Raw genomic sequence first — 92,059 nt, forward strand, 5'->3', positions numbered from 1 at the left:
CGGCTTATCACCACCAGCGGTGGACGCGCGTCGCGCACCTGGATTTGTTTGTGCACGCCGCACTCTTCTTTCCAGGCTTTACCTTCGGCCGCGCTGTACATCACCTTCATTACCGGGGCATATACCACGCCCAGTACCGGTTTTCCTTTCTCGATCAACGCGATATTAACGGTAAATTCACCGTTACGTTTGATGAACTCCTTGGTACCATCCAACGGATCAACCAGCCAGTAACGCTGCCAGTGCTGGCGGATATCCCAGCCCGGCGGATCCTCTTCTGACAACACCGGTATATCCGGCGTCAACGCCTGTAATCCTGCAAGGATCACCGTGTGCGCGGCAATATCCGCCGCCGTGACCGGAGAATCATCCTGCTTGCTGGTGATTTCTATCGGTTTGATTCCATCGTAGACCTGCATAATGGCATCGCCCGCGTTCCGTGCAAGCTGGCATACATGTTCTAGCATTCTCCACCTCATTTATAGCAGCGGTGTTAACTCGTTGTTTTACTTATACCCGATCGTTAGAGGATCCGCCAACTGTGATAGCGCCTGCGGTTTTAAACGCTCTATTCATGGCATGATTCACACTTCTGTAAGCAATAAGCTGTATATACATTTTCTTTTGTGGCCTGGTTCTAAAAAGGATGCCCTCTGATGATTAAGTTTAGTGCAACGCTTCTGGCCACGCTGATAGCGGCCAGCGTGAATGCCTCAACCGTCGATCTGCGCATAATGGAAACCACTGATTTGCATAGCAATATGATGGATTTCGATTATTACAAAGATACGCCAACGGAAAAATTCGGCCTGGTACGTACGGCAAGTCTGATCAATGCCGCCAGAAATGAAGTCAAAAACAGCGTACTGGTCGATAACGGCGATCTGATTCAGGGCAGCCCGCTAGGAGATTACATGGCGGCGAAAGGGCTGAAAGCCGGCGAAACGCACCCGGTTTATAAGGCGCTGAATACGCTGGATTACACGGTCGGCAACCTCGGCAACCATGAATTTAACTACGGTCTGGACTATCTGCATAAGGCGCTCGCAGGCGCGAAGTTCCCTTACGTTAACGCCAATATCATCGACGTTAAAACCAAAAAACCGCTTTTTACCCCCTATTTGATTAAAGACACCGAGGTGGTCGACAAAGAGGGTCACAAGCAGACGCTGAAAATTGGCTACATCGGTTTTGTGCCACCGCAAATCATGACCTGGGATAAAGCCAATCTCAGCGGCAAAGTGACAGTGAATGACATCACCGAAACCGCACGTCAATACGTACCGGAAATGCGGGCCAAGGGCGCGGATGTGGTCGTCGTGGTGGCTCACTCGGGCCTTTCTGCCGACCCGTATCAGGCTATGGCGGAGAACTCGGTTTATTACCTCAGCGAAGTACCGGGTGTTGATGCCATCATGTTTGGTCATGCTCACGCCGTGTTCCCGGGGAAAGACTTTGCCAACATCAAAGGCGCAGATATCGCTAAAGGTACCCTGAACGGCGTTCCGGCAGTAATGCCAGGCATGTGGGGCGATCATCTGGGCGTGGTGGATTTGGTGCTGAATAACGACAGCGGGAAATGGCAGGTCACCCAGGCGAAAGCTGAAGCCCGCCCGATTTATGATGCGGCGGCAAAAAAATCCCTGGCCGCTGAAGACACGAAAATTGTTGAGATCCTGAAAGCCGACCACGACGCCACGCGCGAATTCGTCAGCAAACCAATCGGTAAATCGGCCGATAACATGTACAGCTATCTGGCGCTGGTGCAGGACGATCCGACCGTGCAGGTGGTGAACAACGCGCAAAAAGCTTACGTTGAACGCTTTATTCAGGGCGATCCGGATCTGGCGAAACTGCCGGTACTTTCCGCCGCCGCACCGTTTAAAGTGGGCGGCCGTAAGAACGATCCGGCCAGCTTTGTTGAAGTGGAAAAAGGCCAGCTCACCTTCCGCAACGCCGCCGATCTGTATCTCTATCCCAACACGCTGGTAGTGGTAAAAGCCAGCGGTAAAGAGGTGAAAGAGTGGCTGGAATGTTCCGCAGGACAGTTTAATCAGATTGATATTCACAGCAGCAAACCGCAGTCGCTGATCAACTGGGATGGCTTTCGTACCTATAACTTCGACGTGATCGACGGCGTAGACTATCAGATTGATGTGTCACAACCCGCCCGCTACGACGGCGAATGCCAGACGGTCAACCCGCAGGCAGAGCGTATTAAGCATCTGACCTTTAACGGTAAACCTATCGACCTGGACGCTACCTTCCTGGTAGCAACCAATAACTATCGCGCCTACGGCGGTAAGTTTGCCGGTACCGGCGACAGCCATATCGCCTTTGCCTCACCGGATGAAAACCGCTCGGTGCTGGCCGCGTGGATAGGGGCCGAGACGAAGCGTGCCGGTGAAATTCACCCGGCGGCGGATAATAACTGGCGTCTGGCGCCGATCCACAGCGAGACGAAGCTGGATATTCGTTTTGAAACCTCGCCGTCCGATAAAGCCGCCGCGTTTATCAAAGAAAAAGGACAGTATCCGCTGCAAAAAGTCGCCACCGACGATATCGGTTTTGCGATTTATCAGCTGGATTTGAGTAAGTAATTTTAGTGCCGGATGCGACGCAATAGCGTCTTATCCGGCCTACGCATGAAGCCGACTTGTAGGCCGGATAAGCGCAGCGCCATCCGGCACATCGTTCACCCCGGGATCCGCTGCGCCAAAACCTGCGGTAAATTCATTTCTATCCAGTCCGCCAGTGCGGCAACTTTATCACTCACCTGCTCACCCAACGGCGTCAGACTGTATTCCACGTGCGGCGGTACCACCGGATACGATACCCGGTTGATAAACCCGTCCTGCTCCAGCGCCTGTAAGGATTGCGCCAGCATCTTTTCACTGACACCACCCATCTTACGGCGCAGATCGCTAAAACGGTGCGTGCCGTCGCGCAGCGCCACCAGAATCAATACTCCCCAACGGCTGGTAACGTGTTTTAACACCTCGCGGGAAGGACACTGTTCAGCAAATAAGTTGCCGTCGCGCAGTTGCTGAGAAAGCGTCGAATCTGTCATTTTCATACTTACCTTTTTGTGCGTACTTACTAAAAGTAAGTTTAGGTGTTAGCGTGAGTCAACACAAGACAAAAACCTGGAGTTCCTCATGATTGCGATTACCGGCGCCACTGGCCAACTGGGCCAACACGTTATTGAAAACCTGCTGAAAACCGTTCCCGCCAGCCAGATTGTGGCGATTGTGCGTAACCCAGCTAAAGCCGCTGCCCTCAGCCTGCAGGGTATTACCGTCCGCCAGGCGGATTACACCGACGAAGCTGCCTTTACCACCGCATTGCAAGGCATCGACAAACTGCTGCTGATCTCCTCAAGCGAAGTCGGACAGCGTACCCCACAGCACCGCAACGTGATCAATGCGGCGAAATCTGCACGAGTGAAATTCATCGCCTACACCAGCCTGCTGCATGCCGACACCTCCCCGCTGGGGCTGGCAGATGAACACGTGGCAACCGAGAAGATGCTGGCAGAATCCGGCCTCGATTACGCGCTGCTGCGTAACGGTTGGTACAGCGAAAACTATCTCGCCAGCGCCCCCGCCGCCCTCGAGCACGGCGTGTTTATTGGTGCCGCCGGAGACGGCAAAATCGCCGCCGCCACCCGCGCGGACTATGCTGCCGCCGCCGCGCGCATCATCAGTGAAGAAGGCCATGCCGGGAAAATCTACGAGCTGGCGGGAGATGAAGGCTGGACGCTGAGCCAGTTGGCCGCCGAACTGGCTCAACAGAGCGGCAAAAAAGTGGTGTATCAGAACCTTAGCGAGGCCGATTTTGCCGCCGCGCTGAAAGGGTTTGGCCTGCCTGCCGGACTGGCAGAAATGTTGGCCGACTCTGATATCGGTGCCTCAAAAGGTGGACTGTTTGACGACAGCCATACGCTGAGCACACTGATTAAACGCCCGACCACATCGCTGGCGGAGAGCGTCAGCGGCATCGTATAACTGTTAAAATTTGGTTAATTACGGTGGCATCCCCGCGCATCCTCTCTGATAATGATAAGACGATGTGTGGGGAGAGATAACGTGCAGGGTGTACCTGAGCAGTTTATTGATGAGAAAGACAGCGCCCGTTTTCGCCATCTGGCGCAGATACCGGGCGTTGAGCTGTATCATGCGCATATCTCGCGTTATGCGTTTGAGCCTCATACCCACGAAGCGTTTGGCATTGGCGCGATCGAAGCCGGCGCCGAGCGTTTTCGCTATCGTGGCACCCAGTACGTGGCACCGGCCCATTCCGTCGTGACCATGAATCCCGATGAGCTGCACACCGGCGAGGCTGAAACCGCCGACGGCTGGCGCTACCGGATGATTTATCTCGACCCCTCTCTTCTGCAAGAGGTCACCGGGATCCGCCACTGGTGGTTCCATGATGTGACGCGCCACGATCCCCACCGTTCACGCCAGATCTGTTCGCTGATCCACGGGATGTGGAACACCGAGGATCCGCTGGCACAAAAAGGATTGCTGCTCGATCTGATCGACACCTTCCAGCCACTGGCTCGTCATGCGCCGGTGTCGCGGGAAGGCGCGCATCGCTTTGATCGCGTGCGCGAATATCTGCATGATAACTACATGCACCCGGTTACGCTCGACGAACTGGCTCGCGTGGCTGCGCTCAGCCCCTGGCATTTTCAGCGCCAGTTCAAACTGCACTTTCACGTCACCCCGCATCAGATGCTCATGGCTGTTCGCCTGTGGCGCGCCAAAGACTTTCTCACGCGCGGTATGCCCGCCGCCGACGTTGCTGCGGCAACCGGCCTGACCGACCAGTCGCACCTCACCCGCGCGTTTACCCATCGCTACGGTATTACGCCTGTGCGTTATCAGAAGCAGGTTTATTCGCGCTAATGCGCAATCTCATACAATACAGCGGCATTTTCCCTGCCTACACTCGGCGCAATGTTCAATGATGTGGATGTCAAAATGATTAGCGGTGTGTTGTACGCCCTGCTGGCGGGGTTGATGTGGGGGCTGATTTTTGTCGGGCCGTTGATCGTGCCGGAATACCCGGCGGTATTACAGTCGATGGGACGCTACCTGGCGCTGGGGCTGATTGCCCTGCCGCTGGCCTGGCTGGGTCGCGGACGTCTGCGTCAGCTATCGCGCAAAGACTGGAAAACCGCGCTGGCTCTGACCATGATGGGCAACCTGATTTATTATGTTTGTCTGGCCAGCGCCATTCAGCGCACCGGTGCGCCGGTCTCGACGATGATCATCGGCACGCTACCGGTAGTGATCCCGGTCTTCGCCAATCTGCTCTATAGCCAGCGTGACGGTAAATTATCCTGGTGGCGCTTGGCCCCGGCGCTGGTGCTGATCGGCATTGGCCTGCTGTGCGTGAATATTTCTGAGTTGAATCAGGGGTTACCTGATTTTAGCGGCTGGCGCTACGGGTCGGGTATCGCCCTGGCACTGGTTTCCGTGGTGTGCTGGGCATGGTATGCGCTGCGTAATGCCCGCTGGCTGCGTGAAAACCCTGATAAGCATCCGATGATGTGGGCCACCGCCCAGGCACTGGTGACGCTGCCCGTTTCTCTGCTCGGTTACATTGCGGCCTGCCTGTGGCTGAACGGGCAAACGCCGGACTTCTCCCTGCCCTTCGGCCCGCGTCCAGGCGTATTTATCGGCCTGATGGTCGCCATTGCGGTGCTGTGTTCGTGGGTGGGGGCATTGTGCTGGAACATCGCCAGCCAAAAGCTGCCAACGGTGATCCTCGGGCCGTTGATTGTATTCGAGACGCTGGCGGGACTGCTGTATACCTTTATCTTGCGCCATGAAATGCCGTCGGCGCTGACGATTAGCGGCATCGCGTTATTGGTTATCGGTGTGGTGGTGGCCGTCAATGCCAAGCCGGAGAAACCGAGCGTCGTCGTGGTTCCACAATCATAATGTGCCGAATGGCGCTGCGCTTATCCGGCCTACGCGATAATAGGCCGGATAAGGCGTTTACGCCGCCATTCGGCGCGACACTTTAAATACCGCAACGGTCTGATTCAGGCGTGCCGCCTGTTCTTCGAGCGCCGCCGCCGCTGACGCGGATTCTTCCACCAGCGAGGCGTTTTGCTGCGTCACGCGATCCATCTCGGCAACGGCCTGACCAACCTGATCGATTCCCCGACTCTGCTCATCAGAGGCCGAAGCAATCTCACCCATGATATCGGTCACGCGGGTGACGGCGCTGACGATCTCCGCCATTGTTTCACCCGCTTCATGTACCAGTGCAGTACCGGCGTTGACCCGATAACCAGAATCATCAATCAGGGCCTTAATCTCTTTCGCCGCCTGCGCGCTGCGCTGCGCCAGAGTGCGCACTTCTCCTGCTACTACCGCAAAACCACGCCCCTGTTCACCGGCCCGTGCGGCTTCTACCGCCGCGTTCAGCGCCAGAATATTGGTCTGGAAGGCAATACCGTCAATAACAGTGGTAATTTGCGCGATTTTGCTGGAACTGGTGGCAATTTCATCCATGGTACGCACCACGCCATCAACCACCGTGCCGCCTTTTTGCGCCGTCTGCGAGGCATTTTTTGCAAGGCTAGTCGCCTGTCGTGCATTATCCGCATTCTGTCTCACGGTAGCGGTGAGCTGTTCCATGCTGGCTGCCGTTTCCTCCAGCGATGCGGCCTGCTGTTCGGTACGCGAGGAGAGATCGTTACTGCCCGCGGCGATTTCACCCGCCCCGGTGTAAATGGTATCGGCCCCATCACGCACCACGCTAACCGTGTTCGCCAGCGACTGCTGCATATCGCGGACGTTACGTGCCAGCAGCGCCATTTCATTGCTGCCGTCAGCACTGATGCTGTGGGTCAGGTCACCTGCGGCAATATGGCGAATATGTTCCATCACCTCGCGCAGTGGCTTCAACAGCACGCGCTGCATGGCTATCCAGCTAACGACAATCACCGTGACCACAATCAGCATGACGGCAGACAGCAACCAGATAATTTTCTGGTAGTCATTCTCGTTATCCTGCACGCCCGCATTTGCCAGCGCGGATTGTGCCGCACGCCATTCCTGATACACACCCTGCATTGCCGTCTGCTTTTGTTCAGCATTCTGTTTGAACATCTCTTCCAGTTTGCCTTCCGCCAGCAGCGCGTTCATTTTGGCAAGCGTGGTCGAATAAATGCCGTACTGCTCTTCCAGTCGATCAGCCAGATGTTCATCCAGACCCGGCGTTTCCGGCAACGCATAGTATTTATCGTAATGCTCTTTCGCTTCTGCCAGCAGTCGATTTGCCGTGCTTACCAGCTCTGTTAGCTGCCCGCCGTTCACCTCGCTGGCCATCGTGCCCTGCAGACGCAGCATGCCCCGGTTGAGCGTGACGCGCGCCTGGTTCAGGCTAATCCACGCATCGGTAAACTCGGCCACGTTCTGGCTGGAAAGCTGAGACACGTTAAAATTTTGCTTATCGTTGTTGAGTGCGCCAATAAAAACGCCTGCGGAGATGAGCTGCATCGCGCCCAGGGAAAGTAACACGGTGATAAGTAAGGTTATCACTTTGATTCGTTTGAACATCTGTTGCCTTTTTATTATGCAGGTATTGTCTGAGGTCTAACTATCGGCAGCCGCGCCCGCTTATTTAATCTTCTGACGCGGCTTTTTTCGCCGTTTTACGCCTTTTCAATAAGATTCAGCAGGTTAACGGTATAAGAAATTTTCGTGACAGCCATCACAAATCCCACCACCCCGAAAGGGGTATATCCTTCGCTATAAGTTGCATTTAAAATACATCTTATATTATTGAGAATGAGGTAACGGCTATGTCTTATCGCGATCAACCTTTAGGTGAACTGGCGCTCTCTATTCCTCGCGCTTCGGCACTGTTTCGTAAGTACGATATGGATTACTGCTGCGGCGGTAAGCAAACGCTGGCACGCGCTGCCGCACGTAAAGAGCTGGATGTCGAGGCTATCGAAGCCGAACTGGCAAAACTGGCTGAGCAACCGTTGGAAAAAGACTGGCGCAGCGTGGCACTGGCAGAAATTATCGACCATATCGTCGTTCGTTATCATGACCGCCACCGCGAACAGCTGCCGGAACTGATCCTGCAGGCCACCAAAGTTGAACGCGTGCACGCAGACAAGCCAAACGTACCACGCGGTCTGGCGAAAAACCTGACCATGCTGCATGACGAGCTGTCCAGCCACATGATGAAAGAAGAGCAGATCCTGTTCCCGATGATCAAACAGGGAATGGGTAGCCAGGCAATGGGGCCAATCAGCGTAATGGAAAGCGAGCATGACGACGCCGGTGAGCTGGTCGAAGTGATCAAGCACATCACCCAAAACGTGACGCCGCCGCCGGAAGCCTGCACCACCTGGAAAGCCATGTATAACGGCATTAACGAACTGATCGACGACCTGATGGAACACATCAGTCTGGAAAACAATGTGTTGTTCCCGCGTGCCCTCGCTGGTGAATAAAAAGGGCGCCTGAGAGCGCCCTGATTGATGAAGCATTAGAGCCGCGTCGCGGCTCTTTTTTTATTAACGTACACCTGCCATACGTTTCTTACCGATAAACAACCAGCCCAGCCCCAGCGCAATGAACCACAGCGGCGTGACGATCAGCGCCTGACGGGTATCTTCTTCCAGCGTCAGCAGTACCAGCACGAACACGAAGAACGCCATGCACACCCAGCACATCACCTTGCCCCACGGCATTTTGTAAATCGACTTCTCATGCAGCTGCGGACGCTGTTTGCGGTACACCAGGTACGAGCAAAGAATGATGGTCCAGACAAACATGAACAGAATCGCCGATACGGTGGTGATCATGGTGAACGCACCGATTACGCTCGGATTAACGTACAGCATCACCACACCGCCCAGCAGGCAGATACAGGAGAAGGTTAAGCCTTTCGCCGGAACGGCACGTTTGGACAGCTTGGCGAACGCTTTCGGTGCCACGCCTTCCTGCGCCAGACCGAACAACATACGGCTAGTCGAGAACACACCGCTGTTCGCAGAAGACGCCGCAGACGTCAGAACCACAAAGTTAATCAGGCTCGCCGCCGCCGGCAAGCCGACCAGCACGAACAGTTCGACAAACGGGCTCTTGGTTGGAACCACCGAGCCCCACGGGGTGACGGACATAATCACAATCAGCGCGAACACGTAGAACATGATGATACGGATTGGAATCGAGTTAATCGCACGCGGCAGGGATTTCTCCGGATCTTTGGTTTCCGCCGCTGTCGTCCCGACCAATTCAATACCCACGAACGCAAACACCGCAATCTGGAAGCCCGCAAAGAAGCCGCTCAGACCTTTCGGGAACCAGCCACCGTCATTCCACAGGTGGGTGAACGATGCCTGAACACCAGTAGGTGACTGGAAGTGCGTCAGTACCATCACCAGACCAACCACGATCAGGCCGACGATGGCGACAATTTTGATCATCGCAAACCAGAATTCCATCTCACCAAACATTTTCACCGTGGCGAGGTTGAGGACCAGCAGCAGAATGATTACCGCCAGCGATGCCACCCAGTCGGATAGCCCAGGGAACCAGAATTGCGCATACGCGGTAATGGCAACGACGTCCGCCATCCCGGTCACGACCCAGCAAAACCAGTAGGTCCAGCCGGTAAAATACCCAGCCCACGGCCCGAGCAGGTCAGAGGCGAAATCACTAAAAGATTTGTATTCGAGATTCGAGAGCAGCAATTCTCCCATTGCGCGCATCACGAAAAACAGCATAAAACCGATGATCATATAAACAAAGATGATCGACGGCCCGGCGAGGCTGATGGTTTTCCCGGAGCCCATAAACAGGCCGGTACCGATAGCGCCACCAATGGCAATAAGTTGAATATGACGGTTTGTGAGATTGCGCCGCAGCGACTGTTCAGACGAAGCCTCTTCGTCGGCAACGACTTTTACCTGATCTACCATGTTTTTTTCTTCCTGTACCTGTCTGTGTTGTTCAGGCTCTACGGCCTTTGGTGTGTCTATGATACGACGATCCCGTTATCAGGACTCATCGATATTAGGTAAGAATTGGCGGGATGAATACTAAGATTTAGATATAATGTTAATTTTATGTTTAAAGTGAGTGTCATATCACTCTGATAGCGCGAATCAGCTCACAAAAATACGCGCAAGCGCGCTATTTGCAAGATAAAATATCGACATCGGTATAACTATAGCTTTTCACGCTATTTTTCTGCTCCCCCCAAGGCTGAGGGGAACAGAAGTCACTGCTTACAGGATTTCAAGCAGCTCAACGTCGAATACCAGCGTGCTGAACGGAGGAATGGACGCACCCGCGCCACGCTCACCGTAGGCCAGTTCCTGAGGGATAGTCAGCTCCCATTTGGAACCCACCGGCATCAGGGTCAGCGCTTCAATCCAGCCAGGGATAACGCCGTTAACCGGGAATTCAGCCGGTTCACCACGGGCAACGGAGCTGTCGAACACGGTACCGTCGATCAGTTTACCGGTGTAGTGCACGCGTACACGGTCGGTACGTGCCGGAATAGCCCCTTCGCCCTGCGTCAGAACGCGGAACTGCAGACCGGATTCAGTGCTGTTTACACCGTCTTTCTCACGGTTTTCTTCCAGATATTTGACGCCATCAGCAGCCATAGACTGGAAACGCTCACGACGGACCGCATCAGCACGTTCGTGGATTTCACGCAGCGCACGGTGAACAACGTCAACCGGCACAGCTGGATGTTTGCCTTCCAGCGCGTCAGCAATACCCGCAACCAGCGCTTCAGGCAACAGCCCTTCCAGACCGGATTCGCTCAGCTGCTGTCCTACCTGCAAACCAATGCCGTAGCTTGCTTGCGCTTCGATAGTGTCAAAAGTCGGGGTGGCCATCATATTTCCTTTCATCGGAGGTAAAGTAGCGGGCAGCATAGCAGCCATGCCGCATCCGGTAAAACTTTGTCTCGGGAACAGATGACAAATCGCGAGGAAACATAAACAATAGGAATATCCCGCGTTGACGTCACGAAAGCGGGCATGAAGGCAAATATCATAGAATCAGGCATCTATACTCTATGATTCAGGAACGAGACGCGGAGCAGGAGGAAAGCCATGCCCGGGCGCTTTGAATTAAAACCAACCCTGGCGAAAATCTGGCATGCACCGGACAATTTTCGCATTATGGACCCGCTACCGCCTATGCATCGCCGCGGCATTATTGCTGCCGCTATCGTGCTGGTGATAGGTTTCCTGCTCCCTTCCAACGATACCAGCGATACTCCTGCGGTCACACGTGATGCCCAGTTGGATCTCCAGTCGCAATCGCAGCCACCCACTGAAGCTCAGCTGCAGGCGCAGCTGGTCGCCCCGCAAAACGATCCGGGTCAGATGGCACCGGTCGCACCGGAACCCATCCAGGAAGGCGATCCCGATGCGCAGCCGCAAGCCCAGCAGTCCCAGCCTCAGACGCAGCCTTTTCAGCCCGATAGCGGGATTGACCAACAATGGCGTACCTACCGTGTAGACTCCGGAAAAACGCTCGCCCAGGTGTTCCGTGACCATAATCTTCCACCGACCGATGTGTATGCCATGGCGCAGGTTGAAGGTACCGGAAAACCGCTGAGCAACCTGAAAGACGGTCAGATGATACAAATCAGGCAGAATGCCAATGGCGTGGTCACGGGGTTAACCATCGATACCGGCAACGGCCAGCAGGTGCTGTTTACCCGCCAGCCTAACGGCAGCTTTATTCGCGCACGTTAAATGTACTGATTGCCGGGTGGCGACTTCGCCTTACCCGGCCTACGGCTCCCGCGATTGTAGGCCTGATAAGCGGTAGTGCCATCAGGCGTTACCGCTTCACCTTATTCACCCACCAAATCCCCGAACAGACCAGCACCAGCGCCACTGCGTATTTCCATTCGAGAATGTTCTCACCAAGAAAAATCGACGACAGCACCGCACCAGAGACCGGGATCAGGAAGTTAAACGGCGCGATCATTCCCACGCGGTTGTATTTGAGCAGAATACTCCACAGTGCGAACGCCACTGAGGAGAGCAGCGTCAGGTAGCCCAGAATCGCCACCGATGCAGAGCCGTGGACGGTAAGTGTTCCGCCAAAAGCGTAGCCACCGATAACCAGAGCCAGACCGCCCATCCCCAGCTGATACCCCGTCATTACCGTCGGGTCAACCGTCTGCGAAATACGTTTTCCGTACAGCGTAGCGGCAGAGAGAATAAAGGCCGCCAATACCACTGAACCGTCTCCTAACAGGGTAAAGCTAAAATCCATCAGCCCACTGTTAAAATTCACCACCATCACGCCAGCAAAGCCCAGAATGCAGCCCAACGCTTTGTTGTAGCTCAGCTTGTCGTTCTGATAGATAAAGTGGGCCAGCAGCACACTAAAGAACGTTCCGGTGGCGTTCATGATTGAGCCTTTCACACCCGTGGTGAAGGCCAGACCGATATAGAAGAAGATGTATTGCAGCGAGGTTTGCGTCAGCCCCAGCAGCGTAAGCTGACCAAATTGACGCGGACTTAACCTGCCAATGGGTTTGCGCTGCGCCATCGCCAGCAGTAGCAGCAATAACCCCGCAAACAAAAATCGGTATCCGGCAAAAACAATCTTTGACGGAATATCATCGGTGGCAATCTGGAAAATCTCATATCCGCTTTTAATCGCCGGATAGGCGCTCCCCCACAGCAGGCAGCAAAATGCCGCGCTCAGGTAGACCACGTTTTTACGCGCGAACAGAGGTTGGTGCGTTGTGTCCATGCCATCACCACTTTGAAATTGTGTTTTATTTTTATGATTATCGCGAAAAGGATAAAGAATAGCCAGAGCGAAAAACAGGAGGGCAGAAAAGCAAAACGCCGGCACAAGGCCGGCGCTTTTACGCGGTTTTTAGAATAAAAACTTATTCTGCAACTACGTTTACAGTCAGCTTAGCAAACACTTCGCTGTGAACCTGGAAGCTCACTTCGTGCTCGCCAGTGGTACGCAGAACGCCGTTCGGCAGACGAACTTCGCTCTTAGCTACTTCAACGCCAGCTGCAGTTACAGCGTCAGCGATGTCGCGAGTACCGATGGAACCGAACAGTTTACCTTCGTCGCCTGCTTTAGACGCGATGGTTACGGTTTCCAGTGCATTGATTTTCTCAGCGCGAGCTTCAGCAGCAGACAGAACGTCAGCCAGTTTGGCTTCCAGTTCAGCGCGACGTGCTTCGAAGAATTCAACGTTTTTCTTGGTAGCAGGAACAGCTTTACCCTGTGGTACCAGGAAGTTACGAGCGTAGCCCGCTTTAACGTTAACCTGATCACCCAGGCTACCCAGGTTTGCTACTTTATCAAGCAGAATAACTTGCATTACCTTATCCTCTTAAAGTCGTTAATAGACAGCGGCCGATTACTGATGACGATCGGTATACGGCAGCAGGGACAGGTAGCGAGCGCGCTTGATGCAGCGAGCCAGCTGACGCTGGTATTTTGCACGAGTACCGGTGATACGGCTCGGGACAATTTTACCGCTTTCGGTAATGTAGTTTTTCAACGTTGCGATGTCTTTGTAATCAATCTCAACAACGCCTTCCGCGGTGAAACGGCAGAACTTGCGACGACGGAAATAACGTGCCATATGGCTAGTCTCCAGAATCTATCAATTCAATCTGCTCGGCATGCAGAACCATTTTGCTCAGGCCGTTCTTTGCCTTGTGGCAAGAAATGAACCCCTGAACAGTTACTGCGCTACCGACCGTTATACTGTGAGTAATGGCCTGGTTTTCGTGTCCGCTAATAATAACGGGCATTTGGCACCACGCCTGCCGGTGGAAACCGGCTTCCTCCTGCACAGAACGATGCTCAAGCACGAACTGGCAATGAGGAATTCCTGATGGGCTGACCTTGCGAAGCGGCGTCCTGCACACTGTGCCAGATAACACCAAACGGTTGGTCATCAGAAATTACTCTTCAGAATCCCCAGCTTCAGCATCATCTGCGGTTTCGTTAGCGAAATCATCGCGACGTTCACGACGCTCGTCTTTCGCTTTAACCATCGGAGATGCTTCGGTAACAGCGTGCTTAGTACGCATTACCATGCTACGGATAACGGCATCGTTGAAGCGGAAGTTTGTTTCCAGCTCATCGATAACTTCCTGCGGCGCTTCAACGTTCAGCAGAACGTAGTGAGCTTTGTGCAGTTTGTTGATCGGGTAAGCCAGCTGACGGCGGCCCCAGTCTTCCAGACGGTGGATCGTGCCTTCTGCTGCAGTGATTGCACCAGTGTAGCGTTCGATCATACCCGGAACCTGTTCGCTCTGGTCAGGATGGACCATAAAAACGATTTCGTAATGACGCATCGAATTGCTCCTTACGGATTATTCAGCCTCCTGTCTGGGTCAGCCGAGGCCCATGGAGGCAAGGAACGTGTTAAAGGTCGGCTGAAAAATGACGCGTCATAATACTGGCGGTAGCAGGTAAACTCAAGGTGATTGTATGAATATTTATCAAACCGTCATTAATACATATCCACCAGCATTTTGACACTGATGCAAATCGAGACAATCACAATCATCGGTCGGATGACTTTCTTCCCACGCGTCAGTACTACCGAGGCTCCAAGACGCGCACCGAGAGATTGCCCAACGAACATCACCAGTCCCAGCGACCAGATCATTTTACCGCCGAAAATGAAGAACAGAATCGAGGCGATGTTCGACGCCAGGTTAATAAAGTTGGAGTGAATTTGCGCCTTATCGATGCCGTATCCCCATAACGTGATATAGCAGAGCGTATACAAGGAACCGGCCCCTGCGCCGAGAAAACCGTCATAAAAACCTACGCACCCACCGCCGATAAGTGAAAAGAGAAACAGCGATACCTGCTGCTTTCTTTTTGGTTCGCTCAGGTTAGGGGCAAAAATAAAGTAGATGGCGACGGTAATTATCAGCACCGGCAGCAGCTTTTTTAGCAGGTCCGGCTCAATGAACTGAATCAGTGTGGTACCCAGCGCGGAACCGATAAAGGCAGATAAGAACACATACTTGTGTTCCTGCACGTTGATATGCCCCCGGCGCAAAAAGTAAATCCCAGAGGTGAGTGAACTACCCAAGGCCTGAATTTTATTGGTCGCCAGCGCATTGGCCGGCGGTAAACCGGAGATCAACAATGCGCCAATTGAAAGAAACCCACCGCCCCCTGAAACCACATTAATAAAACCCGCCACCAGCGCAACCATAAACATAATCACGAAGTAGCTGAAATCCATGAATGAAGTATCCATAAGCTTTTGCCTTATAATCATGAAGTTATATTCTTTTTCAGCTCACTATAAACGGCGTACCCTTCCGGTTAAATTGACCATTTGGTAAGAGCTTATGCCGGGCAAACAGGAATTTTTTAACCGTAGCGGAAGGTATCAGTTGATTGTTAATTAAAGAAAAGACGGCTATGCGGTAATTTTTTGAACAACTGCATCAGAAATGGTCGCTATCGACTCTGTCGGTTGTGGTTAAAATTAAATCAGAAGTTATCCACTCACAGGAGAGCGCTAACCAGAGACCGCGGTCGAGGAGGTACCTATGCGAACCCGTGTGTTGACCCTTTTGGCCGTGCTATTGCTCAGTGCAAATGCAATGGCAGCCATTGAAATTACCCACCGTCAGGCCAGGAATATGGATGATGTGCAGAGCTTAGGCGTGATTTACATAAACCATAACTTCGCCACTGAAAGTGAAGCAAATCAGGCCCTGAATGAAGAAACAGATGCGCAAGGCGCCACCTACTACCACGTGATCCTCACCAGGGAACCCGGAAGTAACGGAAATATGCACGCCAGCGCGGATATTTATCGCTAGCTACCCAGAAATAACCAACGAGAACATTGCCACAGTTTGACTTGCCCCCTTGATTGGGGGCTTTTTTTGCAGTAAAACGCCGCCGAAGCCAGACCGATAACATCCCCTTAAAGATTTAGCTCCGGGGCATTTTTCTTACTTCTGCCCGTAATAGGCGTTCGGACCGTGCTTACGCATGAAGTGTTTATTCATCAGGTAATCGTCGATGGGGTTAAGCCCGGGGTTAATGCCGCGCGCAATCCACGCCATCTTTGCCACCTCCTCCATCACCACCGCATTATGCACCGCATCCTCGGCATCTTTACCCCAGGCAAACGGGCCGTGCTGATAGACCACAATGCCCGGCGTATGTAACGGCTCAACGTCGGCTAGCGTTTCTATGATCACCTTTCCTGTGTTCAGCTCATATTCGCCCTGCACTTCTTCTTCCGTTAATGCCCTGGTGCAGGGAATATCGCCAAAAAAGTAATCCGCATGGGTGGTTCCCAGCGCCGGGATCGCCTGCCCCGCCTGCGCCCATGCTGTGGCGTGGGTAGAGTGGGTATGCACTATGCCGCCAAGCGATGGATAACGCTGATACAGCGCCAGATGAGTCGCGGTATCAGAGGAAGGGCGATAGCCACCCTCCACCACGTTCCCTGACATATCCACCACCACCATATCGTCTACTGTCATATGCGTATAGGCGACACCGCTGGGCTTGATTACCACCTGCCCGCGTTCACGGTCGATAGCGCTGACGTTGCCCCAGGTAAAGGTCACGAGGCCATAGCGCGGCAGATCCATATTGGCTTCGAACACCTGCTGTTTGAGTTTTTGCATTACGCCGCCTCCACCAGACCTGCGCTTGCCATTCGGGCCTTCACCCAGTCACGCGCTTTCGCCACTTCCGCCGCCGGGTCGTCAGTGGTTTCACTCCACATCTCAATCAGATAGGGTCCGCAATAGCCACTCTGCTTGAGCGTCTCAAAACAGCGCTCGAAATCGACAACGCCTTCACCAAACGGTACGTTCTTAAATACGCCGGGTTTAGTGTCTTTCACGTGTACGGCGACGATGTGTCCGATTCCGGCCTGTAGCTCCATCTGCACGTCGTTATCCCACGCCGACAGGTTGCCGATGTCTGGGTAGAGCTGGAACCACGGGTTATTCAGGTAGTGCGCGTAGCCTAGCGCCTTGCTGATCGAGTTCATCAGCGGGTAATCCATGATCTCCATCGCCAGCGTCACCTGTGCGCGGCTCGCCATCTCGACGCTCTCTTTCAGCCCGTCGCGAAAACGCCGACGCGTCTCGTTGTTGGCTTCTTGATAGTAAACGTCATAGCCCGCCAGTTGGATGACTCGAATGCCGACGTCCTGGGCGAACTGGATCGCTTTACGCATGATCTCCAGCCCCTGAGCACGTACCACGTCATCTTCACTGCCGAGCGGGAAGCGACGATGGGCGCTCAGGCACATCGACGGTACCCGCACGCCGGTTTCGGCAACGGCGTTAACCAACGTCAGACGCTGCTCACGGCTCCAGTCGAGACGCGCCAGGCGAGCGTCGGTTTCATCGACTGACATCTCAACGAAGTCAAAACCCAGCGTTTTCGCAAGCTGTAGCCGCTCCATCCAGCACTCTCCGGCGGGGAGTGCTTTCTCGTAGATGCCGAGCGGAATTTGTTTCGACAGCATAATTGCTCCTTAGCCCCACAGCTGGGCAATAGAGCGTTTAAACTGACGCGCGGCTTCAACCGGGGAAGCGGCATCGCGAATGCTGCGACCCGCGATAAAGACGTGAATCGGAATGCCTTTGAACAGCGGCAGATCTTCCAGCGCCAGGCCACCGGTCACCGTGACCTTAAAGCCCATATCAGACAGACGTTTGATCGCGCTGATATCCGCGTCACCCCACGCCACACCTGCTGCCTGTGCATCGCGACTGCGGTGATACACCACCTGTTGAATGCCCGCTTCACGCCACTCCTGCGCTTGCTCCCAGGTCCAGTAGCCGGTCAGTTCAATCTGCACGTCGCCATTGAACTCTTTCGCCACGTCCAGCGCACCTTTGGTGGTATTGATATCTGCACAGCAGATAACTGTCACCCAATCCGCGTTGGCTTCAAAACACATGCGGGAGAGAATTTTTCCCGCGTCGGCGATTTTGGCGTCTGCCAGCACGATTTTATGCGGATACAGCGCTTTCAGGTCGCGAACCGCACGCACGCCTTCGGCAACGCAAAGAATGGTACCCACTTCAATAATGTCTACTTCATCGGCAATCAGGCGTGTCGTTTCATACGCGGAAGACATGGATTGGTTATCCAGCGCAACCTGCAACATAGGTAATGACATTTTGGTGTTCCTTTTAAACAGCCGCCGCGGTGGCGTTATCAATTAAATCCAGCACTTCCTGCGCGGTGCGGCAGGCACGTAAACGGTCGAAGTTAGCTTCATCGTCAAACAGGTTAACGATCTGCATGATGCCCACTTCTTGATGGGTGTTGGCGTCAACAGCCGCCATCGTTATCAGGATATCGACAGGGTCGTTATCTTCATGGTTGAAGACCAGCGGCGTTTTCAGGGTCACCAGCGCAAAACCGGTTTTCTTCACACCTTCTTCTGGGCGCCCGTGCGGCATCGCCAGACCCGGCGCTATCACAAAATAGGGACCATGTTGGGCAACGCCATCCAGAATGGCCTGGTAGTAGCGCGGCTCAACCACATCAGCCTTAACCAGCAGATCAACGCCCAGCTTGACCGCCTCCTGCCAGGTGCTGGCCTCGGCCTGTAATAGGATCGCGTTATTGTCCGCCAATGAATCTCGTAATTTCATATGGCGTCCTTACTTCACATCTTGTGGGAAATGCGCGTTGATCACTTCCAGCAGCTTTGGACCAAAGTCAGCGGGCGACAGCATGTTACGTACACCCACCACGTATTTATTGCCGGTAACGGTAATCTCACCGGCGATGTGGGTGGAGGCGATGATGATATCCGCGCCGCTCAGTTCACTTTTGTATTCACCCACCGCGCAGCTGTTCACCGTGTGGTCGATATTTGACTGGGTTAAAAACTGGTCCACTTTCATTTTCATAATCATGGAGCTGCCTTGCCCATTACCACATACAGCCAGAATACGTACGGTCATAATCGGAACTCCTTATTAAGCAGACTGTTCTGCCAGTTGTTTTTCTGCGTCTTCCTCAGCGCGCAATGAGCGTCCTGCGAAAAACATATAAGCCAGTGCAATCACAATAATGACGGCCATAAAAATCAGCCCTATGGAGGCGAAGCCCTGCATCATCGGCGGTGCCAAAATTGACCAGTCCGCCATACCCATCCAGGCGCTCATACCGGTGAGTTTCACCGCCCAGACGCAGCCGAAGATTTCAATCATCCCCATCACCAGGCAAATCTTGAGCGCAGCACGCCAGCCGCCAAAGTGATTAGCAAACACGCCGATAGTGGCGTTAGAGAAGAACATCGGGATAAAGCCCGGAATGATCAGAATGGAGGAACCTACGCCGACAAGGATGCCGACGGCGATCAGCTGACCGATGGTGCCCCACATAAAGCCCCAGACCACAGCATTCGGCGCGAAGCTATAAATGGCCGCACAGTCGATGGCCAGTACCGCCCCTGGGATTAGACGCTGGGAGATACCGTTAAAGGCTTCAGAGAGTTCGGCGACAAACATGCGCACGCCCTGAGTAATAATGAAAATGGCCACCGCAAACGAGAAGCCGGTTTGCAGGATATAGACCGTCCAGTGGGTTTTCCCCGCCATCGCCTGCACCACATCGATACCGAAAGAGAGCAGGATCGCACCGAAGAAAATGGTCATCACAATCGCTGTCGAGACGATATTGTCGTGGAAGATATTCAGCCAGCCTGGCAGCTTGAGGTCTTCAACGCTTTCCTCTTTTTTGCCCAGATACGGTGCGATTTTATAAGCAATCCACGACGCAAACTGCTGTTGGTGCCCGATAGAGAAGCCGCAGCCATCAGTCACTTCCTGCGTCGGCTTGTACATCATGTTTGAAGTGATGCCCCAGTAAAGCGACACCAGCACCGCAGTGCAGATAATGGTGGTCCACATGGAATAGCCGAAGATATAAAACGAGACCGCAATCAATCCCGCCTGCTGGAACATGATGTGCCCGGTCAGCATGATGGTGCGAATCCCGGTAATCCGTCGTAGCAACACGTAACAGATGTTCAGCGCCAGCGCTAACAGCACCGCATAGCCCACCCAGCTATAAGCGTCGCCCATGCGTTCGATGGTTGCCATCATTGAGGCGTAGGTATCGGAAATCGCCCCGTTGATGCCATAAACCTCAGACATCTTCGCCACGACCGGTTTGAACGTGCTGGTGAGAATGCCGGACCCGGCCTGTAGCAGCATAAAGCCGATGATCGTTTTGATAGTGCCCTTGATGATAACGCTGACACTTTTACGCAGCAGGATGTAACCGAGGCAGGTCACAATACCCAACAGCAGCGGGGCGTTGGTCATGACCTGATTAAAGAACACGGTAAAGATGTTGTAGAGGATCTCCATAACGATCTCCAGTAGACGAAGTTGCTGAACATTCATTACAGATGCCCAGGATATTGTGCCCTCACTTTAGTTTTCAAAAGTAATCACATCAAGATTGAATTTGATTAAATGTGATGCAGTACGCAAATTATTCACTTACGAATGAAATGGTTTTTCCCACATTCAATCAAACGAAAATAAAATCAATAAAAACAATTAAATATGATTATTAATTAATGAGATGGCACTTTATCTTATTGCAATATTTATCGAGAGCGTCTCTTTTTGTTGAAAAAACACGCATTGCCATTTTGATAAAATAGTGTCAGGATTAATCAAAATAAGTCACAATTTGATTTAACTTGAACAAACCTGAAGGTAAATGCGATGAGTAAAGTAAAAAGTATCACGCGTGAATCATGGATCCTGAGCACATTCCCGGAGTGGGGCAGCTGGCTAAACGAAGAGATCGAACAAGAACAGGTTGCACCAGGCACCTTTGCGATGTGGTGGCTGGGCTGTACCGGAATTTGGCTGAAATCGGAAGGCGGGACTAACGTCTGCGTTGATTTTTGGTGCGGAACAGGCAAGCAGAGCCACGGTAATCCACTGATGAAAACAGGCCATCAGATGCAGCGTATGGCAGGCGTGAAGAAACTCCAGCCAAACCTGCGCACCACGCCGTTTGTTCTCGATCCTTTCGCTATTCGCCAGATCGATGCCGTTCTCGCCACGCACGATCATAACGATCATATCGACGTGAACGTTGCTGCCGCCGTCATGCAGAACTGTGCCGACGATGTGCCGTTTATCGGACCACAAACCTGTGTGGATCTGTGGGTGAGTTGGGGCGTGCCAAAAGAACGCTGCATCGTGGTGAAGCCAGGCGACGTCGTTAAAGTAAAAGATATTGAAATCCATGCGCTCGACGCGTTTGATCGTACGGCATTAATCACCTTGCCTGCGGATCAAAAAGCGGCAGGTATCCTGCCTGACGGCATGGATGCACGTGCGGTTAACTACCTGTTCAAAACGCCGGGCGGTACGCTATATCACAGCGGTGATTCTCACTACTCCAACTATTATGCAAAGCACGGCAACGAGCATCACATCGACGTCGCACTTGGCTCCTACGGTGAGAACCCGCGCGGTATCACCGACAAAATGACCAGTTCCGATATGCTGCGTATGGCAGAAGCGCTGAATACCCAGGTGGTTATCCCCTTCCACCATGATATCTGGTCAAACTTCCAGGCCGATCCACAGGAGATCCGTGTTCTTTGGGAGATGAAAAAAGACCGGCTGAAGTATGGCTTCAAACCGTTTATCTGGCAGGTTGGCGGCAAGTTCACCTGGCCGCTGGACAAAGATAATTTTGAGTATCACTACCCGCGCGGCTTTGAAGACTGCTTTACCATTGAACCGGATTTACCGTTTAAATCCTTCCTGTGATTGCAGTTAAAATGCCGGGTCTTCCCGGCATTTTTACCCATTTATCTTAGTATTTTCAGGCTATTTCAAATATCATCTTTTCAAATCAATTTGTATCGGAATAGCTCATGACTGAAGCACAAAGACATCAAATATTGCTGGATATGCTGGCGCAATTGGGCTTTGTTACCGTTGAGAACGTGATTGAACGTCTGGGAATCTCACCCGCCACAGCGCGCCGGGATATCAATAAACTCGACGAAAGCGGCAAGCTCAAGAAAGTCCGTAACGGTGCAGAAGCCATTACCCAGCAGCGCCCGCGCTGGACCCCAATGAATCTGCATCAGGCGCAAAACCACGACGAAAAAGTGCGGATTGCCAAAGCCGCTTCCCAGTTAGTGAACGCGGGTGAAAGTGTCGTGATCAACTGTGGATCAACGGCGTTCCTGCTTGGCCGCGAAATGTGTGGCAAACCGGTGCAAATCATCACCAACTACCTGCCGCTGGCGAATTTTCTGATCGACCAGGAGCATGAAAGCGTGATCATCATGGGGGGACAGTACAACAAAAGTCAGTCCATCACGCTGAGCCCACAAGGCAGCGAGAATAGCCTGTATGCCGGACACTGGATGTTTACCAGCGGTAAAGGACTGACAGCTGACGGACTGTATAAAACCGATATGCTCACCGCGATGGCTGAACAAAAGATGCTTAACGTGGTCGGCAAACTGGTGGTGCTGGTTGATAGCAGCAAGGTCGGTGAGCGCGCGGGCATGCTGTTCAGCCGTGCCGATCAAATCGACATGCTGATTACCGGCAAAAATGCGAACCCTGAGATCCTGCAACAGCTGGAAGCACAGGGCGTGACTATTCTGCGCGTTTAGAGGTGTTGGCGGAAAAACGCGACTGTCGCCGCCAGCGCTTCTGGCGTGATGCGATGCCGTACGCCTGCTTCCCACAGGCAGGTCAGCGAGTTGTCCAGACCTGCCTGGATTAGCGCCTGTTGTAAGCGGAAGGTTTCCACTGCCGGCACCACGTCGTCATCCTGGCCATGCCACAACAGCAGCGGTCTGTCGGCAAGGCGCTCCAGTTGATGCGTTACCTCCCAGTCAGCCAGTGGCGCGACAATCGCATCAAATTCCGCCTGCTGCTCCGTCGTCTGTACCAATACTGGCGGAAAAAGCGTATGGGCAAGTCGGGTAAAATAGCCCGATCCCATCAGGCAGGCTGCACATTTCACCTCGGGATGGCGCACCATAATGCCCAGCGTTGTCATGCCCCCCATAGATGCCCCTGCCACGGCAAGACGTTCATCCAACAGCCAATTTTCAGCCACCAGCGCCGCACGTAACGCCGTAAATTCCTGCATGTTTTGCTGCAATATCTGCCAGAAGCGGTGCATTCTTTCCTGCGCATTACCGTGGAAGCGCGTGCCATGATCGGGCGCATCGGGCATGATGACCCGAAACCCGGCCTGTGCCAGTGCAACGGCAAAATAGCTGTAGACCAGACTGGAAGAGGTAAACCCGTGATAGACGATAACGCAGGGGAGTGAAAGGTCGTGTTTATTCGTGGGAAATGCGTGCAGGACAGGGATCCCCGCCAACTGTCGTGTTTCAATTTCTATCATATGTCGCCTCTTTTTTTCTGGTATGCCATGGCGAAATACTTAACGCAAGTGAATGTGTGCGGCAATGATTCATAATGTTGAGAACTGGGTTACGCTTTCGCAACATTTTCATTCGAAAATCGCGTGAGAGATAACAATTCGGGAACATTCCCCCTAAAGGGAAATTAATAAGGCACTACACTATGGCTATCAGGAAACGAGATAGAGTTATGCATCGGTTTGCCTCTTTGATGCTGGTGATGTTGTTAAGCGCCTGTAGCGTGCTGCAGGGCACGCCACAACCGGCACCGCCCGTCGCCGATCACCCACAAGAAATCCGCCGTGACCAGAGTAATGGGTTACAGCGATTGGGGGTTGTGAGCGCGTTGGTAAGAGGTTCTCCAGATGATGCGCTGGCAGAGATCCGCGCCAAAGCCGCTGCGGCTAAAGCTGATTATTACGTTGTCTTATTAGTCGATGAGACCATCGTAACAGGCCAATGGTATTCACAAGCCATTTTGTATCGTAAATAACATTGGGTTGAAATTTAGTCAGTTTTACATTGCTTTGCGCCCCTATGCGTTTTCCTGTGCACAATAAACCAACAGCAGGGAGCTGGAGGTTTATTCTCGCGATGGAATGCCCTGCCACGTGTAGGGGTACGAATAATGGAGCTGACGATGAAACAATCACTAGCCTTATCCTCACTGCTGCTTTCTACTGGAATGGTGGATACCACGGCACAGTCTGCCGAGTTCGCCAGCGCTGACTGCGTAACGGGTCTCAACGAAATTGGCCAGATATCTGTCAGTAACATTGCGGGAAATCCGCAGGATGTGGAGCGTGTTGTGGCGTTAAAAGCGGATGAGCAAGGTGCCTCATGGTACCGGATTATTCAGATGTACGAAGAACAGCAGCCCGATAACTGGCGCGTACAGGCCATACTTTATGCATAACAGATTGCCGGATGGCGTAAACTTATCCTGGCTACAACGAACGTAGGCAGGATAAGACGCGCCAGCGTCGCCATCAGGCATATTATTACCGTAATCCCCCCGTTGCCCGCAGTAGCAAATCATTCTGTACCTGTTCAGACAACTTCATCCCGCCGCGCGTATCCAGCATCATCTGACACCAGGCCTGCGCCACGGGCGGAGACGCATAACGCAACATCTGCGTCCCGCAGCCGAGCAGGAACAGTTGCTGGGTAATTTCCCGTCCCAGCGCTTCACTGGGTTTGTGTAAATGCGGCTGTAGCTTACGCACCATTCGATCGTAATGCCTGTCTTGCCCTTTGACCTCGGCAAAGGCCTCGCTGAGCATGTCGACCATACCAGGTTGTTTCGCCAACACCCGCAACACATCAAGGCACATGATGTTGCCAGACCCTTCCCAGATGCTGTTGACCGGCATTTCACGGTATAAACGCGGCAGCTCACTCTCTTCGCAATAGCCTGCACCGCCGAGCACCTCCATGGCCTCTGCAACAAATGGCATACCGCCTTTGCAGATGGAAAACTTGGCTGCCGGGGTGAATAACCGGGCCCACAACGCTTCTTTCGCATCCGTTCGACGATCCCAGGCCCGCCCCAGGCGAAACAGTAGCGCGGTTTGACCTTCCAGTTGAAGCGCCATGCGGCTTAATAACTGTCTCATCATCGGTTGATCAATCAACGGCTTGCTAAATACCTGGCGTTGATGCGCATGATAAATGGCGACAGAAAAAGCGCGTCGCATCATACTGTGGCTCCCCAGCGCACAGTCAAAACGCGTCATGCCGCCCATTTTCAGAATATGGCGAATACCTTCACCTTCTTCTCCCAGCAGCCAGCCCATCGCGTCCTGAAATTCAACCTCACAGCTGGCATTAGAGCGATTGCCTAGCTTATCTTTCAGGCGCTCAAGACGGATGGAGTTACGCTGGCCATCAGGTAAAAATCGCGGCACAAAAAAGCAGGATAAGCCGCCTCTGGCCTGCGCCAGCACCAGATGGGCGTCACTTTGCGGTACCGAGAAGAACCATTTATGCCCCACCAGCCGATACGCGCCATCCGCCAGCCGTTCTGCCTGAGTGGTATTGCTCAGCACATCCGAGCCACCCTGCTTTTCCGTCATCCCCATACCAATCAGCAGGCCGCGTTTTTGCCCGCCGGGCAGAAGATGAGAATCGTAGCGATCGCTACGCAGCGGCGTCAGCCAGTCATGAAATTGCGAAGGTAACATCTGGAGTAACAACGGCGTAGCGGCAAAGGTCATGGTCACCGGGCATAAGGTTCCCGCTTCCACCTGTGCATGCAGCATAAAACGTGCAGCTCGGGCAACAAACGTTCCCTGCCGCGCATCCTCTTCCCAGGCAAGATTATGCACGCGGTTGGCGCACAATCCCTGCATCAGTAAATGCCAGGCGGGATGAAAGCGCACATCATCCAACCGCTGCCCCTGCGGATCGTATCGCAGCAGTTCAGGCGGATACGCGTTAGCCAACCTACCCAGTTCAAGCGATTCTGCAGTGCCTAATTGCTGACCAATACTGGCGAGGAGATCGCTATCCCAGGCAGCGCCTTCGCGGTTGACTGCTTCACACAGTGCTCCATCCGATAGGTATAAGTTGCTGTTATTGAGTGGTACTGGTTGGTTAAAAACGGTATGCGTTTGCCAATGCATTGTGTCTCCCTCCATCAATGGCCATCGCCTTAAGTATGGTCAGAACCACACTCTCTGCGAAGGAGGGAGATCACAAAAGTACGTTTAGCCAGCAATGTAATGAGGAATAAAACGAGAAGTATCTTTCGTAATCAACGTATTGTCTTCACGGATCCCCATGCCGCAGGCTTCATCGTCGACGATCCAACTACCAATCAGCGTGTAGCTATCGCCAAAACGCGGCAGCGGCTGAAACGCCTGATAGATCATCGGTTCTTCTGCGTAGTCGCCATCAGCATGTTCAACAATCTGCTGCTGACCATTAAAAATGGTGACGTTGCCCCCCTCACGGGAAAATATCGGTTTGCGTACATAGCTTTCGCCGGGTGCAATTTTTGACGTTTCACCTTCGAACCAGGCTGGCAGGAGGTTTGGATGGTTGGGGAAGTATCGCCACAGCAGAGGCATCAACCCTTTGTTACTGAGCACGCTCTTCCACAGTGGTTCGACCCACTGTTCCCGGCGATGACGTAGCAACGGACCGTTATCGTCACGCATCATCCACTCCAGAGGATAGAGCTTAAAGGCGCGACGAATGACGTTGTCATCAAGATCCGTCAGCACACCGCCGACGCCAAGCCCCAGATCCTCAACATAAATAAACCGCGACGCTTGACCTGCCTGCTGCGCACAATCCTGCAAATACAGCACGGTGGTGCGATCTTCGTCGGAATCTTCACAGCAGCAGAAGTAAAACGGCTCCGGACTGTAAAGCTCACTAAAACGGGCGATCAGACGTTCCTGGATAGCGTTGTACTGGTCAGTGTCCCGCGGGATCGCCCCACTGTGGCGAGCATCTTCCAGCCATAGCCACTGGAAATACGCCGACTCGTACAACGACGTTGGTGTATCAGCGTTGTATTCCAGCAGCTTGACCGGCGCATTGTTGCCACACCAGACAAAATCCATTCGCCCATACAGCGAAGGATCGCGATTGCGCCAGCTCTCAGCAATAACATCCCAGTACAGTGGGGGAATGGCCAATTGCTGAAGAATCTGCTCGTCCTTAACTGCTCGCTCAACGACGTCCAGACACATTTGATGCAACTCAGCAGTAGGCTTTTCGATCTGCTCTTCAATTTGCCGTAGCGTAAAGCGATAAGCCCGGCTTTCATCCCAGTAGATTTCGTTGTCGATAATGTGAAAATCAAAACCATGATCGTAGGCGATCTGGTCCAGATCCTGGCGAACAGGAATATCATGTCGTAACATCGTTAGCCTCCCCAGTGCCCGCGCGCGCTGGACGAACGCCCGTAACCCCCGCGAGAAACCGTCGAGACTTTCTTCGTCGTGTAGGCATGCGTCGTGGCGGTATCGTTTTTTCCGCTACCGGAACGCCAGGCATAGTCGCCTGAGGTCGTACGCCAGACGGGGCGGGAAACGTATGATGAGCCGCCACTGCTGTAAACATACTGCTCGTCACGATCTTTGCGAATCACCCGACTGAGCAAAAAACCGGTAAACACCGGCACCCAACTCTGATCGGTGCTATCGAGGTAGCAATCGCCAAACTGGGTCTGACAACTCGCCTTACTTAATTGCGTTGGCACTTTGCCATAGAACTCTGTCTTGGCATTGTTCCAGCCGTCCGCACACACGGTAGCGGTATTACCGTCATCAATACATTCGCTCACCGTGGAGTAAAACCGGCCGTCTCCGTCGTTGTCCGAGCCTGTATCATCCCCGCATCCCTTGAGGATAAAAAATGCTGCGCCGCCCATAATCGCCAGCGTCAGATACTTTCCACTGTAGCGACTGCGTTTTTTCTCAAAGGGATTCACCGGGCGATTCATTCGGGCGATCGCCGAATGACCTGTTCCCAATTTCTTTTGTCCGGATTTACGTTTTCTAGCCATGATCGTCCATTACCATGTCATACAGGCGGCATTAAAAATCCCGCCAGCCAGCGCAGCGGTTCCCATAAACAGTCCCGCAGCGGTGTTGTGGTTAATAATTTTTTCACTCAATGCTGGCATATATAAGCGTACACCACCGTAGATAATAAGCTGTATCACCAACGCAATACCGCCCCAGGCAAAATAATCAGGAATACTGACCGCGTTGATTGCTGCGCTGGATAAAGGAATAACATAGCCCAGCAGCGTGCCGCTAAATGCCAGAGAGGCTGCCGTATTGTTATTTTTAATCAACTGCCATTTATTGTGCGGTGTTATCTTTGAATAGATAATAAGAAAAATTATCACCATGGCCGCACCAATAAAAAAATAGGCACAAAAGGCCAGTAATGATTCCAGGATATGCATTGTTTTCGTCCCTGACGTTAACCAATAATATTAAGAGATGTTAATGGGATATCGACACCCAGCGCCCGTGAGAATATCCACTCTGGCTCGCCTTGTTCATTGAACGACTCTTCGCCGTTCAACAGCAGATATTCCCAGGTATCTGCTGTTACCTGTCGTTGGTAGCCCATGGTAAAGTTATGCACTTCCCACTTTGCATGCTGCTGATTCTCGACCTTTTCCAGCATGTAGACTGGCTCAATATTCCCCGGTTCTTCGTCATTAAAAAAACGCTGCCAGTGCTGACCCTGCCAGAAAAGCGCTGGCATGCCGATCTCTGCCGGGCTAATGGCGGACTGCCAGTGTTTTTTCTGAGTTAAGCCATAGCTTTCTTCATACACAAACAGTTTGATATCGTCGATATCATCCATATCTGACCCGCCGGTAGTATTGATTTGCAGAAATTCCTCGCCCGAGGTGTAGTAGCGGAAAATCTGGCTTCCACCGCCCAAATTAATATGGCTGATTGCCGCAACGGTATACTCCTCGCCGGGCAACACCACCAACAAATCCTCTTCTAACAGGCGAAACGCCAGTGTGTCGAGCGTAAACCCTGCGCTCAAATGTAGGCCCAATGGGCCACGAACGGGCGTAGCGGCCTCTGCAGTGCCAAATATACGCTGTAAAAAAGTCGACATCGTTATCCCTTACTAACCTGCCAGCTAGCAATCTTTGCGGGCAGGCTTTGCCGTATAATTACTCGCCTTGCTGGCGTTGTAGTCGCGCCAGCACATCATGGGCAGAACTTTTGTTGGCAGCGCCAATGCCGACTTCAGCCAGTTTCTCGTCCAGATCGCGTCCGTCAGTCACTTTCTCCAGCTGTGTTGCCGCATCCAGCCGGGCCTGTCGCTCTGCCTGACGTGTTTGCAGACGTTTAAGTGACTCTGCTGCCGTCGATACGCTGGAGGAAGCCCCGACTGTAGATGTTGTCACGGCCTGTTGAGCGCGCTGCATCGCTTCCGTTGCCTTAACCACCTCAAGCTGCTGTTCAAACTGAGCAATCCGCTGGCCCGTTGCGGTAACGGCCTTTTCAACGCCATCACGTGAGATTTCTAAGTTAGTAAGCACTTGCTGTTCAGCCGCAATCACGTTCTCCAGACGCGCGATCTCTTCGGCGACTTCGTTAATTAACGACGGATTGACGTTTTTACTTAGCGCTTCCAGCGCCCGCGCTTCAAGAGTGGGCTGACGTTCGCGCAGATCTTTCAGTTTGTCATTGCTCAGTTTCACGCGTGCCAACAGGTCAACTCGCGATTTCCCGGCTTTTTCCAGTTCATTTCTTGCGTCACGAATGTGTTGCTCCAGCATTCTGACGCCCTGTGCTTCTTCGATTGACTCTTCTGCCTGAGAAAGCACAGATTTGCCGAGGGTAAACAGGCTTTTCAAGATTCCCATCAACAGCGTTCCTTGTTATTCGTGAGTATATTCTTCAGTGATTTCCGCCAGATCTAGCGCGTTATCCACGAGCGTTGTCATTTCAAGCACCACGTCCTCTAATGTGGAGTTCAGCGACAGCGCACCAAATGCGACGTAGTATTCATCCTGCCGCACACGAGAAATGCCTACAGACGACAGTGGAAGCAGCTTTTGATTGCGTAATAAGAAAAGATTAAATGCGTCCTGATGCTGAATATTATTCACTGGGCAAATAACAGTTTCGATAATCATCTGGCGGGAGGTAAATAGAATACTGAGAAGTAAGTCTCCATAATCATTCATTTTAATAATCAATGACTGCTCATTACTTATAATATCTATATTAAAACCATGAAAATTAGTGAGCGCTTTAGTCAGCACCTGCGGGGTCCATGCCATATATAAATCCTGTATGTTATACTTAAATAAATATAAAAATATTTTCCTTCTCTTATTAGAATATCAGTTTTAGATAAAAAAAAACCATCCGAAATTGGATGGCTTTTTCTGAAAATTAACGTTTATCCACGCTGGCGGACGGCCTCAAACAGGCAAATCCCCGTCGCAACAGAAACGTTAAGCGATGAAACGCTCCCCGCCATCGGAATACTGATCAGCTCATCACAATGTTCGCGGGTCAGACGACGCATGCCTTCGCCTTCTGCGCCCATCACCAATGCCAGACGACCGGTCATTTTACTCTGGAACAGAGTATGGTCCGCTTCACCGGCGGTTCCGACGATCCAGATATTCTCTTCCTGCAGCATACGCATGGTACGTGCCAGATTGGTCACGCGGATCAGCGGTACGTTTTCAGCAGCACCGCAGGCTACTTTTTTCGCCGTGGCATTCAGCAACGCAGAACGATCTTTCGGTACGATAACCGCGTGCACACCGGCAGCGTCTGCGCTACGCAAGCAAGCACCAAGGTTGTGCGGATCGGTGACACCATCGAGGATCAAAAAGAACGGTTGATCAAGTGAGGCAATCAGATCCGGCAGATCGTTCTCCTGATACTGACGACCCGGTTTCACGCGGGCAATGATTCCCTGATGAACTGCACCCTCACTTTTCTCATCCAGGAACTGGCGATTCGCCAACTGGATGACAACACCCTGGGCTTCCAGGGCATGGATCAGCGGCAGCAGGCGTTTGTCTTCACGCCCTTTGAGAATAAAGACCTCCTGAAAGCGCTCAGGCGCACGCTCAAGCAGGGCCTGCACCGCATGGATGCCGTAAATCATTTCACTCATGAATGTACTCGTTAAGATAGTTTAAGTGTAACGCCGGGCAACGCGTGGCCGCCCGGCTTACGGTTTATGGCTGTTATTGCGCGACGTTCTTTTTCGCCGCGCGTTTGGCTTTGGTGGCGGCCGCGATTTTAAGCGTTTTTGTCGAGGGCTTTTTCGCTTTTTTATCGCCTTTTTTCTCAGCCGTTTTTTTATCCGCCTGAGGTTTGGCTTTGCCTTTTTTCTCGCCGCGGAATGCGCTATCCGGTTCGAAATTCACCTTTTTTCCCGCCTGACGACGTCGGCCGGTGCTTTTACCCGTATCGCCTTTCTTCGCCTTTTCACGCGCAGTTTTACCCTCGTTGCGCGGGGCACGTTCGCTGGAGATCAGGCTAAAGTCGATTTTACGCTCGTCCATGTTGACGGCTTCCACACGCACTTCGACGCGATCGCCCAGGCGATACATCTGACCGCTTGATTCACCGGTCAGGCGTTGCCCAACCTGATCGAAGCGATAGTAGTCGTTATCCAGCGAGGAGACATGCACCAGGCCGTCAATAAACAGTTCATCCAGGCGGACAAAGAAGCCAAAACCGGTCACACTGGCAATGACGCCTTTAAAGACATTACCGACCTGATCCAGCATGAAGTCACACTTCAGCCAGTCAGATACATCGCGCGTAGCTTCATCAGCACGACGTTCTGCCATAGAACAGTGCTGACCCAGTTGCAGCATCTCTTCCATCGAATAGTGGTAGCCACCGGTTTCCGTGGTATTGCCTTTGTGGCCCTGCTCCTGCGCCAGCAGATACTTGATCGCACGGTGCAAAGAGAGGTCCGGGTAACGACGGATCGGCGAGGTAAAGTGGGCATAAGACTGCAGCGCCAGACCAAAGTGACCGCGGTTTTCGGGATCGTAAATCGCCTGCTTCATCGAGCGCAGCAGCATAGTTTGCAGCATTTCTGCGTCAGGTCGATCGGCAATCGACTCCAACAACTCGGCGTAATCGCGCGGCTCAGGTTTGTTACCGCCCGGCAGCTCCAGTCCCAACTCCGCCAGCACGGAACGGAAGGAGGTAATCGCTTCAGTCGTCGGCTTGTCATGGATACGGAACAGTGCCGGCTCTTTGGCTTTCTCAACAAAACGTGCCGCTGAGATGTTCGCCAGGATCATGCACTCTTCGATCAGCTTGTGTGCGTCGTTACGCTGAGTCTGCTCAATGCGTTCAATACGGCGTTCGGCATTGAAGATAAACTTCGCTTCTTCGCTCTCAAACGAGATACCGCCGCGCTCTTCACGGGCTTTATCCAACACTTTGTAGAGATTGTGCAGCTCTTCAATGTGTTTCACCAACGGTGCGTATTGCTCACGCAGTTCCTCATCACCCTGCAGCATGTGCCAGACCTTGGTGTAGGTCAAACGCGCGTGGGAGCTCATCACCGCTTCATAGAATTTGTAGCCCGTCAGGCGCCCTTTCGTGGAGATGGTCATCTCACAAACCATGCACAGCCTGTCTACCTGCGGGTTCAGCGAGCATAACCCGTTGGAAAGGACTTCCGGTAGCATCGGTACAACTTGCGACGGGAAGTAGACGGAAGTCCCGCGGCTGCGCGCTTCCTGGTCCAGCGGGGTAGGCGGACGCACGTAATAACTGACGTCAGCGATAGCAACCCACAAACGCCAGCCACCGCCGCGTTTCTTCTCACAGTAGACTGCGTCATCAAAGTCACGCGCATCCTCACCATCAATTGTCACCAACGGCAAATCACGCAGGTCAACACGACCGATTTTGGCCTCTTCAGGTACTTCTTCTTTCAGCCCGGCGACCTGTTTAACGACTGCATCAGGCCAGATATAAGGGATTTCGTGCGTACGCAGGGCCATATCAACGGCCATGCTGGTACCCATGTTGTCACCCAGCACTTCAACTATTTTACCCACCGCTTTAGTGCGACGAGTTGGGCGCTGGGTCAGTTCAACCACCACCACAAAGCCCATGCGGGCGCCCATCACCTCTTCTGGTGGGATCAGGATATCAAAGCTGAGACGGCTGTCGTCCGGAACGACAAAACCTACGCCCGCATCGGTAAAGTAACGACCGACAATCTGACTGGTTTTCGGCACCAGTACACGCACAATACGCGCTTCGCGGCGGCCTTTACGATCCGCGCCCAGCGGTTGCGCCAGTACTTGATCGCCATGGATGCAGGTTTTCATCTGCTCACTGGAGAGATACAGATCGTCTTTACGTCCTTCGACGCGCAGAAAGCCGTAGCCATCACGGTGGCCAATAACGGTACCTTTCAGCAGGTCAAGACGCTCCGGCAGTGCGTAACACTGCCGGCGGGTGAAGACCAGTTGCCCATCACGCTCCATCGCGCGCAGGCGGCGACGAAGCGCTTCGAGCTGCTCTTCGCCTTCAATGTTGAGTTCAACGGCCAGCTCATCGCGGTTGGCCGGTTTTTCACGTTTAGTTAAATGTTCGAGGATAAATTCCCGGCTCGGGATGGGATTCGCGTATTTTTCTGCTTCGCGTTCCTGGAAAGGATCATGTGACATCGAGGTTCCTCCATTGTCAGCTCTGATGAAGATTTTCGTCACTCCACCAGCAATAATTTATATAGCGGTTGATTCTTTTCAACCAAATCAGCAAGTGTGTAGTTGTCCAGTTCCGTGAGAAAACTTTGCACTGCCTTAGAAAGCGCCTGTTTGAGTCGACAGGCAGGGGTAATGTGGCAAAACTCGCTGCTGCAGTTGACCAACGTCAACGGCTCCAACTCGCGGACCACATCACCAATACCAATATCCTTTGCCGCTTTGCCCAAGCGGATACCGCCATTTTTTCCACGGATAGCAGTAACGAAGCCAGCCCGGCTAAGTTGATTAATTATTTTGACCATATGATTACGGGACACGCCGTAGACTTCTGTCACCTCAGAAATACTGGTCATACGTCCTTCGGGTAGCGACGCCATGTAGATTAGCGCACGTAATCCGTAATCGGTGAAACTCGTTAACTGCACATCAACCTCTGGAAAAAGGATAAAACGGATAAGCCTGGTAGTATTAATTATATTGATGATAAACCAGCCACCAGCCAGGTCGCTAATTTATTTCAATTCGGGAAGGAAAAAAGCGAGGAACCTACATGATTATAAGCCAGATACTGATACAAAGCCTTGCATCCGGCTTGCTTTAAAGCAAGCGCAGCGCCATCTGACGCTACGCTACAACCTACATTATGCGTCGAACGGGTCGCGCAGAATCATGGTTTCAGTACGGTCTGGGCCAGTTGAAATGATATCAATCGGCACACCGGTCAGCTCTTCAATACGCTTGACGTAGTTCAGCGCTGCCTGCGGCAGACCGCTACGCTCTTTCACACCGAAGGTGGACTCAGACCAGCCAGGCATGGTTTCGTAGATCGGCTCGATGCCTTTCCAGTCGTCAGCTGCCAGCGGGGTAGTCGTGACTTCACGGCCATCCGGCATACGGTAAGCGACACAGATTTTCACTTCTTTCAAACCGTCCAGGACGTCCAGTTTGGTCAGGCAGAAGCCAGACAGGGAGTTAATCTGTACTGCACGACGCACAGCAACGGAGTCCAGCCAGCCGGTACGACGACGACGACCGGTGGTTGCGCCATATTCGTTACCCTGCTTGCACAGGAACTCGCCGACATCATCAAACAGTTCGGTCGGGAACGGACCCGCACCTACACGAGTAGAGTAGGCTTTGATGATACCCAGAACGTAGTCCACATAACGCGGGCCCAGGCCGGAGCCGGTCGCCACGCCACCTGCGGTGGTGTTGGAGGATGTTACGTACGGATAGGTACCGTGGTCGATATCCAGCAGCGTACCTTGCGCACCTTCAAACATGACGAAATCGCCACGCTTACGCGCCTGGTCCAGCAGATCGGAGACATCAACAACCATAGAGGTCAGGATGTCGGCAATCGCCATCACATCATCCAGCACTTTCTGGTAGTCAACGGCTTCAACTTTATAGAAATTCACCAGCTGGAAGTTGTGATATTCCATCACTTCTTTCAGTTTTTCAGCGAAGGTTGCTTTATCAAACAGATCGCCAACGCGCAGACCGCGACGTGCTACCTTGTCTTCATAAGCTGGCCCGATGCCACGACCGGTGGTGCCGATCGCTTTCGCGCCACGTGCTTTCTCACGCGCATTATCTAACGCAACATGATAATCAAGGATCAGCGGACACGCTTCAGACAGCAGCAGGCGCTCACGGACAGGAATCCCGCGGTCTTCCAATCCTTTCATCTCTTTCATCAGCGCGGACGGAGACAGCACAACACCGTTACCGATGATGCTGATGACGTTTTCGCGAAGAATACCTGATGGAATAAGATGGAGGACGGTTTTTTCACCGTTGATTACGAGAGTATGGCCTGCGTTGTGACCACCCTGGTAGCGCACAACATATTTAGCCCGTTCAGTCAGGAGATCGACGATCTTCCCTTTACCTTCGTCACCCCATTGGGTGCCCAGTACGACGACGTTGTTACCCATTTTTCAAAATCACCGTTTGCTTAAAAATGGATTCTACCACCGCTTTTTCAGATATACAGCACTTTTTGCATGCGGAAATCCGTAAATTAGTCTACTTATTGGTCAGCCAATCGTTTTCTTCAACATGTAGTAGACCACCACGCCTGCAACCACAAGACCTCCACCAAAACGCCGCAAAATATTTTCAGGAAGTTGCGCCATTGCCCCGATCATTTTCTTCCAGGCACTGGGATATAGCATCGGACCCAGTCCTTCCAGCACCAAAACCAGCGCGAGTGCCAACAAAATTGTTGAGTTCATCCGTTGTCCTTATCTAAAAAGAAAACCACCGCATCCTTGGGGATGCTGGTGGTTTTGCTGGTTTAAAACCGCGGGTGCGAGTTTAGCGTGTTGCGTTGCTCGGCGTCTTCATGTAGCGGAAGAAATCGCTGTCCGGGCTCATGATCATCACGTCCTGATTGCCTTCGAAGCTCTTCTCATAAGCACGCAGGCTACGGATGAAGGCGTAGAAGTCAGGATCCTGACTGAATGCATCAGCAAACAGTTTAGCGGCTTCTGCATCGCCTTCACCGCGCATAATACGGCCCTGACGCTCAGATTCTGCCAACGTTTTGGTGACTTCATAGTCCGCTGTTGCACGCAGTTTTTCCGCTTCTTCCTGACCCTGTGAACGATGGCGACGTGCTACGGCTTCACGCTCAGCACGCATACGGTTGTAGATCGCCTCAGACACTTCAGCAGGCAGGTTGATTTGCTTAATACGCACGTCAACCACTTCGATCCCCAACGCCGCCATACTGTTCGGGTTGATGACCGGTACTTTACCGTTGGTTTCAGCCTGAACACGCTCAGCCGCTTCGGCAATCGCGCTATCCGCTGCCGGCGTTGCGACTTCGTCTTCCGTACCTGCAGAACCCGAGTTCAGCGCGTCACGGACTTCCAGCGTTAAGCGACCACGAGAGTCGGTAACGATGTCTTTTACGTCCAGACGACCAATTTCAGAACGCAGACGGTCAGAGAACTTACGTTTCAGCAGAACTTCTGCCTGAGAAACATCGCCACCGCCCGTTGCCAGGTAGTAACGGCTGAAGTCACTGATACGCCACTTGATGTAGGAATCAACGATCAGGTCTTTCTTCTCTTTGGTGACAAAGCGATCGGCCTGGTTGTCCATGGTCTGAATACGCGCATCAAGCATCTTCACGGATTCAATAAATGGAATCTTGAAGTGCAGACCCGGTGCAACAACCAATGGTTTGTTGTCATCGTCACGTAAAACTTTGCCAAAGCGCAGAGTAATACCACGCTCGCCTTCTTTGACCACAAAGAGAGACATGAACAGCACTACCAGAACGATGATGATAATCGCAATAACTGACTTACGCATCGTTATTCCCCCTGACGCTGGTAGTCGTTACGCTGCGCGTTAACGCGGCGTTGGTCCATAATATCGCCCTGACTGGTGGACGAAGTGTTGCTTGCTCCCGTGCTGGAAGAGGATGCTGGCGGCAGAGTCAGCAGGTTTGAGCTGCTCTGACTCTTGGCTGCCGGAGCGTTGCCGCCTTTTAGCATTTGATCCAACGGCAGAACCATCAGATTGCCACCCTTGTCGTTAACCAACACCTTACGGGTATGGCTCAGCACTTTTTCCATGGTCTCGATATACAGACGCTCGCGAGTAATTTGCGGTGCGGCTTTATATTCCGGCAGAATTTTGGCAAAACGCGCCACTTCACCCTGAGCTTCCAGGATGGTTCGTGTTTTGTATGCACGCGCTTCTTCAAGAATACGCTGCGCCTGACCATTAGCACGCGGCTGTACTTCGTTGGTGTACGCTTCTGCTTCACGAATGTACTGCTGCTCGTTTTCACGCGCCGCAATGGCATCGTCAAATGCCGCTTTCACCTCTTCCGGCGGACGAGCAGCCTGGAAGTTGACGTCCAGCAGGGTAATACCCATGTTGTATGGACGAATGGTCTCTTCCAGTTCACGCTGGGTATCGCTACGAATAACGGTACGCCCTTCGGTCAGGATACGGTCCATGGTGTATTTACCGATAACCCCACGCAGTGCACTGTCGGTTGCCTGACGCAGACTGTCATCAGCACTGGTCACGCTAAACAGATATTTCTGCGGGTCGGTCACGCGGTACTGCACGTTCATCTCAACGCGCACGACGTTTTCGTCAGAAGTCAGCATCACACCGGAGGCTGCCAGTTCACGCACGGCTTCAACGTTTACCGGCGTAACGGTATCCACAAATGTCGGTTTCCAGTTCAGACCCGGCTCAACCAAATGGCTGAATTTACCGAAGCGTGTCACTACGCCGCGTTCCGCTTCTTTAATGGTGTAGAAACCGCTGGCTGCCCAGATAATGACAATAGCGGCAGCAGCAATAGTAAAGACTCGACCGCCCAGTTGCGGACGCGGGCCTTGCGATGAACTACCGCCACCACCAGAGCCTGTACCTTTACCGCCACCCAGACCACCGAGTTTTTTACTCAGCTTGCGGAAGATATCATCAAGATCGGGAGGCCCCTGCTCGCGACCACCTTTGTTTCCATTTCCCTCAGGGTTGCCGCCAGGTTTGCTGCTTCCCCAGGGGTCGCGGTCTTGTCCGTTATTACCGGGCTGATTCCACGCCATGTTTGTGCTCCATATTTGTTATGCGATGCTATACCTGCGTCTTTTGCGTTGCAGATGCGTTGGCTACGCCCTTCACCCCCAGTCACATAGTTGACTATGCGTTTGGGGATGCCGGGACTTGCCGCCTTCCTACCGTACAAAATCCACGAGGTATAGAGGCGAAAAAATCTTCAGGCCATATCCGACAGGTCAGACAACATAGTCTTCCAGTGCCGGTTCTTGTTTACAGAGGCGACGCCAGTCAACGATCGGCATACGTACTTGCAGACCTACGCTGCCGTCCTCCTCCATCCACTCTCTTTCTATTGCCTGAAGTTGGTAAAACCGGCTTCTCAGACGCCCTTCCTGCGGCGGCAAACGCAGCGTATGCTGCGCAACCTCACCAGAAAGACGCTCTGTTAAAGCCTGAAAAAGCTGTGGTATGCCAATACCGGTTTGCGCTGAAACCCAAACACGGATTGGTTTATTTTCTTCATCTCTGTCGATACGCGGTTCAAAATCGTCCAGCATATCGATTTTATTCATTACCAACAGAGTCGGGATCTCATGCGCATCGATCTCTTCGAGTACCGTATCGACGGCCTCAATGTTTTCCTGCACACGAAAATCTGCCGCATCAATAACGTGCAGCAGCAATGTCGCCTGACGAGTTTCCTGCAAAGTGGCTTTAAATGCCGCTACCAGGTCATGCGGTAAATGACGGATAAACCCTACGGTATCCGCCAGCACGGTTTCGCCGACGTCCGCCACGTCGATACGACGTAGCGTCGGATCCAGGGTCGCAAACAGTTGATCTGCTGCATAAACCCGGGCTTCGGTTATCTGGTTGAACAGGGTGGATTTTCCGGCGTTGGTATATCCCACCAGTGATACGGTTGGGACATCCGCTTTCTTGCGCGACTGCCGCCCCTGCTCACGTTGCTTTTCAACTTTTTGCAGGCGCGACTGGATCTGCAAAATACGATTACGCAGCAAACGACGGTCGGTTTCGAGCTGGGTTTCACCCGGACCGCGCAAACCAATCCCGCCCTTTTGCCTTTCAAGGTGGGTCCAGCCACGGACCAGACGCGTAGCCATATGGCGCAACTGCGCCAGCTCAACCTGCAACTTACCTTCATGGGTACGCGCACGTTGGGCAAAAATATCTAAAATGAGACCGGTCCTGTCGATAACAAGACACTGGCATAACTGTTCCAGGTTACGTTCCTGGGCAGGGCTCAAAGCATGATCAAAAATCACCACCGCAGCGCCAGTCGCTTTTACGGCTTCCGCAATTTCGATTGCCTTACCTTCACCAACAAAAAACTTCGGGTGCGGTGCTTTACGGCTCCCGGTAATCACCTGCATTGCTTCGACACCGGCGGAAGAAACCAGAGATTCAAACTCCTGGAGGTCTTCCATATCTTTGTCTTGCGAAAAATAGATGTGTACCAGTACCGCCTGCTCACCGGCATCATAACGGTCAAACAAGCGTCAACCCCTTAATATATATCAACGGGGAACGCAGGATCTCTGGCTCCCCGTGTGTAAAACAGCCCAAAACCTTATTCGGTTTCTTCGCTGTCCTGTTGCGCAGAAGAACCCTGCGCGCTGCTACCATGATGGTAGTTACTGCTACCTGTGCCGCCGGTGGCATTATTGCTGTGATGAGATACCGGGCGAGACGGGACAACAGTAGAAATCGCGTGCTTGTAAACCATCTGGCTGACCGTGTTTTTCAACAGGATCACGAACTGATCAAAAGACTCGATTTGACCTTGCAGTTTAATACCATTCACCAAATAAATAGAAACTGGAACACGTTCCCGACGCAATGCGTTCAGGAACGGATCTTGTAAAGATTGCCCCTTAGCCATTCTCTCTTTTCCTTATATGCTTATTTGTACTTTGAACCTTTCGATTCTGAAAAATTGCGCACGATACGTTTCAATTGTACACATTCAATTCGCGATAGCACCAACAACCTGTAATACTTCGTTTCGCGCCTGGTCAGGCTTTTCACTGTCAAGCCAGTGCACCCCTTCCCAACCACGTAACCAGGTTACCTGCCGCTTCGCCAATTGCCTCGTGGCGCAAACACCTCTATAAACCATTTCATCGTATGAAATTTCGCCTTCAATGTACGACCACATCTGGCGATACCCAACACAACGAATGGAAGGCAAATCCGTATGCAAATCTCCTCGGGCAAAAAGCGCCCGGACTTCTGCTTCAAAACCTGAAGCTAACATCTGATGAAAACGCTGCTCAATTCGCTGATGGAGCAGTTCACGGCTCGCCGGGGCGATTGCAAACTGATGCACCTGATACGGCAAAGCATCTCCTGACGTTTGCGTCAGCTCCGTTAAAGTTTTACCCGAAATGAAAAAAACTTCCAGTGCCCGGGAAAGTCTTTGCGGATCATTTGGATGAATCCGCGCCGCAGCAACCGGATCGATCTCCTGAAGCTGTCGGTGTAACGCATCCCATCCACGCTCTGCCGCCTGCTGCTCAATGCTGGCTCTGACCTCCGGGTCCGCCGACGGTAACGGCGACAACCCTTCCAGCAAGGCTTTGAAATATAACATTGTGCCACCCACTAACAGCGGAATTCGTCCCGCTGCGGTGATATCGGCCATCTCCGCTAGCGCATCGCGACGAAAATCCGCCGCAGAATACGCCTGCGCTGGATCGCGAATATCCAGCAATCGATGCGGCGCAGCCTTTAACTCTTCAGCATCCGGCTTAGCTGTACCGATATCCATCCCCTTGTAGATAAGGGCGGAATCAACGCTTATCAACTCTACTGGCAAAACTTTACGCAATTCAATTGCTAATGCCGTTTTACCGGAGGCCGTCGGCCCCATCAAAAATAGTGCCTTTGGCAGGCTCGCCTTACTGATATCACTCATGTTTCAGGGCGTTCATTACCGAATGTAAGTCAACAGGTTGTAACAGACCACCCGGCGGTGCCTTCACTAACTGTGGGCATAGCCGCTCAACATCCGTTAACAGCGTAATGGCCTGAGCCATGCTCCACTGCGGATGTTCACTCGTGACGTTTCGCGCAATCCACTGTGCAATATCGCCAGATTCGGATACGGACTGCAGCGCCAGGTAGCCTATCAGTTCAGGAATCAAGATTTGTAAATTTTGTTGGCGTAAGGGTAAAGGCACCGCTCGGATGGTCACATGCTGCGCATCCAGTTGAAATTCAATGCCCAACTCAGCCAACTGACTCTGTGCTTTTTCCAGTGCCGTCTTCTCATCATCGGTCACTTTCAAACGCAAGGGGATCAGTAACGGCTGGGCGCAAACGGGTCCTTGAGCTGGCGTTAACTGCGCCTGACGCAGCCAGCGCTCGGCCACCGGCAACGCCAGCAGGCGAATATGACCGTCACATTCCAGTAATGCACAGTCAGCCCCCACGATCGTCAATACACGACCAAAACTTTGGCTATTTCCGATAAGCGGTGCCGAGGGTGTTTCAGGCATCGTGGTTTTATGCGTTGGCGCAGGTGTCTGCAGCAGTTGCTGATAAACTTCCCCCTGCTGCTTTTGATACCCAGGCTGAGCATGTGGCCAACTGGCACTCGTCTGACGGCCACCACCACCGCCTGCCGATACGGAATAACGCGGCGTAGCCGGTTCACGCGCGGGGGCAGGTTCGGCAAAGTGGTTTCGTCCAGCCGCAACCCGGTTCTCCGGGATATGCCTTGGCGCAGGCGTGTCGTCATCGGCCAACGGCAGCGACGTTTCAAGCTGCTGTTGCAATACGCTCAACACCCCCTGATAGATAAAGTCATGCACCAGCCGGGACTGATGGAAACGGACTTCATGCTTGGCAGGATGCACGTTAACGTCCACCTGATGCGGGTCGATTTCCAGGTACAGGACAAACGCTGGCTGTTGATCGGCCCCAAGTTTGTCTTCACAGGCCTGACGGATAGCATGGTTGATCAGCCGATCGCGCATCATACGGCCATTCACATAGCAGTACTGTATTTCGGCCAGCGCCGTCGTGGTGTGATTCGGGTCAGCGACCCAGCCACGCAGCGTTAAATCTCCATGCTGCCACTCAATCGCCAGCGCATGCTCCAGAAACGGCGTGCCGCAAATCGCGCCCAGACGACGCTCTTTCTGCCCATCGGCGGTGACTGCACGGTACTGACGCACCATTTTACCGTTATGCGACAAATTTATGGTCACATCAAAACGCGCCAGCGCAATGCGGCGGATTATCTCGTCGATATGGTTAAATTCGGTTTTCTCGGTGCGCATGAACTTACGCCGTGCTGGCGTGTTGTAGAACAGATCCAACACTTCCAGCGTGGTGCCCACCGGATGTGCGGCAGGTTTAATCGTCACATCCATATCGCGCCCTTCGGCATAGGCCTGCCAGGCTTCGGATTGTTCTTGCGTACGTGACGTCAGGGTTAAACGAGAGACCGAGCTGATGCTGGCCAGCGCTTCCCCGCGAAATCCGAGGCTAACAATAGCTTCGAGATCGTCAAGGGAGGCAATTTTACTGGTCGCATGACGCGCCAGCGCGAGCGCCAGCTCGTCTTTTTTAATGCCGCAGCCGTTATCACGAATACGGATCAGCTTGGCGCCACCACGTTCGATATCAATATCAATGCGCGTTGCACCCGCATCGATACTGTTTTCTACCAGTTCTTTAACCACTGACGCAGGCCGTTCTACCACTTCACCTGCGGCAATTTGGTTCGCCAACTGTGGCGGTAGAACCTGAATCGGCATGGCTAATCCTTAATTGGTTAACGTGTCGCCCGGCGAGATGGCGCTAGCAGTTTGCGCCGGTGCGCCCTGTGGCCCGGTTTGCATCGGATGCGACTGGAAGTAATTACGCAATCCTTTGTAAATCGCCTCGGCCAGCTGCTGCTGATAATCATCGCTCGCCAACAAACGTTCTTCGCTGTTGTTACTGATAAAGCCGGTTTCAACCAGCACAGACGGGATATCCGGAGAACGCAATACGCCAAGGCTGGCGTGCTCCGGGCGGCGCTTATGCATCGAACCAATGCGCTCCAGCTGGCCGATCATACTGGTTGCCACATCATACCCTACACGCTGTGAATGACCGAACTGCAGGTCCAGCACCGCCTGACTCAAATACGGGTCGGACTGACTGTTGGCCAGCACATCACCCGCACCACCCAACAGCTCCGATTGCTTCTCGTGCTGTTCCAGCCAGCCAGCCATTTCAGTGTTGGCTCGACGGTTTGACAACACCCAAACGGAAGCACCCGTGGCATCCCGGTTGGGTGCCGCATCAGCATGAATGGAGACCAGGAAGTTGGCATTTTGTTTACGCGCCACGTCAGAACGGCCCATCACCGAGATGAAGTAATCGCCGTCACGAGTGAGTACGCCCTTAAACATCGGATCGTCATTGAGCAGACTGCGCAGCTTACGCGCGACGGCGATGGTGACGTTTTTCTCACGCGTGCCGCCAGGACCAATCGCGCCAGGATCTTGTCCACCGTGCCCGGCATCAATCGCAATGACCACTTTATCGCCATTATTGTTGCTCACCGCCCGAGCGGCAGGCCGCGTGGCCGTATTACTGTTGATGACGGCTGTCGTGCGATTATTTTCCGTTTTAAACGGGTTACGCGCGGGTTCTGACGGACGCGGAGCGACAACGGGTGCTTCAACGCGCTTCACCACCACAGGAGGTGGCGGTGGCGGCGGAGGTGCATCAGCATTGATGGTAAACACCACGGTATAGTTACCGCCGTTTTGCCGTTTTACAGCGGCGGCTTTTCCGTTCTCGGTTAAATCGACAACCAGTCGCAAAGACTGTGGATCGTTCGGTGTACCCGCACGGATGGCCTTAACCAGGTTATTACCGCTAAACAGCAGCGGCAGTCCCTGAATCACGCCGGTTTGTTTAATATCCAGCGCAACGGTGCGCTTCCCGTCCTGCGAAACAGCATATTCAGGCTCGCCAATAAAACTGAGCGTAATCCGCGCCTGTTGTTCGCCGTTAGAAACCTGAAGATCGGAAAGGCTGGCGGCCCCTGCCTGCGCGCACAGCAGGACCAGGGTTGCCATCAGCCAATTTCTGATGCGATAAATCATCCCGCCACCCTTTAAGGTTATTCGGCTAAACGCGCCAGCAATAAATTACCCGATGAGGAGACGGCACTTACGCGCGCCTCTCGACCTTGCGCCTGGTATTCGATGTGTATTTCGACGTCCGGGTCCGGGAGCACACCTTTACCTTGTTGTGGCCATTCCACCAGGCAAATTGCATCATTGGCAAAATAATCACGGATCCCCATAAATTCGAGCTCCTCGGGGTCCGCAAGTCGGTACAGATCGAAGTGATATACCATTAAATTTTCAAGCGAATAGGGTTCGACCAGCGTATAGGTGGGGCTTTTTACATTGCCTTTATGACCTAGCGCCTGCAGGAATCCCCGGCTGAAGGTGGTTTTACCCGCGCCTAAATCGCCGTACAAATAAATAACCGTTGCGCCGTCACAGGCCTTCGCGACCCGCAGTCCCAGGTCTAATGTCGCCTGTTCATCCGGTAGCGGAATTACTCTATTCATCATGATAAACGTCAATCACATCAGGGTTAACAATACGCTGTAGCGTGGTAAAGAGATCTGTCGCCAGCATGCCGCGCGTACCAAATCGCGCCGCCAGCACATCCGCTGCCGCGCCGTGCGCCACACATCCCGCACACGCAGCATCATACGGGGTAAGCTTCTGTCCGAGCAATGCGCCAATGATTCCGGAAAGGACATCACCCATACCGCCGCTGGCCATTCCTGCGTTACCGGCATCGATAATGGCTAATGCATTGTGCTCCGAGGCCACTACCGTACCCGCGCCTTTCAGCACCACCACACCTCCGTACCGTTTTACCAGACGCTGTGCAGAAAGTAAGCGATCGTCTTCAATTTCTGTAATGGAGCAGCCCAACAGTCGCGCAGCCTCGCCCGGATGCGGCGTGATCACGCGATTGTGACGTTTATCGGGATTGATTGCCAGCAGGTTAAGCGCATCGGCATCCCACAGCATCGGTTTGCGAAAATTCTCAACTTTTTGCAGTGTTTTTTTTCCCCACTCTTGCTGCCCAAGTCCGGGACCGATGACAACGACATCCGCCCACGCCAGACTTTCCTCCACCGCGCGAGGCGTCAACTCATCGACCATCAGTTCCGGACGGGCGGTCAGGATCGGTGCAATATTTTCACTGCGCGTGAGCACCTTAACCAATCCGGCACCAGCGCGAAGCGCCGCTTCACCGGCCATGCGTATGGCGCCTGCTGTGCCATAGTCACCCCCGATGATCGCCAGTCGACCATGGTCACCTTTGTGCGATGTTGCGCGGCGTGGTGTCAGCCAGCATCTAAGCTGTGAGGCATCAACGCGCTGAATGGGCGCGTCCTGCCCCGCCAGCCAGGCATCCAGCCCGAGCGCGTTAAAATGGATACGCCCTGTGACATCACGCGCTTTGCCCGTGAGCTGACCGGGCTTCAATGCAATAAAGGTAACGGTATGGGCAGCATGAATCACCGCTCCGGGCGTTCCCCCCGTCTGCGCCAGCAGACCGGAAGGAATATCAATAGCCACTGTGGGAGCAGAATGCACATTCGCCTGTTTGATTAATGTCGCCAGTGGGTCGCGAGGTGCATGTTTTAAGCCGGTGCCGAGCAACGCATCGATAATCACATCCACCTCTTGCGGCCAGATAATATCCGGGGCGTGGATAACGCCACCTGCGTTCAGCCAGGCATGACGAGCATGTTCTGCCTCCTGTGGGAGCGGTTTGTCGCTTTCTTGCGCTAATAGCGTGACGTGAATCCCCGCGGCTTTGGCAAGTCTCGCCACGACATAGCCGTCGCCGCCGTTATTACCGTGGCCACAGAGCACCAGCCAGTGCCGAGCGGCAGGATATGCATTGCGAGCAACCTGGAACGCCGCCTCTCCCGCACGTTGCATCAGCTCATACAGCGTCAGCCCAAGGCTGTCTGCCGCCTCATGTTCCATCCGTTTGATGTCATCGGCGTGCCAGATAGAGTGTGGTATACTTGCGGGGTTTTTCTTCATTGTATGGTCCGTCATGTCAGAGCCCCTCGATCTCAATCAGTTAGCACAAAAAATTAAGCAGTGGGGGCTGGAACTTGGCTTTCAGCAGGTCGGTATTGCCGATACAGACCTTAGCGAAGCCGAACCCAAACTGCAGGCCTGGCTGGATAAACAATACCATGGCGAAATGGACTGGATGGCCCGTCACGGCATGATGCGCGCCCGCCCCCACGAGTTATTACCCGGAACTTTACGCGTCATCAGCGTACGGATGAATTATCTCCCCGCCAATGCCGCGTTTGCCAGCACGCTAAAAAATCCGTCGCTAGGCTACATCAGCCGTTATGCACTGGGCCGTGACTACCATAAGCTGCTGCGTAACCGTTTAAAAAAGCTGGGAGAGTTGATCCAGCAGCATTGCGTTTCGCTGAATTTTAGACCTTTTGTCGATTCTGCGCCCATTCTGGAGCGTCCGCTGGCGGAAAAAGCCGGACTTGGCTGGGTTGGTAAGCACTCACTAATTCTTAGCCGTGAAGCCGGGTCATTTTTCTTCCTTGGTGAACTGCTGATCGATTTACCGCTTCCTGTGGATCAGCCTGTAGAAGAAGCCTGCGGCAAATGCGTGGCCTGTATGACCATTTGCCCCACGGGCGCCATCGTTGAACCCTACACCGTTGATGCCCGCCGCTGTATTTCCTATCTCACGATCGAACTAGAAGGCGCTATCCCGGAAGAGTTTCGCCCACTGTTGGGCAACCGAATCTATGGCTGCGATGACTGCCAGCTCATTTGCCCCTGGAATCGCTATTCGCAGCTCACTGTAGAAGATGACTTTAGCCCACGTAAACAACTGCATGCCCCGGAACTGATTGAGCTGTTTGGCTGGAGCGAAGCGTGGTTTTTAAAAGTGACGGAAGGTTCGGCTATTCGTCGCATCGGACACCTGCGTTGGTTGCGAAATATCGCCGTCGCGCTGGGAAATGCCCCGTGGGATGAAACCATAATAAATGCGCTGGAAAATCGCAGAGGTGAGCACCCACTTCTCGACGAGCACATAGAATGGGCGATTGCGCAGCAGATTGAGAAAAGAAATGCCTGCGTGGTTGAAGTGCAATTACCGAAGAAACAGCGGCTGGTCAGGGTGATTGAAAAAGGTCTGCCGCGTGATGCTTAAGTCATCCACAGCTTGTGCATAAAAATAAAAACACATTGATATTCAAGAAGGAAAAAATCGTCAAGTGATCACATTAACAATTTGAAATGAAAATTAATTCATTAAATTCAAATGGTTATAAAGATACTATTCACCAAGCGAAGTTTTTTGCATTCCAGGAATATTACTCTGACCTGTGGATAAGTCTGTTTACAAGAGTATGTCAAAGACAAAAGAAAACAGCCCCAACGCGATTATTCGTTGTGGATATGTTTATTGATATAAGAATTTGGAGCGGGAAACGAGACTCGAACTCGCGACCCCGACCTTGGCAAGGTCGTGCTCTACCAACTGAGCTATTCCCGCTTGGGTGGTGCGTATCTTGCGATACTTTTCAAATTTTGGAGCGGGAAACGAGACTCGAACTCGCGACCCCGACCTTGGCAAGGTCGTGCTCTACCAACTGAGCTATTCCCGCTTAATCTTCGTCTTTCGAAACGCTACTGCGTTGGCTGCCTTCATTCACCTTAGTCACTTACTCAAGTAAGTTCCCAAGGATTCATTCAGTTGCCGCCTTGTCGCAATTCGAAATCCTGCGATTGGTGGTCTGTGCTTAGAAAGCACTTTTCAAATTTTGGAGCGGGAAACGAGACTCGAACTCGCGACCCCGACCTTGGCAAGGTCGTGCTCTACCAACTGAGCTATTCCCGCAAATCTGTACTGCTTTTGTTGCTGTCGTAACGCGTAAATCTCTGTCGTTACGGGAGGCGCATTATACGAGAAATTCGTTTAGCTGCAACCCCCTTGAATACGATTTTTTTGAAAACTCGTTCAAGTGATTACTTTACAATCAAGCTGGACAATTTAGCGTCAAAAAGCCGGTGACGCAAGCCACCGGAGAACAAAATCAAAGCTTAATAAAATGCTCACGGTAGTAAGCCAGCTCAGCGACGGACTCACGAATGTCGTCCATCGCCTGGTGTGTCCCCTGCTTCGTGAAGCCATCGAGGATCTCCGGCTTCCAGCGACGGGCCAGCTCTTTCAACGTGCTAACGTCCAGATAGCGATAATGGAAATACGCTTCCAGTTCCGGCATGTATTTGAACAGGAAACGACGATCCTGGCCGATGCTGTTGCCACAAATCGGGGATTTCCCTGCCGGAACCCACTCTTTTAAAAATGCCAGCGTCGCCAGCTCCGCTTCACGATCGCCCATGGTGCTCGCCTTCACGCGCTCCACCAGACCACTTCCGGTATGCGTACGCACGTTCCAGTCATCCATTAGCGCCAGCTGCGCGTCGGACTGGTGGACGGCAATCGTCGGTCCTTCAGCCAGAATATTCAGATTGGCGTCAGTCACCAGCGTCGCGATCTCAATAATGCGATCGCGCTCGGGATCCAGACCTGTCATCTCCAGATCGATCCAAATCAGGTTGTTTTCATTGCCACTCATGCTATTTTCCACCCTTCAGACGTCACATTCAGTGTGACTATATTCATCTAAAATTGCGTGTATCATAAATGTTTTGCCCATCATGGGCGACCAGGAGTCAGTACGATTGAGTAAAAATAAACTCTCCAAAGGCCAACAGCGCCGCGTGAACGCCAATCACCAGCGTCGTCTTAAAACGTCCACGGAGAAGCCCGACTACGACGACAACCTGTTTGGCGAGACCGCTGAAGGTATTGTTATCAGCCGCTTTGGCATGCATGCCGACGTGGAGTCTGCCGACGGCGATGTCCACCGTTGCAACATCCGTCGCACAATTCGTTCGCTGGTAACCGGCGATCGTGTAGTCTGGCGTCCAGGTAAGGCCGCAGCCGAAGGCGTGAACGTTAAAGGGATCGTTGAAGCGGTACATGAACGTACCTCGGTGCTAACGCGTCCGGACTTTTATGACGGTGTAAAACCCATTGCGGCCAACATCGACCAAATCGTCATTGTCTCAGCCATCTTACCCGAGCTGTCACTCAATATTATCGACCGATATCTGGTTGCCTGCGAAACGTTGCAGGTTGAGCCCATTATCGTACTCAACAAAATCGATCTGCTCGACGATGAAGGCATGGTCTTCGTGAATGAGCAGATGGATATCTATCGCAATATTGGCTATCGCGTGTTGATGGTCTCCAGCCATAAAAAAGACGGCCTGCAGCCGCTTGAGGAAGCGCTGACCGATCGCATCAGCATTTTTGCTGGTCAATCAGGCGTGGGCAAATCCAGCCTGCTCAACAACCTGCTCGGCCTGCAGAAAGAGATCCTGACCAACGATGTCTCCGATAACTCCGGTCTTGGGCAACACACCACCACGGCCTCTCGCTTGTACCACTTCCCGCACGGCGGTGACGTCATTGACTCCCCCGGCGTACGTGAGTTTGGGTTGTGGCATCTTGAGCCGGAACAAATCACCCACGGGTTTGTCGAATTCCATGACTTCTTAGGTCATTGCAAATACCGCGACTGTAAGCATGATACGGATCCAGGCTGCGCTATCCGTGAAGCAGTAGAGAAAGGGGCTATCGCCGAAACTCGGTTTGAGAATTATCACCGCATCCTTGAAAGCATGGCGCAGGTAAAAACGCGTAAAAACTTTTCTGATACGGACAACTGACAACTAAGCTAAGCATCGCTAGAATCGTCCCCCTTTTTTCAGGATCCGGCCCGCATGCCGGATCGGGAACAAATTATGGCCTGGAGGCTACCTTGTTAAATTCATTTAAGCTTTCGCTACAATACATTCTGCCGAAACTATGGCTCACTCGCCTGGCGGGTTGGGGTGCAAGCAAACGAGCAGGATGGCTAACTAAACTGGTTATCGATCTGTTCGTGAAATATTACAAGGTCGATATGACAGAGGCGCAGAAGCCGGATACCGCCAGCTATCGCACCTTTAACGACTTCTTCGTGCGCCCACTGCGTGACGATGCCCGCCCAATTAATACCGACCCGAATGTTCTGGTTATGCCAGCTGACGGCGTGATTAACCAGTTGGGGAACATCGAAGAAGACAAACTGTTGCAGGCCAAAGGGCACAGCTACAGCCTTGAAGCACTGCTGGCAGGTAACTACCAAATGGCGGACAAGTTCCGTAACGGAACGTTTGTCACGACGTACCTCTCACCGCGTGATTACCACCGCGTACATATGCCGTGTAACGGTATCCTGCGGGAAATGCTGTACGTGCCCGGCGATCTTTTCTCGGTCAACATTCTGACCGCGCAAAACGTGCCCAACCTTTTTGCCCGTAACGAACGTGTTATTTGCCTGTTTGACACTGAATTTGGCCCGATGGTGCAAATTCTGGTCGGTGCAACCATCGTCGGTAGCATCGAAACTGTCTGGGCTGGCACCATCACGCCACCGCGTGAAGGCGTAATTAAGCGCTGGACATGGCCTGAAGGTGAAAGTGAAGGTTCAGTGGCGCTGCTGAAAGGCCAGGAAATGGGCCGCTTTAAGCTTGGTTCAACCGTCATCAACCTGTTTGCACCAGGCAAAGTTAATCTGGTCGAGCAGTTGCAGGATCTTTCGGTCACCAAAATCGGTCAACCGATGGCAATCTCTACCGAAACGTTCGTGACGCCAGAGGCCGAACCCGCCCCGCTTGCGCAAGACGAGATCGAAGCAGAACACGCTGCCAGCCCGCTGGTTGACGACAAAAAAGACGAAAGTTAAACATAGGAATCGCTGCTGTGCGCCTGATTATCACTTTTCTGATGGCCTGGTGCCTCAGCCAGGGGGCGTACGCTGCGACGGCCCCCGATACCAAACAAATCACCCAGGAACTGGAGCAGGCCAAAGCGGCAAAACCCGCTCAGCCAGAAGCCGTCGAGGCGCTCCAGTCCGCGCTGAATGCCCTTGAAGAGCGTAAAGGCTCTCTCGAGCGCGCCGAACAGTATCAGCAGGTTATTGATAACTTCCCCAAGCTGTCCGCGACGCTACGCGCGCAGCTTAGCAACCTGCGCGATGAACCTCGCAGCATCCCCACGGACCTCTCGGCTGACGCCTTAAACCAGGAGATCCTGCAGGTCAGCAGCCAGTTGCTGGAAAAAAGCCGTCAGGCCCAGCAGGAGCAGGATCGCGCCCGCGAAATCGCCGATTCATTAAACCAGCTCCCTCAACAGCAAACCGATGCTCGCCGTCAATTAAATGAAATTGAACGACGCCTTGGCGCAGCCAGCGGTAATACGCCGCTCAATCAGTCGTTGCAGGCTGAATCCGCCAGACTCAAAGCGCTGGTCGATGAGCTGGAGCTGGCACAACTTTCCGCTAACAATCGTCAAGAACTGGCGCGTATGCGCTCCGAACTGGCCGAAAAACAGAGCCAGCAGCTCGACGCTTACCTGCAGGCATTACGAAATCAGCTCAATAGCCAGCGGCAGCGTGAAGCGGAGCGGGCGTTGGAAAGCACCGAACTGCTGGCAGAAAACAGTGCAGGACTGCCGGAAGGCATTGTCGATCAGTTTAAGGTCAACCGCGAACTGTCACAGGCGTTAAACCAACAGGCACAACGTATGGACCTGGTGGCGTCTCAGCAGCGTCAGGCCACCGGTCAAACGTTGCAGGTACGTCAGGCATTGAACACGCTGCGCGAGCAGTCACAGTGGCTGGGGGCGTCGAATATGCTGGGCGAAGCGCTTCGCGCGCAGGTTTCCCGTCTACCTGAAATGCCTAAGCCGCAACAGCTCGATACCGAAATGGCGCAGCTGCGCGTACATCGCATGCGCTATGAAGACCTCCTCAACAAACAGCCGCAGCTGCGCCAGATCCATCAAGCGGATGGACAGCCGCTTACCGCAGAGCAGACCCGTATTCTCAATGCCCAACTGCGTACCCAGCGTGAGCTGTTGAATTCCCTGCTACAGGGCGGCGATACGCTGATACTCGAGTTAACCAAGCTGAAAGTCTCCAATAGTCAGTTGGAAGATGCGCTGAAAGAGGTTAACGAAGCCACGCACCGCTATCTGTTCTGGACCTCTGACGTCAGCCCGATTTCACTCTCCTGGCCGGTCGATTTGGTTCAGGATCTGCGTCGTCTAATCTCATTAGATACGTTTAATCAGCTTGGTAAAGCCAGCGTCATGATGCTCACCAGTAAAGCCACGCTGCTGCCGCTGTTCGCCGCGCTGGTGCTGGTAGGGTTTAGCCTCTATTCGCGTAAGCACTTCACCCGCTTTCTTGAGCGATCGTCTGCGCGGGTCGGTAAAGTCACCCAGGATCACTTCTGGCTAACGATACGAACGGTATTCTGGTCAATTCTCGTTGCCTCGCCGCTGCCGGTGCTGTGGGCGACGCTGGGTTACGGCCTGCAGGAAGCCTGGCCCTATCCGCTGGCCGTCGCCATCGGCGATGGTGTGACCGCCACGGTGCCTATGCTGTGGGCGGTGATGATTTGCGCTACCTTTGCGCGGCCGAATGGTCTGTTCATCGCGCACTTTGGCTGGCCGCGCAACCGCGTCGCTAAAGCTATGCACTATTACCTGATGAGCATCGGACTGATTGTTCCGCTGATCATGGCGGTGATCATGTTTGATAATCTCAATGACCGGGAATTCTCCGCTTCATTAGGACGCCTGTGCTTTATGTTGATTTGTGGCGCACTGGCCATCGTCACTCTGAGCCTCAAGCGCGCCGGGATCCCGCTGTACCTCGACAAAGAGGGCAACGGCGACAACATGGTCAACAGCATGCTGTGGAATATGCTAATGGGTGCCCCGTTAGTTGCCATTCTTGCGGCCGCGGTAGGTTACCTGGCCACAGCACAGGCGCTGCTGGCCCGCCTGGAGACGTCTGTTGCTATCTGGTTCTTGTTGCTGGTGGTTTATCACGTCATCCGCCGCTGGATGCTTATCCAGCGCCGTCGTCTGGCTTTTGACCGCGCCAAACACCGACGCGCAGAAATGCTGGCGCAGCGTGCACGTGGTGAAGAAGAACCCGCGCACTCCACCAGCCTGGAAGGAGCGATAGATATCGATGAAAGCGAAGTCGATCTGGACGCGATAAGCGCACAGTCGCTGCGCCTGGTGCGGTCTATCCTGATGCTCATCGCCCTGCTTTCAGTCATCGTGCTGTGGTCAGAAATTCATTCCGCGTTCGGCTTCCTGGAAAATATCTCACTATGGGATGTGACGTCCACGGTGCAGGGCGTAGAAAGCTTAGAGCCGATTACGCTGGGCGCAGTGCTTATTGCCATTCTGGTGTTTATCATCACCACCCAGCTGGTGCGTAACCTGCCTGCACTGCTGGAACTGGCGCTGTTGCAGCACCTGGATTTAACACCAGGTACCGGTTACGCCATCACCACTATAACCAAGTATCTACTGATGCTAATTGGTGGCCTGGTGGGCTTCTCAATGATTGGTATTGAGTGGTCGAAACTGCAGTGGCTGGTTGCTGCTCTCGGTGTTGGTTTGGGCTTTGGTTTGCAAGAGATCTTCGCCAACTTTATATCCGGCCTGATCATCCTGTTTGAAAAACCAATTCGTATTGGCGACACGGTGACCATTCGCGACCTCACCGGCAGCGTGACCAAGATTAACACCCGCGCGACCACCATCAGCGACTGGGATCGTAAAGAGATCATCGTGCCCAACAAGGCGTTTATCACCGAGCAGTTTATCAACTGGTCGTTATCCGACTCAGTGACTCGTGTGGTATTGACCATTCCTGCACCGTCAGAAGCCAACAGCGAGGAGGTCACGCAAATCCTGCTCACTGCCGCCCAGCGCTGCTCACTGGTTATCGACACACCGGCGCCGGAAGTCTTCCTGGTTGACCTTCAGCAGGGGATTCAGATCTTTGAACTGCGTATCTATGCCGCAGAGATGGGACACCGTATGCCATTGCGCCACGAGATCCACCAGCTGATTCTGGCGGGCTTCCGTGAGCACGGTATTGATATGCCATTCCCACCGTTCCAGATGCGTCTGGAGAGCCTCAGCGGAAAGCAAACGGGGAGAACGTTAAGTTCTGCGGGCAGAGGTAAGCGCCCGGCGGGAAGCTTGTAAACGTGAGTGGTGCCTGATGGCGGCTTCGCCTAATCCGGCCTACGAAGATGCTTCTTTAGTAGGCCGGATTAGGCAGGTCGTTTATTCAACCGCCCATTCAGGCTCATTGGCTATACGACGGCTGTAGTTCTGGTAAATCGCCATGGCTAACAACGAGAAGAAAATCGGCCCGCCGGTCATCCACAGCGCACTGCTCCAGTCGCCAGCTTCAATCACCGGCTGGATAATGGTGAACACGTTGGCGAATGTCACCACCAGCACCACGACACTCGTGGCCAGTAGCGTTGCGGCTCGGGTTTTAAATATCACAAACGGTCTTTCCAGACCGACGCGAGATTTAAAGAAAGGGAACGCCAGCGCGAGGAACAGATACGGCAGCGTCATCGAGACGTTCGCCATCAGCGTCAGCTTGTTATAGAACGCTGAGGCCGTATCGCCGCCAAACGACACCAGCAGAATAAACAGGCTCACCAGCAGACACTGCATCCACATCGCCGTCGTCGGCATCCCCATAGCGTTCAGTCTGGTCATCGGTGCAGGCCACAGTGCTTTTGGCGTCCCCTGAATAATCGCTTTCAGCGGCGAATAGCTGAGCGTGAAAAATGCCCCGGTATAAGCAAGGAACATAGACAGGCCGGTAATACGCGCAAACCAGACGCCCGTAGTGATTGCCGCCTCAGGTGAAAGATGCAGCGCATGGCCCAGCGTCATCCCCAAACTCTTCATCAGGATATAAGTAATATTACCCAAGTTCACTGAACTATTACTTAATACATCCTGCCAGTTGGTACTCACGCCCCATAAAAAGATGGCCAGCGAATAACCCACTGAAATGACAATCGCCGCGAAGACAATGCCTTTCGCGAAGTTCTTTTCAGGTTTCTCTGTTTTATCAACCAGTCCACCCACGGCTTCTATTCCGCCATAGGCAAAAATAGCAAACACCACAAATGACAGCATGGCCAGACCGGACTGATATCCCGGATTCGGTGAAGAGACAAAATTAATATCCTGTGCAAAGTGGCCACCGGTTAATAACAAAATAGCGATACTCACTAACAACAGAACTAAATTAAGACACATGACGGCAATTCCGCCAACCGCCGTAATGCGAGCAATCTTATTAATACCCCGTGACGCTACGCCAGTCACCAACACCATCCAGCCAACAGCAAGCAGTCCGACGACCTGCGTGGGCTCAAACCCGGCGATACGCCAGGTCTGCGTCATATCCGCGCCGAATATAAAGGTGGAAAAAGGCACCCAGACTTTCGCCGCGGTGCTCACCATCCAGATAACGTAGGAAGAGAACCACATAAAGGTGCCGATAAACGCATAACGAGGTCCGACGCTATTATTCATCCACGAATAGATCCCACCCTCTTCTTTCCGATAGGCAGACCCCATTTCAGCCATCATTAAGGCAAATGGGATAAAGAATAATAATGCAGAAAATACATACCATGGAATGGCACTGTATCCCATTAAATAGAAAGCCGAGGGGCTATTAGCAAATCCAAAAACAGACGTAAATATCATCAGGATGAGACCAGTCAGGCTCATCTTTTTTATTGTTTGGGTCATTAAACTATCCCTTACTCTGGAGAGTGTTTATCAAACACCACTCACCGGTGAATACTGCCCCCTTGCAGAGATCAGCAATAAGAAAATCAACACAGGATTGATACCTGAATGCTAACAAAATTCCAGAGTTAAATTGTGGCTATTAGAGGGGAAATGAAAAAAGATGCTACAAAGTGACGACTATGCGCCACTTTGCAATGCGGAGACGTGAATTACGCACGATCGACGGTAAAGGCGATAACATCAGCGAGGCTATCGGCCCCCAGTGCCAGCATAACCAGACGGTCGACGCCCAGCGCCACGCCTGAGCAATCCGGCATCCCAACTTTTAGCGCTTCAAGCAGATTGTTATCGATAGGCTGTTGCGGTAAGCCACGGGCGGCTCGTTTGCGGTTATCCTGTTCGAAGCGTTGCTGCTGCTCGCGTGCATCGGTCAACTCATGGAAACCATTCGCCAGCTCAATACCTTTGTAGTACACCTCAAAACGTTCGGCCACGCGGTGGTCTTCAGTACTGATTTGCGCCAACGACGCCTGGCTGGCCGGGAAATGATATACAAACGTCGGTTTATCTTTGCCAATGTGCGGTTCGACGCCCATCGCAAACAGCAGTTGCAGCAAGGTATCCCGGTCTTCTTCGGTGTCCGCGATATTGCTGAGATCCAGCTTAGCCGCCGCTTCGCGCAACTGTGTTTTATCCGCTGACAGCGGGTCGATTTCAAGATGACGCTGGAAGGCTTGCTGATAAGAGAGGCTTTCCGCCGGAGAGCAGTCCAGCACTTGCTGGAGCAAATCATCCACTTCATTCATCAGACGGTACATGTCGTAATGAGGACGGTACCACTCGAGCATGGTGAACTCGGGGTTATGGTGACGCCCCATCTCTTCGTTACGGAAACTGCGACACAGTTGGTAGACCGGACCACACCCTGCCACCAGCAGGCGCTTCATATGGTATTCCGGGCTGGTCATCAAATAGAGGTTCATGCCCTGAGAATGACCCGGGCCAACGAAACGCGTTTCGAACGGGAACAGATGAATATCCGTAACCGTCGCCTGACTCATACAAGGTGTCTCAACCTCAAGCACGCCACGGTCGGCAAAAAAGCGGCGGATTTCCGCTATAATTGCTGCACGTTTTAACAGATTGGGGATGGACGCGCTCGGCTGCCAGGTTGCCGTTTCGCTCATGGTTGTTTCTCCGATTTAAGACAAGGGCACGAAGTCTACTCGTAACGCGTTAGCGAGACAAATTTCGGGAGGGAATAACAAACACGGACAAGTTGATAAAAAAAGCAACATTGGGTGGTTTAGTAATTAAATTAATCAAAATCAATGATAATTCCCCCCTGTGATACGCTAAAAAAATCGAACACGTCAAATTTCCCGCTCCTCCCTGAGACTATACTATTGTACCTATAAAGGAGCAGTGGAAACGCGTTCATAACCCGTTTGACTCAGATGAAGCATCTGATTACGGGCGGGGATGAAATAACAACAATCTGGAGGAATGTCGTGCAAACCTTTCAAGCCGATCTTGCCATTATAGGCGCCGGTGGCGCGGGATTACGTGCTGCAATTGCTGCCGCACAAGCAAATCCCAACGCTAAAATCGCACTGATCTCAAAAGTGTACCCAATGCGCAGCCATACCGTTGCTGCTGAAGGCGGCTCTGCTGCTGTCGCGCAGGATCATGACAGCTTTGACTACCATTTTCACGATACGGTAGCTGGCGGAGACTGGCTGTGTGAGCAGGATGTCGTGGATTACTTTGTCCACCACTGCCCAACTGAAATGACGCAACTGGAACAATGGGGTTGCCCATGGAGCCGTCGTGAAGACGGTAGCGTCAACGTACGTCGCTTCGGCGGTATGAAAATTGAGCGCACCTGGTTTGCCGCGGATAAGACCGGCTTCCACATGCTGCATACGCTGTTCCAAACGTCTTTGCAGTTCCCGCAAATTCAGCGCTTCGACGAACACTTCGTCCTGGACATCCTGGTTGATGACGGTCAGGCTCGCGGCCTGGTTGCGATGAACATGATGGAAGGCACGCTGATGCAAATCCGTGCTAATGCGGTTGTCATGGCAACAGGCGGCGCTGGCCGTGTGTACCGTTACAACACCAACGGCGGCATCGTTACCGGCGACGGTATGGGTATGGCACTGAGCCACGGCGTTCCGCTGCGTGATATGGAATTCGTTCAGTATCACCCGACTGGTCTGCCAGGCTCCGGTATCCTGATGACCGAAGGCTGCCGCGGTGAAGGCGGTATTCTGGTCAACAAAGATGGCTATCGCTATCTGCAGGACTACGGCATGGGTCCGGAAACCCCACTGGGCGAGCCGAAGAACAAATACATGGAACTGGGTCCGCGCGACAAAGTTTCTCAGGCCTTCTGGCACGAATGGCGTAAAGGCAACACCATTTCCACACCACGTGGCGATGTGGTTTACCTCGACCTGCGTCACCTCGGTGAGAAAAAACTGCTCGAGCGCTTACCGTTCATCTGCGAACTGGCGAAAGCCTACGTGGGTGTCGATCCGGTTAAAGAACCGATCCCGGTACGTCCGACCGCGCACTACACCATGGGCGGTATCGAAACCGATCAGCACTGTGAAACCCGCATTAAAGGTCTGTTCGCCGTTGGTGAATGTTCCTCTGTTGGTCTGCATGGCGCTAACCGTCTGGGTTCTAACTCTCTGGCAGAACTGGTGGTCTTTGGCCGCATGGCGGGTGAACGTGCAGCAGAACGCGCTGCAACGGTAGGCGCAGCAAACGGTGCCGCACTCGACGCACAGGTTGCTGGCGTTGAAAAACGTCTGAAAGATCTGGTGAACCAGGAAGGTAACGAAAACTGGTCCAAAATCCGCGACGAAATGGGTCTGTCCATGGAAGAAGGTTGCGGTATCTACCGTACGCCGGAACTCATGCAGAAAACCGTTGATAAACTGGCCGAACTGCAGGAACGTTTCAAGCGCGTACGTATCACCGATACCTCCAGCGTCTTCAACACCGACTTGCTGTACACCATCGAACTGGGTCATGGTCTGAACGTTGCTGAATGTATGGCGCACTCTGCGCTGGCACGTAAAGAATCCCGCGGCGCGCACCAGCGTCTGGATGAAGGCTGCACCGAGCGTGATGACGTTAACTTCCTCAAACACACTCTCGCCTTCCGTGATGCTGACGGCACAACTCGCCTGGAATACAGCGACGTGAAAATCACCACTCTGCCGCCAGCTAAACGTATGTACGGTGGCGAAGCGGAAGCAGCCGATAAGAAGGAGAAGGCGAATGGCTGAGATGAAAAACCTGAAAGTTGAGGTGGTGCGCTATAACCCGGAAACCGATACCGCGCCGCACAGTGCTTTCTATGAAGTTCCTTATGATGAAACCACATCTCTACTGGATGCGTTGGGTTACATCAAAGATAACCTGGCACCGGACCTGAGCTACCGCTGGTCCTGCCGTATGGCAATCTGCGGCTCCTGCGGCATGATGGTCAACAACGTGCCTAAACTGGCGTGCAAAACCTTCCTGCGTGAATACACCAACGGTATGAAGGTTGAAGCGCTGGGCAACTTCCCGATCGAACGCGATCTGGTCGTCGATATGACGCACTTTATCGAAAGCCTGGAAGCGATCAAGCCGTACATCATTGGTAACCCGCGTACTCCGGATCAGGGTCCAAACACCCAGACTCCGGCGCAGATGGCGAAGTATCATCAGTTCTCCGGTTGCATCAACTGTGGTCTGTGCTATGCCGCGTGCCCGCAGTTCGGCCTGAACCCAGAGTTCATTGGACCGGCTGCAATCACCCTGGCGCATCGTTATAACGAAGATAGCCGCGACCACGGTAAGAAGGAGCGTATGGCTCAGTTGAACAGCCCGAACGGCGTCTGGTCCTGTACTTTCGTGGGCTACTGCTCCGAAGTCTGCCCGAAACACGTCGATCCGGCTGCGGCCATTCAGCAGGGTAAAGTTGAAAGTTCAAAAGACTTTCTTATCGCTACCCTGAAACCACGCTAAGGAGTGCACGATGACGACTAAACGCAAAGCCTATGTGCGGCCAATGACGTCCACTTGGTGGAAAAAACTGCCATTTTATCGTTTTTACATGCTGCGTGAAGGCACGGCAGTTCCGGCAGTCTGGTTCAGCATTGAACTGATTATCGGCCTGTTTGCACTCAAGCATGGTGCAGAGTCCTGGATGGGTTTTGTCGCCTTTTTACAAAACCCGGTGGTGGTAATTCTTAATATTATCGCCCTGGCTGCAGCGCTGCTGCATACCAAAACCTGGTTTGAGCTGGCGCCAAAAGCTGCCAACATCATCGTAAAAGACGAAAAAATGGGGCCAGAGCCGATCATCAAAGGTCTCTGGGCAGTTACTGTGGTTGCGACAGTAGTAATACTGTTTGTTGCCCTGTTCTGGTAAGGAGTCCGGAATGATTAATCCAAATCCAAAACGCTCTGACGAACCCGTATTCTGGGGCCTGTTTGGTGCAGGCGGTATGTGGAGCGCTATCATTGCGCCGGTGATGATCCTGTTGGTAGGCATTATGCTGCCGCTGGGCTTTGTTCCTGATGCTTTCAGCTATGAACGCGTACTGGCATTTGCTCAGAGCTTCATCGGACGTGCGTTCCTGTTCCTGATGATCGTTCTGCCGCTGTGGTGTGGTTTACACCGTATGCACCACGCGATGCATGACCTGAAAATCCACGTGCCAGCTGGCAAGTGGGTATTCTACGGTCTGGCTGCGATCCTGACCGTTGTAACGGCGATTGGTATTCTGACCATCTAATCGCTCCGCCCTCTTATCATCCGGTAAGAGGGCGTTTTTTCGCTCTCTCTTCCCTTAATTCCCCGCCAGGTTCTACACTTAGGAAAAACCTTAAAAGGAAAATCCTATGCGCTTGCTGCCTGTAGTTGCTGCCATTACGGCTGCATTTCTGGTTGTCGCTTGCAGCTCCCCTACGCCACCAGCAGGCGTGACCGTTGTCAATAACTTTGATGCTAAACGCTATCTCGGAACCTGGTACGAAATCGCGCGCTTCGATCATCGCTTCGAACGAGGACTGGATAAAGTCACGGCCACCTACAGCCTACGTGATGATGGTGGTATCAACGTCATCAACAAAGGCTACAACCCCGACAGAAGCATGTGGCAAAAAACGGAAGGCAAGGCTTATTTCACTGGTGATCCTACGCGAGCGGCGCTGAAGGTGTCGTTCTTCGGTCCATTCTACGGTGGGTATAACGTGATTGCTCTCGATCGGGAGTATCGCCACGCGCTGGTTTGTGGCCCGGATCGCGACTACCTGTGGATCCTCTCACGTACCCCCACTATTTCAGACGAGATGAAACAGCAAATGCTGGCAGTCGCGGCCCGGGAAGGGTTTGAAGTGAACAAGCTAATTTGGGTAAAACAGCCTGGCGCTTAGTGGGTACTGAGCTTCAGACCAATAATTCCGGCGACAATCAGACCCAGACTCAGCAAACGTGCCGGACCGGCGGATTCCCCCAGCAGCAGGATACCGGTAATAGCCGCCCCTACCGCACCAATACCGGTCCAGACCGCATAAGCTGTTCCAACGGGCAACGTTCGCATCGCCCAGGAAAGCATGGCGATACTGACGATCATGGCCACAATGGTAATAATGCTCGGCGTCAGACGGGTAAAACCGTGGGTATATTTCAGGCCAATTGCCCATACGACTTCAAGCAGGCCAGCAATCAATAAAACGATCCAGGACATATCAGGCTCCAGAATAACAATGGGGCCGTCCCCGGTGAGAGAAGCGTTTGCAGGTCGTCCTACAACGCTGAACTATGAAAAAGCATTTTTGCCCGAAAGAAAATGAATTTCAACATTTTTATCCATTGCCTGCTTAAAGCAAGAATTGAGCACAAATAGCAGCGTAGTTCCCGCATTTGGCTGCCATTGGTCTTATCTATGATAAATGGCTTTCTGAAGTCAGGAAGCCGTTTTCCCCACTTCTGAATGCGAAAAGTTTATGCATAAAATTTTAGTGATTGACCGGTGCCACTTTACCCGTACAGGGGTCGAGGCCTTGCTTAATCATTCTGGTAGGTTTAATTCGTCGTTTCTGGTATCAGGAATCAATAACCTCTTACTGGCAAAAGAACATATTTCGCAGTGGAAACCGCATCTGGTGATCGCGGATTTATATGGTTTTCTCAGCGATGTACATGCCAGTCCGCCGATTGCGCCTTTTTTTATGAGCTGTGGTCTGATCCCCCTGATTTTACTGCAATCAGGAGACAGAAAGCCTGTACCCGCTCACAACCCGCAATACGCCGTCCATTCGGTATTATCCAAACGCACTACGCTCTCTGAGTTGTCAGACAGTATTCAGGATGCTCTCTGCGTTCGTCCTGCGCTAAAGACCACTAAAAACGCGACACCGCTGCTTACGCCGCAGGAAGAGAAAGTACTGTCGATGTGGATGGATGGCGTGAGTAACACTGCGATAGCCTCGGCACTCGGCATTCATGGCAAGACGGTTTACACCTATAAACGCAACATTCGCATCAAGCTGCATTTAGGAAACCGCTTTTCACCGTTTCTGTCGCTACCCGAGAAAATGAATTAACGGTACGACAGAGCGTCGTACCGTTCATGATTATTGCTGAGCTTTTGTCGCTGCACCAGAGATTGCGCTACCGCCTTCAGAAATATCCTGCCCAACACCTTTTGTTGTATTACACGCAGTCAACACTGAAGAAAGAACCAACACAGAAAAGAGCGCTGCAATTGTCTTTTTAACCATAACGTCTTCCTTTTCTAGCCAATATTGTTTGTGTATAGCTACTTAATGATAGACAAGATCCGGAAGGATGACGGAAAAACGCATATTTTTAAGACAATATGACAGGCTCAACTGGCCGCGTGAGAGATGGAATTACCAAGATGTTTGATGTCTTCACCGAAGCCACGTGCGGTATTACAGCCCGTCAGGAGTGTGCTGGTGAACAGGATAAGCATTACAAGACCGAGAAGACGTTTCATCATTCCTGCCCTGGAAAAGTATGGCGCAGCAGCCTGCGCCATCGATCAAATAGGATGTATTACTTAACGCGGGAAACGTATTCGCCTGAACGCGTATCCACTTTGATCACTTCGCCGATCTGTACGAACAGCGGAACTTTAACAACTGCGCCGGTAGACAGCGTCGCTGGTTTGCCACCCGTACCCGCGGTGTCACCTTTCAGACCCGGGTCAGTTTCAACGATTTCCAGCTCAACAAAGTTCGGTGGGGTCACGGAGATAGGCTGACCATTCCACAGGGTCACGATGCACTCAGCCTGATCCAACAGCCATTTAGCGCTATCGCCTACCGCTTTCGCGTCAGCAGCCAGCTGTTCGAAAGTGGAGTTGTTCATGAAATGATAGAACTCACCGTCGTTGTACAGGTAAGTCAGGTTCATATCTACAACGTCTGCGCCTTCAGCGGAGTCGGTGGATTTGAAGGTTTTCTCTACACGAGTACCGGTCAGCAGGCGGCGCAGCTTAACGCGCGCGAAAGCCTGGCCTTTACCCGGTTTAACGAATTCACTGGCTTCAACCGCATAAGGTTCGCCGTCCATCATGATTTTAAGACCGGCACGAAAATCGTTGCTATAGTAAGTCGCCATAAGGCCCTCTGAAATTGTTAACTGGTAGCTTAGCCACAAAATGGCGCATATTGTAACCCTAAACACCCCATCCAGAGAAGATTGGTTAGTACAACTTGCCGATGTTCTCACCGATCCGGATGAACTATTACGTCTTTTGAATATAGACGCTGATGAAAATATGCTCGCAGGTCGTGAGGCAAAACGTCTTTTTGCCCTGCGCGTCCCGCGATCGTTTATCGCGCGGATGGAAAAAGGCAACCCCAACGATCCGCTGCTGCGCCAGGTACTCACCTCCCAAGATGAATTTGTCGCCGCGCCAGGATTCTCGACCGACCCGCTGGAAGAACAGCACAGCGTCGTGCCGGGATTACTACATAAGTATCGCAATCGGGCGTTGCTGCTGGTAAAAGGCGGATGCGCGGTCAACTGTCGCTACTGCTTCCGTCGCCATTTCCCTTATGCCGATAATCAGGGGAATAAGCGTAACTGGCAGATTGCATTAGATTACATCGCGGCGCACCCGGAGCTGGATGAGATTATCTTCTCCGGCGGCGATCCGTTAATGGCCAAAGACCACGAACTGGACTGGTTGCTCACGCAACTGGAAGCCATCCCACATATTAAGCGCCTGCGTATTCACAGCCGTTTGCCGATTGTCATCCCGGCGCGAATTACCGACGGATTGGTCGAGCGTTTTGCTCACTCTTCTCTGCAAGTTCTGCTGGTGAATCACATTAACCACGCCAACGAAATTGATGAGACATTTCGTCAGGCGATGGCAAAACTGCGTCGGATTGGCGTCACACTGCTCAACCAAAGCGTGTTATTGCGCGGCGTGAACGATAACGCCCAGACGCTGGCGAATCTTAGCAACGCGCTATTTGATGCCGGCGTGATGCCCTATTACCTGCACGTGCTGGATAAGGTGCAAGGGGCCGCACACTTTATGGTCAGCGACGATGAAGCGCGTCAAATCATGCGAGAACTGTTGACGCTGGTGTCTGGCTATATGGTCCCCAAACTGGCGCGTGAAATTGGCGGAGAGCCCAGTAAAACACCGCTGGATCTGCAATTACGTCAGCAATAATCCAAATGAGTGTCCGTTTTCGGACACTCACTGCCAAATAATATAATTTCAATTTATTCAGTCCTTCTCTGACTTTTAATTTATGTTATTTTAGCGATAGCTATCTTTTAATATATTTATAAATCATATAAATAGATCAATATTTAGTTTTCCGTTGAATATTAGGTGAGAGAGAGAACCGCCGTGGCTATAACGATTAAAGGTATTAATACGGGCATTATTCGTCAAAAAAATGAGTTCATTGCGCTGGCATTAAAGATAAAGGAACCCAGAAATAAAGAGTCGCTGTTTTTTCTGTCACCATTAGGGCTACGAGACCTGCTTATCGCGCTGGAGAGCAGATTGCATACCAAGCACCTTTTGGGCGAGGATGCGCGTCTGCAGTATGAAAAAGCACGTGACAAAGTCAGTCAAAAAATGCATGAAAACATGCCATTAATGCAGGAGGATGAACTTAAAAATGCGGATATTAATCGTCGGATAAATTCACTGGCATTAGTAAGCGACGAAGGCGAAAACTTAACACTCTCTCTTACACTGCATAATGGTCGAGTTTGTGAGCTATTAATTAATGAACTACAAATTACGGTACTGGCACATGCAATTATTCACGCAATAAATAATGCAGGGATGCGCGAATTAGCACTGCGTATCACATCGTTATTAGATTTCCTGCCTCTATACGACATTGATTGCCTGGATAACGATAATCTTGAATACGATGCCTATACACAATCAGAATGGAAACATAATCTGTTTAATCATTATCTGGCTGTCATCTATCGCTATAAAGACAAAGCAGGGAAAGTTCGGTTCTGTGGTTCAGTGGTGAAAACTCGAGCCCCTTCGGATGATAAAGACGTAGAAGCGATCTCTCGTCGGCTTATCGACTTCAGCCCACGGCTAAAAAAACTGGCCGGTGTACCGTGCAAAGTGTTTGTCAGAACACTCACGGGGGATAAAACACAAAAGCTGACACAGGATCAGTGCCTGCGCGCGCTGCATCATTTACGCCTACAGTCTGCCAGTAAAGCGCAGAATGCCTGATGGCGCTGCGCTTATCAGGCCTACGCTTATGTGTACCGTAGGCCGGATAAGACGCTTCAGCGTCGCCATCCGGCATCAACAGCGTTTATCAATTAGGGCACTTATAAACCTGACCAATCATCTCGCTGGCGGTTGGGACAAAACTCGACAACATACCTTGTGATGGGCTGCTTACACCATAAATCACATTACCGCCCATTGCCGCAGCCTGGTTACGCAGATCGTTCGCCGCGCCGCGCATAGAGCCGCCCTCTTCGCCGTGCTGACCAGAAAGCCAGTTGCTCTGCTTACCTGTTGCGGTACCAATCAGCTGGCACTCGGCACCTGGCTTCTCTTCAACGAAGCGTACGCTTTGTCCGGCTGAACTCAGTTCGTTGCTGGAGCTACAACCCGCCATCAGTAGCGCGGCACCAACGATCCCTGCTAAATATTTCACGTGCATGTTATTCCCCATAATCAATGCGCTGGACGTTTTGTCCGTAGCTGAATCATATACTAAAAAGATGACCAAAAGAAAAACCCCCGGACATTTCTGCCCGGGGGTTTCTCATTTTTCGCGAGATGCGTATTTAATCAAATAATTCAAGTTGCAGCCAACGAACCTGCGGCTTGAAGTATGAAGATTAAATTACATCATGCCGCCCATTCCGCCCATGCCGCCCATACCACCAGCAGCACCTAAGTCAGCGGAATCGCCTTTCGGCAGGTCGGTTACCATGCACTCGGTGGTGATCATCAGACCCGCAACAGAAGCCGCGTACTGCAGAGCAGAACGGGTTACTTTAGTCGGATCCAGGATACCCATGTCGATCATGTTGCCGTATTCTTCAGTTGCAGCGTTGTAACCGTAGTTACCGTCACCCGCTTTCACGGTGTTAGCGACAACAGACGGTTCTTCGCCGCAGTTCAGAACGATCTGACGCAGCGGGGATTCCATTGCGCGCAGCGCAACTTTGATACCCACGTTCTGGTCTTCGTTCTGACCACGCAGTTCGCTCAGTTTGGATGCTACGCGGATCAGCGCAACACCACCACCAGCAACCACGCCTTCTTCTACCGCAGCACGGGTCGCGTGCAGGGCATCTTCAACGCGTGCTTTCTTCTCTTTCATTTCAACTTCGGTAGCAGCACCCACTTTGATGACTGCAACGCCGCCTGCCAGTTTCGCTACGCGCTCCTGCAGTTTTTCACGGTCGTAGTCAGAAGTTGCTTCTTCGATCTGCTGGCGAATCTGGGTTACACGACCCTGGATTGCCGCTTCTTCGCCCACACCATCGATGATGGTGGTGGTGTCTTTGTTGATCACAACGCGTTTTGCCTGGCCCAGATCTTCCAGGGTCGCTTTTTCCAGCTCCATACCGATCTCTTCAGAGATAACGGTACCGCCGGTCAGGGTCGCGATATCCTGCAGCATAGCTTTACGGCGGTCGCCGAAGCCAGGTGCTTTAACCGCAGCCACTTTCACGATGCCACGCATGGTGTTAACGACCAGGGTAGCCAGCGCTTCGCCTTCAACATCTTCAGCAATGATCAGCAGCGGTTTGCCTGCTTTCGCAACGGCTTCCAGAACCGGCAGCATTTCGCGGATGTTGGAGATTTTCTTATCAGCCAGCAGGATGAACGGCGTTTCCAGTTCTACTGCGCCCGTTTCCGGCTTGTTGATGAAGTAAGGAGACAGGTAGCCACGGTCGAACTGCATACCTTCAACTACGTCCAGTTCGTCCTGCAGACCGGTACCGTCTTCAACGGTGATCACGCCTTCTTTACCGACTTTGTCCATCGCTTCAGCGATCAGTTTACCTACGGTTTCGTCGGAGTTAGCGGAGATGGTACCAACCTGAGCAATCGCTTTAGAGTCGGAGCACGGTACGGACAGGGCTTTCAGTTCTTCAACCGCAGCAGCGACAGCTTTGTCGATACCACGTTTCAGATCCATCGGGTTCATACCCGCAGCAACAGCCTTCAGGCCTTCAGTGATGATGGACTGAGCCAGTACGGTCGCAGTAGTCGTACCGTCACCTGCAGCGTCGTTCGCTTTAGAGGCAACTTCTTTCACCATCTGCGCGCCCATGTTTTCGAACTTGTCTTCCAGCTCGATTTCACGTGCTACGGAAACACCATCTTTAGTGATAGCTGGGGCACCGAAAGATTTATCCAGAACCACGTTACGGCCTTTCGGACCGAGGGTAACTTTTACTGCGTCTGCCAGTACGTTCACGCCGCGCAGCATTTTCACACGAGCGTCGTTACCGAATTTTACGTCTTTAGCTGCCATTTTCTCTTTCCCTTAAATTCGTATGTTCAGTGTCGTTCGCGGATTAAGCTTCAACAATCGCCAGGATGTCACTTTCAGACATGATCAACACTTCTTCATTGTCGATCTTCTCAGATTTAACACCGTAGCCATCGTTGAAAATGACGATATCGCCAACTTTCACGTCCAGCGGCTGTACGGTACCGTTGTCCAGGATGCGACCCTTACCGACAGCGATGATTTCGCCACGAGTTGATTTACCCGCTGCGGAACCGGTCAGTACGATGCCGCCAGCAGATTTGGATTCAACTTCTTTACGTTTGACGATCACACGATCATGTAACGGACGAATACTCATTGATAGCTCTCCTTTGAGAAAGTCTTTATCAGTTATGGGTGGCGCCGGCCCGTGAACGGTTTACCGGCTAGTGACCAGAGAGATGGGGATGGGGTTTTCTCCCTTCAAGGGGGCAAGCGAAAATTTTTTTTTATCAGGAGAAAATCCCGCCAAAACACCGACACACCTCACATTTAATACCGATTTCAGTCACGTCGTCATAAGCAAATCCGATTGTGATACCATCGAAAATCTGCGCTGTAGCCTATTTAACGGGCATAATCGGATAACAATTTATGAGTGGACTGAAGCAAGAGCTGGGGCTGGCTCAGGGCATTGGCCTGTTGTCGACATCATTGTTAGGGACAGGCGTTTTTGCTGTTCCCGCATTGGCTGCCCTGGTGGCGGGTAACAATAGCCTGTGGGCCTGGCCGGTCCTCATTCTTCTAGTCTTCCCCGTAGCGATTGTCTTTGCCGTGCTCGGTCGCCATTACCCCAGCGCCGGCGGTGTGGCACATTTTGTCGGCATGGCCTTTGGCTCTCGCCTGGAGCGTGTTACCGGCTGGCTGTTTTTATCGGTGATTCCGGTCGGGCTGCCAGCGGCATTGCACATTGCCGCCGGATTCGGTCAAGCCATGTTTGGCTGGCATGGCTGGCAGCTTTTGTTGGCAGAACTCGGTACGCTGGCGTTGGTTTGGTATGTGGGTTCCCGCGGTGCCAGCTCCAGTGCAAACCTGCAAACGGTTATCGCCGGGCTGATTGTTGCCCTGATCGTTGGCATCTGGTGGGCGGGTGAACTTAAACCCGGCGAAATCCCCTTTCCTGCCATTACCGATGTTGAACTGCCTGGGCTATTCGCGGCGCTGTCGGTGATGTTCTGGTGTTTTGTTGGTCTTGAAGCATTCGCACACCTGGCCTCGGAGTTCAAAAAACCGGAGCGAGACTTTCCCCGTGCACTGATGATCGGCCTGCTACTGGCCGGTTCAGTCTACTGGGCATGTACGGTCGTGGTACTACATTTTGGCGCCTATGGTGAGCAAATGGCTGCGGCAGCATCGCTACCTAATATTGTCGTGCAACTGTTTGGCGTACAAGCTCTGTGGGTAGCCTGCATCATTGGTTATCTGGCCTGCTTTGCCAGCCTGAACATTTATATTCAGAGTTTCTCCCGCCTGGTGTGGTCGCAAGCGCAATATAAGCCGGAGAGTTACCTGGCTCGCTTGTCCCCTCGCCATCTTCCGCGCAATGCTTTGAACGCGGTGTTAGCTTGCTGCGTGGTCAGCACATTGTGCATCTATATACTGCAAATCAACCTTGATGCATTAATCATCTATGCCAACGGCATCTTTATTATGATTTATCTGCTGTGCATGCTGGCAGGGTGCCGACTGCTAAAAGGACATTATCGTGCGTTGGCGGTGATTGGCTGTCTGTTGTGCCTGTTGCTGCTGGCAATGGTTGGCTGGAAGAGTCTGTATGCACTGGTTATGCTGGCTGGACTGTGGTTGTTTTTACCCCGCAGGCCGGATAAGGCCGTTACACCGCAATCCGGCAAGTAAAGCCTCGTTGCCGGATGATGCCGCTCACACGGCGTATCCGGCCTACAACGTCATTAATCCCGACGGTCGTCGTCTTTATGATCAAGGCGGTTGCGCTCATCATCTTTACGCTGGAACTCACCGTCAAAGGTCTCGCCCCCACCAGTTCCTGCACTAAAGCCGCCCCCCGGCATACGAGAAAAGCGCAGGTGCGGCAGCAGCTTCATGGTCAGATGCTTCTGCACCGGAGGTAATAAAAGAAGAAGACCAAGGAAATCGGTGAAGAAGCCCGGCAGCACCAGCAGCAAACCAGCAATAATCAGCGACACGCTCTTGATCATTTCTTCAGCAGGACTTTCACCCGCCGCCATTTTTTGTTGCATCAACAAAAAGTTCTTAAACCCTTGGTTACGAACCAGAGACATACCGATAACCGAGGTAAAAATGACCAAAATCAGCGTCATCAGAACACCCATAACATGGGCAACCTGAATGAAAATAGATATCTCTATGTAAACATAGAGAAAAATGGCAAGTAATGGTATCCAGCGCAAAGGACTCTCCTGTAAATAACAGCCGTTTTCGCCACGTCTGTCCGAATGGTTATGTGACTCGCATCGGAAAGATGTGGGGGGAATTAGCAAAATTTCAAGCGGGTTCTACACTTATTTTTGGTATTAATCCTAAAGGGGTGATCTATTTCACAGAATAATAATTAAGGGGTAATTTCCGCGTTTTAAGTGATCCAGATTACGGTAGAAATCCTGAACCAGCATATGATCTCGGGTATCAGACCGATGCAGGGGATAATCGTCGGTCGAGAAACAATCGAAATCACATATATCCTGTGTGTTTAGTAAAAAATCATTGGCAGCTTGAAAAAGAAGGTTCACATGTTAAACAACATTCGTATCGAAGAAGACTTGTTGGGTACCAGGGAAGTTCCAGCGGACGCCTACTACGGTGTTCATACTCTGAGAGCGATTGAAAACTTCTACATTAGCAACAACAAAATCAGCGATATCCCTGAATTTGTTCGCGGTATGGTAATGGTGAAAAAGGCAGCGGCCCTGGCCAACAAAGAGCTGCAAACCATTCCTAAGAGTGTGGCAAATGCCATCATCGCAGCATGTGATGAAGTTCTGAATAACGGAAAATGCATGGATCAGTTCCCGGTAGATGTTTACCAGGGTGGTGCGGGTACCTCCGTCAACATGAACACCAACGAAGTGCTGGCCAATATCGGTCTGGAACTGATGGGTCACCAGAAAGGTGAATATCAGTACCTGAATCCGAACGACCACGTGAACAAATGTCAGTCTACCAACGACGCTTATCCGACCGGCTTCCGTATCGCTGTTTACGCATCCATCATCAAACTGATTGATGCCCTTAACCAACTGCGTGAAGGCTTCGAACAAAAAGCTGTTGAATTCCAGGACATCCTGAAAATGGGTCGTACCCAGTTGCAGGATGCTGTACCGATGACTCTCGGTCAGGAATTCCGTGCTTTCAGCGTTCTGTTGAAAGAAGAAGTGAAGAACATTGGCCGTACTGCTGAGCTGCTGCTGGAAGTTAACCTCGGCGCAACCGCAATCGGTACAGGTCTGAACACCCCGAAAGAGTACTCTCCGCTGGCTGTACAGAAACTGGCTGAAGTGACTGGTTTTGCCTGTGTTCCGGCTGAAGACCTGATTGAAGCAACGTCCGACTGTGGCGCATACGTTATGGTGCACAGCGCACTGAAACGTCTGGCTGTTAAGATGTCCAAAATCTGTAACGACCTGCGTTTGCTCTCCTCTGGCCCACGTGCCGGCCTGAACGAGATCAACCTGCCGGAACTGCAGGCGGGCTCTTCCATCATGCCAGCAAAAGTAAACCCGGTTATCCCGGAAGTCGTCAACCAGGTGTGCTTTAAAGTCATCGGTAACGACATCACCGTCACCATGGCGTCTGAAGCAGGTCAGCTGCAGTTGAACGTTATGGAACCGGTTATTGGCCAGGCGATGTTTGAATCTATCCACATCCTGAGCAACGCTTGCTATAACCTGCTGGAAAAATGCGTTAGCGGCATTACGGCTAACAAAGAAGTGTGTGAAGCATTCGTGTATAACTCTATCGGTATCGTGACCTATCTGAACCCGTTCATCGGTCACCACAACGGCGATATCGTCGGTAAAATCTGTGCCGAAACCGGTAAGAGCGTGCGTGAAGTTGTCCTTGAACGTGGCCTGCTGACCGAAGCTGAGCTGGACGATATCTTCTCTGCTCAGAACCTGATGCACCCTGCTTATAAAGCAAAACGTTATACTGATGAAAGCGAACAGTAATCGTGTAGGGTAGTACCAGAGAAGGCACGTCAGATGACGTGCCTTTTTTCTTGCACGAAGTTACTTAAAAACAACAATTTAATATCAACTTGTTAAACAACAAGGAAGGCTAATATGATAGTTTTAGAACTTATCATCGTTTTGCTGGCAATCTTTTTAGGTGCCAGACTTGGGGGTATCGGTATTGGATTTGCAGGTGGGCTGGGTGTTCTGGTTCTCGCCGCTATTGGCGTAAAACCGGGTAACATTCCGTTCGATGTTATTTCCATTATCATGGCGGTCATCGCTGCCATTTCTGCTATGCAGATTGCAGGTGGTCTGGACTATTTGGTTCACCAAACTGAAAAACTGCTGCGTAAGAACCCAAAATACATCACGATCCTTGCACCGATTGTGACCTATTTCCTGACTATCTTTGCAGGTACAGGCAACATCTCTCTGGCAACGCTGCCGGTTATCGCTGAAGTGGCGAAGGAACAAGGCATCAAACCTTGCCGTCCGCTGTCTACTGCAGTGGTTTCTGCACAGATTGCGATTACTGCGTCGCCAATCTCCGCAGCTGTGGTGTACATGTCTTCCGTCATGGAAGGTCATGGCATCAGCTACATCCACCTGCTGTCCGTGGTCATTCCGTCCACGCTGCTGGCGGTACTGGTGATGTCCTTCCTGGTCACTATGCTGTTCAACTCCAAGCTGTCTGACGATCCGATTTACCGTAAACGTCTGGAAGAAGGCCTGGTCGAACTGCGCGGTGAAAGACAAGTTGAAATCAAAGCGGGCGCAAAAACCTCCGTATGGTTGTTCCTGCTGGGCGTAGTTTGCGTGGTGGCTTACGCCATTATCAACAGCCCAAGCCTCGGTCTGGTCGCTAAACCGCTGATGAACACCACCAACGCCATCCTGATCATCATGCTGAGCATCGCGACGCTGACCACGATCATCTGCCGCGTTGAAACGGACTCTATCCTGAACTCCAGCACCTTCAAAGCCGGTATGAGCGCCTGTATTTGTATCCTGGGCGTTGCATGGCTGGGTGATACTTTCGTCTCTCATAACATTGACTGGATCAAAGAGACTGCAGGTAGCGTCATTCAGGGTCATCCGTGGCTGCTGGCTGTCATCTTCTTCTTTGCTTCTGCACTGCTGTACTCTCAGGCAGCAACGGCAAAAGCTCTGATGCCGATGGCTCTGGCACTGAACGTTTCTCCGTTGACCGCTGTCGCATCCTTCGCGGCTGTTTCTGGCCTGTTCATTCTGCCAACTTACCCAACGCTGGTTGCGGCGGTTCAGATGGATGACACCGGGACAACCCGTATCGGTAAATTCGTCTTTAACCATCCGTTCTTCATCCCGGGTACGCTGGGTGTGGTACTGGCTGTCTGCTTCGGCTTCCTGCTGGGCAGCTTCATGCTGTAAGTTTTACCTGCAGGGCGCCTGTGCGCCCTGCAGTTCCTCTCTCCCGTCTCGCTTTGACTAACATCCTTCTTCCGTCCGTTGTATAGTGACACCTCTCTTGCTGGTTACTCTGTGCTTTCGAGGTGTTTATGCTTGATGTAAAGAATCAGGATATCTCCATCCCCGATACCGTTGTCGTGCTCTGTACCGCCCCGGATGAAGCAACAGCTCAGGATCTGGCCGCTAAAGTACTGGCGGAAAAACTGGCCGTCTGCGTCACACTGCTGCCCGGCGCTACCTCCCTCTATTATTGGGAAGGCAAGCTGGAGCAGGAATATGAAGTCCAGATGATCTTAAAAACCGCAGTTTCACACCAGCAAGCACTTCTCGATTGCCTGAAGTCACATCACCCGTACCAAACACCTGAACTTCTGGTTTTACCCGTCACTCACGGAGATTTTGATTACCGCTCATGGCTCAACGCATCCTTACGCTGATCCTGCTGCTCTGCAGCACATCAACTTTTGCTGGCTTATTTGACGCACCAGGTCGCTCGCAGTTTGTCCCGGCCGACCAGGCATTTGTGTTCGATTTTCAGCAAAACCAACACGCTCTGAACCTCTCCTGGCAGGTCAAAGACGGCTATTATCTTTATCGTAAACAGATAAGCATAACCCCATCTCAGGCCGAGACTGCCGAGGTAAAATTGCCGCCCGGGGTCTGGCATGAAGATGAGTTTTACGGCAAAAGTGAAATTTATCGTCAGCAGTTGACTATCCCTGTCACCGTCAAGCAGGCTGCTGCGGGTGCGACGCTAACGGTTACCTACCAGGGCTGTGCCGACGCCGGGTTCTGTTATCCGCCTGAGACAAAAACCGTGCCGTTACGTGAAGTGGCGGCCAGTGCAGAAGCACCACCAACGACCTCTTCAGCAACGGTATCGCCAGAAGAACAACCACAACCCACGACCCAACTGCCGTTCTCCGCATTGTGGGCACTGCTGATCGGGATTGGCATTGCCTTTACACCTTGCGTCCTGCCGATGTACCCGCTGATTTCCGGTATCGTGCTAGGTGGAAAACAGCGCTTATCAACCGGACGAGCACTACTGCTAACCTTTATCTATGTCCAGGGAATGGCGCTCACCTACACCGCGCTGGGTCTGGTGGTTGCCGCTGCGGGGTTACAGTTCCAGGCGGCGCTACAGCATCCTTATGTCCTGGTTGGCCTTGCTATCGCCTTTACGCTGCTGGCTTTATCGATGTTTGGCCTGTTCACGCTACAGCTGCCTTCATCACTGCAAACACGCCTCACGTTAATGAGTAACCGTCAGCAAGGCGGCTCTCCCGGCAGCGTATTTACAATGGGGGCGATTGCCGGTCTGATCTGTTCGCCTTGCACCACCGCCCCACTGAGCGCAATTCTGCTGTATATCGCTCAGAGCGGAAACATGTGGCTAGGCGGCGGCACGCTGTATCTGTACGCGCTGGGAATGGGACTGCCCCTGATGCTCATTACCGTCTTTGGTAACCGTCTGCTACCGAAAAGCGGCCCGTGGATGGAGCATGTCAAAACCGCCTTTGGTTTTGTCATCCTGGCGCTTCCCGTATTTTTACTGGAACGTATTATCGGTGACGAGTGGGGGATCCGCTTGTGGTCGTTACTCGGCGTCGCGTTCTTTAGCTGGGCCTTCATTACCAGTCTGCAAGCCAAACGCCCATGGATGCGCCTTGTGCAAATAGCCCTGCTCGCCGCCGCTCTGGTGAGCGTACGTCCCTTGCAGGACTGGGCATACAGTACGCCGCATGCACAAACGCAGGCACATCTGAACTTCAAACCCATCGCGACGGTCGATGCGTTAAATCAGGCGCTGGCAGAGGCAAAAGGTAAGCCGGTGATGCTGGATCTGTATGCCGACTGGTGCGTAGCCTGCAAAGAATTTGAGAAATACACCTTCAGCGATCCGCTGGTTCAACAGGCATTAAGCAACACGGTATTACTGCAGGCGGACGTCACGGCAAATAATGCCCAAGATGTCACACTGCTGAAGCATCTGCAGGTTTTAGGGCTGCCAACCATTTTGTTTTTTGATGCTCAGGGTAAAGAGCAGCCAAACGCGCGGGTAACAGGCTTTATGGATGCCGCAACATTTAGCGCACATTTGCACGATCGCCAACCGTGAGCGACACTTGCAAAAGGAAAACGGAGGAGAATACCGTGCAACGTGAAGATGTCCTGGGAGAAGCCCTGAAATTACTTGAGGTGCAAGGGATAGCCAATACCACGCTGGAAATGGTGGCCGACCATATTGATTATCCGCTTGATGAGCTGCAGCGCTTCTGGCCCGATAAAGAGGCCATCTTGTACGATGCCCTGCGGTACCTTAGCCAACGGGTAGATATCTGGCGGCGTCAGCTTCTGCTTGATGACACCCTGAGCGCTGAGCAGAAGTTACTGGCTCGCTATAACGCCCTGGCCGAATGTGTGAGCAACAATCGTTACCCCGGCTGCCTGTTCATCGCCGCCTGTACCTTCTACCCTGACCCTGGCCACCCTATCCATCAACTTGCGGATCAACAAAAAAAGGCGGCACATGATTTTACCCATGAACTGCTGACGACGCTGGAAGTTGACGACCCGGCGATGGTCGCCAAACAGATGGAACTGGTGCTTGAAGGTTGCCTGAGCCGCATGCTGGTCAATCGTAGCCAGGCCGACGTGGAAACGGCACACCGGCTGGCGGAAGACATCCTGCGCTTCGCTCAATGTCGTATGGGCGGTGCGCTGACCTAAGCAAACATCCCCGCCCATGCGGAGATAAGCAGACACAGCGCCATCACCCGTTGAAAACGCACCATCGCCGTGGTGGTGCGAAACACCCTGTTTACCGCCTTACCCAGCCACGCCCAGCACAACAAGCACGCCACAGATATCAGTAAGAACCACAGCGCCATTAGCGCGACATCCCGCAGCATATGCTCACCCGTAGGGGCAAACAGACTCACCACCGCCAGCGCCATCATCCACGTTTTGGGATTGATAATCTGCAACAGTGCCGCTGCTTTGGCAGTAAAGCGATGGCGCGTTTGCCCAGCAATATTCGTTGCCGGAGCACAAAACAGCTGCCAGCTCATCCATGTCAGCCACAGTACACCCGCCCAGCTCATCACCTGGCGTACCAGCGGATACTGGCGCAGCAGTTCACCTGCACCGGCTCCAGATATCAGCACAATGGCGCTGGCGGCCACACAGCCGCTGACAAGCGCAGGCAGTGTGGCTCTCACGCCATAATGCTGACTGCTGGTCAACACAAGAATATTGGTGGGGCCTGGCGTTATCGAAGCAACAAAAGCAAACAGCAAGTACGGCATAATATTCACAGGTGACTCCTTATTATTGGAGTCCTGACTGTGCCGTTATTTATTGGAAACGTCTGGAAGGTTTGTGCACAACTTACGGTAATGTGCAGGCGTAATCCTGTACGCCCGCTGGAACCAGCGCCCAAGATGACTTTGATCGGCAAAGCCCAGCGTTGTCGCCACAGCGACGGGCTGTTCCCCTCGCGCCAGGAGCTGACGTGCTTTTGCCAGCCGCAACTGGATAAGCCAGGCATGCGGTGCCATATGGAATTCTCGCTTGAAACTGCGGGTCAGGGTAAAGCGGTCTGTCCCTGTCTCCCGTGCCAGATCGGAAAGGCCGATATTGTCGCCCATATGCGCATGCATATAGTCCCGCGCTCGATGCGCCATTGCACAACCCTGTATTTGTGATGGCAGACGCTTACGCCACCGACAATGTGCCGTGAGCTGAGTCAGCAAATTATCCATATTGCTTTGCTGCACGATACGCATTTCATCGGTATGCAGTGAACCAAATGTCTCACCAATCGCCCGAACCAGATGCGGCTCACGGGTCAGCGTTTGGTTAAAGTGCAGTGAATAGCTACCCGGAGTAGCCTCGTACAGCCCATGTAACGTGTGGGTCAGCCACTGTTCATCAAGGTAAAAGGTCAGATAGGTAAAACCGCCTGCAACCGGGGCATCACCATCATGGATTTCACCCGGTTCTAGCAGAAACGCATCACCCGGCTGGCTATGATGACGCTCCCGGCGACAGTGAAACTGCTGGGTACCGGAAAGGGTGATCCCCACCAGATAGCTGTCATGCCAGTGCGGGTCAAAGGCATGGCCTTCAAAGTGCGCCTTAATAGTCTCAATACCGGTATCGGCATGCTGTCGTAGTTCAAGCCAGTCGTTTGCCATACTGCCCTCCTCTCGCTGCCAGCATTGCCTGGTTAAATCACACCTGTCTGGAAGATTTGTGCAAACGTCAGGCATAAACGTACAGACTGCCGTAATATTAAGCGGTTGAACAGCTTTTCACGATATTTGATTGACTGCCAGGCGTGAATGCGGTTTAATGCGCCCCGTTGCCCGGATAGCTCAGTCGGTAGAGCAGGGGATTGAAAATCCCCGTGTCCTTGGTTCGATTCCGAGTCCGGGCACCAAATTCATATCAACGGACCTCCACGGAGGTCCGTTTTTGCATTCTAAGCCCGCCAAAACCAACATTCCTACAATCCCTTAACTCCACCCAACTCAATCAACTTCAACCCGCATCAAGTCCCTTGCGAGGGTACAACTGAGGGTATAGTCTGATTCGATAAAATTTATACCCCTTTTTACTATCAGGAGATACCGCCAATGGCGCTCACTGACGCTAAAATCCGTGCCGCTAAACCGGATGAAAAACCTTATAAACTTGCCGACAGCGGCAACATGTTCTTGCTCGTTCACCCTAACGGCTCTCGCTACTGGCGGCTCCGCTATCGGTTTCTGGGCAAAGAGAAAACGCTCGCTCTGGGGGTCTATCCTGAAGTCTCGTTATCAGAAGCAAGGGAAAAACGCGATACGGCGAGAAAGCTGATAGCTGAGGGAACTGACCCATGCGAACAGAAAAGGATCAAAAAGTCGGTACCCGAAACAGCTCAGACATTTGAAGGCATCGCAAGACAGTGGCATAAGAGCAACAAAAAATGGTCAGCCTCACACAATGAGAGGATACTGAAAAGCCTCGAAACTCATGTTTTCCCCTTTATTGGTTCACGTGACATTACCACCCTCAGGACTCCCGATTTACTTGTTCCCGTTAAAGCAGCCGAAGCAAAGGAGATATATGAAATCGCAGCGCGCCTTCAGCAGCGTATCACTGCAATCATGCGCTATGCTGCCCAGTCAGGCATTATCACCTATAACCCTGCCTTGGATATGGCTGGCGCGTTAACCACAGTGAAACGCCAGCACCGCCCTGCCCTCGCCTTAAATCGCATTTCAGAGCTTCTTGAACGACTGGATGCCTACAGAGGACAACCTCTCACCCGGCAGGCAACTAAACTCACCCTGCTTATCTTCATCCGTTCCAGCGAACTACGCTTTGCCAGGTGGTCTGAGATCGACTTCAAGAAAGCCATGTGGACCATTCCTCCTGAGCGGAAACCTATTGAAGGGGTCAAGTATTCCCATCGTGGCTCAAAAATGCGAACAGAGCATCTTGTGCCACTATCTACTCAGGCGGTGAATATACTGAAGCAGATCCACACTATCAGCGGAGAACATGAACTGATTTTCACCGGCGATCACAATCCATGGAAACCCATGAGTGAGAACACTGTAAATAACGCACTGCGTCTGATGGGCTATGATACAAAGGTCGATGTCTGTGGTCACGGCTTCCGGGCAATGGCCTGTAGTTCGTTGATTGAGTCAGGTCTTTGGTCCAGAGATGCGGTCGAACGTCAGATGAGCCATATGGAACGTAACACAGTGCGGGCTGCGTATATCCATAAAGCGGAACATCTGGATGAGCGAAAGCTGATGTTGCAGTGGTGGGCTGATTTTCTGGATGCTAACAGGGAACAGAGTGTCAGCCCTTTTGACTATGCAAAAATTAATAATCCTTTGAGAAGGTGACAGAACTCCATACACACACATGCTCTTCCCTCACAGGGGAAGAGCACTCATTGATAAAATACTGGCGTACAACCCCGAAGATAATCAGGGAGCACGCTGATTGATAGGACCGGAATTGTTACGCTCATGGCGACCATGAGGGGCAGTCCATGTACTGATGGTGCATGTAGTTGAATTTTCACCTTACTGGTATGAACTTAGTCTTCTGTATTTTCTGAATGGAGAATACATTAAAGGTGCGATAGCTTTTCGCCACGGTTTTACCACAAAATCTTAGGAAGGTGCGAATAAGCGGGGAAATTCTTCTCGGCTGACTCAGTCATTTCATTTCTTCATGTTTGAGCCGATTTTTTCTCCCGTAAATGCCTTGAATCAGCCTATTTAGACCGTTTCTTCGCCATTTAAGGCGTTATCCCCAGTTTTTAGTGAGATCTCTCCCACTGACGTATCATTTGGTCCGCCCGAAACAGGTTGGCCAGCGTGAATAACATCGCCAGTTAATTATCGTTTTTCAGCAACCCCTTGTATCTGGCTTTCACGAAGCCGAACTGTCGCTTGATGATGCGAAATGGGTGCTCCACCTTGGCCCGGATGCTGGCTTTCATGTATTCGATGTTGATGGCCGTTTTGTTCTTGCGTGGATGCTGTTTCAAGGTTCTTACCTTGCCGGGGCGCTCGGCGATCAGCCAGTCCACATCCACCTCGGCCAGCTCCTCGCGCTGTGGCGCCCCTTGGTAGCCGGCATCGGCTGAGACAAATTGCTCCTCTCCATGCAGCAGATTACCCAGCTGATTGAGGTCATGCTCGTTGGCCGCGGTGGTGACTAGGCTGTGGGTCAGGCCACTCTTGGCATCGACACCAATGTGGGCCTTCATGCCAAAGTGCCACTGATTGCCTTTCTTGGTCTGATGCATCTCCGGATCGCGTTGCTGCTCTTTGTTCTTGGTCGAGCTGGGTGCCTCAATGATGGTGGCATCGACCAAGGTGCCTTGAGTCATCATGACGCCTGCTTCGGCCAGCCAGCGATTGATGGTCTTGAACAATTGGCGGGCCAGTTGATGCTGCTCCAGCAGGTGGCGGAAATTCATGATGGTGGTGCGGTCCGGCAAGGCGCTATCCAGGGATAACCGGGCAAACAGACGCATGGAGGCGATTTCGTACAGAGCATCTTCCATCGCGCCATCGCTCAGGTTGTACCAATGCTGCATGCAGTGAATGCGTAGCATGGTTTCCAGCGGATAAGGTCGCCGGCCATTACCAGCCTTGGGGTAAAACGGCTCGATGACTTCCACCATGTTTTGCCATGGCAGAATCTGCTCCATGCGGGACAAGAAAATCTCTTTTCTGGTCTGACGGCGCTTACTGCTGAATTCACTGTCGGCGAAGGTAAGTTGATGACTCATAATGAACCCTGTTCCATGGCTCCAGATGACAAACATGATCTCATATCAGGGACTTGTTCGCACCTTCCTTAAGGAAACAGATAAGTAAACAAATCAACATTCCCAGAACCACCCTGCAGAGTCTGTTCCGGCGCTTTGCCCGTTCAGGTCTGAACTGGCCCGTTCCCGAACATATATCACCTGAGCAACTTGAACAGCTTCTCTACCCCGGGAAAAGCCAACAATACGAACCGGTTCCCACCAGAGAAATACCCGAAAAACGCCGGCGACCTAATTTCTCCACGGAGTTCAAACTCCACCTTGTGGAGCTGTCGATGCAACCTGATACCAACGTGGCTCGTCTTGCCCGTGAACACGGTATTAATGACAACCTGCTGTTTAACTGGCGTCACCAGTATAAACAGGGAAAACTGAATCGCAGGGATAACCTGCCTGTCAAACTGCTACCGGTAAGTATCGCGCCTCCCCCAGTCGTTCCAGCCCCTCTGACGGCACCATCGCCTGCTGATGTACCCTGCTGCGAAGTAGAGCTACCAGGTGGAACGATAAAACTACACGGAACTATGACACCGGCTCTGCTGCGAGTATTACTTGGCGAGTTGAAAGGGGAGCTCCGATGATAACTCTGCCGACTGGTACCAGAATCTGGATCATCGCTGGCGTCACCGACATGCGCTGTGGCTTCAATGGCCTGGCCTCAAAGGTCCAGAACACGCTGAAAGATGATCCCTTCTCCGGGCATATCTTCGTTTTCCGTGGCCGCAGCGGCAAAATGGTAAAAATCCTGTGGGCAGACCGTGACGGGTTATGCCTGTTCGCCAAGCGTCTTGAGCGGGGACGCTTCGTCTGGCCGGTGACCCGGGAAGGGAAAGTTCATCTGACGCCTGCACAGTTGTCCATGCTGCTGGAAGGTATCGCATGGCAACATCCAAAACGGACGGAACAGCCTGGTATACGGATATAACCCGTGATAAAACAGGTGGATGAACAGTGAACTCCCGGATGACATCGAGCAACTGAAGGCCCTGCTGGTCGCGCAGCAGGCAGTTATCGTTCGTCTGTCCGGTGAAATAACCGGCTACGCCTGCGAAATCGACTCGCTCAGGGCACTGGTCGCTAAACTGCAGAGAATGCTGTTCGGCCGCAGCAGCGAGAAAAACCGGGAGAAAATAGAAAAGAAGATCGCGCAGGCTGAAAAGCGGATAACCGAGCTTCAGAACAGGCTTGGCGAAGCGCAGTCGCAACTCACCTCAATGGCCGGAGATGCAGTACCAAAAACATCAGACTCTCCCACCCGCAAAGCGCTTCCGGCAACACTCCCCCGTGACAGGCAGGTTATCGCCCCGGCAGAAACCGAATGCCCTGTCTGCAGTGGCAAACTGAAACCGCTGGGAGAGAGCATCTCTGAACAACTGGATATCATCAACACCGCCTTCAGGGTAATCGAAACGGTTCGTCCGAAGCTGGCCTGCAGCCGGTGCGACTGTATCGTGCAGGCACCGCTGCCGCCGAAACCCATCGAATGCAGCTACGCCAGCCCGGGGCTGCTGGCCCGTATCATTATGGCGAAGTTCGCTGAACACTTACCACTGTACCGCCAGGCTGAAATCTACGCGCCGGCAGGGCGTGGAGCTGAGCCGCAATACGATGGGGCGCTGGGTGGATATCATGGGAGAGCAACTTCGCCCGCTGTACGATGAAATGAACCACTATGTGCTGATGTCGGGTAAAGTGCATGCAGACGACACGCCGGTGAATGTCCTGGAGCCCGGACAGGGTAAAACCCGTACCGGGCGGTTGTGGACGTATGTTCGTGATGACTGCAACGCCGGGTCAGCGCTGGCACCGGCGGTGTGGTTCGCCTACAGCCCCGACAGAAAAGGCATCCATCCGCAGACCCATCTTGCGGGGTTCAGCGGTGTGCTACAGGCGGATGCGTACGCCGGGTTCAACGAGCTGTACCGCGATGGCCGGATAACGGAAGCCGCCTGCTGGGCTCACGCCCGCCGTAAAATCCACGATGTGCACGTTCGCACGCCGTCAGCCCTGACGGAGGAAGCCCTGAAGCGTATCGGCGAACTGTATGCCGTGGAGGCGGAAATAAGAGGAATGCTGGCGGAACAACGGCTTGCTGAACGTCAGCGGAAAACGAAACCGCTGCTTAGTACCCTGGAAAGCTGGTTGCGTGAAAAAATGAAAACGCTGTCGCGACACTCGGAGCTGGCAAAGGCGTTCACGTACACCCTGAACCAGTGGCCGGCCCTGACGTACTATGCAGAAAACGGCTGGGCCGAAGCCGATAATAACATCGCTGAAAATGCGCTGCGGATGGTCAGTCTGGGTCGTAAAAACTGGTTGTTCTTCGGCTCAGACCACGGTGGTGAGCGGGGAGCGTTGCTGTACAGTCTGATCGGGACGTGCAAACTGAACGGCGTGGATCCAGAAAGCTACCTTCGCCATGTCCTTGACGTCATAGCTGACTGGCCGGTCAACCGGGTCAGCGAGCTGCTACCCTGGCGCATCACACTGCCAACTGAATAACACATCCCCGTCAATACGGTTCTCGCTGTACGCTTACCAACGTGAAGGTTTTCAGCCGTTCTTTGCCTGCCAGACACGCGTCCGTGACCAGAGCCGCCGGGAGCACACGAAACATATGCTGCGCCTGCGCCGTGCCGGGCAAATCACTGGTCAGCAGGTTCCGGAAATTATTCAGCTCAACTCGCATGACGGCTCCAGCAGCTACCAGATGCTGCCGGGCCTGTTCCGTAGTGTCTGCTGTAATGGCCTGAGCCATGCAGTAATACCCCACCACTTACATCCCTTCAGCATTACGGAATAACCGATATGAAAACATCACCCGATTCACTATCATGGGCGGCATTGTCACATCTGTCCCCCGTCGAAATCTGGCGCCTCCTGCTGGGATATCTGCTCAGCCAGCACTACGGACTGACTCTTAACGACACGCCGTTTGGCAGCGATGGCGTGATTCAGGAGCACATTGAGGCCGGTATACCGCTGGCGGATGCCCTGAATGATGTTGTTGAAAAATATGACCTAGTACGTACAGGCCAGAGCAGCTTCCGTTTCACGGTGCGGTCTTCACTTATCACCCCCACGGATGTCCTGCGGGCACGGAAAGCCACAGGGCTTCTGAAGCGGGGCTATTACAGGCGGGTGACGGATATCACGCAAGGTCTGCCGATTGACGGGACACTTCCGGCAGGCACCTTCACCCGCAGACAGGCTGAGGCCACTGCCGCCCTGTATATCAACGTTGGCATTGAGGATGACCAGCACACCCACTTCCGGCTGGTCATTCGCGATGCGGACGGCCAGCTCATCTGGCGGGCATGGAACTTTGAGCCCGGTGCTGGTCATGACCTGAACACCCACCTGCAGCGCTACGGTGTGAAAAAACGCTGACAGCACGCCGCTGGCCCGTCTGGGGCAGGGCTGGCGGATCTCAACCTGAACAACTGACTGTCCTTTGTTGGTGGAAAGTCCGACCCATGCTTCTTTATCCAAGCGTATCCAGGCATTAAAAAATAGGTCATCGGAGTACTGTTTGTAGACAATGTTGCCGACGATATTCTGTGGGTGTCACACCTGTTTGCTTCTTAAATGCAGTATTAAATACCGATTTAGAATTAAAACCCGAAGCATACATAATATCAAGAATGGTCCGCTTATCTCCCGGCGTGGCCAGTAACTTTTTGGCATACTCTATGCGGTACTCGCTGATAAAGGTAAAAAAGTTCTGCTGAAATCCATTGTTGATAATGGCGGAGAGATCGTGCGGTGAAAGTTTTATCTGGCGCGCAAGCTGGCTTAAGGAGAGGGTGGAATCCAGAAACGGCTGATTCCGACGCATAAAATCCACCACGTTATCTACCTGTTTTGACTCCGGTAACAACAGTGTTTTAACCGGCTGAATATCCACCAGCAGGGTTTCATCTTCCTGCGTTAGCCCCATAAACGCAGCGGGCTGTCGCAGTGCGCAGATCAGCAATGTATTAATGAACGCAAACCCCGCCATACTGACAACAGGCAGTATCCAGGTGGTTTGATCGGTTAGCCTGAACAGATAGAAAAACAGGCAGCAAATGATACTGACGATCCACAGCCCCGCGTAACCCGACAGCAGGAAGCGGAGCCAGAGTATTTGCTGGCGGGCGATATCAGAATAAAGACGCTGGATATCCGAATTAAATGACTGCAAGCGGCCGAGCGAATAGCCCAACCAACCGAGAAATACCCCGTGATAGACCAACGCAAGGGGCAGAGGTTCCGGCATTCCTGGTAAATCCTGTTGTTGTAATATTGTTATTTTTTCCGACTCAGGTAGCGGAACATATAGTGTGAAAAACACAATCAGGCCAGCCGCGAACGGGATTAAGTGTACGGCATGAATGAGCCGAATTTGAAAACGGCAATACATCAGCGATCGGGTATACAGATAGATAGCTGGCGGCTGAAGCAGAGAGATGAGCGTACCGATATAAGCGTAGTTTGGGTGTGAAAAACTTACACCGCTTCCGTAAAGTAAAAGCTCGCCAAAACCGGCGGCGACGGTCAGCAGGACGACCACCAATAGCCGGTTGCTGGTTTGTACAATGTTGGACGGCAAAAGTAGAAAAACAGAAAGCAATACAGCCTGCATTATTCCTGCTGCCAGAAGAAAAACGGATAGCTCAATCAGCATGTATTACCGCCACCAATCATTCAAAACGAGACATAAAGAACGGGTTCCGCTCTGCCTCTTGTTAGCGGAACGTTCGACTTTGCGCTTTGTAGGTTCGACTTTACCAATTCGAACGACGCCCTGATTTCACGCCAGTACTCTGATGTCAAATCGGCAGAGGGTCTGAAATCCTACGTCGATTAACATCCCCAAAAAGCAGATGAACAGGTCGAAAAAGACCCGGGAGCATTATTGTGAAAAAGCAGAAAAACATCAGAACTACCCTGTGCGCGAGCATCGTGATCCTTGCGGGAATGACGATAAGCACAACGGCGTTCGCCCACTGCGACGGCATGGATGGACCGGTGATTACCGAGGCTAAAAGCGCGCTCCAGGCGCATGATGTTACCCCGTTATTAAAATGGGTGCCAGAAAACCGTGAAGATACCGTCAGGAAGGCGTTTGACGAGGCAATAAGCAAACAAGGTGGCAGTCAGGCCGCTCAGGAGAAGGCCGATCAGCAGCTCTTCACCACTCTGGTACGTGTTCACCGTGAGGCGGAAGGCGCGCCCTTTACCGGTGTAAAACCGGCAGGCCATATTCCCGTGGTTGTACAAGAGGCAGATGCCGCACTCAACGCCGGCAATGTTGATAGCCTGGTGGCGAAGGTGACTGCCAATGTTGAGCATGCTCTCCGGGAAAAATTTGCTAAAGCTGAACAAAGTAAGCAACAAGTGAATCAATCGGTTAAACAGGGACGTGGATATGTGAATGACTACGTTCACTACATACATTTTGTCGAAGAAGTGAACGGAATGGCGGCAGGAGGATCGCCTGAGATGGAACATCAGCACTAATTATCATGTCCGCCAGAGATGCCCTTGCGGCATCTCTGAATCACCACGATAACGCCCAGCGGGATTTGGAGGATTGTAATTAAAATTATGTAATTACCTGTTTTTGATATGTTCATTCCGACAACGGATGTAAGTAAATTTATGGACGAAAAAACTCAGAGCTCTGCGGTTGAACGGGCTAAAGGTCCGCAAACTTAATGAGTACATCAGAGAATTTCGACGTGCATACGCCAATGATGCTGAATCGTCACGGATAGAGGCTGCTACAGGCAAGAATACCGTGAACTAAATAGCTGCGCTTAATACCGCTACACTTTTGCCACCCCATGTTGTCCCCCCGGGAATGGGCTGACGGTTTCCATATAATGATGGACCTTTTTCAACAACTGTCACATTGAACGGCACTGATGATTGCGGGTTATCGTGTCGTGCAGCGCCTGCCACAACCGCTCTACGTGGTTCACCCACGGCGAGTAAACTGGCTGGTAAATCACCCGAACTTCGGGTTTGCTTTCAGCCAGCCCTGAGTTTTACGGCTTTTATGGATGATGTAGTTATCCACGATGAGCGTGATTGTTTTCGCTCGCCGGTATGTCGCTTTCAGATGTTTTAACAGACTGATAAATAAAGATGAACTTTTGCTGTTGCCGCCCACATAGCTGACTTTTCCTGTACCGCTGTGCAGCGCCCCGGCCAGATAATATTTCTCATTCTGCCCCAGGGTTACTATGCGTTTTTGATGCCCGCGTAGCTGCCAGTCCGCGCCGATTTTTGGATTGAGATGGATATCCACCTCATCCTCATAAAAGACCGGGTGCTCTGCGCTGCATTCGTCCAGCGCTTTATGGATTGCGGCCATTTTTTCATCTTTATGCGGGTCACGGATACACAGCGTCGGTGCCGCTCTGCGCCAGCAACAACCCAAATATAAAGTACTGATGACAATACCGGGGATTGGCCCACTTATTGCGGCAGCTTTTCTGAGTGAAGTGAATGCGGAGCAGTTTTCTAACGGGCGACAACTATCCACCTGATGTGGTCTGGTTCCCAGACAACGTAGTTCAGGTGGGAAAAGCAGCCTGTCATCCATGACCAAAAATGGGAATCGTGGCCTCAGAACCTTAATTATTCATGGTGCCCGCTCGGTTATGCACTGGGCGATGATGCATTGGGTATATGGCTGAAGCACCTCACCGATCGAAGGGGAAAAATGAAAGCCACGGTCGCGCTGGCCAATAAACTGACTCGCATCGTCTGGCGCTTACTGACCGAATCAACAAGTTTTAATATCAACAGGGCTTTCGCTATGAGCTAAGCATTGTTGTATCCGGAGAGACAATTCCTCCTGAGTTTGCAGATACTGATGAGAGAACGGTAAACCAACCCTGTAACAGCCTGAACTGTGCCGAGGTAGTAACATACCGATGTAGTGATTAGGAAACAGGGTGCGGATGACATCATGGCGCGGGTCATCAGACCCACTAACGACGCCGGATATATTGCAGCAAACCGTATCAACTCAGGGCTTGCAAAACGCGGGACGTCCATATATGGCACAGTAAATTTGTGCCACTACAGAAAGCATAAAATCCTTATCTTCGCCACATCACTATTTTCCCTGACGCCCTGCTCTTACGAGCAGGGCGTTTTCGCTTATGTCATCCATAAAGGTAAACCCCATGAAATTAGCCAGCCGTTTTGGTCGCGTTAATCTGATACGCCGCGACCGCCCCCTTACCCATGAAGAACTGATGCAGCATACCCCCAGCGTGTTCGGTGAAGAAAAGCATACCTCCCGCAGTGAACGATATGCCTATATCCCCACCATCTCCCTGCTCGACAGCCTGCAGCGGGAATGCTTCCAGCCATTTTTTGCCTGTCAGACACGGGTACGTGACCCCCGTCGTCGTGAGCATACGAAGCATATGCTGCGCCTGCGTCGGGAGGGGCAAATTACCGGTAAACAGGTGCCGGAAATTATCCTGCTTAACTCTCACGATGGCACCAGTTCGTACCAGATGCTGCCGGGCCTGTTCAGGGCGGTGTGCCAGAACGGTCTGGTCTGCGGCGAGTCGTTTGGCGAGGTGCGGGTGCCACACAAGGGGGACGTGGTGAGCCAGGTTATTGAGGGGGCCTATGAGGTGCTGGGGATTTTTGAGCGTGTGGAAGAAAAGCGGGATGTCATGCAGTCGTTGCTTTTACCGCCACCTGCGCAGCAGGCGCTGGCAAAAGCCGCGCTAACGTATCGCTTTGGTGAGGACCACCAGCCGGTTACTGAATCGCAGATACTCTCCCCGCGCCGCTGGCAGGATGAGAGCAATGACCTGTGGACTACCTATCAGCGGATTCAGGAAAACCTGATTAAGGGCGGACTCAGCGGGCGTAATGTTAAAGGCGAACGAACGCATACTCGTGCCGTGCGTGGCATTGACGGGGACGTGAAGCTTAACCGTGCGCTGTGGGTGATGGCTGAAACACTGCTCACACAACTGCAGTAGACGTTTTATGTTGCCACATTGTTATTATCGGACACCACCTGTCCGAATTGCTACGTGCTCGTGTGCCTCAATCTCCCGGTAATAGCCTGTAACCCCCGTTACATCTGGCTTTTGCAGAAATAAAAAATAGTTTCTGCGTTGTCCATACCCTGTCCGCCCCCCTGTTTAAAGTAATCACATCATTTTCAGTCAGTTAACTTTCCTGGAGAACCTCTCATGACACAGGCAGAACGCCGCCATGACCGGCTGGCTGTCAGGCTGTCACTGATAATCAGCCGTCTGGTGGCGGGTGAAACGTTGAGTGTGCGCAAACTGGCCGCTGAGTTTGGCGTGTCAGTGCGCACGCTGCGGCGTGATTTTCGTGAGCGACTGATGTATCTGGACTTGGAGTATCAGTCCGGATACTGCCGCTTACGCACTGCTGGCAGCGAGATGCAGATGGTGCCCGACGTGCTTATCTTTGCCCACCGCAGCGGGCTGGCCGGACTTTTCCCCGGCCTTGACCGCCGTCTGGTGAACGCACTGCTGATGTGCGATGAGTCTCCCTGCGTGATAGCACCAGCTAGTCCGGTTCCTTCGCCTTCAGGAGCATTGTCTTTCTGGAGACTGATTCAGGCCATTACCGGGCGCAGGCGGGTGACGCTGATTGCCGAGGGGCAGCGCTGTGAGCGGCTGGCTCCCTGCCGGTTACTCATCCACCAGCAGGCCTGGTATCTGGTGGCGGAACACGACGGACATATCGCCGTATTCACCCTGGATGAGATCCATCTGGTTCAGCTCCTGCAGGAGAGTTTCCGGCGTAACGACAGTCTGTGTCGTCTTGTTGAAGACCCGGTCTTTATTCAGACCTTACCCCATTTTCGCTTTATCCAGCAGTCACTGCTTACGTTTGTTCCGGCCGACAGTCCACCAGAATAGCGCAAGCGTTGTTATCAACCCGGCAACAGGGAGGAGCCCTATGCCCGTAATTGCCATTATCGCCATTGTTGCCATCGTCATCATTCTGAACAAAACCGGGGTGTCCGACAGCCTCACGGCCCTGACACTTGCCACCGTTGCTGCACTGTTGACGGGCGGAGGTGCAGCCGGTGCTGCCAGTGTTGCACTGACGCCGTTCGCCGGTGTGCCGGTGGGTATTTTTGTGGGGATTTATGTCTTTGCCAAAGTGGTTCGTCTGATTTCAGGAAAAAAATAATGAAACGTAAAACACTACCTCTGCTGGCACTGGTTGCCACCACTCTGTTTCTGAGCGCCTGCGATGACAGAAGTGATGAACTGAAGGCCATCAGCAAGTTCAAGGATCTCACCCCGCCGCGCTTCAGCGATGCGGTCAGTCGTCAGGATGATGTCAGCGAAGAATGGTCACAGGTTGGCTTCTCATCCGGTCTCACCCTGCAGGTCTTACGTACCCGCCAGTTGCCCGATGGCTGCGAGGGCGGTAGTTACTACTACCTCGTGGATATGCAGGAAAAAACCGTCCAGCCGCTGATGAATGCGCTTTGTATTGCCGACAATATCAAACTGGAATACCACGAGGTTACGGACCGGTATACGAAGGAAAAATACTTTGAGTACTCCCATGACGGAAAACTGATGGGTCGGCTGCTGATACCCTCAAACCCTGAGAACCACGAATAAAAAACAACGATAAAGGAGACAGAAATGACAATAGGTTCACTAAGCCGGTTTGTACTGGCATGTTCACTGTTTACCAGTTTTACAGCCTCTGCGGTTCCTGGACTCTGGCAGCAGGGCTATGGCCAGGGCAATACGGAATACAACGTGACGGATGCCAGTGGGAAAATGTTTACCATCAATTGCACGGGAAATCCGGACCAGAACGGTTTCTACCAGCATTCTGTTTTTCTGACCCAGACGGATAACAGGATGGTCAGTTCGCACGATGACGGCACCACGATCACCGTGGTAATGAATCACCAGCAGTACGTTATTCCGTCCAGACGGCACTGTTGCAAATAGTCGGTGGTGATAAACTTATCATCCCCTTTTGCTGATGGAGCTGCACATGAACCCATTCAAAGGCCGGCATTTTCAGCGTGACATCATTCTGTGGGCCGTACGCTGGTACTGCAAATACGGCATCAGTTACCGTGAGCTGCAGGAGATGCTGGCTGAACGCGGAGTGAATGTCGATCACTCCACGATTTACCGCTGGGTTCAGCGTTATGCGCCTGAAATGGAAAAACGGCTGCGCTGGTACTGGCGTAACCCTTCCGATCTTTGCCCGTGGCACATGGATGAAACCTACGTGAAGGTCAATGGCCGCTGGGCGTATCTGTACCGGGCCGTCGACAGCCGGGGCCGCACTGTCGATTTTTATCTCTCCTCCCGTCGTAACAGCAAAGCTGCATACCGGTTTCTGGGTAAAATCCTCAACAACGTGAAGAAGTGGCAGATCCCGCGATTCATCAACACGGATAAAGCGCCCGCCTATGGTCGCGCGCTTGCTCTGCTCAAACGCGAAGGCCGGTGCCCGTCTGACGTTGAACACCGACAGATTAAGTACCGGAACAACGTGATTGAATGCGATCATGGCAAACTGAAACGGATAATCGGCGCCACGCTGGGATTTAAATCCATGAAGACGGCTTACGCCACCATCAAAGGTATTGAGGTGATGCGTGCACTACGCAAAGGCCAAGCCTCAGCATTTTATTATGGTGATCCCCTGGGCGAAATGCGCCTGGTAAGCAGAGTTTTTGAAATGTAAGGCCTTTGAATAAGACAAAAGGCTGCCTCATCGCTAACTTTGCAACAGTGCCCTTTCCTGCACGTGGGCGAATGATTGGATCACCGCCTTGCCGTCGCTGCTCACAGCAGCCAGCTTCATGGCCAGCGCCGCCTCGTGAGTCTGCGCGTCAAAGTTTCTGAACTTGGTCGCATCAGCGCCGAGGTAAGCAAGGATGAGCTTTTTTTCAGTAAGCGGTGGCTCGGGGTGTGCAGCAACTTT

General features: G+C 52.5%; 92 protein-coding genes, 4 tRNA genes and 9 pseudogenes (1 of these 105 cut by a window edge). 46 read left to right on the plus strand and 59 right to left on the minus strand.

Features of this window, described 5'->3' with window-relative positions; genetic code table 11:
* Nucleotides 1–467: the 5' portion of a 3'(2'),5'-bisphosphate nucleotidase CysQ gene (gene cysQ, locus M2374_RS11860; protein WP_115259599.1), read on the minus strand. Its footprint begins 274 nt before the window's first position; the window shows 467 of its 741 coding nt (coding positions 1–467); its start codon is at nt 465–467; its stop codon lies beyond the left edge, outside the window.
* Between the two features lie 189 nt (nt 468–656).
* Between cysQ and cpdB the strand changes: the two genes are divergently transcribed.
* Entirely contained in the window at nt 657–2,600 is a 1,944-nt protein-coding gene (gene cpdB / locus M2374_RS11865; protein ID WP_181688530.1) for a 2',3'-cyclic-nucleotide 2'-phosphodiesterase, read from the plus strand.
* 95 nt (nt 2,601–2,695) lie between these two features.
* Here the strand turns inward: cpdB and M2374_RS11870 are convergent, their stop codons facing one another.
* Nucleotides 2,696–3,070, minus strand: coding sequence for a helix-turn-helix domain-containing protein (locus M2374_RS11870; protein WP_115260000.1), 375 nt, complete (start codon nt 3,068–3,070; stop codon nt 2,696–2,698).
* A gap of 88 nt (nt 3,071–3,158) precedes the next feature.
* Here M2374_RS11870 and M2374_RS11875 point away from each other — a divergent pair, with 88 nt between their 5' ends.
* From M2374_RS11875 to M2374_RS11885, 3 genes are all read left to right on the plus strand, one after another.
* A complete protein-coding gene (locus M2374_RS11875; RefSeq protein ID WP_181688531.1) occupies nt 3,159–4,007 on the plus strand; it encodes an SDR family oxidoreductase in 849 nt (282 codons plus the stop codon).
* 81 nt (nt 4,008–4,088) lie between these two features.
* Nucleotides 4,089–4,913, plus strand: coding sequence for an AraC family transcriptional regulator (locus M2374_RS11880; RefSeq protein WP_096758553.1), 825 nt, complete (start codon nt 4,089–4,091; stop codon nt 4,911–4,913).
* Nucleotides 4,914–4,988: 75 nt separating this feature from the next.
* Complete coding sequence (locus tag M2374_RS11885) at nt 4,989–5,954, plus strand: DMT family transporter (protein ID WP_181688532.1); 966 nt, start codon at nt 4,989–4,991, stop codon at nt 5,952–5,954.
* Nucleotides 5,955–6,011: 57 nt separating this feature from the next.
* Here M2374_RS11885 and M2374_RS11890 read toward each other — a convergent pair whose 3' ends face one another.
* A complete protein-coding gene (locus tag M2374_RS11890) occupies nt 6,012–7,583 on the minus strand; it encodes a methyl-accepting chemotaxis protein (RefSeq protein ID WP_181688533.1) in 1,572 nt (523 codons plus the stop codon).
* Nucleotides 7,584–7,828: 245 nt separating this feature from the next.
* Here M2374_RS11890 and ytfE point away from each other — a divergent pair, with 245 nt between their 5' ends.
* Nucleotides 7,829–8,491, plus strand: coding sequence for an iron-sulfur cluster repair protein YtfE (ytfE, locus tag M2374_RS11895; RefSeq protein ID WP_115259604.1), 663 nt, complete (start codon nt 7,829–7,831; stop codon nt 8,489–8,491).
* A 63-nt stretch (nt 8,492–8,554) separates the two neighbouring features.
* Here ytfE and cycA read toward each other — a convergent pair whose 3' ends face one another.
* Together cycA and fklB are read right to left on the minus strand one after the other, a co-directional pair.
* A complete protein-coding gene (gene cycA, locus M2374_RS11900; RefSeq protein WP_096758556.1) occupies nt 8,555–9,964 on the minus strand; it encodes a D-serine/D-alanine/glycine transporter in 1,410 nt (469 codons plus the stop codon).
* Nucleotides 9,965–10,273: 309 nt separating this feature from the next.
* Entirely contained in the window at nt 10,274–10,894 is a 621-nt protein-coding gene (fklB, locus tag M2374_RS11905; protein ID WP_168246986.1) for an FKBP-type peptidyl-prolyl cis-trans isomerase, read from the minus strand.
* A 219-nt stretch (nt 10,895–11,113) separates the two neighbouring features.
* On the opposite strand from fklB, the gene M2374_RS11910 reads away from it, so the two are divergent.
* Nucleotides 11,114–11,764, plus strand: a complete 651-nt coding sequence (locus tag M2374_RS11910) for an OapA family protein (RefSeq protein WP_096758557.1) — start codon at nt 11,114–11,116, stop codon at nt 11,762–11,764.
* 88 nt (nt 11,765–11,852) lie between these two features.
* Here M2374_RS11910 and M2374_RS11915 read toward each other — a convergent pair whose 3' ends face one another.
* The 6 genes from M2374_RS11915 to M2374_RS11945 form a co-directional block, all read right to left on the minus strand.
* On the minus strand, nt 11,853–12,779 hold the full coding sequence (locus M2374_RS11915; RefSeq protein WP_096759481.1) for a DMT family transporter: 927 nt from the start codon (nt 12,777–12,779) through the stop codon (nt 11,853–11,855).
* A 142-nt stretch (nt 12,780–12,921) separates the two neighbouring features.
* Nucleotides 12,922–13,371: a 50S ribosomal protein L9 gene (rplI, locus tag M2374_RS11920; protein WP_003025676.1), complete on the minus strand. Its 450-nt coding sequence runs from the start codon at nt 13,369–13,371 to the stop codon at nt 12,922–12,924.
* 39 nt (nt 13,372–13,410) lie between these two features.
* Nucleotides 13,411–13,638 carry a 30S ribosomal protein S18 gene (gene rpsR / locus M2374_RS11925; protein ID WP_002210155.1) on the minus strand — a complete coding sequence of 76 codons (228 nt, stop codon included), beginning with the start codon at nt 13,636–13,638 and terminating at the stop codon, nt 13,411–13,413.
* A gap of 4 nt (nt 13,639–13,642) precedes the next feature.
* Nucleotides 13,643–13,957 carry a primosomal replication protein N gene (gene priB, locus M2374_RS11930; protein WP_096758558.1) on the minus strand — a complete coding sequence of 105 codons (315 nt, stop codon included), beginning with the start codon at nt 13,955–13,957 and terminating at the stop codon, nt 13,643–13,645.
* Between the two features lie 6 nt (nt 13,958–13,963).
* Complete coding sequence (gene rpsF / locus M2374_RS11935) at nt 13,964–14,359, minus strand: 30S ribosomal protein S6 (RefSeq protein ID WP_096758559.1); 396 nt, start codon at nt 14,357–14,359, stop codon at nt 13,964–13,966.
* A 158-nt stretch (nt 14,360–14,517) separates the two neighbouring features.
* The gene (locus M2374_RS11945; protein WP_096758560.1) at nt 14,518–15,282 is read right to left on the minus strand and encodes a TSUP family transporter; all 765 of its coding nucleotides are present in this window, start codon (nt 15,280–15,282) and stop codon (nt 14,518–14,520) included.
* Nucleotides 15,283–15,580: 298 nt separating this feature from the next.
* Between M2374_RS11945 and yjfY the strand changes: the two genes are divergently transcribed.
* Entirely contained in the window at nt 15,581–15,856 is a 276-nt protein-coding gene (gene yjfY / locus M2374_RS11950) for a DUF1471 family protein YjfY (RefSeq protein ID WP_096758561.1), read from the plus strand.
* Between the two features lie 135 nt (nt 15,857–15,991).
* Here the strand turns inward: yjfY and M2374_RS11955 are convergent, their stop codons facing one another.
* From M2374_RS11955 to ulaA, 6 genes are read right to left on the minus strand one after another with little or no spacing between them, the layout of a single operon-like run.
* Nucleotides 15,992–16,678 (minus strand): L-ribulose-5-phosphate 4-epimerase, encoded by a 687-nt coding sequence (locus tag M2374_RS11955; protein WP_115259606.1) that lies wholly within the window; start codon nt 16,676–16,678, stop codon nt 15,992–15,994.
* Nucleotides 16,678–17,532 (minus strand): L-ribulose-5-phosphate 3-epimerase UlaE, encoded by an 855-nt coding sequence (ulaE, locus tag M2374_RS11960; RefSeq protein WP_117342423.1) that lies wholly within the window; start codon nt 17,530–17,532, stop codon nt 16,678–16,680. Before ulaE ends, M2374_RS11955 begins: the two co-directional genes overlap by 1 nt.
* Before the next feature lie 9 nt (nt 17,533–17,541).
* A complete protein-coding gene (ulaD, locus tag M2374_RS11965; RefSeq protein ID WP_096758564.1) occupies nt 17,542–18,192 on the minus strand; it encodes a 3-keto-L-gulonate-6-phosphate decarboxylase UlaD in 651 nt (216 codons plus the stop codon).
* Between the two features lie 13 nt (nt 18,193–18,205).
* Complete coding sequence (gene ulaC, locus M2374_RS11970) at nt 18,206–18,673, minus strand: PTS ascorbate transporter subunit IIA (protein ID WP_096758565.1); 468 nt, start codon at nt 18,671–18,673, stop codon at nt 18,206–18,208.
* 9 nt (nt 18,674–18,682) lie between these two features.
* A complete protein-coding gene (gene ulaB, locus M2374_RS11975) occupies nt 18,683–18,988 on the minus strand; it encodes a PTS ascorbate transporter subunit IIB (protein WP_096758566.1) in 306 nt (101 codons plus the stop codon).
* 15 nt (nt 18,989–19,003) lie between these two features.
* Nucleotides 19,004–20,401 (minus strand): PTS ascorbate transporter subunit IIC, encoded by a 1,398-nt coding sequence (gene ulaA, locus M2374_RS11980; RefSeq protein WP_096758567.1) that lies wholly within the window; start codon nt 20,399–20,401, stop codon nt 19,004–19,006.
* A 366-nt stretch (nt 20,402–20,767) separates the two neighbouring features.
* On the opposite strand from ulaA, the gene ulaG reads away from it, so the two are divergent.
* A complete protein-coding gene (ulaG, locus tag M2374_RS11985) occupies nt 20,768–21,832 on the plus strand; it encodes an L-ascorbate 6-phosphate lactonase (protein WP_181688534.1) in 1,065 nt (354 codons plus the stop codon).
* 107 nt (nt 21,833–21,939) lie between these two features.
* Entirely contained in the window at nt 21,940–22,695 is a 756-nt protein-coding gene (gene ulaR, locus M2374_RS11990; protein ID WP_096758569.1) for an HTH-type transcriptional regulator UlaR, read from the plus strand.
* On the opposite strand, the gene yjfP is transcribed toward ulaR, so the two are convergent.
* A complete protein-coding gene (gene yjfP, locus M2374_RS11995; protein WP_181688535.1) occupies nt 22,692–23,441 on the minus strand; it encodes an esterase in 750 nt (249 codons plus the stop codon). The genes ulaR and yjfP overlap by 4 nt on opposite strands.
* 182 nt (nt 23,442–23,623) lie before the next feature.
* Here yjfP and bsmA point away from each other — a divergent pair, with 182 nt between their 5' ends.
* Both bsmA and yjfN read left to right on the plus strand, forming a co-directional pair.
* Nucleotides 23,624–23,953 (plus strand): biofilm peroxide resistance protein BsmA, encoded by a 330-nt coding sequence (gene bsmA / locus M2374_RS12000; RefSeq protein WP_117342426.1) that lies wholly within the window; start codon nt 23,624–23,626, stop codon nt 23,951–23,953.
* A gap of 147 nt (nt 23,954–24,100) precedes the next feature.
* Nucleotides 24,101–24,376 carry a DUF1471 family protease activator YjfN gene (gene yjfN / locus M2374_RS12005; protein ID WP_170974189.1) on the plus strand — a complete coding sequence of 92 codons (276 nt, stop codon included), beginning with the start codon at nt 24,101–24,103 and terminating at the stop codon, nt 24,374–24,376.
* 85 nt (nt 24,377–24,461) lie between these two features.
* Here yjfN and M2374_RS12010 read toward each other — a convergent pair whose 3' ends face one another.
* From M2374_RS12010 to nnr, 21 genes are all read right to left on the minus strand, one after another.
* Complete coding sequence (locus M2374_RS12010; RefSeq protein WP_181688536.1) at nt 24,462–26,084, minus strand: isovaleryl-CoA dehydrogenase; 1,623 nt, start codon at nt 26,082–26,084, stop codon at nt 24,462–24,464.
* 84 nt (nt 26,085–26,168) lie between these two features.
* On the minus strand, nt 26,169–27,335 hold the full coding sequence (locus M2374_RS12015; protein WP_181688537.1) for a glutathionylspermidine synthase family protein: 1,167 nt from the start codon (nt 27,333–27,335) through the stop codon (nt 26,169–26,171).
* 2 nt (nt 27,336–27,337) lie between these two features.
* The gene (locus M2374_RS12020; protein WP_117342427.1) at nt 27,338–27,979 is read right to left on the minus strand and encodes a DUF1190 domain-containing protein; all 642 of its coding nucleotides are present in this window, start codon (nt 27,977–27,979) and stop codon (nt 27,338–27,340) included.
* Between the two features lie 9 nt (nt 27,980–27,988).
* Nucleotides 27,989–28,387 carry a DUF350 domain-containing protein gene (locus tag M2374_RS12025; protein WP_259154953.1) on the minus strand — a complete coding sequence of 133 codons (399 nt, stop codon included), beginning with the start codon at nt 28,385–28,387 and terminating at the stop codon, nt 27,989–27,991.
* Nucleotides 28,388–28,404: 17 nt separating this feature from the next.
* Entirely contained in the window at nt 28,405–29,064 is a 660-nt protein-coding gene (locus M2374_RS12030) for a YjfK family protein (protein WP_096758577.1), read from the minus strand.
* Nucleotides 29,065–29,122: 58 nt separating this feature from the next.
* On the minus strand, nt 29,123–29,821 hold the full coding sequence (locus tag M2374_RS12035; RefSeq protein ID WP_259154956.1) for a PspA/IM30 family protein: 699 nt from the start codon (nt 29,819–29,821) through the stop codon (nt 29,123–29,125).
* A 15-nt stretch (nt 29,822–29,836) separates the two neighbouring features.
* On the minus strand, nt 29,837–30,241 hold the full coding sequence (locus M2374_RS12040) for a YjfI family protein (protein WP_181688539.1): 405 nt from the start codon (nt 30,239–30,241) through the stop codon (nt 29,837–29,839).
* Nucleotides 30,242–30,363: 122 nt separating this feature from the next.
* Nucleotides 30,364–31,095 (minus strand): 23S rRNA (guanosine(2251)-2'-O)-methyltransferase RlmB, encoded by a 732-nt coding sequence (gene rlmB, locus M2374_RS12045; RefSeq protein ID WP_096758580.1) that lies wholly within the window; start codon nt 31,093–31,095, stop codon nt 30,364–30,366.
* Between the two features lie 73 nt (nt 31,096–31,168).
* On the minus strand, nt 31,169–33,631 hold the full coding sequence (gene rnr / locus M2374_RS12050) for a ribonuclease R (RefSeq protein ID WP_096758581.1): 2,463 nt from the start codon (nt 33,629–33,631) through the stop codon (nt 31,169–31,171).
* 38 nt (nt 33,632–33,669) lie between these two features.
* Nucleotides 33,670–34,095, minus strand: coding sequence for a nitric oxide-sensing transcriptional repressor NsrR (gene nsrR, locus M2374_RS12055; RefSeq protein ID WP_096758582.1), 426 nt, complete (start codon nt 34,093–34,095; stop codon nt 33,670–33,672).
* 216 nt (nt 34,096–34,311) lie between these two features.
* A complete protein-coding gene (purA, locus tag M2374_RS12060) occupies nt 34,312–35,610 on the minus strand; it encodes an adenylosuccinate synthase (RefSeq protein WP_096758583.1) in 1,299 nt (432 codons plus the stop codon).
* 102 nt (nt 35,611–35,712) lie between these two features.
* A complete protein-coding gene (locus tag M2374_RS12065; RefSeq protein ID WP_096758584.1) occupies nt 35,713–35,910 on the minus strand; it encodes a DUF2065 family protein in 198 nt (65 codons plus the stop codon).
* Nucleotides 35,911–35,992: 82 nt separating this feature from the next.
* Entirely contained in the window at nt 35,993–36,997 is a 1,005-nt protein-coding gene (hflC, locus tag M2374_RS12070; RefSeq protein ID WP_115259618.1) for a protease modulator HflC, read from the minus strand.
* 2 nt (nt 36,998–36,999) lie between these two features.
* On the minus strand, nt 37,000–38,256 hold the full coding sequence (gene hflK, locus M2374_RS12075) for an FtsH protease activity modulator HflK (protein ID WP_115259619.1): 1,257 nt from the start codon (nt 38,254–38,256) through the stop codon (nt 37,000–37,002).
* A gap of 189 nt (nt 38,257–38,445) precedes the next feature.
* Nucleotides 38,446–39,726, minus strand: a complete 1,281-nt coding sequence (hflX, locus tag M2374_RS12080; protein ID WP_096758587.1) for a ribosome rescue GTPase HflX — start codon at nt 39,724–39,726, stop codon at nt 38,446–38,448.
* A gap of 74 nt (nt 39,727–39,800) precedes the next feature.
* Complete coding sequence (gene hfq, locus M2374_RS12085) at nt 39,801–40,112, minus strand: RNA chaperone Hfq (protein ID WP_096758588.1); 312 nt, start codon at nt 40,110–40,112, stop codon at nt 39,801–39,803.
* An 84-nt stretch (nt 40,113–40,196) separates the two neighbouring features.
* Entirely contained in the window at nt 40,197–41,147 is a 951-nt protein-coding gene (gene miaA, locus M2374_RS12090; protein WP_096758589.1) for a tRNA (adenosine(37)-N6)-dimethylallyltransferase MiaA, read from the minus strand.
* Nucleotides 41,140–42,996 (minus strand): DNA mismatch repair endonuclease MutL, encoded by a 1,857-nt coding sequence (gene mutL / locus M2374_RS12095; RefSeq protein ID WP_181688540.1) that lies wholly within the window; start codon nt 42,994–42,996, stop codon nt 41,140–41,142. Before mutL ends, miaA begins: the two co-directional genes overlap by 8 nt.
* Nucleotides 42,997–43,005: 9 nt before the next feature.
* Nucleotides 43,006–44,340, minus strand: a complete 1,335-nt coding sequence (amiB, locus tag M2374_RS12100) for an N-acetylmuramoyl-L-alanine amidase AmiB (protein WP_117342430.1) — start codon at nt 44,338–44,340, stop codon at nt 43,006–43,008.
* A 17-nt stretch (nt 44,341–44,357) separates the two neighbouring features.
* The gene (gene tsaE, locus M2374_RS12105; protein WP_096758592.1) at nt 44,358–44,819 is read right to left on the minus strand and encodes a tRNA (adenosine(37)-N6)-threonylcarbamoyltransferase complex ATPase subunit type 1 TsaE; all 462 of its coding nucleotides are present in this window, start codon (nt 44,817–44,819) and stop codon (nt 44,358–44,360) included.
* Complete coding sequence (gene nnr / locus M2374_RS12110) at nt 44,809–46,338, minus strand: bifunctional ADP-dependent NAD(P)H-hydrate dehydratase/NAD(P)H-hydrate epimerase (protein ID WP_181688541.1); 1,530 nt, start codon at nt 46,336–46,338, stop codon at nt 44,809–44,811. The genes tsaE and nnr overlap by 11 nt, the downstream gene beginning before the upstream one ends.
* Here nnr and queG point away from each other — a divergent pair.
* Entirely contained in the window at nt 46,337–47,476 is a 1,140-nt protein-coding gene (gene queG / locus M2374_RS12115; RefSeq protein ID WP_181688542.1) for a tRNA epoxyqueuosine(34) reductase QueG, read from the plus strand. The genes nnr and queG overlap by 2 nt on opposite strands.
* Nucleotides 47,477–47,745: 269 nt before the next feature.
* Here queG and M2374_RS12120 read toward each other — a convergent pair.
* From M2374_RS12120 to orn, 4 genes are all read right to left on the minus strand, one after another.
* A tRNA-Gly gene (locus tag M2374_RS12120) sits at nt 47,746–47,821 on the minus strand.
* A gap of 36 nt (nt 47,822–47,857) precedes the next feature.
* Nucleotides 47,858–47,933: transfer RNA gene (locus tag M2374_RS12125), tRNA-Gly, on the minus strand.
* 157 nt (nt 47,934–48,090) lie between these two features.
* A tRNA-Gly gene (locus M2374_RS12130) sits at nt 48,091–48,166 on the minus strand.
* 196 nt (nt 48,167–48,362) lie between these two features.
* Nucleotides 48,363–48,908 (minus strand): oligoribonuclease, encoded by a 546-nt coding sequence (gene orn / locus M2374_RS12135; RefSeq protein ID WP_096758595.1) that lies wholly within the window; start codon nt 48,906–48,908, stop codon nt 48,363–48,365.
* A gap of 106 nt (nt 48,909–49,014) precedes the next feature.
* On the opposite strand from orn, the gene rsgA reads away from it, so the two are divergent.
* From rsgA to mscM, 3 genes are all read left to right on the plus strand, one after another.
* Nucleotides 49,015–50,067, plus strand: coding sequence for a small ribosomal subunit biogenesis GTPase RsgA (rsgA, locus tag M2374_RS12140; protein WP_170972982.1), 1,053 nt, complete (start codon nt 49,015–49,017; stop codon nt 50,065–50,067).
* A gap of 92 nt (nt 50,068–50,159) precedes the next feature.
* Nucleotides 50,160–51,128: an archaetidylserine decarboxylase gene (gene asd, locus M2374_RS12145; protein ID WP_096758597.1), complete on the plus strand. Its 969-nt coding sequence runs from the start codon at nt 50,160–50,162 to the stop codon at nt 51,126–51,128.
* Between the two features lie 17 nt (nt 51,129–51,145).
* The gene (gene mscM, locus M2374_RS12150) at nt 51,146–54,460 is read left to right on the plus strand and encodes a miniconductance mechanosensitive channel MscM (protein WP_096758598.1); all 3,315 of its coding nucleotides are present in this window, start codon (nt 51,146–51,148) and stop codon (nt 54,458–54,460) included.
* 81 nt (nt 54,461–54,541) lie between these two features.
* Here the strand turns inward: mscM and yjeM are convergent, their stop codons facing one another.
* Nucleotides 54,542–56,044: a glutamate/gamma-aminobutyrate family transporter YjeM gene (gene yjeM / locus M2374_RS12155; protein WP_181688543.1), complete on the minus strand. Its 1,503-nt coding sequence runs from the start codon at nt 56,042–56,044 to the stop codon at nt 54,542–54,544.
* 212 nt (nt 56,045–56,256) lie between these two features.
* Nucleotides 56,257–57,234, minus strand: coding sequence for an elongation factor P--(R)-beta-lysine ligase (gene epmA, locus M2374_RS12160; RefSeq protein ID WP_096758600.1), 978 nt, complete (start codon nt 57,232–57,234; stop codon nt 56,257–56,259).
* A gap of 324 nt (nt 57,235–57,558) precedes the next feature.
* On the opposite strand from epmA, the gene frdA reads away from it, so the two are divergent.
* The 5 genes from frdA to M2374_RS12185 all read left to right on the plus strand — a co-directional run bounded on the left by frdA (nt 57,559) and on the right by M2374_RS12185 (nt 61,489).
* Entirely contained in the window at nt 57,559–59,349 is a 1,791-nt protein-coding gene (gene frdA, locus M2374_RS12165) for a fumarate reductase (quinol) flavoprotein subunit (RefSeq protein ID WP_117342443.1), read from the plus strand.
* Nucleotides 59,342–60,076, plus strand: a complete 735-nt coding sequence (gene frdB / locus M2374_RS12170; protein WP_096758601.1) for a fumarate reductase iron-sulfur protein — start codon at nt 59,342–59,344, stop codon at nt 60,074–60,076. Before frdA ends, frdB begins: the two co-directional genes overlap by 8 nt.
* A 10-nt stretch (nt 60,077–60,086) precedes the next feature.
* On the plus strand, nt 60,087–60,482 hold the full coding sequence (gene frdC, locus M2374_RS12175) for a fumarate reductase subunit FrdC (protein WP_003025537.1): 396 nt from the start codon (nt 60,087–60,089) through the stop codon (nt 60,480–60,482).
* A 10-nt stretch (nt 60,483–60,492) separates the two neighbouring features.
* Nucleotides 60,493–60,849 carry a fumarate reductase subunit FrdD gene (frdD, locus tag M2374_RS12180; protein WP_003025535.1) on the plus strand — a complete coding sequence of 119 codons (357 nt, stop codon included), beginning with the start codon at nt 60,493–60,495 and terminating at the stop codon, nt 60,847–60,849.
* Nucleotides 60,850–60,955: 106 nt separating this feature from the next.
* Nucleotides 60,956–61,489: a lipocalin family protein gene (locus tag M2374_RS12185; RefSeq protein ID WP_181624928.1), complete on the plus strand. Its 534-nt coding sequence runs from the start codon at nt 60,956–60,958 to the stop codon at nt 61,487–61,489.
* On the opposite strand, the gene sugE is transcribed toward M2374_RS12185, so the two are convergent.
* The gene (sugE, locus tag M2374_RS12190) at nt 61,486–61,803 is read right to left on the minus strand and encodes a quaternary ammonium compound efflux SMR transporter SugE (RefSeq protein WP_181688544.1); all 318 of its coding nucleotides are present in this window, start codon (nt 61,801–61,803) and stop codon (nt 61,486–61,488) included. The genes M2374_RS12185 and sugE overlap by 4 nt on opposite strands.
* A 259-nt stretch (nt 61,804–62,062) precedes the next feature.
* On the opposite strand from sugE, the gene M2374_RS12195 reads away from it, so the two are divergent.
* On the plus strand, nt 62,063–62,662 hold the full coding sequence (locus tag M2374_RS12195; protein WP_096758603.1) for a helix-turn-helix domain-containing protein: 600 nt from the start codon (nt 62,063–62,065) through the stop codon (nt 62,660–62,662).
* 30 nt (nt 62,663–62,692) lie between these two features.
* Here M2374_RS12195 and ecnB read toward each other — a convergent pair whose 3' ends face one another.
* The 3 genes from ecnB to efp all read right to left on the minus strand — a co-directional run bounded on the left by ecnB (nt 62,693) and on the right by efp (nt 63,704).
* A complete protein-coding gene (gene ecnB, locus M2374_RS12200) occupies nt 62,693–62,839 on the minus strand; it encodes a lipoprotein toxin entericidin B (RefSeq protein WP_096758604.1) in 147 nt (48 codons plus the stop codon).
* Between the two features lie 107 nt (nt 62,840–62,946).
* Nucleotides 62,947–63,081, minus strand: a complete 135-nt coding sequence (gene ecnA, locus M2374_RS12205; protein ID WP_043018154.1) for a lipoprotein antitoxin entericidin A — start codon at nt 63,079–63,081, stop codon at nt 62,947–62,949.
* A gap of 56 nt (nt 63,082–63,137) precedes the next feature.
* Nucleotides 63,138–63,704 carry an elongation factor P gene (gene efp / locus M2374_RS12210; protein WP_096758605.1) on the minus strand — a complete coding sequence of 189 codons (567 nt, stop codon included), beginning with the start codon at nt 63,702–63,704 and terminating at the stop codon, nt 63,138–63,140.
* Nucleotides 63,705–63,744: 40 nt separating this feature from the next.
* On the opposite strand from efp, the gene epmB reads away from it, so the two are divergent.
* Entirely contained in the window at nt 63,745–64,773 is a 1,029-nt protein-coding gene (gene epmB, locus M2374_RS12215) for an EF-P beta-lysylation protein EpmB (protein ID WP_096758606.1), read from the plus strand.
* A 183-nt stretch (nt 64,774–64,956) separates the two neighbouring features.
* Nucleotides 64,957–65,820, plus strand: a complete 864-nt coding sequence (gene yjeJ, locus M2374_RS12220; RefSeq protein WP_137400507.1) for a YjeJ family protein — start codon at nt 64,957–64,959, stop codon at nt 65,818–65,820.
* A gap of 88 nt (nt 65,821–65,908) precedes the next feature.
* On the opposite strand, the gene M2374_RS12225 is transcribed toward yjeJ, so the two are convergent.
* From M2374_RS12225 to M2374_RS12235, 3 genes are all read right to left on the minus strand, one after another.
* A complete protein-coding gene (locus M2374_RS12225) occupies nt 65,909–66,262 on the minus strand; it encodes a DUF4156 domain-containing protein (RefSeq protein WP_042999161.1) in 354 nt (117 codons plus the stop codon).
* A 186-nt stretch (nt 66,263–66,448) separates the two neighbouring features.
* Nucleotides 66,449–68,095 carry a chaperonin GroEL gene (groL, locus tag M2374_RS12230; protein ID WP_096758608.1) on the minus strand — a complete coding sequence of 549 codons (1,647 nt, stop codon included), beginning with the start codon at nt 68,093–68,095 and terminating at the stop codon, nt 66,449–66,451.
* Nucleotides 68,096–68,138: 43 nt separating this feature from the next.
* Nucleotides 68,139–68,432 carry a co-chaperone GroES gene (locus tag M2374_RS12235; RefSeq protein ID WP_000027827.1) on the minus strand — a complete coding sequence of 98 codons (294 nt, stop codon included), beginning with the start codon at nt 68,430–68,432 and terminating at the stop codon, nt 68,139–68,141.
* A gap of 275 nt (nt 68,433–68,707) precedes the next feature.
* On the opposite strand from M2374_RS12235, the gene yjeH reads away from it, so the two are divergent.
* Nucleotides 68,708–69,970: an L-methionine/branched-chain amino acid transporter gene (gene yjeH, locus M2374_RS12240; protein WP_181688545.1), complete on the plus strand. Its 1,263-nt coding sequence runs from the start codon at nt 68,708–68,710 to the stop codon at nt 69,968–69,970.
* Nucleotides 69,971–70,023: 53 nt separating this feature from the next.
* Here yjeH and M2374_RS12245 read toward each other — a convergent pair whose 3' ends face one another.
* Nucleotides 70,024–70,503: an FxsA family protein gene (locus M2374_RS12245; protein ID WP_115259635.1), complete on the minus strand. Its 480-nt coding sequence runs from the start codon at nt 70,501–70,503 to the stop codon at nt 70,024–70,026.
* A 339-nt stretch (nt 70,504–70,842) separates the two neighbouring features.
* Here M2374_RS12245 and aspA point away from each other — a divergent pair, with 339 nt between their 5' ends.
* The 5 genes from aspA (at nt 70,843) to M2374_RS12270 (ending at nt 76,467) form a co-directional block, all read left to right on the plus strand.
* On the plus strand, nt 70,843–72,279 hold the full coding sequence (gene aspA / locus M2374_RS12250; protein WP_096758611.1) for an aspartate ammonia-lyase: 1,437 nt from the start codon (nt 70,843–70,845) through the stop codon (nt 72,277–72,279).
* 114 nt (nt 72,280–72,393) lie between these two features.
* Nucleotides 72,394–73,695, plus strand: a complete 1,302-nt coding sequence (dcuA, locus tag M2374_RS12255) for an anaerobic C4-dicarboxylate transporter DcuA (RefSeq protein WP_115259636.1) — start codon at nt 72,394–72,396, stop codon at nt 73,693–73,695.
* A 128-nt stretch (nt 73,696–73,823) separates the two neighbouring features.
* On the plus strand, nt 73,824–74,171 hold the full coding sequence (gene cutA, locus M2374_RS12260; protein WP_181688546.1) for a divalent cation tolerance protein CutA: 348 nt from the start codon (nt 73,824–73,826) through the stop codon (nt 74,169–74,171).
* Complete coding sequence (locus M2374_RS12265) at nt 74,147–75,856, plus strand: protein-disulfide reductase DsbD (protein WP_181688547.1); 1,710 nt, start codon at nt 74,147–74,149, stop codon at nt 75,854–75,856. The genes cutA and M2374_RS12265 overlap by 25 nt, the downstream gene beginning before the upstream one ends.
* 35 nt (nt 75,857–75,891) lie before the next feature.
* Nucleotides 75,892–76,467, plus strand: a complete 576-nt coding sequence (locus M2374_RS12270; RefSeq protein WP_115259638.1) for a transcriptional regulator — start codon at nt 75,892–75,894, stop codon at nt 76,465–76,467.
* Here the strand turns inward: M2374_RS12270 and M2374_RS12275 are convergent.
* Together M2374_RS12275 and M2374_RS12280 are read right to left on the minus strand one after the other, a co-directional pair.
* Complete coding sequence (locus M2374_RS12275) at nt 76,464–77,054, minus strand: LysE family translocator (RefSeq protein WP_115259639.1); 591 nt, start codon at nt 77,052–77,054, stop codon at nt 76,464–76,466. The genes M2374_RS12270 and M2374_RS12275 overlap by 4 nt on opposite strands.
* Nucleotides 77,055–77,090: 36 nt before the next feature.
* A complete protein-coding gene (locus M2374_RS12280) occupies nt 77,091–77,936 on the minus strand; it encodes an AraC family transcriptional regulator (protein ID WP_137400510.1) in 846 nt (281 codons plus the stop codon).
* A 169-nt stretch (nt 77,937–78,105) separates the two neighbouring features.
* Here M2374_RS12280 and M2374_RS12285 point away from each other — a divergent pair.
* The 3 genes and pseudogenes from M2374_RS12285 to M2374_RS12295 form a co-directional block, all read left to right on the plus strand.
* Nucleotides 78,106–78,181 (plus strand) — tRNA-Phe (locus M2374_RS12285).
* A 196-nt stretch (nt 78,182–78,377) separates the two neighbouring features.
* Nucleotides 78,378–79,643, plus strand: a complete 1,266-nt coding sequence (locus M2374_RS12290) for an integrase arm-type DNA-binding domain-containing protein (RefSeq protein WP_032170149.1) — start codon at nt 78,378–78,380, stop codon at nt 79,641–79,643.
* Nucleotides 79,644–79,689: 46 nt separating this feature from the next.
* Nucleotides 79,690–79,917, plus strand: a pseudogene (locus M2374_RS12295) (tetratricopeptide repeat protein); the annotation flags it as partial.
* Between the two features lie 148 nt (nt 79,918–80,065).
* Here M2374_RS12295 and M2374_RS12300 read toward each other — a convergent pair.
* Nucleotides 80,066–81,046, minus strand: a pseudogene (locus tag M2374_RS12300) (IS5-like element IS5 family transposase).
* Between the two features lie 53 nt (nt 81,047–81,099).
* Here M2374_RS12300 and tnpA point away from each other — a divergent pair.
* The 6 genes and pseudogenes from tnpA (at nt 81,100) to M2374_RS12330 (ending at nt 84,475) form a co-directional block, all read left to right on the plus strand.
* Nucleotides 81,100–81,666: an IS66-like element accessory protein TnpA gene (gene tnpA / locus M2374_RS12305; protein ID WP_159121481.1), complete on the plus strand. Its 567-nt coding sequence runs from the start codon at nt 81,100–81,102 to the stop codon at nt 81,664–81,666.
* On the plus strand, nt 81,663–82,010 hold the full coding sequence (tnpB, locus tag M2374_RS12310) for an IS66 family insertion sequence element accessory protein TnpB (RefSeq protein ID WP_038633649.1): 348 nt from the start codon (nt 81,663–81,665) through the stop codon (nt 82,008–82,010). The genes tnpA and tnpB overlap by 4 nt, the downstream gene beginning before the upstream one ends.
* Nucleotides 82,011–82,029: 19 nt before the next feature.
* Nucleotides 82,030–83,587 (plus strand): annotated as a pseudogene (gene tnpC, locus M2374_RS12315) (IS66 family transposase).
* Between the two features lie 37 nt (nt 83,588–83,624).
* Nucleotides 83,625–83,837 (plus strand): annotated as a pseudogene (locus M2374_RS12320) (DUF932 domain-containing protein); the annotation flags it as partial.
* 56 nt (nt 83,838–83,893) lie between these two features.
* Nucleotides 83,894–84,247 (plus strand): annotated as a pseudogene (locus tag M2374_RS12325) (TA system toxin CbtA family protein); the annotation flags it as partial.
* Nucleotides 84,227–84,475: a DUF905 family protein gene (locus M2374_RS12330; protein WP_223307989.1), complete on the plus strand. Its 249-nt coding sequence runs from the start codon at nt 84,227–84,229 to the stop codon at nt 84,473–84,475. The pseudogene M2374_RS12325 and the gene M2374_RS12330, both read left to right, overlap by 21 nt.
* A gap of 127 nt (nt 84,476–84,602) precedes the next feature.
* Here M2374_RS12330 and M2374_RS12335 read toward each other — a convergent pair whose 3' ends face one another.
* The gene (locus tag M2374_RS12335) at nt 84,603–85,754 is read right to left on the minus strand and encodes an AraC family transcriptional regulator (RefSeq protein WP_032180275.1); all 1,152 of its coding nucleotides are present in this window, start codon (nt 85,752–85,754) and stop codon (nt 84,603–84,605) included.
* A 233-nt stretch (nt 85,755–85,987) separates the two neighbouring features.
* Here M2374_RS12335 and M2374_RS12340 point away from each other — a divergent pair, with 233 nt between their 5' ends.
* Nucleotides 85,988–86,590, plus strand: a complete 603-nt coding sequence (locus M2374_RS12340; RefSeq protein ID WP_050489007.1) for a DUF6448 family protein — start codon at nt 85,988–85,990, stop codon at nt 86,588–86,590.
* A 308-nt stretch (nt 86,591–86,898) separates the two neighbouring features.
* Here M2374_RS12340 and M2374_RS12345 read toward each other — a convergent pair.
* A pseudogene (locus M2374_RS12345) lies at nt 86,899–87,512 on the minus strand (IS630 family transposase); the annotation flags it as partial.
* A 16-nt stretch (nt 87,513–87,528) separates the two neighbouring features.
* Between M2374_RS12345 and M2374_RS12350 the strand changes: the two are divergent.
* From M2374_RS12350 to M2374_RS12380, 7 genes and pseudogenes are all read left to right on the plus strand, one after another.
* A pseudogene (locus tag M2374_RS12350) lies at nt 87,529–87,774 on the plus strand (transposase).
* 495 nt (nt 87,775–88,269) lie between these two features.
* On the plus strand, nt 88,270–89,088 hold the full coding sequence (locus M2374_RS12355; protein ID WP_038633658.1) for a DUF932 domain-containing protein: 819 nt from the start codon (nt 88,270–88,272) through the stop codon (nt 89,086–89,088).
* A gap of 216 nt (nt 89,089–89,304) precedes the next feature.
* Entirely contained in the window at nt 89,305–90,006 is a 702-nt protein-coding gene (locus tag M2374_RS12360) for a WYL domain-containing protein (protein WP_015063051.1), read from the plus strand.
* Between the two features lie 40 nt (nt 90,007–90,046).
* Nucleotides 90,047–90,283 (plus strand): protein YpjK, encoded by a 237-nt coding sequence (gene ypjK / locus M2374_RS12365; RefSeq protein ID WP_015063050.1) that lies wholly within the window; start codon nt 90,047–90,049, stop codon nt 90,281–90,283.
* Nucleotides 90,283–90,726, plus strand: coding sequence for a YfjS/YafY family lipoprotein (locus M2374_RS12370; protein ID WP_038633663.1), 444 nt, complete (start codon nt 90,283–90,285; stop codon nt 90,724–90,726). The genes ypjK and M2374_RS12370 overlap by 1 nt, the downstream gene beginning before the upstream one ends.
* Before the next feature lie 24 nt (nt 90,727–90,750).
* Nucleotides 90,751–91,047 (plus strand): annotated as a pseudogene (gene ykfB, locus M2374_RS12375) (protein YkfB); the annotation flags it as partial.
* 67 nt (nt 91,048–91,114) lie between these two features.
* The gene (locus M2374_RS12380; RefSeq protein ID WP_001067855.1) at nt 91,115–91,819 is read left to right on the plus strand and encodes an IS6-like element IS26 family transposase; all 705 of its coding nucleotides are present in this window, start codon (nt 91,115–91,117) and stop codon (nt 91,817–91,819) included.
* A gap of 33 nt (nt 91,820–91,852) precedes the next feature.
* On the opposite strand, the pseudogene M2374_RS12385 reads toward M2374_RS12380, so the two are convergent.
* Nucleotides 91,853–92,059, minus strand: a pseudogene (locus M2374_RS12385) (cytochrome C); the annotation flags it as partial.

The organism is Citrobacter sp. JUb117 (genome assembly GCF_024809055.1).
Classification (GTDB): Bacteria; Pseudomonadota; Gammaproteobacteria; order Enterobacterales; family Enterobacteriaceae; genus Citrobacter; species Citrobacter gillenii.

Coding starts and splice junctions, on each gene's coding strand:
- cpdB (WP_181688530.1), top strand. CDS start 657: ATGATTAAGTTTAGTGCAACGCTTCTGGCCACGCTGATAGCGGCCAGC.
- M2374_RS11870 (WP_115260000.1), bottom strand. CDS start 3,070: ATGACAGATTCGACGCTTTCTCAGCAACTGCGCGACGGCAACTTATTT.
- M2374_RS11875 (WP_181688531.1), top strand. CDS start 3,159: ATGATTGCGATTACCGGCGCCACTGGCCAACTGGGCCAACACGTTATT.
- M2374_RS11885 (WP_181688532.1), top strand. CDS start 4,989: ATGATTAGCGGTGTGTTGTACGCCCTGCTGGCGGGGTTGATGTGGGGG.
- M2374_RS11890 (WP_181688533.1), bottom strand. CDS start 7,583: ATGTTCAAACGAATCAAAGTGATAACCTTACTTATCACCGTGTTACTT.
- ytfE (WP_115259604.1), top strand. CDS start 7,829: ATGTCTTATCGCGATCAACCTTTAGGTGAACTGGCGCTCTCTATTCCT.
- cycA (WP_096758556.1), bottom strand. CDS start 9,964: ATGGTAGATCAGGTAAAAGTCGTTGCCGACGAAGAGGCTTCGTCTGAA.
- fklB (WP_168246986.1), bottom strand. CDS start 10,894: ATGGCCACCCCGACTTTTGACACTATCGAAGCGCAAGCAAGCTACGGC.
- M2374_RS11910 (WP_096758557.1), top strand. CDS start 11,114: ATGCCCGGGCGCTTTGAATTAAAACCAACCCTGGCGAAAATCTGGCAT.
- M2374_RS11915 (WP_096759481.1), bottom strand. CDS start 12,779: ATGGACACAACGCACCAACCTCTGTTCGCGCGTAAAAACGTGGTCTAC.
- rplI (WP_003025676.1), bottom strand. CDS start 13,371: ATGCAAGTTATTCTGCTTGATAAAGTAGCAAACCTGGGTAGCCTGGGT.
- rpsR (WP_002210155.1), bottom strand. CDS start 13,638: ATGGCACGTTATTTCCGTCGTCGCAAGTTCTGCCGTTTCACCGCGGAA.
- priB (WP_096758558.1), bottom strand. CDS start 13,957: ATGACCAACCGTTTGGTGTTATCTGGCACAGTGTGCAGGACGCCGCTT.
- rpsF (WP_096758559.1), bottom strand. CDS start 14,359: ATGCGTCATTACGAAATCGTTTTTATGGTCCATCCTGACCAGAGCGAA.
- M2374_RS11945 (WP_096758560.1), bottom strand. CDS start 15,282: ATGGATACTTCATTCATGGATTTCAGCTACTTCGTGATTATGTTTATG.
- yjfY (WP_096758561.1), top strand. CDS start 15,581: ATGCGAACCCGTGTGTTGACCCTTTTGGCCGTGCTATTGCTCAGTGCA.
- M2374_RS11955 (WP_115259606.1), bottom strand. CDS start 16,678: ATGCAAAAACTCAAACAGCAGGTGTTCGAAGCCAATATGGATCTGCCG.
- ulaE (WP_117342423.1), bottom strand. CDS start 17,532: ATGCTGTCGAAACAAATTCCGCTCGGCATCTACGAGAAAGCACTCCCC.
- ulaD (WP_096758564.1), bottom strand. CDS start 18,192: ATGTCATTACCTATGTTGCAGGTTGCGCTGGATAACCAATCCATGTCT.
- ulaC (WP_096758565.1), bottom strand. CDS start 18,673: ATGAAATTACGAGATTCATTGGCGGACAATAACGCGATCCTATTACAG.
- ulaB (WP_096758566.1), bottom strand. CDS start 18,988: ATGACCGTACGTATTCTGGCTGTATGTGGTAATGGGCAAGGCAGCTCC.
- ulaA (WP_096758567.1), bottom strand. CDS start 20,401: ATGGAGATCCTCTACAACATCTTTACCGTGTTCTTTAATCAGGTCATG.
- ulaG (WP_181688534.1), top strand. CDS start 20,768: ATGAGTAAAGTAAAAAGTATCACGCGTGAATCATGGATCCTGAGCACA.
- ulaR (WP_096758569.1), top strand. CDS start 21,940: ATGACTGAAGCACAAAGACATCAAATATTGCTGGATATGCTGGCGCAA.
- yjfP (WP_181688535.1), bottom strand. CDS start 23,441: ATGATAGAAATTGAAACACGACAGTTGGCGGGGATCCCTGTCCTGCAC.
- bsmA (WP_117342426.1), top strand. CDS start 23,624: ATGGCTATCAGGAAACGAGATAGAGTTATGCATCGGTTTGCCTCTTTG.
- yjfN (WP_170974189.1), top strand. CDS start 24,101: ATGAAACAATCACTAGCCTTATCCTCACTGCTGCTTTCTACTGGAATG.
- M2374_RS12010 (WP_181688536.1), bottom strand. CDS start 26,084: ATGCATTGGCAAACGCATACCGTTTTTAACCAACCAGTACCACTCAAT.
- M2374_RS12015 (WP_181688537.1), bottom strand. CDS start 27,335: ATGTTACGACATGATATTCCTGTTCGCCAGGATCTGGACCAGATCGCC.
- M2374_RS12020 (WP_117342427.1), bottom strand. CDS start 27,979: ATGGCTAGAAAACGTAAATCCGGACAAAAGAAATTGGGAACAGGTCAT.
- M2374_RS12025 (WP_259154953.1), bottom strand. CDS start 28,387: ATGCATATCCTGGAATCATTACTGGCCTTTTGTGCCTATTTTTTTATT.
- M2374_RS12030 (WP_096758577.1), bottom strand. CDS start 29,064: ATGTCGACTTTTTTACAGCGTATATTTGGCACTGCAGAGGCCGCTACG.
- M2374_RS12035 (WP_259154956.1), bottom strand. CDS start 29,821: ATGGGAATCTTGAAAAGCCTGTTTACCCTCGGCAAATCTGTGCTTTCT.
- M2374_RS12040 (WP_181688539.1), bottom strand. CDS start 30,241: ATGGCATGGACCCCGCAGGTGCTGACTAAAGCGCTCACTAATTTTCAT.
- rlmB (WP_096758580.1), bottom strand. CDS start 31,095: ATGAGTGAAATGATTTACGGCATCCATGCGGTGCAGGCCCTGCTTGAG.
- rnr (WP_096758581.1), bottom strand. CDS start 33,631: ATGTCACATGATCCTTTCCAGGAACGCGAAGCAGAAAAATACGCGAAT.
- purA (WP_096758583.1), bottom strand. CDS start 35,610: ATGGGTAACAACGTCGTCGTACTGGGCACCCAATGGGGTGACGAAGGT.
- M2374_RS12065 (WP_096758584.1), bottom strand. CDS start 35,910: ATGAACTCAACAATTTTGTTGGCACTCGCGCTGGTTTTGGTGCTGGAA.
- hflC (WP_115259618.1), bottom strand. CDS start 36,997: ATGCGTAAGTCAGTTATTGCGATTATCATCATCGTTCTGGTAGTGCTG.
- hflK (WP_115259619.1), bottom strand. CDS start 38,256: ATGGCGTGGAATCAGCCCGGTAATAACGGACAAGACCGCGACCCCTGG.
- hfq (WP_096758588.1), bottom strand. CDS start 40,112: ATGGCTAAGGGGCAATCTTTACAAGATCCGTTCCTGAACGCATTGCGT.
- miaA (WP_096758589.1), bottom strand. CDS start 41,147: ATGAGTGATATCAGTAAGGCGAGCCTGCCAAAGGCACTATTTTTGATG.
- mutL (WP_181688540.1), bottom strand. CDS start 42,996: ATGCCGATTCAGGTTCTACCGCCACAGTTGGCGAACCAAATTGCCGCA.
- amiB (WP_117342430.1), bottom strand. CDS start 44,340: ATGATTTATCGCATCAGAAATTGGCTGATGGCAACCCTGGTCCTGCTG.
- tsaE (WP_096758592.1), bottom strand. CDS start 44,819: ATGATGAATAGAGTAATTCCGCTACCGGATGAACAGGCGACATTAGAC.
- queG (WP_181688542.1), top strand. CDS start 46,337: ATGTCAGAGCCCCTCGATCTCAATCAGTTAGCACAAAAAATTAAGCAG.
- nnr (WP_181688541.1), bottom strand. CDS start 46,338: ATGACGGACCATACAATGAAGAAAAACCCCGCAAGTATACCACACTCT.
- orn (WP_096758595.1), bottom strand. CDS start 48,908: ATGAGTGGCAATGAAAACAACCTGATTTGGATCGATCTGGAGATGACA.
- yjeM (WP_181688543.1), bottom strand. CDS start 56,044: ATGACCCAAACAATAAAAAAGATGAGCCTGACTGGTCTCATCCTGATG.
- epmA (WP_096758600.1), bottom strand. CDS start 57,234: ATGAGCGAAACGGCAACCTGGCAGCCGAGCGCGTCCATCCCCAATCTG.
- frdB (WP_096758601.1), top strand. CDS start 59,342: ATGGCTGAGATGAAAAACCTGAAAGTTGAGGTGGTGCGCTATAACCCG.
- frdC (WP_003025537.1), top strand. CDS start 60,087: ATGACGACTAAACGCAAAGCCTATGTGCGGCCAATGACGTCCACTTGG.
- frdD (WP_003025535.1), top strand. CDS start 60,493: ATGATTAATCCAAATCCAAAACGCTCTGACGAACCCGTATTCTGGGGC.
- M2374_RS12185 (WP_181624928.1), top strand. CDS start 60,956: ATGCGCTTGCTGCCTGTAGTTGCTGCCATTACGGCTGCATTTCTGGTT.
- sugE (WP_181688544.1), bottom strand. CDS start 61,803: ATGTCCTGGATCGTTTTATTGATTGCTGGCCTGCTTGAAGTCGTATGG.
- M2374_RS12195 (WP_096758603.1), top strand. CDS start 62,063: ATGCATAAAATTTTAGTGATTGACCGGTGCCACTTTACCCGTACAGGG.
- ecnB (WP_096758604.1), bottom strand. CDS start 62,839: ATGGTTAAAAAGACAATTGCAGCGCTCTTTTCTGTGTTGGTTCTTTCT.
- ecnA (WP_043018154.1), bottom strand. CDS start 63,081: ATGATGAAACGTCTTCTCGGTCTTGTAATGCTTATCCTGTTCACCAGC.
- efp (WP_096758605.1), bottom strand. CDS start 63,704: ATGGCGACTTACTATAGCAACGATTTTCGTGCCGGTCTTAAAATCATG.
- epmB (WP_096758606.1), top strand. CDS start 63,745: ATGGCGCATATTGTAACCCTAAACACCCCATCCAGAGAAGATTGGTTA.
- M2374_RS12225 (WP_042999161.1), bottom strand. CDS start 66,262: ATGCACGTGAAATATTTAGCAGGGATCGTTGGTGCCGCGCTACTGATG.
- groL (WP_096758608.1), bottom strand. CDS start 68,095: ATGGCAGCTAAAGACGTAAAATTCGGTAACGACGCTCGTGTGAAAATG.
- M2374_RS12235 (WP_000027827.1), bottom strand. CDS start 68,432: ATGAGTATTCGTCCGTTACATGATCGTGTGATCGTCAAACGTAAAGAA.
- yjeH (WP_181688545.1), top strand. CDS start 68,708: ATGAGTGGACTGAAGCAAGAGCTGGGGCTGGCTCAGGGCATTGGCCTG.
- aspA (WP_096758611.1), top strand. CDS start 70,843: ATGTTAAACAACATTCGTATCGAAGAAGACTTGTTGGGTACCAGGGAA.
- dcuA (WP_115259636.1), top strand. CDS start 72,394: ATGATAGTTTTAGAACTTATCATCGTTTTGCTGGCAATCTTTTTAGGT.
- cutA (WP_181688546.1), top strand. CDS start 73,824: ATGCTTGATGTAAAGAATCAGGATATCTCCATCCCCGATACCGTTGTC.
- M2374_RS12265 (WP_181688547.1), top strand. CDS start 74,147: ATGGCTCAACGCATCCTTACGCTGATCCTGCTGCTCTGCAGCACATCA.
- M2374_RS12280 (WP_137400510.1), bottom strand. CDS start 77,936: ATGGCAAACGACTGGCTTGAACTACGACAGCATGCCGATACCGGTATT.
- M2374_RS12290 (WP_032170149.1), top strand. CDS start 78,378: ATGGCGCTCACTGACGCTAAAATCCGTGCCGCTAAACCGGATGAAAAA.
- tnpB (WP_038633649.1), top strand. CDS start 81,663: ATGATAACTCTGCCGACTGGTACCAGAATCTGGATCATCGCTGGCGTC.
- M2374_RS12335 (WP_032180275.1), bottom strand. CDS start 85,754: ATGCTGATTGAGCTATCCGTTTTTCTTCTGGCAGCAGGAATAATGCAG.
- M2374_RS12355 (WP_038633658.1), top strand. CDS start 88,270: ATGAAATTAGCCAGCCGTTTTGGTCGCGTTAATCTGATACGCCGCGAC.
- M2374_RS12360 (WP_015063051.1), top strand. CDS start 89,305: ATGACACAGGCAGAACGCCGCCATGACCGGCTGGCTGTCAGGCTGTCA.
- ypjK (WP_015063050.1), top strand. CDS start 90,047: ATGCCCGTAATTGCCATTATCGCCATTGTTGCCATCGTCATCATTCTG.
- M2374_RS12370 (WP_038633663.1), top strand. CDS start 90,283: ATGAAACGTAAAACACTACCTCTGCTGGCACTGGTTGCCACCACTCTG.
- M2374_RS12380 (WP_001067855.1), top strand. CDS start 91,115: ATGAACCCATTCAAAGGCCGGCATTTTCAGCGTGACATCATTCTGTGG.